General features: G+C 69.4%; 98 protein-coding genes and 3 tRNA genes (2 of these 101 cut by a window edge). 31 read left to right on the forward strand and 70 right to left on the reverse strand.

The window, feature by feature from the left end:
• Together ASD56_RS00520 and gabT are read right to left on the reverse strand one after the other, a co-directional pair.
• On the reverse strand, positions 1-148 hold the beginning of the coding sequence (locus tag ASD56_RS00520; protein WP_055959982.1) for a flavin monoamine oxidase family protein. It extends 1,214 nt beyond the left edge of the window; the window shows 148 of its 1,362 coding nt (coding positions 1-148); it begins with the start codon at positions 146-148; its stop codon lies beyond the left edge, outside the window.
• Between the two features lie 71 nt (positions 149-219).
• Positions 220-1,584 (reverse strand): 4-aminobutyrate--2-oxoglutarate transaminase, encoded by a 1,365-nt coding sequence (gene gabT / locus ASD56_RS00525; RefSeq protein WP_055959985.1) that lies wholly within the window; start codon positions 1,582-1,584, stop codon positions 220-222.
• Positions 1,585-1,678: 94 nt separating this feature from the next.
• Here gabT and ASD56_RS00530 point away from each other — a divergent pair, with 94 nt between their 5' ends.
• From ASD56_RS00530 to ASD56_RS00555, 6 genes are all read left to right on the forward strand, one after another.
• Positions 1,679-3,226: a PucR family transcriptional regulator gene (locus ASD56_RS00530; RefSeq protein ID WP_055959988.1), complete on the forward strand. Its 1,548-nt coding sequence runs from the start codon at positions 1,679-1,681 to the stop codon at positions 3,224-3,226.
• Between the two features lie 195 nt (positions 3,227-3,421).
• Positions 3,422-4,813 carry an NAD(P)/FAD-dependent oxidoreductase gene (locus tag ASD56_RS00535; RefSeq protein ID WP_055959991.1) on the forward strand — a complete coding sequence of 464 codons (1,392 nt, stop codon included), beginning with the start codon at positions 3,422-3,424 and terminating at the stop codon, positions 4,811-4,813.
• A gap of 215 nt (positions 4,814-5,028) precedes the next feature.
• Positions 5,029-6,327, forward strand: coding sequence for a sugar ABC transporter substrate-binding protein (locus tag ASD56_RS00540; RefSeq protein ID WP_235565452.1), 1,299 nt, complete (start codon positions 5,029-5,031; stop codon positions 6,325-6,327).
• 8 nt (positions 6,328-6,335) lie between these two features.
• Complete coding sequence (locus ASD56_RS00545) at positions 6,336-7,271, forward strand: carbohydrate ABC transporter permease (RefSeq protein ID WP_055959998.1); 936 nt, start codon at positions 6,336-6,338, stop codon at positions 7,269-7,271.
• Position 7,272: 1 nt separating this feature from the next.
• Positions 7,273-8,217 carry a carbohydrate ABC transporter permease gene (locus ASD56_RS00550; protein ID WP_082541151.1) on the forward strand — a complete coding sequence of 315 codons (945 nt, stop codon included), beginning with the start codon at positions 7,273-7,275 and terminating at the stop codon, positions 8,215-8,217.
• Positions 8,218-8,269: 52 nt separating this feature from the next.
• The gene (locus ASD56_RS00555) at positions 8,270-9,430 is read left to right on the forward strand and encodes a glycoside hydrolase family 1 protein (RefSeq protein ID WP_055960001.1); all 1,161 of its coding nucleotides are present in this window, start codon (positions 8,270-8,272) and stop codon (positions 9,428-9,430) included.
• 19 nt (positions 9,431-9,449) lie between these two features.
• Here ASD56_RS00555 and ASD56_RS00560 read toward each other — a convergent pair whose 3' ends face one another.
• The 3 genes from ASD56_RS00560 to ASD56_RS00570 form a co-directional block, all read right to left on the reverse strand.
• Entirely contained in the window at positions 9,450-10,103 is a 654-nt protein-coding gene (locus ASD56_RS00560) for a TetR/AcrR family transcriptional regulator (protein ID WP_235565454.1), read from the reverse strand.
• A complete protein-coding gene (locus tag ASD56_RS00565) occupies positions 10,100-11,653 on the reverse strand; it encodes a glucoamylase family protein (protein WP_055960004.1) in 1,554 nt (517 codons plus the stop codon). Before ASD56_RS00565 ends, ASD56_RS00560 begins: the two co-directional genes overlap by 4 nt.
• 236 nt (positions 11,654-11,889) lie before the next feature.
• Positions 11,890-13,368, reverse strand: coding sequence for a helix-turn-helix transcriptional regulator (locus ASD56_RS00570; RefSeq protein ID WP_055960007.1), 1,479 nt, complete (start codon positions 13,366-13,368; stop codon positions 11,890-11,892).
• Between the two features lie 231 nt (positions 13,369-13,599).
• Here ASD56_RS00570 and aceB point away from each other — a divergent pair, with 231 nt between their 5' ends.
• Together aceB and ASD56_RS00580 are read left to right on the forward strand one after the other, a co-directional pair.
• On the forward strand, positions 13,600-15,240 hold the full coding sequence (gene aceB, locus ASD56_RS00575; RefSeq protein WP_055960010.1) for a malate synthase A: 1,641 nt from the start codon (positions 13,600-13,602) through the stop codon (positions 15,238-15,240).
• 29 nt (positions 15,241-15,269) lie between these two features.
• On the forward strand, positions 15,270-16,865 hold the full coding sequence (locus tag ASD56_RS00580; RefSeq protein WP_055960012.1) for an isocitrate lyase: 1,596 nt from the start codon (positions 15,270-15,272) through the stop codon (positions 16,863-16,865).
• A gap of 46 nt (positions 16,866-16,911) precedes the next feature.
• Here the strand turns inward: ASD56_RS00580 and ASD56_RS00585 are convergent, their stop codons facing one another.
• The 4 genes from ASD56_RS00585 to ASD56_RS00600 are packed head-to-tail and all read right to left on the reverse strand — an operon-like array spanning position 16,912 to position 20,557.
• Entirely contained in the window at positions 16,912-17,544 is a 633-nt protein-coding gene (locus ASD56_RS00585) for a response regulator (protein ID WP_055960015.1), read from the reverse strand.
• Positions 17,541-18,743: a sensor histidine kinase gene (locus ASD56_RS00590; protein ID WP_055960019.1), complete on the reverse strand. Its 1,203-nt coding sequence runs from the start codon at positions 18,741-18,743 to the stop codon at positions 17,541-17,543. Before ASD56_RS00590 ends, ASD56_RS00585 begins: the two co-directional genes overlap by 4 nt.
• Before the next feature lie 51 nt (positions 18,744-18,794).
• Positions 18,795-19,658 (reverse strand): ABC transporter permease, encoded by an 864-nt coding sequence (locus tag ASD56_RS00595; RefSeq protein WP_055960022.1) that lies wholly within the window; start codon positions 19,656-19,658, stop codon positions 18,795-18,797.
• Positions 19,655-20,557, reverse strand: coding sequence for an ABC transporter ATP-binding protein (locus ASD56_RS00600; RefSeq protein ID WP_055960025.1), 903 nt, complete (start codon positions 20,555-20,557; stop codon positions 19,655-19,657). The genes ASD56_RS00595 and ASD56_RS00600 overlap by 4 nt, the downstream gene beginning before the upstream one ends.
• A gap of 150 nt (positions 20,558-20,707) precedes the next feature.
• On the opposite strand from ASD56_RS00600, the gene ASD56_RS00605 reads away from it, so the two are divergent.
• Positions 20,708-21,910 carry a pyridoxal phosphate-dependent aminotransferase gene (locus ASD56_RS00605; RefSeq protein WP_055960028.1) on the forward strand — a complete coding sequence of 401 codons (1,203 nt, stop codon included), beginning with the start codon at positions 20,708-20,710 and terminating at the stop codon, positions 21,908-21,910.
• 7 nt (positions 21,911-21,917) lie between these two features.
• On the opposite strand, the gene ASD56_RS00610 is transcribed toward ASD56_RS00605, so the two are convergent.
• Positions 21,918-22,601 carry a response regulator gene (locus ASD56_RS00610; protein WP_055960031.1) on the reverse strand — a complete coding sequence of 228 codons (684 nt, stop codon included), beginning with the start codon at positions 22,599-22,601 and terminating at the stop codon, positions 21,918-21,920.
• Entirely contained in the window at positions 22,598-24,178 is a 1,581-nt protein-coding gene (locus ASD56_RS00615; RefSeq protein ID WP_055960034.1) for an ATP-binding protein, read from the reverse strand. Before ASD56_RS00615 ends, ASD56_RS00610 begins: the two co-directional genes overlap by 4 nt.
• 160 nt (positions 24,179-24,338) lie before the next feature.
• Between ASD56_RS00615 and ASD56_RS00620 the strand changes: the two genes are divergently transcribed.
• From ASD56_RS00620 to ASD56_RS00630, 3 genes are read left to right on the forward strand one after another with little or no spacing between them, the layout of a single operon-like run.
• Complete coding sequence (locus ASD56_RS00620; RefSeq protein ID WP_055960037.1) at positions 24,339-25,355, forward strand: Bug family tripartite tricarboxylate transporter substrate binding protein; 1,017 nt, start codon at positions 24,339-24,341, stop codon at positions 25,353-25,355.
• Positions 25,352-25,912, forward strand: a complete 561-nt coding sequence (locus ASD56_RS00625) for a tripartite tricarboxylate transporter TctB family protein (RefSeq protein WP_082541152.1) — start codon at positions 25,352-25,354, stop codon at positions 25,910-25,912. Before ASD56_RS00620 ends, ASD56_RS00625 begins: the two co-directional genes overlap by 4 nt.
• 9 nt (positions 25,913-25,921) lie before the next feature.
• Positions 25,922-27,577, forward strand: a complete 1,656-nt coding sequence (locus ASD56_RS00630) for a tripartite tricarboxylate transporter permease (protein ID WP_082541153.1) — start codon at positions 25,922-25,924, stop codon at positions 27,575-27,577.
• Between the two features lie 72 nt (positions 27,578-27,649).
• Here ASD56_RS00630 and ASD56_RS00635 read toward each other — a convergent pair whose 3' ends face one another.
• From ASD56_RS00635 to ASD56_RS00680, 10 genes are all read right to left on the reverse strand, one after another.
• Complete coding sequence (locus ASD56_RS00635; protein ID WP_157535701.1) at positions 27,650-28,828, reverse strand: DUF2510 domain-containing protein; 1,179 nt, start codon at positions 28,826-28,828, stop codon at positions 27,650-27,652.
• Between the two features lie 89 nt (positions 28,829-28,917).
• Complete coding sequence (locus ASD56_RS00640) at positions 28,918-30,054, reverse strand: UDP-N-acetylmuramate dehydrogenase (protein WP_055960043.1); 1,137 nt, start codon at positions 30,052-30,054, stop codon at positions 28,918-28,920.
• Positions 30,051-30,464, reverse strand: coding sequence for a MaoC/PaaZ C-terminal domain-containing protein (locus ASD56_RS00645; protein ID WP_055960047.1), 414 nt, complete (start codon positions 30,462-30,464; stop codon positions 30,051-30,053). Before ASD56_RS00645 ends, ASD56_RS00640 begins: the two co-directional genes overlap by 4 nt.
• On the reverse strand, positions 30,461-30,907 hold the full coding sequence (locus ASD56_RS00650) for an FAS1-like dehydratase domain-containing protein (protein ID WP_055960049.1): 447 nt from the start codon (positions 30,905-30,907) through the stop codon (positions 30,461-30,463). The genes ASD56_RS00645 and ASD56_RS00650 overlap by 4 nt, the downstream gene beginning before the upstream one ends.
• 37 nt (positions 30,908-30,944) lie before the next feature.
• Positions 30,945-31,739 (reverse strand): sulfite exporter TauE/SafE family protein, encoded by a 795-nt coding sequence (locus ASD56_RS00655; RefSeq protein WP_055960052.1) that lies wholly within the window; start codon positions 31,737-31,739, stop codon positions 30,945-30,947.
• Positions 31,740-31,742: 3 nt separating this feature from the next.
• Positions 31,743-32,606 carry a DUF2510 domain-containing protein gene (locus ASD56_RS16300; RefSeq protein ID WP_055960054.1) on the reverse strand — a complete coding sequence of 288 codons (864 nt, stop codon included), beginning with the start codon at positions 32,604-32,606 and terminating at the stop codon, positions 31,743-31,745.
• A gap of 32 nt (positions 32,607-32,638) precedes the next feature.
• A complete protein-coding gene (locus ASD56_RS16305; protein WP_055960057.1) occupies positions 32,639-33,460 on the reverse strand; it encodes a DUF2510 domain-containing protein in 822 nt (273 codons plus the stop codon).
• A gap of 116 nt (positions 33,461-33,576) precedes the next feature.
• Positions 33,577-34,578 carry a sugar phosphate isomerase/epimerase family protein gene (locus ASD56_RS00670; RefSeq protein WP_055960060.1) on the reverse strand — a complete coding sequence of 334 codons (1,002 nt, stop codon included), beginning with the start codon at positions 34,576-34,578 and terminating at the stop codon, positions 33,577-33,579.
• Between the two features lie 41 nt (positions 34,579-34,619).
• The gene (locus ASD56_RS00675) at positions 34,620-35,765 is read right to left on the reverse strand and encodes a Gfo/Idh/MocA family protein (RefSeq protein ID WP_055963372.1); all 1,146 of its coding nucleotides are present in this window, start codon (positions 35,763-35,765) and stop codon (positions 34,620-34,622) included.
• A gap of 97 nt (positions 35,766-35,862) precedes the next feature.
• Entirely contained in the window at positions 35,863-36,909 is a 1,047-nt protein-coding gene (locus tag ASD56_RS00680) for a substrate-binding domain-containing protein (protein WP_055960063.1), read from the reverse strand.
• Between the two features lie 317 nt (positions 36,910-37,226).
• On the opposite strand from ASD56_RS00680, the gene ASD56_RS00685 reads away from it, so the two are divergent.
• From ASD56_RS00685 to ASD56_RS00695, 3 genes are all read left to right on the forward strand, one after another.
• On the forward strand, positions 37,227-38,702 hold the full coding sequence (locus ASD56_RS00685) for a sugar ABC transporter ATP-binding protein (RefSeq protein ID WP_055960066.1): 1,476 nt from the start codon (positions 37,227-37,229) through the stop codon (positions 38,700-38,702).
• Positions 38,699-39,766 carry an ABC transporter permease gene (locus ASD56_RS00690; RefSeq protein WP_055960069.1) on the forward strand — a complete coding sequence of 356 codons (1,068 nt, stop codon included), beginning with the start codon at positions 38,699-38,701 and terminating at the stop codon, positions 39,764-39,766. Before ASD56_RS00685 ends, ASD56_RS00690 begins: the two co-directional genes overlap by 4 nt.
• Before the next feature lie 123 nt (positions 39,767-39,889).
• Positions 39,890-41,068: an ROK family transcriptional regulator gene (locus ASD56_RS00695; RefSeq protein WP_055960072.1), complete on the forward strand. Its 1,179-nt coding sequence runs from the start codon at positions 39,890-39,892 to the stop codon at positions 41,066-41,068.
• A gap of 8 nt (positions 41,069-41,076) precedes the next feature.
• On the opposite strand, the gene ASD56_RS00700 is transcribed toward ASD56_RS00695, so the two are convergent.
• The 3 genes from ASD56_RS00700 to ASD56_RS00710 form a co-directional block, all read right to left on the reverse strand.
• Positions 41,077-41,961, reverse strand: a complete 885-nt coding sequence (locus tag ASD56_RS00700; protein WP_055960075.1) for an SDR family oxidoreductase — start codon at positions 41,959-41,961, stop codon at positions 41,077-41,079.
• Between the two features lie 86 nt (positions 41,962-42,047).
• Complete coding sequence (locus ASD56_RS00705) at positions 42,048-42,719, reverse strand: GAP family protein (protein ID WP_055960078.1); 672 nt, start codon at positions 42,717-42,719, stop codon at positions 42,048-42,050.
• Complete coding sequence (locus ASD56_RS00710) at positions 42,716-44,404, reverse strand: SulP family inorganic anion transporter (RefSeq protein ID WP_055960081.1); 1,689 nt, start codon at positions 44,402-44,404, stop codon at positions 42,716-42,718. Before ASD56_RS00710 ends, ASD56_RS00705 begins: the two co-directional genes overlap by 4 nt.
• 183 nt (positions 44,405-44,587) lie before the next feature.
• Here ASD56_RS00710 and ASD56_RS16535 point away from each other — a divergent pair, with 183 nt between their 5' ends.
• Together ASD56_RS16535 and ASD56_RS00720 are read left to right on the forward strand one after the other, a co-directional pair.
• On the forward strand, positions 44,588-44,710 hold the full coding sequence (locus ASD56_RS16535) for a hypothetical protein (protein ID WP_268777881.1): 123 nt from the start codon (positions 44,588-44,590) through the stop codon (positions 44,708-44,710).
• Positions 44,711-44,715: 5 nt separating this feature from the next.
• Positions 44,716-45,390 (forward strand): DUF6766 family protein, encoded by a 675-nt coding sequence (locus tag ASD56_RS00720; RefSeq protein ID WP_082541320.1) that lies wholly within the window; start codon positions 44,716-44,718, stop codon positions 45,388-45,390.
• A gap of 112 nt (positions 45,391-45,502) precedes the next feature.
• On the opposite strand, the gene ASD56_RS00725 is transcribed toward ASD56_RS00720, so the two are convergent.
• From ASD56_RS00725 to ASD56_RS00745, 5 genes are read right to left on the reverse strand one after another with little or no spacing between them, the layout of a single operon-like run.
• Entirely contained in the window at positions 45,503-45,715 is a 213-nt protein-coding gene (locus ASD56_RS00725) for a CDGSH iron-sulfur domain-containing protein (protein ID WP_055960090.1), read from the reverse strand.
• Entirely contained in the window at positions 45,712-46,692 is a 981-nt protein-coding gene (locus tag ASD56_RS00730) for a glycosyltransferase (RefSeq protein ID WP_055963375.1), read from the reverse strand. Before ASD56_RS00730 ends, ASD56_RS00725 begins: the two co-directional genes overlap by 4 nt.
• A complete protein-coding gene (locus ASD56_RS00735; RefSeq protein WP_055960093.1) occupies positions 46,685-47,734 on the reverse strand; it encodes an iron-containing redox enzyme family protein in 1,050 nt (349 codons plus the stop codon). Before ASD56_RS00735 ends, ASD56_RS00730 begins: the two co-directional genes overlap by 8 nt.
• 49 nt (positions 47,735-47,783) lie before the next feature.
• Complete coding sequence (locus ASD56_RS00740) at positions 47,784-48,593, reverse strand: glycosyltransferase family 2 protein (protein WP_055960096.1); 810 nt, start codon at positions 48,591-48,593, stop codon at positions 47,784-47,786.
• A 17-nt stretch (positions 48,594-48,610) separates the two neighbouring features.
• On the reverse strand, positions 48,611-49,579 hold the full coding sequence (locus ASD56_RS00745) for an LLM class F420-dependent oxidoreductase (RefSeq protein ID WP_055960099.1): 969 nt from the start codon (positions 49,577-49,579) through the stop codon (positions 48,611-48,613).
• Between the two features lie 273 nt (positions 49,580-49,852).
• On the opposite strand from ASD56_RS00745, the gene ASD56_RS00750 reads away from it, so the two are divergent.
• Positions 49,853-50,896: an agmatine deiminase family protein gene (locus ASD56_RS00750; protein ID WP_055960102.1), complete on the forward strand. Its 1,044-nt coding sequence runs from the start codon at positions 49,853-49,855 to the stop codon at positions 50,894-50,896.
• Complete coding sequence (locus ASD56_RS00755; protein WP_055960105.1) at positions 50,893-52,614, forward strand: amidase; 1,722 nt, start codon at positions 50,893-50,895, stop codon at positions 52,612-52,614. Before ASD56_RS00750 ends, ASD56_RS00755 begins: the two co-directional genes overlap by 4 nt.
• Positions 52,615-52,617: 3 nt before the next feature.
• Here the strand turns inward: ASD56_RS00755 and ASD56_RS00760 are convergent, their stop codons facing one another.
• Both ASD56_RS00760 and ASD56_RS00765 read right to left on the reverse strand, forming a co-directional pair.
• The gene (locus ASD56_RS00760; RefSeq protein ID WP_055960108.1) at positions 52,618-52,941 is read right to left on the reverse strand and encodes an L-rhamnose mutarotase; all 324 of its coding nucleotides are present in this window, start codon (positions 52,939-52,941) and stop codon (positions 52,618-52,620) included.
• Positions 52,938-53,801, reverse strand: coding sequence for an amidohydrolase family protein (locus ASD56_RS00765; protein ID WP_055960111.1), 864 nt, complete (start codon positions 53,799-53,801; stop codon positions 52,938-52,940). The genes ASD56_RS00760 and ASD56_RS00765 overlap by 4 nt, the downstream gene beginning before the upstream one ends.
• 139 nt (positions 53,802-53,940) lie before the next feature.
• Between ASD56_RS00765 and ASD56_RS00770 the strand changes: the two genes are divergently transcribed.
• Positions 53,941-54,585, forward strand: coding sequence for a TetR/AcrR family transcriptional regulator (locus ASD56_RS00770; protein ID WP_055963378.1), 645 nt, complete (start codon positions 53,941-53,943; stop codon positions 54,583-54,585).
• Positions 54,582-56,261 (forward strand): DHA2 family efflux MFS transporter permease subunit, encoded by a 1,680-nt coding sequence (locus ASD56_RS00775; protein ID WP_055960113.1) that lies wholly within the window; start codon positions 54,582-54,584, stop codon positions 56,259-56,261. Before ASD56_RS00770 ends, ASD56_RS00775 begins: the two co-directional genes overlap by 4 nt.
• A gap of 70 nt (positions 56,262-56,331) precedes the next feature.
• Here ASD56_RS00775 and mmsB read toward each other — a convergent pair whose 3' ends face one another.
• The 5 genes from mmsB to ASD56_RS00800 form a co-directional block, all read right to left on the reverse strand.
• Positions 56,332-57,561, reverse strand: a complete 1,230-nt coding sequence (mmsB, locus tag ASD56_RS00780) for a multiple monosaccharide ABC transporter permease (RefSeq protein ID WP_055960116.1) — start codon at positions 57,559-57,561, stop codon at positions 56,332-56,334.
• 20 nt (positions 57,562-57,581) lie between these two features.
• A complete protein-coding gene (mmsA, locus tag ASD56_RS00785; protein WP_055960118.1) occupies positions 57,582-59,108 on the reverse strand; it encodes a multiple monosaccharide ABC transporter ATP-binding protein in 1,527 nt (508 codons plus the stop codon).
• Between the two features lie 96 nt (positions 59,109-59,204).
• Complete coding sequence (gene chvE / locus ASD56_RS00790) at positions 59,205-60,281, reverse strand: multiple monosaccharide ABC transporter substrate-binding protein (protein WP_200947468.1); 1,077 nt, start codon at positions 60,279-60,281, stop codon at positions 59,205-59,207.
• 90 nt (positions 60,282-60,371) lie between these two features.
• A complete protein-coding gene (locus ASD56_RS00795) occupies positions 60,372-61,067 on the reverse strand; it encodes an L-ribulose-5-phosphate 4-epimerase (protein ID WP_055963380.1) in 696 nt (231 codons plus the stop codon).
• Between the two features lie 161 nt (positions 61,068-61,228).
• Entirely contained in the window at positions 61,229-62,248 is a 1,020-nt protein-coding gene (locus tag ASD56_RS00800) for a LacI family DNA-binding transcriptional regulator (RefSeq protein ID WP_055960124.1), read from the reverse strand.
• 168 nt (positions 62,249-62,416) lie between these two features.
• On the opposite strand from ASD56_RS00800, the gene ASD56_RS00805 reads away from it, so the two are divergent.
• Entirely contained in the window at positions 62,417-62,983 is a 567-nt protein-coding gene (locus tag ASD56_RS00805) for a hypothetical protein (protein WP_055960127.1), read from the forward strand.
• Positions 62,984-63,182: 199 nt separating this feature from the next.
• On the opposite strand, the gene ASD56_RS00810 is transcribed toward ASD56_RS00805, so the two are convergent.
• From ASD56_RS00810 to kduI, 7 genes are read right to left on the reverse strand one after another with little or no spacing between them, the layout of a single operon-like run.
• Positions 63,183-64,667 carry an aldehyde dehydrogenase family protein gene (locus ASD56_RS00810; protein WP_055960130.1) on the reverse strand — a complete coding sequence of 495 codons (1,485 nt, stop codon included), beginning with the start codon at positions 64,665-64,667 and terminating at the stop codon, positions 63,183-63,185.
• A gap of 10 nt (positions 64,668-64,677) precedes the next feature.
• The gene (locus ASD56_RS00815) at positions 64,678-65,679 is read right to left on the reverse strand and encodes an ABC transporter permease (protein WP_055960135.1); all 1,002 of its coding nucleotides are present in this window, start codon (positions 65,677-65,679) and stop codon (positions 64,678-64,680) included.
• A complete protein-coding gene (locus ASD56_RS00820) occupies positions 65,679-67,202 on the reverse strand; it encodes a sugar ABC transporter ATP-binding protein (protein WP_055960137.1) in 1,524 nt (507 codons plus the stop codon). Before ASD56_RS00820 ends, ASD56_RS00815 begins: the two co-directional genes overlap by 1 nt.
• Entirely contained in the window at positions 67,199-68,218 is a 1,020-nt protein-coding gene (locus ASD56_RS00825) for an ABC transporter permease (protein ID WP_082541154.1), read from the reverse strand. The genes ASD56_RS00820 and ASD56_RS00825 overlap by 4 nt, the downstream gene beginning before the upstream one ends.
• On the reverse strand, positions 68,218-69,375 hold the full coding sequence (locus tag ASD56_RS00830) for a sugar ABC transporter substrate-binding protein (protein WP_235565455.1): 1,158 nt from the start codon (positions 69,373-69,375) through the stop codon (positions 68,218-68,220). The genes ASD56_RS00825 and ASD56_RS00830 overlap by 1 nt, the downstream gene beginning before the upstream one ends.
• Positions 69,372-70,133 carry an SDR family oxidoreductase gene (locus ASD56_RS00835; protein ID WP_235565456.1) on the reverse strand — a complete coding sequence of 254 codons (762 nt, stop codon included), beginning with the start codon at positions 70,131-70,133 and terminating at the stop codon, positions 69,372-69,374. The genes ASD56_RS00830 and ASD56_RS00835 overlap by 4 nt, the downstream gene beginning before the upstream one ends.
• Positions 70,130-70,918, reverse strand: coding sequence for a 5-dehydro-4-deoxy-D-glucuronate isomerase (gene kduI / locus ASD56_RS00840; protein ID WP_235565457.1), 789 nt, complete (start codon positions 70,916-70,918; stop codon positions 70,130-70,132). Before kduI ends, ASD56_RS00835 begins: the two co-directional genes overlap by 4 nt.
• 168 nt (positions 70,919-71,086) lie before the next feature.
• Between kduI and ASD56_RS00845 the strand changes: the two genes are divergently transcribed.
• A complete protein-coding gene (locus ASD56_RS00845) occupies positions 71,087-71,878 on the forward strand; it encodes an IclR family transcriptional regulator (protein ID WP_157535703.1) in 792 nt (263 codons plus the stop codon).
• A gap of 9 nt (positions 71,879-71,887) precedes the next feature.
• Positions 71,888-72,118, forward strand: a complete 231-nt coding sequence (locus ASD56_RS00850) for a tautomerase family protein (RefSeq protein WP_055960143.1) — start codon at positions 71,888-71,890, stop codon at positions 72,116-72,118.
• 91 nt (positions 72,119-72,209) lie between these two features.
• Here the strand turns inward: ASD56_RS00850 and ASD56_RS00855 are convergent, their stop codons facing one another.
• The gene (locus ASD56_RS00855) at positions 72,210-74,288 is read right to left on the reverse strand and encodes an ABC transporter ATP-binding protein (RefSeq protein ID WP_055960146.1); all 2,079 of its coding nucleotides are present in this window, start codon (positions 74,286-74,288) and stop codon (positions 72,210-72,212) included.
• Complete coding sequence (locus ASD56_RS00860) at positions 74,285-76,012, reverse strand: ABC transporter ATP-binding protein (RefSeq protein WP_055960149.1); 1,728 nt, start codon at positions 76,010-76,012, stop codon at positions 74,285-74,287. Before ASD56_RS00860 ends, ASD56_RS00855 begins: the two co-directional genes overlap by 4 nt.
• A 204-nt stretch (positions 76,013-76,216) precedes the next feature.
• On the opposite strand from ASD56_RS00860, the gene ASD56_RS00865 reads away from it, so the two are divergent.
• Positions 76,217-77,446: a glycosyltransferase gene (locus tag ASD56_RS00865; protein ID WP_055960153.1), complete on the forward strand. Its 1,230-nt coding sequence runs from the start codon at positions 76,217-76,219 to the stop codon at positions 77,444-77,446.
• Between the two features lie 50 nt (positions 77,447-77,496).
• Here the strand turns inward: ASD56_RS00865 and ASD56_RS00870 are convergent, their stop codons facing one another.
• On the reverse strand, positions 77,497-81,846 hold the full coding sequence (locus ASD56_RS00870; RefSeq protein ID WP_055960156.1) for a family 43 glycosylhydrolase: 4,350 nt from the start codon (positions 81,844-81,846) through the stop codon (positions 77,497-77,499).
• Positions 81,847-82,009: 163 nt separating this feature from the next.
• Here ASD56_RS00870 and ASD56_RS00875 point away from each other — a divergent pair, with 163 nt between their 5' ends.
• Positions 82,010-82,675 carry a hypothetical protein gene (locus ASD56_RS00875; RefSeq protein WP_055960159.1) on the forward strand — a complete coding sequence of 222 codons (666 nt, stop codon included), beginning with the start codon at positions 82,010-82,012 and terminating at the stop codon, positions 82,673-82,675.
• Positions 82,676-82,804: 129 nt separating this feature from the next.
• Here the strand turns inward: ASD56_RS00875 and uriH are convergent, their stop codons facing one another.
• The 4 genes from uriH to ASD56_RS00895 all read right to left on the reverse strand — a co-directional run bounded on the left by uriH (position 82,805) and on the right by ASD56_RS00895 (position 89,964).
• Positions 82,805-83,767: a uridine-preferring nucleoside hydrolase UriH gene (gene uriH, locus ASD56_RS00880; protein WP_055960162.1), complete on the reverse strand. Its 963-nt coding sequence runs from the start codon at positions 83,765-83,767 to the stop codon at positions 82,805-82,807.
• An 85-nt stretch (positions 83,768-83,852) separates the two neighbouring features.
• A complete protein-coding gene (locus ASD56_RS00885; protein WP_055960166.1) occupies positions 83,853-86,108 on the reverse strand; it encodes a glycoside hydrolase family 3 C-terminal domain-containing protein in 2,256 nt (751 codons plus the stop codon).
• Positions 86,105-88,600: an alpha-L-rhamnosidase gene (locus tag ASD56_RS00890; protein ID WP_055960169.1), complete on the reverse strand. Its 2,496-nt coding sequence runs from the start codon at positions 88,598-88,600 to the stop codon at positions 86,105-86,107. The genes ASD56_RS00885 and ASD56_RS00890 overlap by 4 nt, the downstream gene beginning before the upstream one ends.
• A 23-nt stretch (positions 88,601-88,623) precedes the next feature.
• Positions 88,624-89,964, reverse strand: a complete 1,341-nt coding sequence (locus ASD56_RS00895; protein WP_235565458.1) for an MFS transporter — start codon at positions 89,962-89,964, stop codon at positions 88,624-88,626.
• Between the two features lie 95 nt (positions 89,965-90,059).
• Here ASD56_RS00895 and ASD56_RS00900 point away from each other — a divergent pair, with 95 nt between their 5' ends.
• A complete protein-coding gene (locus ASD56_RS00900) occupies positions 90,060-91,058 on the forward strand; it encodes a LacI family DNA-binding transcriptional regulator (protein WP_235565459.1) in 999 nt (332 codons plus the stop codon).
• A 111-nt stretch (positions 91,059-91,169) separates the two neighbouring features.
• Here ASD56_RS00900 and ASD56_RS00905 read toward each other — a convergent pair whose 3' ends face one another.
• From ASD56_RS00905 to ASD56_RS00920, 4 genes are all read right to left on the reverse strand, one after another.
• Complete coding sequence (locus ASD56_RS00905; RefSeq protein ID WP_055960175.1) at positions 91,170-91,904, reverse strand: cupin domain-containing protein; 735 nt, start codon at positions 91,902-91,904, stop codon at positions 91,170-91,172.
• Positions 91,905-91,928: 24 nt separating this feature from the next.
• The gene (locus ASD56_RS00910) at positions 91,929-92,846 is read right to left on the reverse strand and encodes a PmoA family protein (protein ID WP_055960178.1); all 918 of its coding nucleotides are present in this window, start codon (positions 92,844-92,846) and stop codon (positions 91,929-91,931) included.
• The gene (locus tag ASD56_RS00915) at positions 92,843-93,958 is read right to left on the reverse strand and encodes a Gfo/Idh/MocA family protein (protein ID WP_055960182.1); all 1,116 of its coding nucleotides are present in this window, start codon (positions 93,956-93,958) and stop codon (positions 92,843-92,845) included. Before ASD56_RS00915 ends, ASD56_RS00910 begins: the two co-directional genes overlap by 4 nt.
• Positions 93,959-94,047: 89 nt before the next feature.
• Complete coding sequence (locus ASD56_RS00920) at positions 94,048-95,358, reverse strand: ABC transporter substrate-binding protein (protein WP_055963397.1); 1,311 nt, start codon at positions 95,356-95,358, stop codon at positions 94,048-94,050.
• A 185-nt stretch (positions 95,359-95,543) separates the two neighbouring features.
• Between ASD56_RS00920 and ASD56_RS00925 the strand changes: the two genes are divergently transcribed.
• Positions 95,544-96,554, forward strand: coding sequence for a LacI family DNA-binding transcriptional regulator (locus ASD56_RS00925; protein WP_055960184.1), 1,011 nt, complete (start codon positions 95,544-95,546; stop codon positions 96,552-96,554).
• A 51-nt stretch (positions 96,555-96,605) separates the two neighbouring features.
• Here ASD56_RS00925 and ASD56_RS00930 read toward each other — a convergent pair whose 3' ends face one another.
• From ASD56_RS00930 to ASD56_RS00950, 5 genes are all read right to left on the reverse strand, one after another.
• Positions 96,606-97,592 (reverse strand): aldo/keto reductase, encoded by a 987-nt coding sequence (locus ASD56_RS00930; RefSeq protein WP_055960186.1) that lies wholly within the window; start codon positions 97,590-97,592, stop codon positions 96,606-96,608.
• Positions 97,593-97,747: 155 nt separating this feature from the next.
• A tRNA-Met gene (locus ASD56_RS00935) sits at positions 97,748-97,821 on the reverse strand.
• A gap of 23 nt (positions 97,822-97,844) precedes the next feature.
• Positions 97,845-97,916: transfer RNA gene (locus ASD56_RS00940), tRNA-Thr, on the reverse strand.
• Positions 97,917-97,981: 65 nt separating this feature from the next.
• Entirely contained in the window at positions 97,982-99,319 is a 1,338-nt protein-coding gene (locus ASD56_RS00945; protein WP_055960188.1) for a M23 family metallopeptidase, read from the reverse strand.
• A gap of 294 nt (positions 99,320-99,613) precedes the next feature.
• Positions 99,614-100,414 (reverse strand): inositol monophosphatase family protein, encoded by an 801-nt coding sequence (locus ASD56_RS00950; RefSeq protein WP_055960191.1) that lies wholly within the window; start codon positions 100,412-100,414, stop codon positions 99,614-99,616.
• Positions 100,415-100,583: 169 nt separating this feature from the next.
• Between ASD56_RS00950 and ASD56_RS00955 the strand changes: the two genes are divergently transcribed.
• On the forward strand, positions 100,584-102,173 hold the full coding sequence (locus ASD56_RS00955) for a phytoene desaturase family protein (RefSeq protein WP_055960194.1): 1,590 nt from the start codon (positions 100,584-100,586) through the stop codon (positions 102,171-102,173).
• 16 nt (positions 102,174-102,189) lie between these two features.
• On the opposite strand, the gene ASD56_RS00960 is transcribed toward ASD56_RS00955, so the two are convergent.
• Complete coding sequence (locus ASD56_RS00960) at positions 102,190-103,152, reverse strand: hypothetical protein (RefSeq protein ID WP_055960198.1); 963 nt, start codon at positions 103,150-103,152, stop codon at positions 102,190-102,192.
• 120 nt (positions 103,153-103,272) lie between these two features.
• Between ASD56_RS00960 and ASD56_RS00965 the strand changes: the two genes are divergently transcribed.
• Positions 103,273-103,473, forward strand: coding sequence for a hypothetical protein (locus ASD56_RS00965; protein ID WP_157535705.1), 201 nt, complete (start codon positions 103,273-103,275; stop codon positions 103,471-103,473).
• Between the two features lie 252 nt (positions 103,474-103,725).
• Here the strand turns inward: ASD56_RS00965 and ASD56_RS00970 are convergent.
• From ASD56_RS00970 to ASD56_RS01010, 9 genes are all read right to left on the reverse strand, one after another.
• Positions 103,726-103,810, reverse strand: a tRNA-Tyr gene (locus ASD56_RS00970).
• Between the two features lie 98 nt (positions 103,811-103,908).
• Complete coding sequence (locus tag ASD56_RS00975) at positions 103,909-104,811, reverse strand: PfkB family carbohydrate kinase (RefSeq protein WP_082541156.1); 903 nt, start codon at positions 104,809-104,811, stop codon at positions 103,909-103,911.
• A gap of 5 nt (positions 104,812-104,816) precedes the next feature.
• Positions 104,817-105,317 carry an FBP domain-containing protein gene (locus ASD56_RS00980; protein ID WP_055960207.1) on the reverse strand — a complete coding sequence of 167 codons (501 nt, stop codon included), beginning with the start codon at positions 105,315-105,317 and terminating at the stop codon, positions 104,817-104,819.
• Positions 105,318-105,395: 78 nt separating this feature from the next.
• Positions 105,396-106,304, reverse strand: coding sequence for a bile acid:sodium symporter family protein (locus ASD56_RS00985; RefSeq protein WP_055960211.1), 909 nt, complete (start codon positions 106,302-106,304; stop codon positions 105,396-105,398).
• 86 nt (positions 106,305-106,390) lie between these two features.
• Positions 106,391-107,176: a hypothetical protein gene (locus ASD56_RS00990; protein WP_055960214.1), complete on the reverse strand. Its 786-nt coding sequence runs from the start codon at positions 107,174-107,176 to the stop codon at positions 106,391-106,393.
• Positions 107,173-109,146: a glycoside hydrolase family 13 protein gene (locus ASD56_RS00995; RefSeq protein WP_055960217.1), complete on the reverse strand. Its 1,974-nt coding sequence runs from the start codon at positions 109,144-109,146 to the stop codon at positions 107,173-107,175. Before ASD56_RS00995 ends, ASD56_RS00990 begins: the two co-directional genes overlap by 4 nt.
• A gap of 66 nt (positions 109,147-109,212) precedes the next feature.
• The gene (locus ASD56_RS01000) at positions 109,213-110,181 is read right to left on the reverse strand and encodes a sugar ABC transporter permease (RefSeq protein ID WP_442922390.1); all 969 of its coding nucleotides are present in this window, start codon (positions 110,179-110,181) and stop codon (positions 109,213-109,215) included.
• Positions 110,178-111,794: a maltose ABC transporter permease MalF gene (malF, locus tag ASD56_RS01005; protein ID WP_055960219.1), complete on the reverse strand. Its 1,617-nt coding sequence runs from the start codon at positions 111,792-111,794 to the stop codon at positions 110,178-110,180. Before malF ends, ASD56_RS01000 begins: the two co-directional genes overlap by 4 nt.
• 79 nt (positions 111,795-111,873) lie before the next feature.
• Complete coding sequence (locus ASD56_RS01010; protein ID WP_055960222.1) at positions 111,874-113,097, reverse strand: sugar ABC transporter substrate-binding protein; 1,224 nt, start codon at positions 113,095-113,097, stop codon at positions 111,874-111,876.
• A gap of 264 nt (positions 113,098-113,361) precedes the next feature.
• Between ASD56_RS01010 and ASD56_RS01015 the strand changes: the two genes are divergently transcribed.
• Positions 113,362-113,850, forward strand: a complete 489-nt coding sequence (locus ASD56_RS01015; RefSeq protein WP_055960225.1) for a YajQ family cyclic di-GMP-binding protein — start codon at positions 113,362-113,364, stop codon at positions 113,848-113,850.
• A gap of 43 nt (positions 113,851-113,893) precedes the next feature.
• Here the strand turns inward: ASD56_RS01015 and ASD56_RS01020 are convergent, their stop codons facing one another.
• On the reverse strand, positions 113,894-115,094 hold the 3' portion of the coding sequence (locus ASD56_RS01020) for a serine/threonine-protein kinase (RefSeq protein ID WP_157535810.1). Its footprint extends 122 nt past the window's final position; the window shows 1,201 of its 1,323 coding nt (coding positions 123-1,323); its start codon lies off the right edge, out of view; its stop codon occupies positions 113,894-113,896.

The following is a 115,094-nucleotide window of genomic DNA, read 5'->3' on the forward strand; positions in this document are numbered from 1 at the left end:
CGACGACGTCGGTCCACAGGCGCCCCCCGACGCGATCCCGAGCCTCGAGGACGACGACCGACAGCCCCGCCTTCTTGAGCTCGTTCGCGGCGGTGAGGCCGGCGGCTCCTGCTCCGACGATGACGACGTCTCGGGTCAGCTCTCTCACTGTGCACTCCTTCGTGGCGGCGTGGCCGCTGGGGACCCCGTTCGAACGGGGCGATTCGGCGGGCGGGCCGGTCAGGCGGGTACCGCGGCCAGCGCGGCGGCGACGACGTCGATGCCCTCGTGGAGCAGATCGTCGCCGATCGACAGCGGCGGCAGGAAACGGATCACGTTCCCGTACGTGCCGCACGTGAGGACGATCACGCCCTCGGCGATGCAGGCCTTCGCGACCGCGGCGGTGAGCGCGGCATCCGGTTCCCCCGTCGCCGGGTCGACGAACTCGGCCGCGATCATCGCACCGTGACCGCGGACGTCGCCGATGCGCGGGTCGGCGGCCTGCAGCTCCTGCAGGCGATCGGCGAGGATGCGGCCGATGTCGCGGGCGCGCTCGATCATGCCGTCGTTCTCGAAGACGTCGATCGCGGCGAGCGCCGCGGCGCAGGCGATCGGGTTGCCGCCGTAGGTGCCGCCGAGGCCGCCGGCGTGCGAGGCGTCCATGATCTCGGCTCGTCCGGTCACGGCCGCCAAGGGCAGGCCCCCCGCGATGCCCTTGGCGGTCGTGATCAGGTCCGGCACGATGCCGAACACATCGCTCGCGAACATCTCCCCGGTGCGAGCGAAGCCGGTCTGGATCTCGTCGGCGATGAAGACGACGCCGTTGGCACGGCACCAGTCCACGATCGCCGGGAGGAAGCCGTCCGCGGGGACGATGAAGCCGCCTTCGCCCTGGATCGGCTCGATGATGACGGCGGCGAGGTTGTCGGCGCCGACCTGCTTCTCCATGATCGAGATCGCGCGCTTGGCCGCCTCTGCGCCGGTGAGCCCGTCGCGGTACGGGTACGACAGCGGCGCGCGGTAGATCTCGGAGGCGAACGGGCCGAAGCCGCTCTTGTACGGCATCGACTTCGCCGTCAGCGCCATCGTGAGGTTGGTGCGCCCGTGGTAGCCGTGGTCGAACGCGACGACGGCCTGCCGGCCGGTGAACTTGCGGGCGATCTTGACGGCGTTCTCGACCGCTTCGGCGCCGGAGTTGAACAGCGCGCTCTTCTTGGCGTGGTCACCGGGGGTGATGCGGTTGAGCGCCTCGGCGACGGCGACGTACGACTCGTACGGCGCGATCATGAAGCACGTGTGGGTGAACTGGGCCACCTGGGACTGCACGGCCGCGACGACCTTGGGGTGTGCGTTCCCGATCGTCGTCACGGCGATTCCGGAGCCGAGGTCGATGAGCGAGTTGCCGTCGGCGTCCACGATGACCCCGCCGCCGGCGGCGACGGCGTGGACCGGCGCGGTGTGACCCACGCCTGCCGCCACCGCGTCCGCCTTGCGGGCGATGAGCTCCTGCGAGCGCGGTCCCGGAATGCTCGTGACCAGACGCCGTTCCTGAACGAGGGACGGACCGCCCAGCGGCGTTTCGGTGACGGTGTCGAGAGCAGTCATGTTCGGGAGCGTAAACGCGGCGAGAGACGCCCGCACCGTCCTCGATGTACATTCTGGTGGGACCGATGTACAGGTGGTACACGGTCGGAGGACCATGCACACACGTGACGACGCGCCGACCCTGCGCGCACTGCTCAGCCGCGGCGACCTGCATCTCGCCCTTTCCGAGGATGCCGACGCCGACCCCTCGGCGCTCGACCGGCCGGTCCGGTGGGTCCACAGCTCCGACCTCGCCGACCCGACGCCCTTCCTCTCGGAAGGCCTCGTGCTGCTGACGACCGGAACGCAGTTCCAGGGCGCTCCCGACGACGCCGAGCTGTACCGCGCCTACGTGGCCCGGCTGGCCGCCCGCGGCGTGGTGGGCCTCGGGTTCGGCACCGAGGTCGTGCGCGCCGGCATCCCGCCTGCGCTGGTGGACGCATGCCGCCGCTCCGGCATGCCGCTGTTCGAGGTGCCCTACCGCACGCCGTTCATCGCCGTGGCCCGCGCGAACGCCGAGGCCATCGCCGCGCAGACGTATGCCCGGCGCAGCTGGGCACTCGCCGCGCAGCGCGCGATCGCACTGGCGGCGCTGCGGCCCGACGGGCTCGGCGCCACGGTCGCCGAACTCGCCCGCCAGCTCGGCAGTTGGGTGGGCATGTACGACGCGGCCGGCGAACTCTCGCGCCAGCATCCGGCGGGGGGCCTCGATGGCGAGACAGCCGAGGCGCTGCGACGCGAGGTGGCAGGCGTGCTGGGGCGCGGGGCTCGCGCCGGCTCGTCGCTGCGGATCGGCCAGACCCCCTTCAGCCTCCAGACCCTCGGCCGAGGCGGACACCTCCGCGGAGTGATCGCCATCGCCGCGGGCGACCTCGACCAGGAGGGCCGCGGTGTCGTCACGGCCGTGATCGCCATGGCCGGACTGGCGCTCGAGCAGCAGCAGGGCCTCAGCCGTGCGCGCGGCGCGCTGCGCGCCGGGCTCATGCAGACGCTGCTCACCGGCGACCCGGCCCTCGCCCGGCGCATCGCGCGCGAGCTGTGGGGGCCGCTGCCGTCCGCGCCGGTGAACGTGGCGGTGACGGATGCCGCGGCCGCCGGCGACGCCCTGACCGAGCTCCTCGAACTGCGGGTCGAGGAACGCCGCGGCACGCTCTTCTTCGGGCGCGCCGACGATGACCTCGTCCTGGTCGTGCCGTCCGGCGACCGGACCGCGCTCGACGAGATCGCCGAGCGCTTCGGCTCGCGCGTGGGCGTCTCCGAAGCGATCGGCTACGACGGGTTCGCCGACGCGGTGGCCCAGGCCCGGACGGCCCGCGACCGCGGTGCGGGCGGGGCCGGCACCGCGGGCGGGAGCATCACGGCGTTCGCCGAGGTAGCGAGGTCGGGGGTCCTCTCGGCGCTGTCGGGCGAGGCCAGGGCACTCGCGCGTGCCGAGCTCGCTCCGCTGCGCGACCACGACGAGGCCGAGGGCACCCGGCTGATCGAGACGCTGCAGGCCTGGCTGTCCAGCGACTGCTCGCACGAGGCATCCGCTCGCGTTCTCGGTGTGCACCGGCACACGGTCCGCACGCGGCTCGCGCTGGCGGAGCGCGTGCTGGGCCGGGACCTGACGTCTTTCGCGACCCGCGCCGAGCTCTGGGCGGCGCTGCGCGCCCTGGACTGACCGGACCCAGTCCGAACAGACGACCGTCCTTTCATCGCACTTGTGCGCGAGTGCCGCAGAAGGACCTGCGGCTGTTGCGACCAGATGCGCTCGCACCGTCGCGGAAGCCGGGGACGAGACGGAACGCCCCGCGCGGCGGCGCACTCGCGACACACTGCCCGCCCGGCGGCGTGGGTCGCGCGAGAGGATGGCGTCATGAGCGACGCGCCCGTGCCCAACGGCGACGTCTCGTGGTGGTGGCGGGACCTCGGCGGCACGCCGGCGCCGCGACCGGCCCTGAACGGCGACCTCGATGCCGACGTCGCGATCGTCGGCGCCGGCTACACCGGGCTGTGGGCGGCGTACTACCTCAAACGAGAGCAGCCCGACCTCCGGGTCGTCGTGCTCGAGCAACGGTTCGCGGGCTTCGGCGCGTCCGGACGCAACGGCGGCTGGCTCACGAACACCGTCACCGGCGGGCGCGAGCGGTACGCGGCATCCCACGGTCGTGACGCGGCCATCGCGCAGCAGCGATCGCTCAACGAGACCGTGGACGAGGTCATCGCCGTCGCCCGGCGCGAGGACATCGACGCAGACGTCGTCAAGGGCGGCGAGCTCGATGTCGCCCGCTCCCCCGCGCAGCTGGCGCGACTTCGGGCAGCGGTCCTCGCCGAGCAGGCGTGGCCGCACACGGACGTCGAGGAGTGGGATGCCGCGGCCACGGCGGCCCGCGTCGGCGTCGAGGGCGTGCTCGGCGGGATGTGGCACCCGCACTGCGCACGCGTGCACCCCGCGAAGCTGGTGTCCGGGCTCGCCGCGGCCGTCGAGCGGCTGGGCGTGCGCATCTGCGAGCAGACCCGGGTGACCGAGATCACTCCGGGCCGCGCCGTCACCGAGCGTGGGGTGGTGCGCGCGGCGCACGTGCTGCGCGCGACCGAGGGCTTCACGCCGGACCTCCGTGGACAGCACCGGACCTGGCTCCCGATGAACTCGTCGATGATCGTGACCGAGCCGATCCCGGCGGCGGCGTGGGACCGCATCGGCTGGAGCGGTCGCGAGACGCTCGGCGACTTCGCTCACGTGTACATGTACGCCCAGCGCACGGCGGATGACCGTATCGCGTTCGGCGGACGCGGCGTGCCCTATCGCTTCGGCTCGCGGGTCGACACCGACGGCTCGACGCAGCAGCGCACGATCGCCTCCCTCACGGCGCTGCTGCGGCAGTTCTTCCCGGATGCCGCGGACGCGCCGATCGCGCATGCCTGGGCGGGCGTGCTCGGCGTCGCCCGCGACTGGGCGGCGACCGTCGGGCACGACCGCGCCACCGGTCTCGGCTGGGCGGGCGGCTACGTCGGGACCGGAGTGACCGCGACCAACCTCGCCGGCCGCACGCTGGCCGACCTCGTGCTCGAGCGCGACACCGAGCTCACCCGCCTGCCGTGGACCGGCCATCACGCGAAGCGATGGGAGCCCGAGCCGTTGCGGTGGGTCGCGGTGAACGCGATCTACACCGCCTACCGGCTCGCCGACCGGGTCGAGGCCTCCCGTTCTTCCTCCCGCACCGCGTGGCCGGCCCGTGTCGCCGACGTCATCGCCGGGCGCCACTGACCACTCCCCGCTAGCACGATCCCCGACTCCGGTCGAGGTCATTCCGCACGCCTGCGCGAGCGACCACGGTGGTCGATGAGGTCATTCTCATGTGCCAATACCTTTCATGTGTCAGGTTTTAGGAGTACCGTCATCATCGGGCGCTCCCCCGGCGCCCCCACAGCCGAGGCAAGGCCGCCGCGGAGGCGGCGACGACCAATGGAGGCGTCAGACCCATGAACAGATCACTCACCCCGAGAAGCGCTCGATGGGCCGCGGCCGGCGCCGTGGTCCTCGTCGGCACGCTGACCCTTGCGGGCTGCGGCCGCACCGACGGCGGCGATTCCGCCGGTCCGGAAGCCGGCGAGGCGATCGACGACTCGCCCGCCTCGGGCACCGTCGACATCTGGGCGATGGGCAACGAGGGCGAGGTCCTCGGAGAGCTCGCCGCGCAGTTCGAGGAGGAGAACCCCGACGTCACGATCAACGTGACCGCCGTGCCGTGGGAGAGTGCGCACGACCGCATCGCCACGGCGATCGCCGGCGGCGAGACTCCGGACATCTCGATGCTCGGCACGACCTGGGTCGGCGAGTTCGCCGCCACCGGGGCCTTCGAGCCGACCCCCGAGGGCCTGGTGGACGAGTCCTCGTTCTTCGAGGGATCGTGGGAGACCGCCGTGGTGGACGACGTGGCCTACGGCGTCCCCTGGTACGTCGACACCCGTGTCCTCTACTACCGCACCGACCTCGCCGAGGCGGCCGGCGTCGAGCCTCCCGAGACCTGGGAGGAGTACACCGAGTTCACCAAGGCGCTCCAGGGCGCCGGCGCGGAGTGGGGCGTCTCACTTCCGCCGGGGGGCTTCGACTCCTGGCAGTACGTCACCCCACTCGCCTGGCAGCAGGGCGGCGAGATCCTGAACGAGGACGGAACCGAGTTCACCTTCGACACACCGGAGTGGGAGGAGGCGTTCTCCTTCTACACGAGCTTCTTCGAGCAGGGCATCGCCGAGCCGCGCCGCCTGGAGGGCGGCGAGATCGAGGCCGCCTTCATCAACGGCGAGGTCGGCGCGTTCTACAGCGGCCCGTTCCACGTCAGTCTGCTGCTCGAGCAGGGCGGCGAGGAGTTCGCCGACAAGTTCGGCGTGGCGATGGTACCCGGCGCCGACAGCCGCACGAGCTTCACCGGCGGTGGAAATCTCGCGGTGTTCGAAGACACCGAGAACCGGGATGCCTCGTGGAAGTTCGTCCGGTGGCTGAGCCAGCCCGAGACGCAGATCGAGTGGTACGACATCTCGACCGACCTGCCCAGCGTGCAGGCGGCCTGGGACGACGCGACGTTCGCCGACGACCCGTACCTGAGCGTGTTCGGCGAGCAGCTGCAGGATTCGAAGGCTCCGCCGGCGATCGCGACCTGGGCCCAGGTCTCCGCTGTGATCGACCAGGAGCTCGAGAAGGCCACCCGCGGCGATACGACTGCCGCCGAGGCGATCGCGACCATCCAGGAGCAGGCATCGTCCATCGGGACCGGCCAGTAGGTCTACCCATGACCACTCTCGCTTCTGCGGCACCGCCGCGGCGCCCCGCACCTCGTGCGCGGGCGTCGCGGCGGGAACGCCGGATGACGCTGACGGCGTGGCTGTTCGCGGCGCCGTTCATGATCCTGTTCGTGGTGTTCATGGCAGGCCCCATCATCGGGTCCTTCGCGATGAGCTTCACCGACATGACCACACGCGACCTCGAGACTCCGTTCCAGGTGAACGTCGTCGGCCTCGAGAACTACATCCGCCTGTTCCAGGATCCGCGGTTCCTGCACTCGCTGGGCAACACGTTCACGTTCGTCGTGGTCGCCGTCCCCCTGACCATCGCCCTGGCACTCGCCGTCGCGCTCGCGCTCGACAAGGGCATCCACCGCTTCCGCACCGTGTACCGCGTCGGCTACTACGCCCCCGTCGTCACGAGCATCGTCGCCATCGCGATCGTCTGGCGGTTCATCCTGCAGCCGGACGGCCTGCTCAACGGCTTCCTGGCCGTGTTCGGCATCCAAGGTCCGGACTGGCTGCAGTCGACGACGTGGGCGCTCCCCTCGCTCATCATGATGGCGGTCTGGCGCAACATCGGCACGATCATGGTCATCTTCCTCGCCGCACTCCAGGGCGTCCCGCGCGAGCATCACGAGGCCGCGATGGTCGACGGCGCGAATGCGTGGCAGCGCTTCCGGCACATCACGATCCCCGCCATGCGGCCCGCGATCCTGTTCGCGACCGTCATCACCGGCATCGGGTTCCTGCAGTTCTTCGAGGAGCCGTACGTGATGACGCAGGGTGGCCCTCTCGACGCGACACTCTCGACCGCGATGTACACGTACGACCAGTTCGGCTTCGGAAACTACGCCTACGCCTCGGCGGCCAGCTACGTGCTGTTCCTGGCGATCGTGGTGCTGTCGCTCATTCAATTCCGCCTGCTCGGGAAGAAGGACTGACATGTCCGCGACACCTCCTTCCGCCGCCGCCGAGGCGTCCCGCCCCCTCGGCCCGGTCCTGGCCTCGTCGGCGGTGACCGACACGGACGTCGACCGCCCCGAGCCGCACCCGGCCGGACGACGCCGCCGGGGCGATCGCCCGCGGTGGTGGCTGTACATCGTGCTCACACTGGGCCTCATCGCGATGGTGATGCCGTTCGTGTGGATGATCCTCGGGTCGTTCAAGACGGATGCCGAGATCCGCCAGAACCCGACCGGCTTCCTGCCGCAGAACCCGACCGTCGAGAACTTCGAGACGCTCTTCGGGCGCCTCGACTTCACCACGTTCTTCATCAACAGCATCGTGGTCGCGGTGTTCGTGACACTCGGCAACATCGTGTTCTGCTCGATGATCGGCTACGCGCTGGCGAAGCTTCAGTTCCGCGGCAAGAAGCTGCTGTTCGCCCTGGTGCTCGGCACGCTGATGGTGCCGGGCGTGGTCACGTTCGTCCCGCTGTTCGTGCTCACTGCGAATCTCGGGCTCGTCAACTCGTATCCCGGCCTGATCCTGCCGTTCCTCATCTCGCCGCTGGGCGTGTTCCTCATGCGGCAGTTCATGCTGAGCCTGCCCGACGAGCTGATCGAGGCGGCCCGCATCGACGGCGCGAGCGAGTGGCGGATCTTCCTGCGCGTGATCATGCCGATGTGCGGCCCGGCCGTGGCGACGCTCACGATCCTCACCTTCCTGGCCAGCTGGAACAACTTCCTGTGGCCGCTCGTGGTGGCCACCACCGAGGACATGTACACGCTGCCGGTGGCGCTCGCGCTGTATTCGGTCAGCCAGAACGCGGCGCGCTACGGGCTCATGATGGCCGGCGCCGTGGTGGTCGTGCTGCCGATGCTGCTCCTGTTCGTCTTCCTGCAGCGCTACTTCGTGCAGGGCATCGCGCTCACGGGCATCAAGTGACCAGAGCGGATGCCGCGGCATCCGCTCTCCCGAAAGAAAGGACCATCGCACGATGGACTTCCCCGAAGGCTTCCTGTGGGGCGCGTCGACGGCGGCGCACCAGATCGAGGGCGGCAACGTCAACTCCGACTGGTGGCAGCGCGAGTGGGGGCGCCTCCCCGGCGCCCCCGTCGAGACGCCGTCCGGCGACGCCGCGGACAGCTACCACCGCTATCCGGAGGACATGGCGCTGCTCGCCGGCGCCGGGCTGGACACGTACCGGTTCAGCATCGAGTGGGCCCGCATCGAACCCGAGGATGGCTGGATCTCGCGCGCGGCCATCGACCACTACCGCCGGATGGTGGCCACGGCGCAGGACGTGGGCCTGCAGCCGATGATCACGCTCCACCATTTCACCAATCCCGTCTGGTTCGCCCGCGAAGGCGGGTGGCACTCGGATGCCGCGGCCGACCGGTTCGCGCGCTACGTCGAGGCCGCGCTGCCGGTGCTGGAGGGCGTCGACCTCGTCTGCACGATCAACGAGCCGAACATGGTCTCGGTGCTCGCCGATCCCGAGGTGGGATTCCCGTCGATCGGGCTGCCCCCGGGCGTGCCGGCGGTGACCGACCGGCTCGTCGACGCGCACAAGCGGGCGGTGGGGATCGTCCGCGGCGCGGGCGCGCGGGCAGGGTGGTCGGTGGCGACGCAGGCGTATCAGCCGGTCGAGGGCGCCGAGGCCGTCGCCGCCGACTACGGCCGCTCGCGGGAGGACGTCTTCCTCGACGCGGCGAAGGGCGACGACTGGATCGGCGTGCAGGCGTACACGCGCACCCGTATCGGCACCGACGGGCCGCTTCCGATCCCCGATGACGCCGAGCGAACGCTCACCGGCTGGGAGTACTACCCTCCCGCGGTGGGCGAGGGGATCCGCAACGCGTGGGCGCGGGCCGGCGTCCCCGTCTACGTGACCGAGAACGGCATGGCCACCGCGGACGACGCCCGCCGCATCGACTACACGCGCGGCGCCCTCCAGGCGGTCCGAGCGTGCATCGAGGACGGGGTCGACGTGCGCGGCTACCTTCACTGGAGCGCATTGGACAACTACGAGTGGGGCAGCTTCGCGCCGACCTTCGGTCTCATCGCCTGGGATCGCGAGACCTTCGAGCGGCACCCCAAGCCGAGCCTGGCCTGGCTCGGCGACGTCGCACGCGCGAACGCGATCCCGGCAGCCTGAACCGCGGAGGCGAACCGCCTCAGCCGTCCCGCGGCAGGAGGTACCCTCGCGCGAACTCTGCGAACAGCGCGTTCATGTCCACGCTCTCGTCCAGCAGCCACTGCTGCTGGATGCCGTCCATGACCGCGCTGATGAGCCGCGCGGCGAGCTCGGGGTCGACATCCGACCTGACCTCGCCGTCTTCCTGCGCCGCGATGAGGATCGGCATCGCACTCGCGGCACTCTCCCGGTAGCGCCGCGCGAACTCCTCGTGCGCCGGATGCTCCGTGTCGGTCGCCTCGGCAGAGACCGTGGCGTACAGCGACGTCAGACCGCGCGACTCCTGGTTGTAGGCCACGACCTTCGTCGCCTGCTGGATCAGGGTGTGCTCGGCGGGATCGCCGGCTGCTTCGCGGATCTTCTCGTCGCGCTGGCGGAGCACCTCGGTGAAGAGCTCCTCCTTGTTGGCGAAGTGGTGCATCAGGCCTGTGGGCGTCAGGCCGACCCGCTTGGCGATCTCCCTGAGGGACCCGCTGTGGAAGCCGCTGCGTCCGAAGACCACGAGGGCCTCGTCGACGATCTGCTGCCGGCGGGCCAGCCCCTTGGCATAGCTGCCTCGCGGTGCACGCGCGGCGCGGGCCGGGGCATCCGATTCGGGTGTCCCGGCCACGTCCTCAGCGGCTCCGCTGCTCACTCGCGCGCTTTCCAATCGGAGCTGAAGACCTGCGCTGCCATCGCCGGGCGCAGGCGCTGCTCCATCTCCTTGTCGACGAAATACCGCTTCAGCGTATCGCCGGTCAGCTCGTTGCCGATCGCCGCCAGGATCATCGACTGATCGAGCGACAGGTAGCGCTCGGCGACGGTCCCGCTGCCGACGGCGACGGAGTCGAAGAAGCCGCCGGGCCCGTAGGCGCCGAGATCGGACTCGAGGTGGGCGAGGTTCTCGAGCACCCCGGACCGGTCGTACGGCAGCGCGAGGAATGCCGCGTGAGGGGTCACGACGCCGTCGCCGAATTCGGGATCGGGGTTCGTGCCGACCGTGCAGCCCGGACGGTCGATGTCGACATCGGTCTTCTCGCGATCGGATGCGTAGCCGTCGGAGCGCATGCCGGCGAGGTCGACACCGTACTCGGCATAGCCGCCGAACGGGTCACTGGCCGGCGAGAATCCCCACGCTCCGTACTCGGCGTCGACGAGCCCATGGTGCTTCTGCACCGCGACGGTGATCGGGTGGTTCAGCCGCCAGGACTTCGCGCCCCATTTCGTCTCGGGCACGAGCAGGTCGGGCATGAGCGCCTCGAACATGCTGCCTCCCCAGCTGGGCACGAAGTCCATTCCGGCGTAGGTGTAGACACCCTCCCAGACGTCGAACCCCTGGTAGGTGAGCGTGGTGCCGGTGGGCAGCTGCTCCTGCCAGGCCCAGTCGCAGCCGGGCGGCATCGTCCGATGGGTGCCGTACAGGGCCGTCGCCGGAATCTGACCGTTCGCGATCCCGAGATAGGTGGCGATGCGGCTCTCGCTCACAGTGGTGTCGTAGTGGTGGCACGTGTAGAACGCCTGTTCGCCTGACCCGTTGTACATCGGCGCAGCGACGCTGCAGCCCGGAGGAGCGACCTCCCAGAAGCCACCCCGGTTGGTGCCGGCGGGCAGCCCCGGCGCGCCCTCGGGGTTGAAGAACGCCCCGAAGTCCATCGAGTCGTACAGCGCGTCCGCCTGCCCGGCGAGGCTCGGCTCCGCCTCGCGGACGATGCGGAGTGATGCCGCGAGCCATCCGTTGTCGACGGTGCTCAGGAACGGGTGCACGACGTCGCCGGAGTCGGGCCACGTCGTGAGCTTCGCCCCGGTGGCGGGGTCGTACCAGTTGTAGTACATGCCGCTGGCGTCGTTGCGTTCGAGCGTCTCGAGCGTTCCGAGCGTCGCCGCCATACGGGCTCGGGCCTCGTCCGGGGAGATGATGCCGAGGTCGCGCGCGGTCACCGTCGACCACAGGTACCCGCCGATGTTCGTCGGCGAGGTGTACGCGCCCGCCGTGGACAGGTCGCCCGTGATGTTGTCGGACGGCAGGCCGGTGGCCTCGTCGGTCATCGCGTCCAGAGATGCCCAGGTGTCCTCGGCATATCGCTGGAGGGTCTCGTTCCCCGGTCTGCCGGAAGCGGGATCGCCGCTCGCCGTCGCCGGTCCGGCGATCGCCAGTCCGGTCACGACCAGTCCCGCTGCAGCCGCCGTGCTCACCCATCGCTTCATTGCGCTCTCCTTATCGAAAGCGGCTCCGCCCGGCGGAACCGTCGGTCGGGAAAACCTAACAGGTGAAAGGTATTGAGCGGAACCCCGTGGTCCGCACTCTCACTGGCCTCTCACGGAGCCGCGCGCCCGGGATCTCGCGCCACTCGCCAAGACACGCCGCTGCTTGCCCGCGCGACCGGCGTGTCGTGGCGACTCGCGGGTCAGGCTGCCGCGCGGTGTACGGACGAGCGGCGAGGTCAGCGCGGGGCGTGGGCCTCGAGGAACTCGTAGACGTCCGTCGTGTCGACCCCGGGGAACGCGCCCGTCGGCAGCGTGGCCAGCAGCGTGCGCGGGGTGCGGACGTTCGGCCAGGAGTTCTCGCGCCAGGATGCCTCGAGCTCGGCGGGAGCCCGTCGGCAGCATGCCTCGACCGAGTGCTTCGACACACCGCGGTTCGGGGTGTCGCGCCCCAGGAACCACTTGGTGTCGTCGAACCGCACCCCCACCGAGACCGAGTGCGCCCCCTCGCTGGACTGCTCGACGCGGGCCGTGCACCAGTACGTCCCGTTGCCGGTGTCGGTGTACTGGTAGTACGGGTTGAAGTGGTCGTCGACGTCGAACACGACCCGTGACGTCCACTTGCGGCAGCACATCTGCCCCTCGATCGAGCCGAGGCGATCGGTCGGGAAGTTGACGTCGTCGTTCTCGTACGCCTTCGTGATGGTGCCCGATTCGTGGACCTTGAGGAAGTGCACCGGGATGCCGAGATGCACGCTCGCGAGATTCGTGAAACGGTGCGCGGCCGTCTCGTACGACACCGAGTACGCGTCGCGGACGTCCTCGATCGAGATCGCGCGGTCCTTCTTGGCCTCCTGCAGGAACGGCACGGCGTGCTGCTCGGGGATGAGCAGCGCGCCGGTGAGGTAGTTCGTCTCGACGCGCTGGCGCAGGAACTCCGCGTACGACGTCGGCTCGCGGTGACCGAGTATCCGGCTCGACAGCGCCTGCAGCACCGCCGTGCGCGGGTCGCCCTTCGCCGTCAGGCGGCTGGACAGGTACAGGCGGCCGTTCTTGATGTCGGCGACGCTGCGGGTGGTCTGCGGCAGGTCCGGCACGTAGTGCAGCGTGAACCCCAGGTGCGCGGCGATGTCGGATGCCGTGCGCTGCGTCAGCGGACCGCCCGGGTGGTCGACGGCCTGCAGCAGCGCTCGCGCCTGGTCCTCGAGTTCGGCGAAGTAGTTGTTCTGCGTGCGCATCAGCCGGCGAAGGGCGACGTTGGCCCGCCGGGCCTCCTCCGGAGTCGCGGCCCGCTCGTCGCGCAGGCGCTCGATCTCGGACTGCAGGGCGAGCATCGCCTTGAGTGCTTCGCTGGGCACCGTCTTGCCGACGCGGAAGGGCGGGATCCCGAGGGCCTGGAAGGTCTGCCCGCGCATCGCCCGCTCGAGCGAGATCTCGAGCGTCGCGCGCTCATCGAGCGGCTCCGACTCGAGGATCGCGTCCAGGGTCGAGCCGAGCGCACGGGCGATCGCCTGCAGCAGCGTGAGCTTGGGCTCGCGCCGGCCGTTCTCGATCATGGACAGCTGGCTGGGCGCGCGATCGACGGCGGCGGCGAGCTCTTCGAGCGTCATGCCGCGCTCGGTGCGCAGCTGGCGGATGCGGCGGCCGATGGTGAGGGAATCCACACCCTCATCGTCGGGGAGTTCTGCGACCGGGTCACGGGTGAACGACGTCGTCATGGCGTCACTCTGTCACAGAAACAGAAATATCTCGAAACTTCTCCCTCGGTTTGGTCGGTCAGGCCCATGATCTTCACCGCAGAGTGGACTCACACCCCGCAGACCCCGATCGAAGCAGAAACGCGGATCACGGATGCCGAGGGCCCAGCGCACACGCCGGGCCGCGGCATCCGCCCACCACACCTTTCGTCACAGGAAGACAGGAACATGACACCTGCAACCGCCACCCCGATGCGCATGCGCACGGGCCCCATCCCGACGCACACCCAGGACCCCTCGATCGAGGTCGCCGCGCCTCTCGCCGCGCGTTACGACGAGATCCTCACCTTCGAGGCACTCGAGTTCCTCACGGAGCTGCACCACCGCTTCGGCGCCCGCCGCCACAGCAGGCTGGCCGACCGCCTGCGTCGCCGATTCGAGATCGGCAACGGGCACGACCCGCAGTTCCGCGACGACACCCGTCACATCCGCGAGGACGCTCAGTGGCGCGTAGCGGGCGCCGGTCCCGGGCTCGAGGATCGCCGCGTCGAGATCACGGGCCCGACCGACCCGAAGATGACCATCAACGCGCTCAACTCGGGTGCGAAGGTGTGGCTCGCCGACCAGGAGGACGCCACGAGCCCGACATGGAAGAACGTCATCGAAGGCCAGCTGAGCCTGCGCGACGCCATCCGGGGCGAGTTGTCGTTCACCAGCCCGGAAGGCAAGCGCTACGAGGTCACAGCCGACGAGACGCCGACGATCGTGATGCGCCCGCGCGGGTGGCACCTGCCCGAGCAGCACATCCGCTTCACCGACCCCACCGGGCGCACGATGGCGGCGTCGGGCTCGCTCGTGGACTTCGGCCTGTATTTCTTCCACAACGCGAAGCAGCTCATCGCGAACGGTCGCGGGCCCTACTTCTACATCGCCAAGCTCGAGTCGAGCGAAGAGGCGAAGCTGTGGGACGACGTGTTCACGTTCAGCGAGGAGCGCCTGGGCCTCGAGCACGGGACGATCCGCGCGACCGTGCTGATCGAGACGCTGCCGGCCGCGTTCGAGATGGACGAGATCCTCTTCGAGCTGCGCGACCACTGCGCCGGCTTGAACGCCGGCCGCTGGGACTACATCTTCTCGATCATCAAGAACTACCGCGGGCGCGGCGCACGGTTCGTGCTGCCCGACCGCAGCGAGGTCACGATGACGGTGCCGTTCATGCGCTCGTACACCGAGCTGCTCGTGCAGACGTGTCACAAGCGCGGCGCCTTCGCGATCGGCGGGATGAGCGCCTTCATCCCGAACCGCCGTGACCCCGAGGTGACCGAGCGCGCGTTCGAGAAGGTCGCCGCCGACAAGAAGCGCGAGGCCGGCGACGGCTTCGACGGAACGTGGGTGGCCCACCCCGACCTCATCCCCGTCGCTCGCGCCGAGTTCGACGCGGTGCTCGGTGACCGCCCGAACCAGCTGGACCGTCAGCGCCCGGACGTGTCGGTCGCGGCATCCGATCTGCTCGACGTCCACATCGGCCGCCCGATCACGGCAGCCGGCGTGCACGCGAACGTGTCGGTGGCCATCCGCTACCTCGAGGCGTGGCTGCGGGGCCTGGGCGCCGTCGCCATCGACAACCTGATGGAGGATGCCGCGACCGCGGAGATCTCGCGCTCGCAGGTGTGGCAGTGGATCCACCAGGACCAGACGACCGAAGACGGGACTCCCATCACCCGGGACTACATCGAGGGGCTCATCCGGCAGGTGCTCGGCGAAGTCGACCGGCGCGACGGCGACCGCTTCGACGATGCGGCCGAGATCTTCCGCGACGTCGCCCTCGGCCAGGAGTTCCCGGCGTTCCTGACCCTTCCGGCCTACTCGCGCTTCCTGGCCGAGACGGCCTGACCCACGTCCCTTTCGAAGGAGAAGAAGACATGACCGCCTATCAAGACGACATCGACGCCGTCCGCGCGCTGAAGGATCAGCAGGGCTCCCCGTGGGACGCCATCGACCCCGAGTCGGTCGCCCGCATGCGGGCGCAGAACCGATTCCGGACGGGTCTCGAGATCGCGCAGTACACGGCCGACATCATGCGGCGCGACATGGCCGAATATGATTCGGACTCGTCCGTCTACACCCAGTCGCTCGGCGTCTGGCACGGCTTCATCGGGCAGCAGAAGCTGATCTCGATCAAGAAGCACCTCAAGAGCACCGACAAGCGCTACCTGTACCTGTCGGGCTGGATGGTCGCCGCCCTCCGATCGGAGTTCGGTCCGCTGCCCGACCAGTCGATGCACGAGAAGACGTCGGTGCCCGCGCTGATCGAGGAGCTCTACACCTTCCTCCGTCAGGCCGACGCGCGCGAGCTCGACCTCCTCTTCAGTCAGCTCGACACCGCGCGCGCCGCGGGCGACGAGACCGCCGTGGAGTTCGTCCAGTCGCAGATCGACAACCACGAGACCCACGTCGTGCCGATCATCGCCGACATCGACGCCGGGTTCGGCAACCCCGAGGCGACCTACCTCCTCGCGAAGAAGATGATCGAGGCCGGCGCCTGCGCGATCCAGATCGAGAACCAGGTCTCGGACGAGAAGCAGTGCGGACACCAGGACGGCAAGGTCACCGTGCCGCACGAGGACTTCCTCGCGAAGATCAACGCGGTCCGCTACGCGTTCCTCGAGCTCGGCATCGACAACGGCGTCATCGTCGCCCGCACCGATTCGCTCGGGGCAGGCCTCACGCAGAAGCTCGCCGTGTCGAACGAGCCCGGCGACCTGGGAGACCTCTACAACTCCTATCTCGACGTCGAAGAGGTCTCCGAGTCCGAGCTGGGCGACGGCGACGTCGTCATCCGCCGGGAGGGCAGGCTGCTGCGCCCGAAGCGACTGGCCAGCAACCTGTACCAGTTCCGGCCCGGCACGGGCGAGGACCGCGTGGTCCTCGACTGCATCACGTCGCTCCGAGCCGGCGCCGACCTGCTGTGGATCGAGACCGAGAAGCCGCACATCGAGCAGATCGCCGGCATGGTGGACCGCATCCGCGAGGTCATCCCCGACGCGAAGCTGGTCTACAACAACAGCCCGTCGTTCAACTGGACGCTGAACTTCCGCCAGCAGGCCTACGACCTGCTCGCGGAGAGCGGCCAGGACGTCTCGGCGTACGACCGCGGCAGCCTCATGAGCGTCGAGTACGACGACACCGAACTGGCCCGACTGGCCGACGACAAGATCCGCTCGTTCCAGCGTGACGGCTCGGCGCGCGCGGGCATCTTCCACCACCTCATCACGCTGCCGACCTACCACACGGCCGCACTGTCGACCGACGACCTGGCGAAGGGCTACTTCGGCGACGAGGGCATGCTCGCCTACGTCAAGGGCGTCCAGCGTCGCGAGATCCGCGGCGGGATCGCCACGGTCAAGCACCAGAACATGGCCGGCAGCGACCTCGGCGACACCCACAAGGAGTACTTCGCCGGCGAGGCCGCCCTCAAGGCAGGCGGCGCGCACAACACGATGAACCAGTTCGGCTGAAGCGACGACGGATGCCGCGGACCGGCCGGTCCGCGGCATCCGTCGTTCAGTTCAGAAGTCCACGCTCCATCGCGAGCGTCACCGCCCGCGTGCGGTCCGTCACGCCCAGCTTCTCGAAGACCTTCAGCAGATGCGTCTTGACGGTGGACTCGCCGATTCCGAGCAGAGCGGCGACCTGCTTGTTGCTGTTGCCTATCGCGACGAGCCTCAGCACATCGGTCTCACGGGCGGTGAGCACTGCGGTCGGCTCGGGCTGCCGCATCCGCTCGACCAGTCGCACGGCCACCGCCGGAGACAGCGCGGACTGCCCGGCGGCCACCGACCGGATGCCCGCGACGATCTCGGCCTGCGGAGCCGCTTTGAGGAGGTAGCCCGAGGCGCCGGCCTCGATCGCGGCGAGGATCTGATCATCCGACTCGTATGTCGTCAGGATCAGCACGCGCGGTGGCGGGTCTCCGGCCTCTCCCCCGACGATGCGGCTGGTCGCGACGACCCCGTCCACGCGCGGCATCCGGAGGTCCATCAGGACCACGTCGGGGCGGGTGACCGACGCGAGCTGCACGGCCTCTTCCCCGTCGGACGCCTCCCCCACGACCTCGAACCCCGGCTCGTCGGAGAGCAGTCCGGCCAGTCCCGCGCGGACGACCGGGTGATCGTCGGCGATCAGCAGACGGATCACAGCGCCCGCTCCGCCACGGCTCGCTCCGCCATGACACCCGCCCCCGGGAGGACCACCACCAGCGCCGTCCCGCCGCCCGGCTGCGACCGCACCTCCAGGCGACCGCCCGCGAGGGCGACCCGCTCCCGCATGCCGTCGATGCCGAACCCGGAGTGGGGAGCGTCCGGATCGAATCCGTCGCCGTCGTCGACGACCTCCAGGCGCGCCGCCCCGTCCTGCGCCACGGCGACGCGCACCACCGCGCGGACGGCACCGGCGTGCTTGGCCACATTGGAGAGCGCCTCCTGCAGGCAGCGCAGCAGCACGACCTGGGCGTCCCGCTCCAGGGTTCCCGCCACTTCGCCGCGCTCCAGGGCGATCGCGGCGCCGCCCTGCGCGCGGAAGCGCTCGATCAGGCGCTCGACGGCCGCCTCGAACGCGGGCTCGGAGGGGACGGCCGCGGTGCGGGCGACGATGGCGCGGGCCTCGTTCAGGGCATCGCGCGCGACCTGCTCGACGGTCGCGATCGTGGTGGCCGCGGCATCCGTCTCACCGTTCCGCGATTGCCGCCCGCCCCGCTCGGCGAGGATCACGAGCCCCGCGAGGGTCTGCGCGAGAGTGTCGTGGATGTCGCGGGCCATCCGCTCCCGCTCCTCGGCGGCGCCGCGCCCACGGCTGAGCGCCTCGACCTGCGCCTGTGCCGCCGTCAGGTCGGCGAGGAGTCGTGCGCGCTCCTCGCCGTACTCGGCGATGCTGGCGATCCACAGGCCCAGCGCCGTGGCGAAGACCACCGAGAAGGTGGCGGTGGTCGCACCCGAGACCGCGGCCCCGGCGGTGAACCCGCCGCCGATGAACACTCCCGTGAAGACGCTCGCGGCGATCACCAGCGAGGCCAGGATGCCGCGGCGGCGCGTATCGCCGATGACCCAGGCCAGCGGGTAGGCCAGCGTCTGCAGCATCGCGAGGAACGGGGCGGCGGCAGTGCCGATGCCCACGGCGAGCGCGGCGACCGCGAGGAAGACCGGGAACCGCCAGCCGGCGGGCGGGTTGCCGATCGCCGCGCGGCCCACCAGGACGTAGCCCAGCACGAAGAGCACGATGCTCGCGAGCGCGATCATCAGGCGCTGCTGCCCCACCGGACCGAATCCGAACAGCAGGCCCACCGCCATCGCCAGCGACCCCGCGCCGACCGTCACGTCCCACCAGCGTGGCTTCAGCATCTCGTCGTCCTTCCGGCCCGGCTCGCGGTCGAGACGTGTCGCAGCGCCAGGCTACGCGTCCCGCCGGATCCACCGGAAGGTCAGGCGCGAGAGCACGAGACCGACAACGAGCCACACCACGAGCGCGATCGCGACGCCTCCGAGATCCCACTCCCCGTGCTGCTCGAGGCTCGCGTACTCGTCGGGCAGGAACACCGCGCGCATCCCCTGCGCCATCCACTTGAGCGGGAAGATCCCCGCGACCGTCTGGAGCCAGTCCGGCAGCTGCGAGAAGGTGAGGTACACGCCGGAGACGAACTGCAGTGCGAGCGCGATCGGCACGACGACGGCGGTGGCGCTCTTGCCCGTGCGCGGCACGGAGGACAGAGCCACGCCGAGCAGCGCGGAGGTCGTGATGCCGAGCACGAACACCCACGCGAACGTCGCCCAGCGTGCGGGCTCCGTGGGGAGCTCCACACCGAGAACGAGGGAGGCGAAGGCGAGCAGCAGCGCCGCCTGCAGCACGCCGGTGACGCCGACCTGGCCGATCTTGCCCAGGAAGTAGCTGACCGGAGAGAGCGGGGTGCCGCCGAGGCGCTTGAGCATGCCCTCCGAGCGCTCGATGGCGATGTCCATGGCGAGGTTCTGGAAGCCCGACAGCAGCAGTCCCGCCGCGATCATCCCGGGCAGGTAGAGCTCGGCCATCGATATCGGCGGCACATCGGGCGAGAGCTGCACATCGCCGTCCGACCCGAACGCGACGCTGAACAGTCCCAGCATGAACACCGGGAACAGGAAGGTGAAGAACAGCGTGTCACCGGAGCGGAAGTACTGCACGATCTCGAATCGTGCGCGCCAGGCGCCCATGGCGAGCATGCCCTTGCGGGGGCGGCGGACGCGCGGCGCGGCGGCAGTGGTCTCGACCTCGACGCTCATCGTCCCGTTCCCGTCGAGTCGGCGGTCTCGTCCGCAAGGTCGGCGTGGGTGAGGGCTTCGGCCTCGGCGACCAGGCGGAGGTAGATGTCCTCCAGGCTGGGCCGCATGATCTCGAGGTCTGCGGGGGCTCCACCCAGGCGCGCCCCCAGGGCCGTGACGAAGCTGAACGGATCGTCGGTGCGCTGCTCCCGCGGCATCCCGTCCTCCGTCCAGCGGACCCGCGGCACGCGCGCGTCGGCACCGCCGAACCCGGCGACCGGGCCGATGGCCTGCATGCGACCGGCGGCGATCACCGCGACCCGGTCGGCGAGCTGGGCCGCCTCGTCGAGGTAGTGGGTGGTGAGCAGGATCGTCGTGCCCTCCGTCTGGAGGACGCGGATCAGATCCCAGAACTCTCGGCGCGCATGGGGATCGAAGCCCGTGGTGGGCTCGTCGAGGAAGAGCAGCTCGGGACGCCCGATGATCCCGAGAGCGACGTCCACCCGGCGCTGCTGTCCGCCCGACAGCCGCGAGATGCGGGTCTTCGCCTGCTGTTCGAGCCCGACGGCGGCGATCACCTCGTCGACATCACGGGGATCGGGGTAGAAGCCTGCGAACTGCCGCAGCTGCTCGCGCACCGTGACGAGTCCCGCCTGGCCGGTCGACTGCAGCACGATCCCCAGGCGCGCCTTCCAGTCGAGGCCCGCGGCGCCGGGGTCCACGCCGAGCACCTCGACCTCGCCGCCGGTCCGGCGACGGTATCCCTCGAGGATCTCGACCGTCGTGGACTTGCCCGCTCCATTCGGGCCGAGGAGCGCGAACGTCTCGCCGTGCTCGATGTCGAACGAGACGCCGTCGACGACCGTGCGGCCGCCATAGGTCTTGCTCAGGTCCCTCACGCGCACCGCATGTGTCTGCATGACCTCAGCCTGGCCGATCGCGGGCGGCCCGGACAGCGGTCGTCCGTCGGAGGAGGCATCCCCCATTCGGTGGAGGCCTGCCGCCCGGGCTCACGTCCGGCCGCGCAATCCGCACGACGACGCCCGCGCTCGCCGACTACGCTCGAAGGCGTGACAGAACGCGCCCCGCTCTCCCGCAAGCTCTCCGCCATCGCCGAGTCGGCGACCCTCAAGGTCGATGCCAAGGCGAAGTCCCTGCAGGCCGCCGGTCGACCGGTGATCTCGTACGCGGCCGGCGAGCCCGACTTCGCGACGCCGCAGTCGATCGTGGATGCCGCGGCCGAGGCGCTGCGCGACCCCTCGAACTTCCGCTACACCCCCGCCGCCGGGCTGCCCGTGCTGCGTGAGGCGATCGCCGCCAAGACGCTCCGCGACTCCGGCCTCGAGGTCGACCCGTCGCAGATCATCGTGACCAACGGCGGCAAGCAGGCCGTGTACCAGGCGTTCCAGGCCGTGGTGAACCCCGGCGACGAGGTGCTGCTGCCCGCGCCGTACTGGACGACGTACCCCGAGGCGATCGCGCTGGCCGACGGTGTGCCCGTCGAGGTGTTCGCCGGTGCCGACCAGGACTACAAGGTCACGGTCGGGCAGCTCGAAGCGGCGCGGACCGACAAGACGACCGCTCTCGTGTTCGTCTCGCCCTCGAACCCCACCGGCGCGGTGTACACGCCCGAAGAGACCAGGGCCATCGGCGAGTGGGCGGTCGAGCACGGCATCTGGATCATCTCGGACGAGATCTACCAGAACCTCGTCTACGAGGGCGTACGCGCCGTCTCGATCGTCGAGGCGGTTCCGGATGCCGCAGCCCAGACGATCCTCGTCAACGGCGTCGCCAAGACCTACGCGATGACGGGCTGGCGCCTGGGCTGGATGGTCGGCCCGAAGGACGCCATCAAGGTCGCCGCGAACCTGCAGTCGCACCTGTGCAGCAACGTGAACAACATCGCTCAGCGTGCCGCCCTCGCGGCGCTGTCGGGTCCGCAGGCCGAGGTGGAGCAGATGCGCCTGGCATTCGACCGGCGCCGCCGGCTGGTCGTGTCGGAGCTGTCGAAGATCGAGGGCGTGACGGTCCCGAACCCGCTGGGCGCGTTCTACGCCTACCCGGACGTCCGTGGGCTGCTGGGCCGCGAGTGGCGCGGCAAGACGCCGACCACCTCGCTCGAGCTCGCGGACCTCATCCTCGACGAGGCCGACGTCGCGGTCGTCCCGGGTGAGGCGTTCGGCCCGAGCGGCTACCTGCGGCTGTCGTACGCGCTCGGCGACGACGCCCTGCTCGAGGGCGTGCAGCGCCTGCAGCGACTCTTCGCGTCCTAGCGGACCGTCACCGGGCGGGCACTGCGGTGTAGCGCGTGCTCGGCCGTCCCGCGGTGGCGTAGTCGAGCGAGCGCGCCGCGAGGCCCGTGTCGGCGAGATGCTCGAGGTATCGGCGGCAGCTGACGCGCGAGAGCCCCACGATCTCGGCGATCTCACCGGCCGACGAGCCGGAGTGGGCGCGGAGAGCGGCTGACACGACCTGCAGGGTCTCCCGCGTCAGCCCCTTCGGCAGCGGATGCCGATCCACCGGGCTCATGACGGCGTCGATGTCGCGCTGATCCAGCGCCGCCGACGGATCGGGGTGACTGGCACGCTCGCGCAGCACATCATCGATCCGCTGGTGCAGCTCACTCGCGGTGAACGGCTTCACGAGGTAGTGCCGCGCCCCCATCAGGCGCGCATCGCGCACGGTCTCGACGTCGCGCGCCGCCGTGACCGCGATGACGTCCGGCTGCGCCAGGGACGCGTCGGCCCGGATCTCGCGCATCGCGTCGATACCGGAGAAGCCCGGCAGGTGGACGTCCAGCAGCACGAGGTCCGGCTCGAGCTCGCGCATGGCGACGACAGCCTGCGGACCCGTCGCCGCCGTGCCGACCAGCTCGCAGCGCGGGTGGGCGACCACGAAGGCGCCGTGGAGCGCGGCGACGGCCGGCACGTCGTCGACGACGAGCACGCGCAAGAGCCCGGTCATGAGACCACCCTCGCGTCGACCGGGAGCGTCAGGGTGAACCTCGCCCCGCCCCCGGCCGGGCGGTCCAGCACGACGTCGCCGCCCCGGCGACGTGCGATCCGGCGCACGAGCGCGAGCCCGATCCCGCGCCGGCGCGCGCTGCCGTCCTTCGTGCTGACCCCCTCGTCGAACACCGTGTCCGCGATGTCGGCGGGAACGCCGGGGCCGGTGTCCTCGACGACCGCGCTGACCACGCCGTCTCCCGCCGTCACGGAGATGTGGATGCGGTCCGCCACGTCGCACGCGTCGAGCGCGTTGTCGATGAGGTTCCCGAGCACGGTGATGAGATCGTCCGAGACCTCGGGCGGCACCGGACCTGCTGCCTCGACGGTGAGCCCGATGCCCCGCTCGCGCGCCTGCACGGTCTTGACCGACAGGAGCGCCGCCAGTTCGCCGCCGAGCTCCGTCGCATCACCCTCGACGCGCAGCGTTCCGCCGGGACGGGTGCGCGCGATGAACTCGCGCGCCTCGTCGACCATCCCGAGTTCCAGGAGGCCGGCGACGACATGCATGGAGTTGGCGAACTCGTGCGCCTGAGCGCGCAGTCCGTCGGTCAGCGACTGGGCGCCGTCCATGTCGCGCAGCGCGGCATGCAGCTCGGTGTGGTCGCGCAGCAGGAGGGAGCCGCCGACGGGCGACCCGTCGTCGCCGCGGATTCCGGTGCCGCGGGCGATGAGCGCGCGCTCGCCGGAGAGCACCACGCGGCCGTCCGGCTCGCCATCCTCCAGGACTTCCAGGATCGGGCCCTCGAGCACCTCGCGGGCCGGGCGGCCGACGAGGTCGTCTCTGCCGAGCAGCCGTGCAGATGCGTCGTTCGCGAGAGTGATCGTGCCCTCGGCGTCGACCGTGATGACGCCTTCGCTGAGCCGGTGCAGCATGGTCTCCCGCTCGAGGACGAGCTCGGCGATCTGATCGGGCTCCAACTGGAAGATCCGGCGCCGCACGATCGCGGTGACCCAGGCCGCACCGAAGACACCCGCGATCGCGGAACCCGCCACCGCGAGCAGCACCCACGGGAGCCACGTCTGCAGGTCCGCGGCCAGCTCCGACTCGAGCATCCCGACCGAGACCGAGCCGATCACGTCGGCGGGCTCGTCGCCGGCTTCCGCTTCGTAGATGGGCACCTTCACCCGCCAGGACTCGCCGAGCGTCCCGGTCTGCGTCCCGACGAAGATCTCTCCCGACAGCGGGATGGAGGGGTCCGTCGAGACCGGCTCCCCGATGCGGTCAGGATTCGGATGCGACAGCCGGATCCCCTCGGCATCGGTGACGACCACATAGGCGAGGTCGGACGACTCACGGATCAGCTCCGCGATGGGCTGGATCTCGACGGTCGGGTCGGCGGTGTCGAGGGCGTCGAGGATCGCAGGCAGGCTCGCGATCGAAAGGGCCACGCCCACCATGCGCTCGCGTGCCTGATCACGGATGATCCGCTCCTGGATGCCGATGGCGACGGCGCCGGTGGCCACCGTCGCGACGCAGACGATGAACGCCTGCAGGAGGAGGAGCTGCAGCCTCAGCGACATCGCTCGGGCCATCCGTCCATTCTGCCCGCGCAGGCCTGGCGCCGCCGCGACCAATAGTTGCGGAAGCCTCACTTAGTTCCACAACCGCGACACCGCCGGTTGCGATGCCTAGCGTCTGACAGCACAGCCGGGGCGTCGATGCCCCGCACAGCTCGAAGGAGAGCCGAAGCTCATGCGTACCAGGATCATCGTCGCCGGCATGGCCGGAATCGTCGTTCTCGCACTCGCCGGATGCAACCCGCAGGGCGGGGCGACAGACGGCGCCCAGACCGACGGCGCAGCCGTCGAAGCGCCCGAAGCCGTGCAGATCATCGTGCCCGCCGACCCCGGCGGAGGATGGGATCAGACCGGGCGGGCCATCTCCGATGTGCTCACCGCGGAGGATCTCGTCGGAACCGCGTCGGTGTCGAATGTCGGCGGCGCCGGTGGCACCGTCGGACTCGCCGCGCTCGCCAACGAACGAGACCCGAACACCCTCATGGTCACCGGTCTCGTCATGGTCGGCGCGGTGGAGACGAACTCCGCCGAGGTGAGGATGGAGGACACGACGCCGATCGCGCGGCTGACCGAGGAGCCCCTGGTCGTCGTCGTCCCCGCGTCGTCCGAGTACGAGACCCTCGAGGACCTCATCGACGACGTGGTGGAGAACGGCCAGGACGTCACGATCACCGGAGGTTCCGCGGGAGGCGCCGATCACATCCTCGCGGGCCTCCTGCTCGAAGCCGCAGGCCTCGACGGCGGGGACATCGCCGAGAAGCTCAACTACATCCCGAACGCCGGCGGCGGCGAGGCGGTCTCCCTCCTGCTCGGCAACAACGCGGCGGCCGGAATCTCCGGTGTCGGCGAGTTCTCCCAGTACGTCGACTCCGGCGACCTGCGTGCGCTCGCGGTCTCGAGCGAGGAGCCCGCCGCACTGCTGCCCGAGGCGCCCACGATGGTGGACGAAGGCTTCGACGTCGTGTACACCAACTGGCGCGGACTGCTCGCTCCGGGCGACATCTCCGACGAGGAGGCCCAGGCGCTGGTCGATCTGGTGACCGAGCTGCACACCAGTGCGGGATGGCAGAGCACCCTCGAAGAGCGGGGCTGGGCGGACGCGTTCCTCGTCGGCGAGGAGTTCTCGAGCTTCCTCGAGGAGAACATCGGCGAGGTGCAGACGACGCTGAAGAACATCGGGCTCGTGCAATGACCACACCGGCCACTGCCGACCGGGGCGCGGCGGACACGCCGCGCCCCGGCTGGACGCCCGATCGCGTCGGCGAACTGATCTTCGCCGCTCTCATCCTGGTGCTGGGCATCGCCACTTTCGTCGGCGCCTTCGCGATCCGCACGCCGGCCGGCGTCGCCGTCGGGCCGCGGGTCTTCCCGTTCCTCGTCTCGGCGATCCTCGTCGGCGCCGGCATCGCCCTCGTCATCGGGGTGCTGCGCGGCAAGCTCGGCGCGCGCGAGGAGGGCGAGGACATCGATCCCAACGCCAAGACCGACTGGTGGACCATCGGCAAGCTCGTGGCCCTCATCGTCAGCGTGATCTTCCTCCTGGAGATCCTCGGCTGGTGGCTCGTCGCCGCGATCCTCTTCGGCGGCTCGGCGTGGGCGCTCGGCGCGAAGCGGTGGTGGCTCGCGTTCCTCATCGGGCTCTGCCTCGGCATCGGGACTCAGCTGCTGTTCGGCGAGGTGCTCGGGCTCTTCCTCCCCCGCGGCATGCTGTTCGACGCGTGGTACGGGCCCGGCCCGCTGTTCGGCTAGGAGATCGCCATGGACAACATCAACCTGCTGCTCGAGGGCTTCGCCACGGCACTGCAGCCCGAGAACCTGCTGTTCGCGTTCCTGGGCGTCGTGATCGGCACCGCGGTCGGCGTGCTCCCGGGCATCGGTCCCGCCATGACCGTCGCGCTGCTGCTTCCGCTGACCTACACCCTTCCGCCCACGTCCGCGATCGTGATGTTCGCGGGCATCTACTACGGCGGGATGTACGGCGGTTCGACGACGAGCATCCTGCTGAACACGCCCGGGGAATCGGCATCCGTCATCACGGCCATCGAGGGCAACCGGATGGCCAAGCTCGGCCATGGAGCAGCGGCGCTGGCCACCGCCGCCGTCGGCTCGTTCGTCGCCGGAACCATCGCGACGGTGCTGCTCACGCTCTTCGCCCCGATCATCGCCGAGTTCGCGGTCAATCTCTCGCCGGCGGACTTCGTCGCGCTCATCGTGGTCGCCTTCATCACCGTCGGAGCGCTGCTGGGCTCATCGGTGTCGCGCGGACTCGCGTCCCTCGGGATCGGCCTCTTCATCGGGCTCATGGGCACCGAAGCGACGACGGGTCAGGCCCGCTACACCATGGGCATCCTGGCCCTGTCCGACGGCGTGAGCGTCGTGCTCGTCGCGGTCGGGCTCTTCGCGATCGGCGAGACGCTCTACGTCGCCGCGAGGCTCCGGCACGGTCCCATCCCGGTGATCCCCGTGACACGAGGCTGGCGCAGCTGGATGACCCGTGAGGACTGGAGGCGATCGTGGAAGCCGTGGCTGCGCGGCACCGCCATCGGCTTCCCGATCGGCACGATCCCCGCCGGCGGCGCGGACGTCGCGACGTTCCTGTCGTACGCGGCCGAGAAGAAGGTGTCGCGCGACAAGTCGCAGTTCGGTCGTGGAGCGATCGAGGGCGTCGCGGGACCCGAGGCTGCCAACAACGCAGCGGCCGCCGGAGTCCTCGTCCCCCTGCTGACACTGGGACTTCCGACCACGGCGACAGCGGCGATCATCATCACCGCGTTCCAGTCGTACGGCATCCAGCCCGGTCCGCAGCTCTTCCAGAATCAGGGCGACCTGGTGTGGGCGCTCATCGCGAGCCTGTACATCGGCAACCTGCTCCTGATCGTGCTGAACCTGCCGCTCGCGGGCATCTGGGTGAAGCTTCTGCAGATCCCCCGGCCGTACCTGTACGCGGGCATCGTGATGTTCGCGGTGCTCGGGGCATACGCGGTGAACTTCTCGACGCTCGACATCCTGATCCTGCTGATCGTCGGTGCGCTCGGATACGTCATGCGTCGCTTCGGGTACCCCATCGCTCCGCTCATCGTGGGGCTGATCCTCGGTCCCATGGCCGAGCAGCAGCTCCGCAAGGCGCTGCAGCTGAGTCAGGGCAGCGTCGTGGAGCTCGTCCTCTCGCCCTTCGCCGCCATCTGCTACGGCGTGCTGGCGCTGCTCATCGTGGGCGGCCTGTGGCTGAAGCGACGTCAGAACAAGTACGAGCACGCCCTCGAGGCATCCCTCGCCGCGACCTCGTCACCGGCGGCGGCCATCGATCGGATGTGGGAGCCCGGCGAGCGCCCGACCGACATCACGACGGCGACGATCCGCACCGAAGAAGCGGCGAAGCGGGCCGAGCGCGAGAGGCGCGACGTAGAGGAGTGATCGGCCGCGCGGTTGAGGGCGGAACGCGGATGCCTCGAGTCGAGGCATCCGCGTTGCTTGTCTCCGGCTCGGTCAGCCGACGTTGTTCAACAGCCAGCGCCCGGTATCCCAATCGAAGACGAGATGGAACTCCACCTCTTCCGGTTCGCCCTCCTCGGGAGGATCGAGTGTGTTGCCGTCCTCATCCTGGAGGTACAGGCACGTCTGCTCGACCGTCGCGATGATCTCGTCGTGGTGCATGTCCCACAGCGTCCGGTAATAGGTGTCGACCGGCTCCATGGTCATGTCGCACCACTCCGCGCGCTCCTGGATCCAGCTCTGCAGCGCGGCGCAATCGGTCAACCCGCTGCCGTCACGGAAGCCTTCGGTGGTCGATGCCATGAGCGCTTCGCAGTTCCCTCCGACGATCGCCTCCTCCCACTGGGCGAGCGTGCGGTCGGACTCGGCCCTCTCCCCCGGGGCCATCTCGTTCTCCTCGCGCCCGTCGTCGAGATCATGGACCGCTTCGACTAGCCACTCGCCACCGCTCTGCCGGACGTGGTAGCTGGCAAGGCTGCGCCACTCTGAGATGCCCGGGTCATCGCCCGGCAGGGAATCCGGGTCGACCGGCATGGTCATCACGACCCCGATGGTGTAGTTCCGCGAGCCGGTCGAGGTGATGAGGGCGGGTTTCAACTCATCGTCCGCACCCTCCAGCGAGGCGCTCACCCGCCAGAAGGTGTCGCAGTCCACGATGTTGAGCGCTTCGCGCCACGCCGCGGACGTGGACGTCAGGTAGTCCTCGCAGTCCTCCGATTCCCACGCCTTCTCGTACATCTCCACTGCCGCGAGCGCCGCCTGCTCTTCGTCGTTCGCCGGCTCGACAGCCGGCCCCGCGATGTCCCAGTCCTCGGGGTACAGCAGGCCGTCCTCGGACTCTGCGCTCTCCGTGTCGTCGGCTGTCGCGGGTGCCGCCTCGGTCGGCGCCGGCGTCGCCATGGCGCCGGGCGTCGAGAGCACCCCCGACACCAGGACCGCCGCCCCCAGGCCCAGAGCCACTGCCACGACCGCGGTCGCTGCCGCTCCCGCCGCGATCCACGGCCACGTTCGCCGGCGCGGAGAGGCTGGGGTGACGGGAGCCCCCAACACCGTGCTGGGGGACTCCCGGTCGGGTGCCGGGGGCGGCGGCGCGGCGTCCACCCAACGGGTGCCGTCCCACCAGCGCATCCTGCCGCTGCCGTCGTCGTACCAGCCAGCCCCCGGTGCGCTCATGGCGCGTCCCCTTCCAGCCCGGTGGACGCCCCCAACGCGTATGCGCAAAGAGTAGGGCAATCGGCGCGGCGGGGATAGGCCGGTCGCGGCTAGAGGTCGACTCCGACGAGCACCGGCTCGGGCTGGAGGATGAGGCCGAACTCGGACTGCACGCGACCCTGGATATAGCGCGCCAGCTCGGCCAGCTCGGCCGCCGTGGCCGTGCCGCGATTCGTGAGGGCGAGGGCGTGCTTCGACGACAGCGCCGCTCGCGACCGCGGCAGCTTGAAGCCCTTGCGCAAGCCGGACTGCTCGATCAGCCACGCGGCGCTCACCTTGACGTCCGGCGCGACCGCCGCCGGCGGCGGGACGTAGCCGTCGAAGTCCGAGAGCGGGATTACGAGCACGGGGTCGAGGTCGGGCGCGACCGGCCAGCGCGGGCACGCGTCGGGCAGCGTTCGGGCGAAGGATGCCGAGACGATGGCGTTCTGGAAGAACGAGCCGGCGCTGTAGGTGTCGGGGTCGTCCGGATCGAGCACCATGCCCTTACGGGCGCGTGTGGCCAGGACGTGGTCGCGCACCCAGGCCACGCTGGCGCCCTGGCCGGCGGCGAGCCCGAGCGCGGTGCGCAGTTGCTCGCCGGCGATCGGCCGCTCGCCCTGGCCGACCTCGGCCAGCTCGAGCGTGACGGAGAGGATCACTGCGCGCCGCTCGGGCACCGAGCCGTAGTGGTGCTTGAGCACCGAGGTGCGGAAGCCCAGTCCGAGGTCTGCCGCGGGGACGGTCGAAACCTCGCCGGTGGATTCGTCGATCAGCTCCACCTCGACGAGCGTCTGGACGATCTCCTGCCCGTAGGCCCCGATGTTCTGCACCGGCGCGGCTCCCACGGTGCCGGGGATCCCCGACATGGCCTCGATGCCGGCGAGGCCCTCCGCCACGGCGTACGCGACGAGCGCATCCCAGTCGTGGCCGGCCTGCACGCGCAGCCGGGCGAGCCCCGGTCGCGCACCCGGCATCCGCTCGATGCCCTGGGTGCGGATGCGCACCACGGTTCCGTCGAACGGCTCATCGCCGACGAACATGTTGGAGCCGCCGCCCAGGACGAACCATTCGTCGCGCTCCGCCCACACCTCGCGCAGCGCGTCGACGAGCTCCTCCGACGTGGACGCCTCGAGCATGCGGACGGGCGCGCCGCCGGTGCGCAGCGTCGTCAGCCGGGACAGCGGGATCGGGGTGACTTCGGTCATGCGGTGCGGACGCGAACCTGCGCCTTGCCGAGAACGGTGGAGTCGCCGTGCGAGACGGTGAGGTCGATGCGCGCCGCACCCTCGTCGACAGCGCCGACCTTGGCGACGACGGTGACCTGCGCGCCGGTCTCGGGGTCGACGACGACGGGGCGCGTGAAGCGGACGCCGTACTCGAGCACGCGGCCGGAGTCTCCGAGCCACGACACGATGGTCTGCACCGCGAGCCCCATCGTGAGCATGCCGTGGGCGAGCACGCCGGGCAGGCCCACGGCCGCGGCGATGTCGTCACGGTAGTGGATGGGGTTGAAATCCCCGGATGCCCCGGCATACCGCACCAGGGCCTCACGGGTCACGTGCACCGTGCGCTCTGCGACGATGTCGCCGACGGTCAGCGATTCGAGCGCGCTCACTGGTCTCCTCCCACGAGGAGGACCGACGTGGCGGTCACGACGTGGCCGCCCTCGGCATCCCGGATGTCGGCGTCGCTCGTCACCATGGCATTGCCTCCCAGCGTGCGGATGCCGGTCACCGACAGCGTCGCGGTGAGCTCGTCGCCGGCCACGATCGGCCGCGTGTAACGGAAGCGCTGCTCGGCGTGGAGCACGCGCGAGAGCTCGATCCCCGAGTCCGGCTCGGCGAGGAGCTGCTGCAGCGTGAGGTCCTGCACGACCATCGCGAAGGTCGGCGGGGCGACGACGTCGGCGTAGCCGAGCGCCTGCGCCGCGACCGGGTCCGAATGCTGCGGGTCGTCGGCGAAGACGGCGCGAGCGAACTCGCGCACCTTCTCACGGCCGACGAGGTAAGGGGACGTCGGGGGGAATTCCCGGCCGACGATCTCGGGGTTCACTGGCACCGTGCCATCCTACCGAGCGGCTTTCGCGGCCCGTCCGTCAGCGACGCCGCCCGCGGACGGCCCGCACCGCCATCTGCACCGCGATGACGGCGAGGAAGGCGGCGAAGAGGACGTTGCCCACGAGCGGGTCGACCGACACGGCGAGCCAGGCGCCGAGCGCCGTGGTCGTGCAGGCCGCCGCACCGATGATCGCGGCAGCCACGAGGTCGACGTTCGAGCGGCGCACGTTGCCGATGGTGCCCGACACGGCGGTCGGGATCATCATGAGGAGCGAGGTGCCCTTGGCCACCAGGTCGCTCGTGCCGAACAGCACCATGAGCGCCGGCACGACGATGATCCCGCCGCCCACTCCGATGAGTCCTGCGACGATGCCGGTGACCACGCCGAGCACCACGAGGCCCAGACCGCTCAGCACCGTCAGTTCGAGAACGGCGTCTCGGGACGGGATCACGATGAAGAGACTCACGATCACCAGGACCAGGAACCCCACGAAGCCCCAGCGCAGGAGCGTCAGCGGCAGTCGGGGCAGGAGCCACGTGCCGATCTGCGCACCGACGACGGCGCCGGCCGCGAGGAGCAGCGCCGGAATCCACGCGACGGAGTCGTGGATCGCGTAGGAGATGACCCCGACGGTGGCCGTGGGCACGATCGCGGCGAGCGAGGTCCCCGCGGCGAGGCGCTGGTCGAATCCCAGCACCAGCACGAGCAGCGGAACGATGACCGTGCCTCCGCCGACGCCGAAGAGGCCCGACAGAAGCCCTGCGACGAGTCCGATGCCGACGCACGTCAGGATGAAGCGAGCGCCTCGCGGCCTCGGCGTGGTGCCGGGCACCGGTCAGTTCTCGATGTCGTCGATGACCCACTCGCCGTCGATGGACACCAGCGTGTACTCGTAGGCGATCTCGGTGCGCTCGGGCTCGTCGAGCGGCTCGCCGTCCTCATCGGTGAGCGCATCGTAGGTCTCGTTCGTCGAGACGACGATCTCGCCGCCGTCGGCCTCGATGTCGAGGACCTCCACGGCGTAGTTCTCGCCCTCCGCGGCGAATCCCTCGGCGTCAGCGGTGAAGGACTCGCAGTCCGGCCAGGACGCCTCGCGGAACGACTCGCTCGTCGAGGCGACGTACGCGTCGCAGTCCACGTTCTGCCATGCGTCGTCGTACAGTTCGACGGCGGCGACCGCTGCTTGATCGTCGGCGCTGGACGGGGCGACGCCCGATGCGCCTCCGCCGGCGTTCATGCCGAGGATCACGGGGATCAGGACGGCTGCGCCGATCACGAGGCCGAGCATCACGACGCCGAGAACGACCCAGACGATCCAGAGCTTCGACTTCCGCGGCGCCGTGGCCGCGGTGAAGATGCCTGTGGCGCCGGCTTCTCCCGGGTAGCCGCCCGGATACGCGCCCTGCGGATGATCGGGGTGGCCGGCGGCCGGGTATTCGCCGGGGCCCGGCTGGACCGGCTCCGTGGGAAGGGCAGGTGCGCCGGCCGCCGGCGGGACTCCCACGCCGAGCGCAGCCGCGGCCGCGGTCTCCGCGGGAAGCGGAGCAGCCTCCGCGGAGGCGACGATCTCGGCCTCCGTCGGGGCATCGGCGTCGGTCTCGGGGTCGGGCGCGACGACGTGCTCCGTCCACTGTGCGCCGTCCCACCAGCGCAGGGCGCCGTGTCCGTCGTCGTACCAGCCGGGAGGTGTCGTCGCCATGGTCAAACCCTACGCCTCATCGGCGTGCGCGCTCAGTCGACGAAAGCCTCGTCGATCACCCATTCCCCGTCGGTCTCGACGAGAAGGTACTCCCAGCGGTCGTCATAAGGCTCGGGCTCCTCGAGGGGCGCCCCGTCCTCGTCGTACAGCCAGGAGTACGACTCGGTGACCGACACCGCGATCGCGCCGCCGACCGTCTCGACCTCACGGATCTCCATCTCGAAGTCCTCGACACCGCCGTAGAAGTTGCGGGCGGCGCTGTAGAACGACTCGCAGTCCGCCCACTCGTTGTACTCGCGGTACGCCTCGGTCGTCGTCGCGAAGAAGTCCTCGCAGTCCGCGAGCCGCCAGGCGTCGTCGTAGAGCTCGACGGCGGCGATCGCGGCATCCTCGTCAGCGGAGCTCGGTGTGCCGTCGTCCTCCTCGGCGGACGAGTCGTCGTCCTCGACCGAGGAGACGGCCGGCGACGGCTCGCTCGCGCCTCCGCCGGAGCTGACCAGGAGCAGCGGAATCATCACGATGGCGGTGATCACGATGCCCAGGGCCACCACTCCGCCGACCGTCCACCAGATCCATGCCTTGGAGGTGCGCGGCGGCGGAGCCACCGCGTACACGCCGGCCGCGGCATCCGGTCCGTACGGGGTGTAGGCACCCGGGTACTCGGCCGTCGACGCGGGCATGACGTACGGCGGCGTCGGCGCGATCGGAGCGGTCTCAGCGTGCGAGTCCGTCGCGGCCGCGGCCGGCACGGGTGCGGCCGCGTCGGCAGGCGCCACGTGGTCGGTCCACTGCGTGCCGTCCCACCAGCGCATGGCGCCGCGTCCGTCGTCGTACCAGCCCGCGGGTGTCGTCATGGATCACACGATAGGCCCCGGGTGCGCCGCGGCGACTCACCCGGATCGTATGAGTTGGCGCGGCGTCAGCGGCTGCTGAACGCCGCGTCGAACGCGGCTGTCGCGTTGGCGCGGCGTCAGCGGCTGCTGAACGCCGCGTCGAACGCGGCTGTCGGCGCGGCGAAGGCGTTGCGCTTGACGAACTCCAGCGCCTCCGGGGCACCGAGCAGTCGGTCCATTCCGGCGTCCTCCCACTCCACCGAGATCGGGCCGTCGTAGCCGATGCTGTTCAGCGCCCGGAACGAGGCCTCCCACGGCACGTCGCCACGCCCGGTCGAGACGAAGTCCCAGCCCCGGCGCAGGTCGGCCCACGCCAGGTGCGACCCGAGCCGGCCGTTGCGGCCGTTGCCGACGTTCAGCTTCACGTCCTTGCAGTCGACGTGGTAGATGAGGTCCTTGAACTCGAGGATGAAGTCCACCGGGTCCAGCTGCTGCCACATGAAGTGGGACGGATCCCAGTTGAGGCCGAACGCGGGGCGGTGCCCGATGGCCTCGAGGGTGCGCACGGTGGTCCAGTAGTCGTAGGCGATCTCGCTCGGGTGCACCTCGTGGGCGAAGCGCACGCCGACCTCGTCGAAGACGTCGAGGATGGGGTTCCAGCGGTCGGCGAAGTCCTGGTAGCCGGCGTCGACGGCCTCCTGCGAGACCGGCGGGAACATCGCGACGTACTTCCAGATGCTCGAGCCGGTGAAGCCCACGACGGTCTTCACGCCGAGCTTCGCGGCGAGGCGAGCCGTGTTCTTCATCTCTTCGGCCGCGCGCTGACGCACGCCCTCGGGATCACCGTCGCCCCACACCCGGTCGGAGAGGATGTCGCGGTGGCGCTGGTCGATGGGGTCGTCGCACACCGCCTGTCCCTTGAGGTGGTTGGAGATGGCCCAGACCTTGAGTCCGTGCCGTTCGAGCAGGTCGAGCCTGCCCTGCACGTACTCTTCGTCGTCCCAGCGCCACGGGTCGAGGTGGTCGCCCCAGCAGGCGAGCTCGAGCCCGTCGTAGCCCCACTCGGCGGCGAGGCGCGCGACCTCTTCGAGCGGCAGATCGGCCCATTGGCCGGTGAACAGGGTGATGGGTCGCGACATTGCGGTTCCTTACGGTCTGTCTCTGGAGATGGGATGCCGGATCAGGCGTCGGTGCGCGTCCAGGCGCTGTCGGCGGCCGAGCTGCGCTCCACCGCGTCGAGCACCCGCTGGACGTGCAGCCCGTCGTCGAACGACGGCAGCGGCTGCGTGCCTTCGCCGATCGCGGTGACGAAGTCGAACACCTGGTGGGAGAAGCCGTGCTCGTAGCCGAGCATATGACCGGTGGGCCACCACGGCGCAAGGTAGGGATGGTCGTGCTCGGTGACGAGGATCCGCTGGAAGCCGAGTCCGGTCTCGGGGAGCGTCGCGTCGTAGAACTCGAGCTCGTTGAGGCGCTCCAGGTCGAAGGCGATCGCACCCTTGGAGCCGGAGATCTCGATGCGCAGGGCGTTCTTGCGGCCGGTGCGGAAGCGCGTCGCCTCGAACGAGGCGAGCGCGCCGGACTCCAAGCGGCCGGTGAACAGGGCGATGTCGTCCACCGTCACGGCGCCGCGCTCGGTCGAGGCGGTGCCGGAGAGTCCGACGCCCTCGCCCAGCAGCGGGCGCTCGGTGACGAGCGTCTCGATGATGCCCGAGACGGTGGTGACCTTCTGACCGGTGATGTACTCGGTGAGGTCGATCGCGTGGGCGCCGATGTCGCCGAGCGCGCCCGAGCCCGCGAGCTCCTTCTTCATGCGCCACGTGAGGGGCGCCTCGGCATCCATGAGCCAGTCCTGCAGGTACTCGGCGCGCACCTGGCGGATCTCGCCGATCCGCCCCGAGGCGACGAGGTCGCGGGCGAACGTCGTGGCGGGCACGCGACGGTAGGTGAACCCCACCATCGAGCGGATGCCGCGCCCGGCCGCCGCGGTCGCTGCGGCCGCCATGCGCTCCGCCTCTTCGACGGTGTTCGCGAGCGGCTTCTCGCAGAGCACGTGCTTGCCGGCTTCCAGCGCGGCGATGGCGATCTCGGCGTGGGTGTCGCCGGGAGTGACGATGTCGACCACGTCGATGTCGTCGCGGGCGATGACCTCGCGCCAGTCGGTGGCCGTCTCGTTCCAGCCCCACTTTCGAGCGGATGCCTCGACCGTGGCCTGATTGCGGCCGACGACGACGGTCATCTCGGGCTCGAGCGGGAGATCGAAGAAGCGGGGTGCGACCCGCCAGCCCTGGGAGTGTGCGGCGCCCATGAAGCCGTGGCCGATCATGGCGATGCGAAGCGTCTCGGTCAACGCGGTGTCCTGTCTCGGGAGGTATGGCGCGGGGCGCCCGTCGATTGCGACGGGCGCCCCGCGTCGTCGTAATTTACTCGAAGGAGAGGTCGATGAACTGGTCGACGTTGTCCTTCGTCACGACGGGCGCGTCGAGCACGATGCGGTTCGGGATGCTCGGCGTGATGAGGTCTCCCATCGTCTTGGCCTGGGCGATGAGGCGCGCGAGCGCGACACCGTCGGCGGCCTGGGTTGACGGGTAGATGACCGTCGCCTTGAGCACCGAGTCGTCTGCCTGGATGGCCTCCATGGCGCTGCGGCTTCCCGCGCCGCCCATCATGAAGAACTCGTCGCGGCCGGCCGCGTCGATGGCCGCGAGGACGCCGATGCCCTGGTCGTCGTCGTGGTTCCACAGCGCGTCGATCTGCGGGTTGGCCGACAGCAGCTGCGAAGCCGCCGCCTCGCCACCGGCGACAGTGAAGTCGGCGGCCACTCGGGCCGAGACCTCGAGACCGCAGTCCTCGAGCGCGTCCGCGAAGCCGTCCGAGCGGTCCTGCGTCAGCGGCAGCGAGTCGATGCCAGCGATCTCCGCGACGATCGCGTCGGGGTTGTCGCCGAGCTGCTCGCAGACGTACGTACCGGCGCTGACGCCCATGCCGTAGTTGTCGCCGAGGATCGTCGCACGAGCCGCGAACGGGCTCGAGAATTCGCGGTCCACGTTGATGACCGGGATGCCGGCCTCCATCGCGGCGATGGCGGCCTCGGTGAGCGCGGCGCCGTCGGTCGGCAGCAGCACGATGGCGTCCACGCCCTCATTGACGAAGGTCTCGACCGCGGCGATCTGGGCGATCGGGTCGTTGGTGCCCTCTGCGACGCGCAGTTCGACGTCGTCGAAGCTGTCTGCGGCCGCCTGGGCGCCGGAGTTGATCGCGCCGAGCCAGCCGTGGTCGGCCGCGGGGCCCGAGAAGCCGATGACGACCGTGTCGCCCGACTCCGCGTTCTCCTCGGACGACGTGCCCTGGTCGACGACGCTGTCCTCTTCGGCTCCCCCGCCCGTGCAGCCGGCGAGAAGTCCGATCGCGGCGATGACCGCGGTGCCGGTGAGCACGAGTCGCGTGCGCGCCTTCAGGTGTGAGCGCATTGTGTTCCTCCTTGAATGTGATGCAGCTAGGACGCGGGGACTCGCGAGAGGGACGCTGACCGTACTCGAGGAAGTCCACGCTGACGAAGATCACCGTAGCAGAAGTCTGCAGAACATTGTCACCTTTTGTTTTCTGTCCGTCAGAAGTGGGTGACTTTGCCTGAACGGGCGGAAGTCCGCGGCTGCAGGGGGTTGGCGTCGGATACCGACCTCAACCGGCGTCGGCGAATTGGGGCTCGGCAAGCGGCCGTCCGTCGTGTTATGTTCAACCCGTGATCAAAGTTGACCATCAATCGGCATTACTCGACGTCAGAGGCGTGACGAAGTCCTTCGCCGGCGTTCGCGCCCTCCGCGGGGTCGACCTGCAGGTCGTTCCCGGCGAGGTGCACTGCGTCCTCGGCCAGAACGGCGCGGGCAAGTCGACGCTCATCAAGACGCTCGCGGGCGTGCACCGCCCGGACGAGGGTGAGATCTCCTGGCTCGGAGAGCCCGTCGTGATCCCGAACCCGGAGTCCGCGATCGAGCTCGGCATCGCCACGATGTACCAGGAGCTCGACGTCGTCGACGGCCTGACGATCGCCGAGAACATCTTCCTCGGGCATGAGCTGGCGCGCGGCGGCTTCACCAAGCGCTCCGAGGCCGCCAAGCAGACCCGCGAGCTGCTGCGCCGGCTGGGCCACGCGAACCTCTCCCCGCACACCGAAGTGGGCACGCTGTCCGCCGCGAACAAGCAGATCGTCTCCATGGCGCGCGCACTGTCGCACGACATCAAGCTGATGATCATGGACGAGCCGTCCGCCGTCCTCGACTCCGAAGAGGTGAAGAACCTCTTCCACGTCGTGAAGGAGCTCACCTCCGCGGGCATCGCGGTGGTCTACATCACCCACCGCCTGGAGGAGATCCGGCAGATCGGCGACCGCATCACCGTGCTGAAGGACGGTCGCACCACGGCGGTCGGGCTTCCTGTCGCCGACACCCCCACGTCCGAGCTCATCCGGCTCATGACCGGGCGCGATGTCGAGAACGTCTTCCCGCCTGCGGTGCCCGTGCCGGCCGACGCGCCGACCGTGCTCGAGGTCGAGGGCCTCGCTCTCGGCGGCGTCTTCGAGGACGTGTCGTTCTCGGTGCGCGCCGGCGAGATCGTCGGGCTGGCGGGACTGGTGGGCTCCGGCCGCTCGGAGATCCTCGAGACCGTCTACGGCGCCCGTCGCTCGTCCGCCGGCACCGTCAAAATCGGCGGCAAGGGGCTGCGTCGCGGCTCCGTCGTCCACGCGGTCCGGGCCGGCATCGGGCTCTCGCCCGAGGAGCGCAAGAGCCAGGGCCTCGTGCTCGACGAACCCATCTACGTCAACGTCACGCTCTCGTCGATGTCGCGGTTCGCCAAGGGCGGCTTCCTCGACGAGCGCGCCGAGCGCAAGGTCGCGCGCGAGCAGATCGAGGCGCTCGAGCTGCGGCCCGCCGATCCCGACCGGCCGGCGATGACGCTCTCGGGCGGCAACCAGCAGAAGATCCTGCTGGCCCGCTGGCTCGTGCACGGCACACGTGTCCTGCTCCTGGACGAGCCCACCCGTGGCGTGGATGTCGGCGCACGCGCCGAGATCTACGCCCTCATCCGTCGCCTCGCCGCCGCCGGCAACGCCGTCGTGATCGTCTCGAGCGAGATCGAGGAGGTGCTCGGCCTCGCCGACACCGTCCTCGTCGTGGCCGACGGCCGCGTGCTCAAGACCCTCCCCGCCTCACAGATCGACGAGCACGGTGTGCTCGATCTCGTCATGAAAGGAACCGCCGCGTGAGCGAGCAGACCACCGGGACAGCAGGAGTCCCCACCTCCAGTGTGGCGCCGTCGCCCACTGGCCCCGCGCCCACCGATCGCTCGTCGAAGACCGGTTTCCAGCGCTTCATGTCGGGCTCGGTCGGCCGCAACCTCGGCCTCGTCGCGGCGCTGCTGGTGCTCATCATCGTCGGTGCCGTCACCGCGCCGGACACCTTCACGACCGTCAGCAACATCCTCACGATCCTGCGCCAGGCGTCGATCATCGGCGTCGTCAGCATCGGCATGACGCTGGTGATCATCGCAGGCGGCATCGACCTGTCGGTCGGCTCGGTGATCGGCCTCGCCTCCGTCGTGGCGACCATCGCCGCCGTGCAGGACCTCGCCGATCAGATGCACTGGTCCGTCATGGTGCTGTTCGCCCTGCTCGTCGGACTCGCCGCAGGCCTGATCAACGGCGTCGTGATCGCCTACGGCAAGGTCGTCGCGTTCATGGCGACCCTCGCGATGCTGGTCGCGGCCCGCGGCCTCGCCGAGATCCTCGCCGAACGCCGCACTCTCCAGGTGGGCAACCGCGACTTCATCGAGTTCATGAACCTCGACGTCATCGGGGTCGACGTCCTCATCTGGATCTTCGCGATCGTCGCCGCGCTGGGCTGGGTCGTGCTGAACCGCACCACCTTCGGCCGCCGGACGGTCGCCATCGGCGGCAACCGCGAGGCCGCGCGCCTCGCGGGCATCAACGTGAAGCGCCACACCATGTGGCTCTACGCGATCTCGGGCCTGTGCGCCGGCATCGCGGCGGTCATGTATCTCGGGCGCACGACGGCCGGCACCTCCACGCACGGCCAGCTCCTCGAGCTCGATGCCATCGCCGCGGTGGTCGTCGGCGGAACGCTCCTCGTCGGCGGCCGAGGCACCATCACCGGCACCGTCTTCGGCGTCCTGATCTTCGCCACCCTCACGAACGTCTTCGTGCAGAACAACCTCAACTCCTCCGTGCAGGCCGTCGCGAAGGGCGTCATCATCGTCGTCGCCGTGCTGCTCCAGCAGCGGTTCGCCAAGCCGACCGGCCGAGCGACCTGACCGATGTCGCAGCCCGGCGCACATGGACTTCTGTACGGTCCTGCGCGCCGGGCCGCGGCATCCGTCGGAAGTCCTGCGGACTTCGGCACCCGATCGGCGCCGATAAACTGAAATGTGGCGAATATGAGCACCGAGTCCCCGACGACCGTGTCAGGAGTGAGCCAGCTCTTCCAGCTTCTGCGCGACGGCGTCCCCCGCACGCGGGCCGAGCTGGCGAAATCGACCGGCCTCGCCCGATCGACCATTGCGGCGCGCGTCGATGAGCTGATGCGCATGGGGCTGATCACCCCGATCGCCGAGACCGTGTCGACCGGCGGCCGCCCGCCGTCGCAGTTCGCCCTCAACCCGAGCGCCCGTCTCGTGCTCGCCGCCGACATCGGCGCTTCGCACGCCACGCTGGCCGTGACCGACCTCACGGGCAGCATCATCGCCCAGCACAGCGAGCCGCTGGACGTCACCCTCGGGCCCGTGCCCGTGCTCACATGGGTCGTCGACCACGCCCTCGCGCTTCTCGAGCAGATCGGCCGCTCGACCAGTGACCTCGCGGCGATCGGCATGGGGATCCCGGGGCCGGTCGAGCACTCCACGGGTCAGCCCGTGAACCCGCCCATCATGCCCGGCTGGGACCGCTTCGACGTGCCGGGCTGGGTGCAGCAGCACCTCGACGTGCCGGTGCTCGTCGACAACGACGTGAACATCATGGCGCTGGGCGAGCGCGCGACCGCGTTCCCGGGCGTCGAGCACCTCATGTTCGTCAAGGTGGCCACCGGCATCGGCTCCGGCGTGATCTCGAGCGGCACCCTGCAGCGCGGCGCGCAGGGCATCGCGGGCGACATCGGCCATGTCCGCGTCGCCCGCGGCGCCGGCGTCCCCTGCCACTGCGGGAATCAGGGATGCCTCGAGGCGCTCGCCTCAGGACCCGCGATCGCCCGGGCCCTGCGCGCCCAGGGCGTGCCCGCAGAGAACGGCAACGACGTCGTCGATCTCGTCAAGCGCGGCAACATCGACGCCATCCAGGCGGTGCGTCAGGCCGGGCGCGACATCGGCGAGGTGCTCACGACCTGCGTGAGCCTCGTCAATCCCTCGGTCATCGCGATCGGCGGATCGATGGCCCGCGTCGGCGAGCACCTGATCGCCGGCGTGCGCGAGGTCGTCTACACGCGCTCCATCCCGCTGGCGACGGAGCATCTGTCGATCGTGCAGTCCGCCGCCGCGCACAACGCCGCGGTGCTCGGGGCGAGCATGCTCGCGATCGAGCACGCCCTCTCGCCCGAGACCCTGTCCGCCCTCGTCTCGACCTGATCCCGAGATCAGAGCGGCTTGCCGCCCGTCACCGGGAGCACCGCCCCTGACACGTACGAGGCCGCCTCCGATGCCAGGTACACGTAGGCGCCCGCGAGCTCGGCCGGCTGTCCCGGCCGGCCGAGGGGCGTGTCGGTGCCGAACGAGGCGAGGCGCTCCGCATCCCATCCCGTCGCCGGGATGAGGGGGGTCCAGATCGGCCCAGGGGCGACCGCGTTCACGCGGATGCCCTTCGGCCCGAGCTCCTCGGCCAGCGCCTTCACGAACGCGACCTGTGCCGCTTTCGTCATGGCGTAATCGAGCAGGCCGGGCGACGGGTTGAACGCCTGGACGGACGACGTCACGATGATCGAGCTGCCGGGCTTCAGGTGCGGCACCGCCTGTCGAGCGGAGTAGATGAGGCCGTAGAGGTTGGTCTGGAAGACCCGGTCCATCTCGTCGGTCTCCAGCGACGCCAGGCTCTCGCGATCCTTCTGGTATGCCGCGTTGAGCACCACGATGTCGAGGCCTCCGAGCGCCTCGCGGGCGTCGTCGACGATCGACATGGCGAAGGCCTCGTCGCGGACGTCGCCGGCGTACGAGGCGGCCGTGCGTCCGGCATCCCGGACGAGCGCCACGGTGTCGTCGGCGTCCTCCTGCTCCTCGGGCATGTGCGCGATCGCCACGTCGGCGCCCTCGCGGGCGAAGGCGATGGCCACGGCCCGGCCGATGCCCGAGTCGCCGCCGGTGATGAGCGCTTTGCGCCCCGTCAGGCGCTCGGCGCCGACGTACGAGTCCTCGCCGTGATCCGGCTCGGGAGTCGTCTCGTCGGTCAGCCCGGGCTGCTCCTGCTGCTGATCGGGGAACCCGCCTTCGGCGTGCTTGTCACGGGGGTCGGTCTTCGTCTCGGACATCCGCGCATCTCCTTCGCTGGTCGTCCATCGACGCTACGAAGACCTGCGTGCGACCGGGTAGGGGCTTGACGCGTGCGGCGTGCCCGCTAGAAGGAGCCGATCCCCTTGCCGATCAGGACGACGCCGATCACCAGCAGCAGGACGGCCATGATGACGGCGTTCTCGTGCGCCAGCCAGCCGCGCAGGGCGTCGAGGGGCTCCCGCAGGCTCTTCGCCGCGATCAGGTAGCCGATGACCGGGATGGCGACGGTGGATGCCGCGATCAGGGTGAACACGGCGATGACGAGCACCGTGTCGCTCGCGGAGAGGTCCACCGAGCCGATGTCGGTACCGGCTGCGGCGCCCATCATCAGGTTCTTCGGGTTGACCGCCGAGAGCAGCAGGCCCAGGCCCAGCGCCCCGAAGAACGAGATCGTGTCGATGGCGTGCATCCACTTCGGCATCGCCGGTTCCTGCCCGGGGCGCGGCCGCGCACGCCAGTTGCGGGCGGCGAGCACGAGGAGCAGGGCACCCAGCAGAAGCTGGATCGTGCCGCGGACGGGCGCCGCCTCGTCGGGGTCGGACGGCGGGATCACCGAGGCGAGCAGGGTGAAGACCGTGACCGCCAGCACGATGCCGGCGATCCACCCGAGGAGGAATCCGACGCTGGTGACCCGCGCCTTCGGCGAGAGCAGCATGAGGATCGCCGCGATGATCGGGATGGGACTGATCGCGACCCCCAACGCCAGGGGGAGGATCTCGCCGATGGTCTCGGTCATGACGGTGCACCGCTTTCACTGCTGGATTCAGGGTCGCTCAGCGCCGCGAGCGCGGCGCGATTGGTGTCGAACACGTGCTGATCCCGCAGGAGGTCCAGTGTGCGCATGCGCTCGGCGATCGGGGGTCTCATGCGGCTGAACGCCAGCGCGATGGAGTGGTCGTCGAGCCACCGGACGAGCGTCTCGAAGGCCTCCGCTCCGGTCACGTCGACGTCGGTGACCGCCTCCATGTCGAGGACGACGTGCCGGATGCCGTCGGCACCCGCGGCCTTCACGGCGTCCGTGACCGCCTGCGTGAACGACGCGGCGTTGGCGAAGAAGAGAGGAGCGGCGAGCCGGATGACCAGGACTCCGGGTACGGTCACGCTGCCCTTCGGCGCCCCGGTGAGCAGGGACTCCGCCGGGTCGCCGGTCGAGGCGAGGACGTCGATGGGCGGGTGCGACGCGCGCTGCACGAGGTTGATCAGGGCCAGCACGAACGACACGACGATTCCCGGGATCGCGCCGACGAAGAGGGTCGTGAGGAAGCAGACGGCGGCGATCGCGAACTCGAAGCGGTCCATGCGCCACAGCGCGCGGAACTCCTTGATGCCGAGGAGGGGCAGGATCGCGACCGCCACGATCGCGCCGATCGCAGGCGACGGGATGTCGGCGAGCAGCGCTGTTCCGAACAGGAGCAGCAGGAGGGTGCCACCGGCCAGCACGAGCGAAGGCAGCTGCGTGCGCGAGCCCGCCTGGTCCATCGCCGCGGTGCGCGACGTCGAGGCGCCCATCGTGAAGCTGCCGGACGCGCCGGCGGCGATGTTCCCGAGCCCCAGCGCGAACAGGTCGCGGTTCGGCTCGATCGGATACCCGCGCTTCTCGGCGTACGAGCGCGACACGAGCAGCCCCTCGGCGGTGGTCACCATCGTGAGCGCGATGGCGGACGGAACGACCGCCAGCCACATCGACCACTCCATCACCGGCCAGGTCAGCACGGGCGGTCCGGCGGGCACCGCGCCCAGCACGTCCACGCCCGCCTCCTCCGCGGGGGTCAGCATCACCAGCGCGGTCGAGACGACCAGCACGACGAGTGCCCAGGGGACGGCGGGAAGCAGCCTGCGGCCGCCGAGAAGCACGAGAACGGATGCCGCGGCGATGAGGATCGACCAGACGTTGGCCGTCGGCAACCCCGCGAACAGCTGCGTGACCTTGTCGAGGACCTCGGCGCCCGAGTCGATCTTCACGCCGAGCATCTTGGCGATCTGACTGATCAGGATGTCGAACGCGAGGCCGCCGACGAAGCCGACGAGGATCGGCTTCGAGAGGAAGTTGGCCACGAACCCGAGCTTGAACAGCGCCAGCAGCAGGAACATCAGCCCGCCGATGATCGCCTGCGCCATGGCGAGCGTCGCATAGTCCGCGGTGCCGGCCACCGCCAGGCCGCCGATGGACGAGGCGACCAGCGCGGCGGCCGCGGCATCCGGAGAAGCCACCAGCTGGCGCGACGACACGGTGAGCGCGTAGATCACCGTCGGCACGATGAGGGCGTACAGCCCGGCGGTGGCCGGCAGCCCCGCGATCTGGGCGTACCCGATGTTGAGCGGCACCGCGATGGCGACGAGAGTGACCCCGGCCAGGAGCTCCTGACCGATGTTGCGGCGCGTGAGGCCGGGAAGTACACGTCGGGGCGGGGCGGCAGCCATCGGCATCCTCTTCAGATCGGTCGTCCCATCGTGTCGTGGATCGCGCCGGCGCGCCAACGACGCGCCCTCGCGCCGTGCCCCCGGAAGGGCGATGTGTCAACCCTGTTCCCCCCGCGGCATATACGCGGCAACCTCTCCGCATCGGAGGCCGCCACGGCGGTCACAGACGGGAAGGAGCAGACCGTGGACTTCACACCGGAAGAAGAGGGTCCCCGCCCGGGCGAGGCAGTGGTGTTCTGGTCATGGATCGCGGTGCTGGCGGTCGGACTGGCGTACATGATCCTGGTTCCGTTGAGCGGGAGGTGAGCGCGATGCGACCGATTCGCGACAACGCGCTGAGTCTGCTGTTCGGCGCGCTCTTCGTCATCGCCCTCGCCGGTCAGGCGATCGCAGGGTGGCTCGAGAACAACGAGCTGCTCGCGCAGCACGGCCAGCCGGCCGAACCGCTGTCGCAGTTCGTCACCTCCTCCGAGTTCATCGTCGACGTGGCGGAGAACTGGCAATCCGAGTTCCTGCAGTTCTTCCTCTTCATCGCCGCGACGATCTGGCTCGTCCAGCGAGGTTCGCCCGAGTCGAAGAAGCCCGGCGACGAAGGACCCGGCTCCGATGAAGAGCAGATGGTCGGCGATCACGCCCAGCCCGACTCCCCCGAGTGGGCCCGGTCGCGCGGCATCCGTCAGGTCATCTTCTCGAACTCGCTGCTCATCGTGATGGGCGTCGTGTTCGTGCTGTCGTGGCTGGCGCAGTCCCTGGCCGGTACCGTCGTCATGAACTCCGAGAACGCCCAGCACGGAGAGCCGCCGATGACGTGGGCGGAGTACATCGGCACGCCGGACTTCTGGGATCGCACGCTGCAGAACTGGCAGTCCGAGTTCCTCGCCGTGGGCGCCATGATCGCGCTGTCGATCTTCCTGCGCCAGCGCGGCTCCAGTGAGTCCAAGCCCGTGGGCGCTCCGCATCCCACGACCTCGGTCTCCGGAGAGTGAGGCGGGGCCGGGGCCAGCGCCCCACAGGAGTTGTGATCTTCCACAGGAGATTTCTGGCGGATGCGTCCTGCGGAAGACCGGGACTCCTGTCGAGCGGATGCCGCGCGGGTGGTCACTCGGACGGCGGGGGCGCCGTGGAGAACCGCGTCAGCTTGTGCGTCCCGTCGCACCACGGCTTGATCGCCGACGCCCCGCAGCGGCAGAGTGCCACGGTGTGACGCGGATTGCGCAGCGGCTGCCCGTCCTCGCCGAGGATCTCGACGTCGCCGCGCACGATGAGCGGCCCGTCCGGGCAGGCGGTCACACGTGCGAACCTCTCGCTCATGACACGAGTCCTTCCGTCGTGGTGAGCCGGCGACGCAGCAGCGAGACCGGCGTCGCTGCCGAGAAGATGCGGCTGCCGGCGTAGGGAATCCCGCCGCGCAGCCGCCAGCCCAGTGCGATCCAGACGGCGACCGCCCGCTCGAGCAGCCATACCGGCGCCCATAGTGCGCTGGTGGCCGGGAACGCCCGGCGCCCGCCCGCCACGCGGCGGCCGTATTCGGCGACCCCCACAGCGGTCGCGGCGAAGACCGCGAGCAGGCGCCACCGGCGGAGAAGAGTCGCTGCCGCGAGCCCCGGCAGGAGCGCGGCCTCGACGGCGAGCCGAGCCGGCTGGGCGAGGTCGTCATAGGCCTGCCGCACGCGCTGCCCGGCGAAGTGCGCTGCCGTGGGAGGGAGCCGAGGAACCAGGATCCGGCGGGCGACGTCCACCCGCCCGCCGGAGAGCGCGACCGTGCGCTCGAGCTCGAGGTTCTCGAACAGCACATCGGCGCTGTAGCCGCCGGCCTCGACGACCGTCCTGCGACGGACACCCACCGTGCCGCCGTAGTCGCCGCCGAAGGCGCGGCCGATCAGGCTCCGCGCGGTGTCCCAGCGTGCGTGCCAGGGAAACGAGGCGAAGACGTTCTGCGGACGGACGAAGTCCGCTTCGGCCAGCCGATCGACGACGGCGCGGAGTGTGACGTCGTCATAGCGGATGTCGTCGTCGGCGATGATCACGCGGTCGTGCCGTGAGACCTCGAGCCCCGTCAGCACTCCCCGCGCTTTGCCGTTCAGCCCGGAGGCCGCCGGCGGCACGTGGACGACGCCCTCGCTCAGCCGCTCGTCGAGCGCCGCGAACAGGTCGGCCGGCGAGGCGTCGACGACCGTCACATCGAGGCGGTCGCCGAGCCACGACAGGTAGCGCACCAACTCGTCCTCGCCGCGACGGTCGCGGCGCAGCAGAGGCAGCACGTACTCGGCATCGAGGTCTTCAGGCAACGGCGCCTCCCCGCAGCGCACTGCGGCCCGCTTCGAACGCCTCGCGCATCACGTCGGCGGCGCGGTCGTCGAGGTAGAGGCAGGCGGCAGCTCCGAACATGATGTCGGGGAGCAGATCGGGTCGATCCTCGCCGAGAGCACCGGCGAGGTCCCGCCCCGCGATCTGCTCGTGCACGGCATCCGCCTCGACGTGCTCGTCGAAGTAGTCGGTGACGTCTTCGCCGAACCCGAGGCGCCGGAAGCCGTCGCCGTACGAGCGGTTGGGGAGGGACGAGGTCATCTCGAACGCCGCGAGATGGCCGACGATGGCGCCGACGAGGCGACGGTTGAGACCGAACATCGACATCGCGTTCATCGGAGCCAGCGTCGCCGCCGGCACCAGGTCGGCGTACGCGCCGTAGGTCGAGTCCAGGCCCGCGCCCGTCATCGTGCGCGCGAAGATCTCGGCGTGCACGCGCTCGGGCCGGCCGCCGCCGTACTCGTCGGCCTGGATCTCGACGAGCGCCGCCTTGGCCCGGCCGGTCAGCCGCGGGATGGCCCACGAGTGCGGGTCCGCCTCGCGCAGCGTATAGATGCTGCGGTGGATGAGGAACTCGCGCGCCTGCTCGAGGGTCGCGTGCTTGGCGATGTGCCGCGACAGCGAGGGCCCCGGCGTCGGTGCGGTGAGCTCGAACAGCGCGGCGGCGATGGCCCGCGCGTCAGGGTCCGGCGTCTCGGGGTTGGTCACGAGAGTGCGCAGCGATGCTTCGAACGCCGCCTCGAGGATGCCGCGCGCCTCGATGAGCACCGGATGCCACTCCCAGCCCGGGTCGATCCAGTCGAGCGATCCGTAGGCGCAGGCGTAGAGCAGGAACAGCGTCAGCTGGATGTCCTCGTCGTCGGAGACATCGGTGCTCCCGAGGACGGCGTCGCGGCTGGCCGCGACGAGAGCCGTGCGCCGGTGCCCGAAGTCGGCGTGCATCAGCGTGGCCAGCGTCGTGGCGCTGAGCGGACCCCGCGGGGTCAGGGCATGGGCCGGTGCTTCGGCGTCGGCGATCGTCATGGGTCTCCTCGTCGCAGCGGTCCGCGAGGTCCGCGGCGACACGACGATCTCAAGCGGCGCGCGGGGTTGTCGCGGGGGTTGACGAGTTCGGCGGCGGGGCGATACGCGCCGCGCGCCGTCGCAGGACACGACGGACCCATCGCCACGGGGGGAAGTCGTGCGGCCAGTGCACCGTGACGGTGCGGATGCCACGGTACAGCCGGAGCCGCAACGACGCGGCGCTGCGGAACGGGCGCATCGACATCCCCATCGTGAGGCCGGGGCGGTACACGATCACGTGGTCTTCCCCCAGATGGAAGGCGAGATCGAGGTCGTCGTGGACGTCCGGATCATGGCGATGCACTTCCGCCCGGACGCGGCGCCACGCCTCGGCGCGTACGGCGAAGTTGGAGCCGAAGAGCGGCATGTGGCCGAGCGGGGGGATGGTGGCCGTCGCATAGGCCAGGAGATACGCGGCGGCGAGCGGGCCGCGCAGGATCCTCGGACCGTCGATGAAGCGCGCGCCTCCGGTCACGGCCGCCGCGTGGGGTGCGTCATCGAGGGCGGCGACGGCACGCTCGATCCACCACGGGGCCGGGACGCAGTCGGCGTCGAGGCGTAGGAGCACGTCGCCGACGGCGGCGTCGAACCCCGCCGCGGTCGCCGCCGGGATGCCGGATTCACTGCAGCGGACCACGCGGGCGCCCGACTCGGCGGCGACGCGCGCGGTGGCGTCGGACGAGCCGTTGTCGACTACGACGATCTCGTCCGCGGGCCGTGTCTGCGCGCCCAGTGCCGCAAGGCACGCGGCGAGCGGACCGCCGTCGTCCTTGGCCGGGATGACGACCGACACCGTCGAGAGAGCGGCGTTGCGCGGCATCGGAGCCTCCGATCCGGTCAGCCGAGGGCCCGGACGCGCTCGAGGAGCGGCTCGGCGACCTCGGCCAGGAAGCGCTCCTGCTGCTCGTCGCCGATCTGGACGAGCGCGATGTCGGTGAAGCCGGCGTCGAGGAAAGGCCGCACGCTCTCGGCGAGCGCGTCGAGATCGGGACCGCACGCGATGGACTCCGCGACGTCCTCCGGCCGCACGAATCGGCTCGCGGCCTCGAAGCCCGCCGGCGTCGGCAGATCCGCGTTGACGGCCCATCCACCGCCGAACCAGCGGAACTGGTCGTGCGCGCGTTCGATCGCGGCATCCATATCGGGATCCCAGGAGATCGGCACCTGGCCGATCTTGCGCGAATCCCCCGGGTGGGCGACGTCCCATCCGGTGACGATGTCCTTCTCGGGGGTCACCGCGATCATGTGGTCGCCGATCGGGGCGAACCGCTCGATGCTGTCACCGCCCGACACCGCGATGCCGATCGGCACACCGCCGTCGGGAACGTCCCAGATGCGGGCGGAGTCCACCCGGAAGTACTCGCCGTCGAAGGTCACCAGCTCTCCGGTGTGCAGCTCGCGGATGATGTCGACGGCCTCTTCGAGCATCGCCTGGCGGGTGCCGACACCGGGCCACCCCTCGCCGACGACGTGCTCGTTGAGGCTCTCGCCCGACCCGAGTCCCAGCAGGAACCTGCCGTCCGAGAGCAGCTGCATCGTGGCCGCCTTCTGCGCGACGACGGCGGGGTGATACCGCATCGTCGGACACGTGACGTAGGTCATCAGCTCGACGGATTCGGTGACCTGCGCCACCGCCCCGAGCACCGACCACGCGTACGCGGAATGGCCCTGGCTCGTCAGCCATGGGGAGTAGTGATCGCTCGACACCTCGAAGTCGAAGCCCGCCTCCTCGGCCGCCCGCGCGTAGCGGACCAGCTCCCTGGGTCCGCTCTGCTCGGCCATCAGGGTGTATCCGAATCGCGCCATGCTCGTCCTCGCTCTCGTCCGCTGTACCCAAGGGCGACGCCGGTCGCCCGCGGTATCGAGCATGCGCGGTCGCGCCCCGACCGGCGACGGGCTTGACACGCCCGAGGCCCGGCGGATATCCGGGAGCGGCTGCGCCTCACCCGCCGCACCCGATCACCGGGTCAGCGGCATCTCCGCGTCGAGCCGGGCGAGCTTGTCGGCCGGGCGCGAAGTGTGACAACCGGGTACCGTGATCCCGGATCGATGACGTCGTCGAACCCGAAAGGACGCCCGATGAGCTGGCGCATGCCCTCCGAGACCGCGCCGCACGAACGCACGTGGATGGCGTTCCCGCGCGCCGGGCAGACCCTGGGCGACACCGCCGCCGAGCAGGAGGAGTGCTACGCCGCATGGACGGCGACCGCCCACGCGGTGGCGCAGTTCGAGCCGGTCACGATGGTCGTCGACCCGACCGAGATGGAGCGAGCCCGGCGGATGCTCTCGAGCGACGTCGAGATCGTCGAGGCGCCGCTCGACGAGTTCTGGATGCGCGACTTCGGTCCGACCTTCGTGCTGGACGACGAGCGACCCGGAGTGCTCGGCGCCGTCGACTGGATCTTCAACGGCTGGGGCGCCCCGGAGTGGGCGGAGTGGGCTCTGTCGGCGGAGATCGGCCGCTTCGTCGCCGCCCACGTCGGCGCTGAACTCGTCAGCTCGGTGCTCGTCAACGAGGGCGGCGGCATCCACGTCGACGGCGAGGGCACCGTGCTGCTGACCGAGACCGTGCAGCTCGACCCGCGCCGCAACCCCTACGCCGACCGCGCCCGTGTCGAGGCCGAGCTCGCCCGCACGATCGGGACGACGAAGGCGATCTGGCTGCCGCGCGGACTCACGCGCGACTACGACGACTTCGGCACCAACGGCCACGTCGACATCGTCGCCACCATCCCCTCGCCGGGCCGTGTCCTGCTGCATCACCAGGCCGACCCCGCCCACCCCGACCACGAGGTCACGCGCGAGCTGCGCGAGCTGTTCGAAGGCGAGACGGATGCCGCCGGCCGGGCGTGGGAGGTCATCGATGTGCCCGCTCCGGCGACGCTGCGCGATCACGAGGGCTTCGTCGACTGGAGCTACATCAACCACCTCGTCGTCAACGGCGGGGTCATCGCCTGCGGGTTCGGTGAGGACCAGGCGGATGCCGCGGCCCGCGGCATCCTGTCGGACGCGTACCCGGGGCGCGAGGTCGTGAGCGTCGATGCCCGGCCGATCTTCGCGCGCGGCGGCGGCATCCACTGCATCACGCAGCAGCAGCCGGTGGTGGGGTCGGCGACGCGATGATCGATGTGGTGGAGGCCGGCATCGCCGACCTGCGCGCGGCCCTCGACAGCGGCGAGACGACCAGCGGCGAGCTGGTGCGGGCGTATCTCGCTCGCATCGATGCGTACGACGGCCCCGGCACCGAGACCGCGCTCAACGCCGTGGTCGTGCGCAATCCGGGAGCTGTCGCCGAGGCGGCCGCGTCCGATGCGCGGCGGAAGGAAGGACGCACGCTCGGCCCGCTCGACGGTATCCCGTACACCGCCAAGGACAGCTACCTCGTGAGGGGACTCACGGCTGCCGCCGGCAGCCCGGCGTTCGCCGACCTCGTGGCTCAGCGCGACGCGTTCACGATCGAGCGGCTCCGCGCCGCCGGCGCCGTGTGCCTCGGGCTCACGAACATGCCTCCGATGGCCAACGGCGGCATGCAGCGGGGCCTGTACGGACGAGCGGAGAGTCCCTACAACGCCGAGTTTCTGACGGCGCCGTTCGCCTCGGGCTCGTCCAACGGCTCGGGCACCGCGACGGCGGCGAGCTTCGCCGCCTTCGGCCTGGGCGAGGAGACCTGGTCGAGCGGACGCGGTCCGGCATCGAACAACGCGCTGTGTGCGTACACGCCGTCGCGCGGCGTGATCTCGGTGCGCGGCAACTGGCCGCTCGTGCCGACCATGGACGTCGTGGTCCCGCACACCCGGACGATGGCGGACCTGCTGGAGGTGCTCGACGTGGTGGTGGCCGACGACACGGAGGTGCGCGGGGACTTCTGGCGGGCGCAGCCCTGGGTCGAGCTGCCGGCCGCCTCGGCCATCAGGCCCGGGTCCTATCCGGCGCTCGGCCGCGAAGCCCTCGCCGATCCCGGTCGCCTGCTGTTGGGGCGCCGCATCGGCGTGCCGCGCATGTACGTCAACGCCGATGAAGAGGCCGGCACCGCGGCCGCGCCGGGCATCGGCGGCCCCACCGGGACGCGCATCCAGACCCGCGACTCGGTGATCGCGCTCTGGGATGCCGCGCGCCGAGCCCTCGAAGCCCACGGTGCCGAGGTGCGCGAAGTCGACTTCCCCGTGGTCTCGAACTACGAGGGCGACCGGCCGGGCGCGCCGACCCTGCGCACGCGCGGGCTGGTCTCGCCCGAGTTCCTCGCGCGGGAGATCCTCGACCTGTCGGCCTGGGCGTGGGACGACTTCCTGCGGGCGAACGGGGATCCGGCGCTGCCGAGCCTCGACCAGGTCGACGGCGCCCGGATCTTCCCGCATCCCGAAGGTGCACTGCCCGACCGGTACACCGGCTTCGACGACGACATCGCCGACTACCCGGCGCACGTGCGCGAGCACCCGGTGACCTCGCTGGACGACATCCCCGAACTCGAGGCAGGTCTTCGCGGTCTCGAAGAGACGCGGCGCATCGACCTCGAGGAGTGGATGGACCGGCTCGGGCTCGACGCGGTGGTCTTCCCCGCCGTCGCCGACGTGGGGTCGGCCGACATGGACGTGAACCCCGCGTCGGCCGACCTCGGCTGGCGCAACGGCGTCTGGATCGCCAACGGCAACCTCGCGATCCGGCACCTCGGCATCCCGACCGTGACCGTGCCGATGGGTCTGATGGACGACACGCGGATGCCGGTCGGCCTGACGTTCGCCGGCCGGGCGTACGACGACACCGCGCTGCTCCGGCTCGCGGCCGCGTTCGAGGCGATCACTCCCGGTCGGGTCCCACCGCCGCGGACACCACCGCTGGGCTGATCATCAGTCGAGGTGGAAGACCTCGGGAATCTCCTTCCACCACTCCCCCTCAGCGCGATCCGCGACGGGTCGCTGCAGGGGGTTGCACACGGCCCACCACTCCTGCGTCGCCGGGTCGGCGGCCATGGCCGCCATGTCGGCCTCGAAGTCGGTCCCGACATACTCCAGGTAGGAGAAGAGAAGGTCGCCGTGGCGGAAGATCGAGTAGTTCATGACTCCGCTCGCCGAGAGTCGCTTCAGCACGGCAGGCCACACGTCGGCGTGCAGCCTCTCGTACTCGACGTGATTCTCAGCAGGCAGGCCGATGACCGAGGCGATGCGTCTCATGAGTGCTCCAGACCGAGTCCGTAGACTCTGGACGCTGTACGCCACGTCACTGCGTCGCGCTCCTCTGCGGATCGACCTGCGATGGTCTCCAGCTGGGCTGCCCAGACGTCTGCGAAATCTCCGCCGAGGATGCTCACCGGCCAGTCACTGCCCAGCATCACTCGATCAGCGGTGAACGCGCCCAGCACATGATCCACACAGGGCTGCCAGTCGGCCGCCGTCCAGCCGGCCTCGGACGATGTGCTCAACCCGGAGAGCTTCATGTGCACGTTCGGGTTCGCGCTCAAGGCGAGGATCTGATCGCCCCACTTCCCGAGATCTCGCGACTTGATGTCGGGTGCCGCCAGGTGGTCGACGATGAGCGTGAGATCGGGGTGACGCTGCGCGAGCTCAGTGACCGCAGCGACGTGCTCGCGGGTCGTACACACGTAGTCGAGTGTCAGACCGCATGCTGTGAGGAGTCCGAGGACGCCGCCGACGTCTTCGCGGAGGATCCAGCGGGGGTCGTCGTAGGTGTGGGTCAGCGCTCGGAGGCCCTTGACGAAGGGACTGCGAGCGTAAAGATCGATTGCGGCCTCCGCCTCGGCGGCCCGAGCCAGCGGTGCCCACGCCACCACACCCTTCACGCGGTCTTCCCGAGCGGCGACGCTGAGCATGTAGAACGTGTCCTCGTAGGTGTCGGCGGCCTGAACGAGGACTGTCGCGGTGATTCCCGCGGCTTCTGCATCGCGCGCGATGTCCTGCGGCCCGAAGTCGGCGTTCAGCGGGCCGTGCTCCGGCACGATCCAGTCGTACGCGCGCTCGGAAATCATCCAGAGGTGCTGGTGAGAGTCAACGACGCGCGCAGCATGGAAGGTCATGTGGTTCTCTCCTTCGAGAGCCGTCAGGGATCTGATGAACCGATGCTGAACAGACTGCCATAGGCCAGGCGCTGCCGGAATTACCGGAAGAGATCATATGAATTTGCACTAGAGGTCCGAGAGTGCAACAATGCACTCCGTGCAAGATAGTGCAAATCCGATTCGGGATCAGCGCCGGTCGGAGACGACCAGGACGCTGATCCGCGTCAGCCGCACCTTCACGGCCGAGCGAGGTCTCGCCGGCTTCACTATCGAGGAGCTCTGCGCCGAAGCCGCCGTCTCCCGGCGCACGTTCTTCAACTACTTCGCCTCCAAAGAGGACGCCGTGCTCGGCATCCCGATCGGTCATTCCGACGCCGAGGCAGTCGCGGCCTTCATGGCCAAGCCGTCCCCCGCCGCCGGCGAGATCTCCCCCGCCCTACTGGCCGACCTCGCCGAGCTCACCGAGACGCGCTGGCGGGGCTTCGAGGTGGCGCCCGAAACCGTCGCCCTGCTCATCGCCGCCGTCGACAAGGAGCCGCGCCTGCTCGCGCGGATGATCCAGCTCGGGATCGAGGCCGAGCAGGCGGATGCGCGCCTCATCGAGCAGCGCGAAGGCCTCAGCGAAGGCGACCCGCGCGCCGAACTGGCCGCCCAGATCGTCGGGGCCGTCTCCCGCAGCGCGCTCGGCGCCTTCCTCGAGCCCGGCAACGCCGACCCGCTCGCCGTCGTCTTCCATCGCCGCATCGAGGCGACCCAAGCACTCTTCGCCAGCCAGACCATCCCGATCGGAAAGCCCGAATGACCGCCACCGCCTCCGTCCCGACCGCACCCGGCGGTCCCGCACCGATGCTGCTGACCAAGCGGCGCATCTGGATCATCTTCTCCGCGCTGATCGCCGGAATGCTCCTGGCCAGCCTCGACCAGACGATCGTGTCGACCGCCATGCCGACGATCGTCGGCGAGCTGGGAGGCGTCTCGCACCAGGTCTGGATCACCACCGCGTACATCCTGGCCACGACGATCGTCATGCCGATCTACGGCAAGTTCGGCGACGTCCTCGGCCGGCGCCGGTTGTTCCTCGTTGCGATCGCGATCTTCACCCTGGCCTCGGTGGGCTGCGCCTTCGCCACCGACTTCTGGATGTTCGTCGTCTTCCGTGCCGTGCAGGGCCTCGGCGGCGGCGGCCTGATGATCTTGTCGCAGGCGATCATCGCCGACATCGTTCCGGCTTCCGAACGCGGCAAGTACCTCGGCCCCCTCGGCGCCATCTTCGGCCTCGCGGCCGTCGGCGGCCCGCTTCTGGGTGGCTTCTTCGTCGATCACATGACGTGGCAGTGGGCCTTCTACATCAACATCCCCGTCGGCATCGCCGCGTTCTTCATCGCGGTCTTCGCCCTCAAGCTCCCCGACAAGAACGCCGAGAAGCCGATCGACTGGCTCGGCGTGCTGTTCCTGTCCATCGCCACGACGTGCCTCATCTTCTTCACCGACTTCGGCGGGTCGAAGGACTTCGGCTGGGACCACACCGCCACGTGGGGCTGGGGCCTCGGCCTGCTGCTCGCCGCCGCGCTGTTCGTGTTCACCGAGTCGCGGGCGGCCGATCCGATCATGCCGCTGGCGATGTTCCGCAACCCGGTGTTCGTCAACGCCACGGCGATCGGGCTGATGCTCGGCATCGGGATGTTCGCGGCGATCGGCTTCATCCCGACCTTCCTCCAGATGTCGTCCGGCACGTCGGCGGCGGCATCCGGTCTTCTGATGCTTCCGATGATGGTGGGCCTCATGGGCACCTCGATCGCGTCGGGGCTCCTCATCACGAAGACGGGCAAGTACCGGATCTTCCCGATCCTCGGCACGATCATCACCGGCCTCGCCATGCTCGCGATGACGACGCTTGCGGCGACGACGCCGATCTGGCTGATCTGCGTCTACCTGTTCGTCTTCGGAGCCGGACTCGGCCTCATCATGCAGGTCGTCGTGCTGGTGGTGCAGAACGCCGTCCCGGCGTCCGACCTCGGTACCGCGACGAGCACGAACAACTACTTCCGCGAGATGGGCGCCGCCCTTGGCATCGCCGTCTTCGGGACGCTGTTCACCTCTCGGCTCACCGAGAACCTGACGAAGGTCTTCACGGATGCCGGAGCCACCGCCGCGCAGGCGGGAGAGGCCACCTCGACCATCGACCCGTCGGTACTCGCCGAGCTGCCGGACGAGCTGCGCGACGGCGTGGTCACCGCCTACGCCGACGCGCTGGCGCCGGTCTTCTGGTACCTGATCCCCTTCATCGCGATCGCGTTCGTGCTGGCCCTGTTCCTGAAGCAGATCCCGCTGTCGGACGTCGCGGGTCTCGTCGCCCGCGGTGAGGCGATCGGCGGAGAGGAAGCCGAGCTGCTCGAGGCCGCCGAGCGGGAGGCGCATCGTCGCCACGACGGCGAGTCCCAGCTCGCCGTCGAGGACGGCACTCGCGACCGGCGCTGAGCGCAGGGGACCACGACAATGGGCCGCACCTTTGCAGGTGCGGCCCATTGCGCGTTCGTTCTCCCAACGGCTAGACGCCCGAGCGCCGCTTGTTGTAGACGTCGAAGGCGACGGCGAACAGCAGCACGAGGCCCTTGACGGCCTGCTGCCACTCGATGCCGATGCCCATGATCGACATGCCGTTGTTCAGCACGCCGATGATGAGGCCACCGATGATGGCCCCGCCGATCGTGCCGACGCCGCCCTGGACCGCGGCGCCGCCGATGAAGGCGGCCGAGATCGCCTCGAGTTCGAAGCCGTCACCGGCCTTCGGCCCGGCGAGGTTGAGGCGCGCGGTGAAGATCAGGCCTGCGAGGCCGGCGAGGAAGCCCATGTTGACGAACAGCCAGAAGTCGACGCGGCGGGTCTTGATGCCCGACAGGTCGGCGGCGTGACGGTTGCCGCCGATGGCGTAGATGTGCCGGCCGAACACTGTCCGGTTCATCACGACGCCGTACACGAGGATGAGCACGGCGAGGATGATCAGCGTGACCGGGATGCCCTTGTACGACGCGAGTGCCCAGGCGAACCAGCCGATGACGCCGGCGACCAGCACGAGCTTGATGACGAACCACGTCAGGGGCTCGACCTCCTGGCCGTACTTCTGACGACCCATGCGCGTGCGCACCTGCTGGACCACGAGCGCGACGACCGCCACTGCCCCGACCGCGAGCGTGAAGACGTCCGGCTCCGACTCGCCGAACAGCCCCGAGAGGAACCCGTTCCCGAGCGCTCGATACTCCGTCGGGAAGGAGCCGATGTTCGCGTTGCCCAGTACGACGAGCGCGAGACCTCGGAAGATGAGCATGCCGGCCAGCGTCACGATGAATGCGGGTATGCCGACGAAGGCGACCCAGAATCCCTGCCAGGCCCCGACAAGGGCGGCGATGGCGAGCGAGATGACGACGGCGAGCCACCAAGGGTATTCCATCTTCACGGCGAGCACGCCCGAGATGGCGCCGATGAATGCCGCGACCGAGCCCACCGACAGGTCGATGTGGCCGGCGATGATGACCATCACCATGCCGATCGCGAGAACGAGGATGTACCCGTTCTGCACGACGAGGTTCGAGATGTTCTGCGGGCGGAGCAGGATGCCGTCGGTGAGGATGGCGAACAGCGCGATCACGGCGATCAGCGCGATGAAGATGCCGTTCTTGCCGAGATCGGCCAGCACATGGCTGAGCCAGTCGGTGAACTTGTTCTCGGACGGGTTGATGCCGGCGCCGACGGCCGTGCTGGTATTGGGGTTGTCTGACATGTCGTTCTCTCCTGGCGCCGTCAGCGCGGCTTTTCCATGGTCATCAGCTTGAGGACGGATTCGGGTGTTGCCTCTTCGATCGGCAGCTCGCCGGTCAGGCGGCCTTCCGACAGCGCGTAGACGCGATCGGAGATGCCGAGAAGCTCAGGCAGTTCGGATGAGATCACGATGATCCCCTTTCCGGATGCCGCGAGCTTGTTGATGATCGTGTAGATCTCGTACTTCGCGCCGACGTCGATTCCTCGGGTCGGCTCATCGAGGATCAGCACGTCCGGGTCCGAGTAGATCCACTTCGACAGGACGACCTTCTGCTGGTTGCCGCCGGATAGCTTGCCGGTCTTGACCAGGACGTTCGGGGCCTTGATGTTCAGGTCGCGGCGGTACTCGTTCGCGACCTTGTACTCCTCGTTGTCGTCGACGAGTCCACCGCGGGTGAGCTTGCCGAGCGAGGCCATCGAGATGTTGCGCTTGATGTCCTCGATGAGGTTCAGGCCGAAGGTCTTGCGATCCTCGGTGGCATAGGCGATGCCGTTCTCGATCGCCTCGGCGACCGTCCGGGTCTTGATCTCCTTGCCGCGCATGAAGACCTTGCCGGAGATGCGGGAGCCGTAGCTGTGGCCGAAGAGGCTCATGGCGAACTCGGTGCGGCCGGCTCCCATCAGGCCCGCGAGACCGACGATCTCGCCGGCGCGGACGTTGAGCGACACGCTGTCGACCATCACGCGCGAGGGGTCCTGCGGGTGGTGGGCGGTCCAGTCCTCGACGCGGAGCAGCTCTTCGCCGATGTGCGGCTCGTGGTCGGGGTAGCGGTGCTCGAGATCCCGGCCGACCATGTCCTTGATGATGCGGTCCTCGGTGACGTCGGACTTGGCGATGGTCTCGATCGTCTTGCCGTCGCGGATGATCGTGACGGTGTCGGCGACCTTCTTGATCTCGTTGAGCTTGTGGCTGATGATGATCGACGTGATCCCCTCGGCCTTGAGGCTGAGGATGAGGTCGAGCAGGTGATCGGAGTCCTCGTCGTTGAGAGCCGCGGTCGGCTCGTCGAGGATGAGGAGCTTCACCTCCTTCGACAATGCCTTGGCGATCTCGACGAGCTGCTGCTTGCCGACGCCTATCTGATTGATGTTCGTGGTCGGGTTCTCACGGAGGCCCACCCGCTTGAGCAGGGCGGCGGCTTCGTAGTTGGTCTTGTTCCAGTCGATCAGGCCGCGGCTCTTGCGCTCGTTGTTGAGGAAGATGTTCTCGGCGATCGAGAGGTAAGGGCTGAGGGCGAGCTCCTGATGGATGATGACGATGCCCTTGGCCTCGCTGTCGTTGAGGTTTTTGAACTCGACCTCCTCGCCTGCGTAGACGATCTGCCCGTCGTAGGTCCCGTGCGGGTAGACCCCCGACAGGACCTTCATCAGCGTCGACTTCCCGGCGCCGTTCTCGCCGCAGATCGCGTGGATCTCGCCGCTCTCGACTTCGAAGTTGACGTTCGCGAGTGCCTTGACACCGGGGAACGTCTTGGTGATGCCGCGCATCTCCAGAATGTTGTTCGTCACGTTCCGACTTCCTCGTGGGTTGACAGTGGGAGCGTACCGGCGACGGCGGCGGGGGTGTAGTGCCCCCGCCGCCGTCGTCGGCAGGCGTCGCCGGGCTTAGAGGCCCAGGTCTTCCTTCGTCCAGTAGCCGGTGTCGACCAGAGCCGACTCGACGTTGTCCTTCACGACCGGGATGGGCGCGAGCAGGTACGAGGGCACGACCTTCACGTCGTTGTCGTACGTCTCCTCGTCGTTCACCTCGACCTCGTCGCCGGCGAGGATGTCGATCGCCATGGCGGCGGCGACCTTCGCGAGCTCGCGGGTGTCCTTGAAGATCGTGGCGTACTGCTCGCCCGAGAGGATGGCCTTGACCGAGTCGACCTCGGCGTCCTGACCCGAGATGATCGGCCACTCTTCACCGGTCGCATAGCCCGCGTCGGTCAGGGCGGAGATGATGCCGCGCGAGATGCCGTCGTAGGGGCTGAGCACGGCGTCGACCTGGTCGCCGTCGGAGTAGTTCGCCGTGAGGAGGTCCTCCATGCGGCTCTGCGCGGTCTCGCCGTCCCAGCGCAGCGTGGCGGCCTGCTCGATGTCGGTCTGACCCGACTTCACGACGAGCGTGCCGTCCTCGATCAGCGGCTCGAGCACGTCCATCGCGCCATTGAAGAAGAAGAACGCGTTGTTGTCGTCCAGCGATCCCGCGAACAGCTCGATGTTGAACGGGCCCTCGGGCGCGCCGTCGACCGGGTTGCCCTCGAGGTCGGTAAGACCCAGGCCGTTGAGCAGGGTCCAGGCCTGCTGCTGGCCGACGAGGAAGTTGTCGAACGTCGCGTAGTAGTCGACGTTCTCCGTGCCCTTGATCAGGCGGTCGTACGCGATGACCGGGATGTCGGCATCCGCGGCCGTCTGCAGGACCTCCGACAGCGTGGTGCCGTCGATCGACGCCACGATCAGCGCCTCGGCGCCCTTGGTGATCATGTTCTCGATCTGCGACACCTGCGTGGGGATGTCGTCCTCGGCGTACTGCAGGTCGACCTTGTAGCCGGCTGCCTCGAGCTCGGCCTTGACGGCGTCGCCGTCCTGGATCCAGCGCTCCGAGCTCTTGGTCGGCATCGCGACGCCGATGAGGCCGCCGTCTCCGCCACCGTCGCCGGAACCGCTGTCGCCCGATCCGCCAGCGCATGCCGAGAGCATCAGCGCGCTCGCCGCGATCGCGGCCAGAAGAATCTTCTTGCCCTTCACTGTGTGTCCTTTCGTTGGACGTCTTCGTCTTGGTTTGGGTATTCAGTTGTAAGTCGGTGCCGGCGGTCGGGTCTGACCGCTCGTGTACAGGTGGTCGATCGCCTCCTGCGGAAGCGCCACCAGGGGGCCGAGCTGCGCGGCGAAGTGAGCCGCCCGGGCGGCGGCCTCGGTGGCGATCGCCACGCGCAGTGCGTCTGCGCTGGTCGCCCCCACGGCGTATGGTCCGTGGCTGCGCAGCAGCACCGCACGAGAGCGGTGTCCGGCGAGAGTCTCGGCCACGGCCCGGCCGACATCATCCGCGTTCTCGACGACGAGCGGCGCCAGCGGGATCGGTCCGCCGAACTCGTCGGCCATCGCCGTCGTCACGCAGGGGATCTCCTCGCCGCGAGCCGCCCAGGCCACCGCGTAGGGCGAGTGGGTGTGCACCACGGCGCCCACCTCGGGCATGCTCCGGTAGACGTAGGCGTGCGTGGCGGTATCGGCGGACGGTGCGCGCTCGGAGCCGGGCGTGCCGTCGAGCACCGCGCCGTCGAGGTCGCAGACGATCATGTTCTCGGGCGCGAGGCCGTCGTACGGAACGCCCGTCGGCTTGATGACGAAGAGGTCCGCCCCGGGCACTCGGCACGAGGCGCTGCCGTCGGACCACACCGCCAGGCCGGACCGGAAGAGCTGCTCGTGGACATCGGCGACCTCGGTGCGCACGCGGGCGATGAGGACCTCCGTCTTGACGCCGCTCACGTACCTCTCGCGGACCTCGGCGTCTTTGCCCTTCACCACGGCGTGGCTCCTTCATCGGGTTGGTGCTCATGTGATCGGCGTGTGACCGTTCACATCGGAACACTAAACCAGCAGGCGGCGAGACTGTCAATCGAGACCGGTCTCGTCTTGGTAACGGGACCTCAGCGCGGCCGCACCGGACCGGTCGATCGACGAACGATGAGCTCGGGCGAGATCGTGGCCACCGCGGGAGCGGCCCCCTCGCCCGCCGGGCCGAGCAGGAGCTCGACGCAGCGACGACCGAGCTCGGCGAAATCCTGGCGCACGGTCGTGAGCGGCGGCCAGAAATGACCCGCTTCGGGTACGTCGTCGAAACCGACGATGCTGATGTCGCCGGGGACGTCGAGTCCCGCGTCGTGGATGGCATGGATGAGCCCGAGGGCCATCTGATCGTTGGACGAGAAGATGGCGGTGAAGTCCCGCACCTGCAGCAGCTCGCGACCGGCGTAATAGCCGAACTCCGCGGTCCAGTCACCCAGGATCGGCGCCGTGGTGGGGATGTCGCTCGCGCTCATCTCGGCGAGGAAGCCTCGCATGCGCGCTTCCGCCTCGATCCAGTCCTGCGGTCCTGCGAGGTGGTAGATCTCGCGGTGTCCCTCGCCGATCAGGTGCCTCGTCGCCATGCGCGCGCCGGCGAACTGGTCGACGGACAGGGTGTGCTGGGGATCCAGGTCGGTGGACTGCAGGGTGACGTACGGGATGTCGAGCGACAGCGCGGCGAGCACCCGGAAGACCCGCACCTGCGGCGCGATCACCACCAGACCCTCGATCGACTGCGCGTTCAGGTGGGCCAGCCCCGCCGGTATCGAGTCCGGATCGGCAGGGTCGATGTTCGCCGTGCTCACCCAGTAGCCGCGGGCGCGTGCGGCTTCCTCGATCGCCGCGATGCTCGACGCCGGCCCGTACATCGAGCTCGCTGCGGCGAGGACTCCGATGGTCTGCGAGCGGTTGGTGACCAGCGATCTGGCGGCGAGGTTCGGCCGGTAGTTGAGCTGCGCCATCGCATCGAGCACGCTCTGCCGCGTCTCGGGCCGGACGCTCGGGTGGTCGTTGAGCACACGGGAGACGGTCTGATACGAGACGTCGGCTATGCGAGCGACATCTCGGATGCTCGGTCTCCGGCTCGGCAGATCGTCGCTCATGCACGCGGTTTCGGGCTCGGGGGTGTGTACGGTCACATCCGTTACCGCCCCATTATGCACGGGAACCGGCAGTGCGCATGTGACTTGTCACACGGCATCCGCCGACGAGCGCGCGATCCGGGCTCGTTGTCACACCGTGTCACATGCCGTTCGCATGCCTACACTCGCATGGTGGACTTCAGCCGCTTCCTGCCCTTGAGCAATCGCCCCTCCGGCGATGAGTCGGGCGTGACGAGCGACCGTTCCGAGGCCATCGCCGCCGTGATCGAAGAGGCGGCCCGGCTGGTGGCGGCTGCTCCCGCCGATGCGGATGACGCGCTGGCCACCCGATTCGCTCGGAGTGCCCGCGTGAGCGCCACGCCTGAGGACGACGTCGATGCGAGAGGGCTGGCGGAGCTCGCGCACGAGGTCAGGCGCGGCCGTCGCCAGCGGACGGCTGCGCTCGCGCGGGCGGTGCGAGCCCTGCTGGTCCTGGCCGACGAGACCGGCGGCACGCCTCGGATCGCCGACCTCACCCTGGGCACCGTCGCGCTGTACGCGGCGACCACCGCTTCGTTCGACCGCCGGGCCGTCGTCGCCGGTCATGCACTGCGCGCGACCGACATGGACTGGCAGTTCGGCAGAGGGCCCGTGCTCGAGGCACCGGGACTGGAGATCGTGCGGTTCCTGCTGGGGCTTTCCGACGTCGCCCCGAAGCCGGCCGCCGGCGACGATCGCCCGGGCCAAGGGGCCTGAGCCCAGCAGCCCTACGTCAGTGCGCCGATGAGGCCCGACACGATCATGTAGAGCGCGACGGCCGAGACGACGACCCAGATCGCCACGCGGGTCGGGGACACCCCGCCCTTGCCGCCCTGAGGATTCGTCATCCCGCCAGCCTAACCCGCCGTCTCACGACAGAAGGCCCCGCCTCAGCGGGGCCTTCCGTCACGCCGACTCAGAGCTCGGCGATGACCGTCTTTAGCTCGGTGTAGTCGTCGAGGCCGAACGCTCCCAGCTCGCGTCCCCAGCCCGATTCCTTGTACCCGCCGCGCGGAAGCGTGACGTCGTCGGCGTGCCACGTGTTCAGCCACACGGTGCCGGCGCGCAGGCGTCCGCCGACCCGGTGCGCGGTGCCGATGTCGCGCGACCACACCCCCGCCGCCAGCCCGTACCGCGTGTTGTTCGCCAGCGCCACGGCCTCTTCCTCGGTGTCGAACGGCACGGCCGTCACGACGGGCCCGAAGATCTCATCCTGCTGGATCGACATCCGCTCGCTGACGTCGGTGAACACGGTCGGACGCACGAAGTAGCCGCGATCGCCGACGCGGACGCCACCCTCGGCGACCGTCGCTCCCTCGGCGACGCCGGCCTCGAGATATCCGGTCACCTTCGCGAACTGCTCGTCCGAGATGAGCGGGCCCATGTCGGTCGCGTCGTCGAAGGCGCTTCCCACGCGGATGCCGCGGGCGATCTCCGAGATCCCTGCGACGACCTCGTCGAACACGCCGCGCTGCACGTACAGACGCGAGCCGTTCACGCAGCACTGACCCTGGTTGAAGAAGGCGGCGTGCGCCGATCCCGGGATCGCCTTGGCCAGCTCTGCGTCATCGAACACGATGTTCGGCGCCTTGCCGCCGAGCTCGAGCGACACCTTCTTGAGGTTGCGGCTGGCCGCGGCGGCGATCTTCTTGCCGACCGCAGTCGACCCGGTGAAGGCCACCTTGTCGACGTCGATGTGATCGACGAGGGCCGCGCCGGTGTCGCCGAAGCCGGGAAGCACGTTCACCACGCCCGCCGGAAGACCGGCCTCGAGCATCAGCTCGCCCAGGCGCAGCGCGGTCAACGGGGTCTGCTCGGCGGGCTTGAGGATGACGGTGTTGCCGACGGTGATCGCCGGGACGATCTTGAACGCCGCCATCGTCAGCGGGAAGTTCCACGGCACGATCCCCGCGACCACCCCGAGCGGCTCGCGCACCGTGTACGCGTGGAACTGGGCCGTCTCGCTGGACATCGGGATGGTCGTGCCCTCGAACTTGTTCGACCAGCCGGCGAAGTAGCGGAACAGCTCCGCAGCCGTCGCCACGTCGCCGTCGCGCGCACCGACGAACGGCTTGCCGCCGTCGAGCGCCTCCAGCTGGGCGAGCTCGTCGGCGTTCTCCTCGAGCAGGTCCGCGATCCGCCACAGCAGGCGCCCGCGCTGACGCGGGGTGAACCGGTTCCACGCCGAGCCGTGCTCGAACGCGCGCCGGGCGGCCCGGACCGCCCGGTTCACGTCTTCCGCACCGGCCTGTGCGACCTGGGTGATCTCGTCCTCGGTGGCGGGATCGATGGTGGCGAAGGTCCGGCCGTCCGCGGCATCCGTCCACTCGCCGTCGATGAGGAGTTTCCTGGGGGTGCCGACGAAATCGGCGACCCGGGGCAGCAGCGCTGTGCTGGTCATGCTGGTCCTTTCACTTGACGAACGGGAGCTTGGAGCGGTCGATGGTCAGGGCGACGGCGGCGATCACGAGCACCCCGTAGAAGATCTGCTCATACGAGGAGGGGACCCCAGCGACCGTAAGGCCTACGCGGAGCACTGTGATGATCAGCACGCCGATGACGGTCCTGCCGATGCCGCCGAATCCGCCGGTGATCGCCGTTCCACCCACCACGATGGCGGCGACCACCGGCAGAAGCAGGGAGTCAGCGAGGGTCGGAGCCCCGCTGAAGGTGCGGCCCACCAGCATGACGCCGGCGAATCCGGCGCACGCTCCCGAGATCGTGAAGGCCGCGAGCTTGGTCTGCGCCACGGGGAGCCCGGCCAGCAGCGCGGCGGGCTCCGAGCTGCCGATCGCGATGAGCCAGCGGCGCGCAGGGGTGAACTGCAGCACGGCGCCGAACGCGAGCACCAGGACAGCGGTGACGAGAACGGCGCTCGGGATGCGGGCGTCGCCGATGCGCGTGAACGTCCAGTCCAGCGCCGTGCCCGAGACGCCGATGGTGGCCGCCCCCGAGGCGACGAGCGCGATGCCCGACCACACGGCCAGTCCGCCGAGCGTCACCAGGAACGACGGCACCTGCGCGATGACGTGGATCGCGCCCTGCAGCAGGCCGGCCAGCGCGCACACCGCCACGACGGCGATGACGACCCAGCCGTCGAGCACGGGGATCCACAGCGCGACCAGGACCGACGCCATCGACGCCATCGCGGCGATCGACAGGTCGATCCCGCCGCACAGGATCACCAGCATCGCGCCGGCGGCGAGGATCATGATCGGCACCGCCGAGTCCAGCGCCGTCCAGATGCTGTTCGGGCGCAGGAAGTTGGGGTTGGCGAACGCGATCGCCGCGACGAGCACGACCAGCACGATCACCGGCATGAACTTCAACAGCAGCCCGCGCGTGCGCGCCGCCGACCTCGTGGGCGACTCGGCGACGACGGCCCACGAACCGGTCTTCTCTGAGATGCGCATCAGACCATCCGCTCCAGGATCTCGAGGGGTGCGGGTTTGGCGTCGGTGGGCGCGTCGACCATTCCGCTGACCTTGCCGTCCTTCATGACGAGCACGCGGTGGCTCATCGCGATGAGCTCTTCCAGGCTGTCCGCCATCAGCAGGACGGAGACCCCGGATGCCGCGAGCTCGCGGATCAGGCGATACACCTCGCCCTTCGCGCCGACGTCCAGCCCGCGCGTCGGGTGGTCGAGGATCAGCAGGCGCAGCGAGTCCGAGACCATCCACCGCGCCAGCACGGCCTTCTGCTGGTTGCCGCCGGACAGCGACCCCAGCGCGGCGTTCGGGCCGGGTGTCCTGATGCGCAGGCGCTCGATCCATTCCTCGGCCAGTGTGCGCTCGCGACCGCGCATGAGCACGGGGCCGGCGCACACCGCGTCGATGTGGGGCAGGGTGATGTTCTCGGCGACCGACATCGACGCCACCATCCCCTCCTTGCGGCGCTCGGCCGGGACGAACCCGAAGCCCGACGCGATCACGGCCCGCGGCGAGCGCGGTCGAAGCCGGCGACCCTCGAGGGTGATGCGGCCGTCGCGGATGCCGAGAGCGCCGAAGATGCTGCGGCACAGCTCCTCGCGGCCCGAGCCCTGCACGCCCGCGATGCCGAGCACCTCGCCCTCGTGCAGGTCGAAGTCGACCTTGTCGCACACCCCGCGAACGGTGAGCCCGCTGACCGAGAGGAGCACCTCCTCGCGCGCCGGAACCTGTTCTTCTTCGGCGTAGTGGCTGCCTTCGAGGTCGCGGCCGATCATGAGGCGCCGCAGCGTGGCCTCGTCGACCTCGCCGGGCGTGCATTCGGCGACGGTCTCGCCGTTGCGCAGCACGTAGACGCGGTCGCAGACGCGCAGCACCTCGTCGAGGCGGTGCGAGACGAAGACGACGGATGCCTGCGACCGCAGCCGCTCGATCTGCGCGAACAGCACCTCGGTCTCGTCGCGGTCGAGCACCGAGGTGGGCTCGTCGAGCAGCACCACCGGCTCGGCGTTGGTGCGCTCCTCGGTGGCGAGCACCTTGGCGACCTCGACCATCTGGCGGTCGGCGAAGCTGAGGTCCTCGGTGAGCGCCGTCGGCGAGATCCGGGAACCGATCTTGTCGAGCTGCGCCTGCGCCCGGCGGTTGAGCTCGCGCCAGCGGTAGACGCCGCCGACGACTGCGCCGCCCTCGGCGCCGAGGAAGATGTTCTCGGCCACAGTGAGGTTGGGGATGAGCGACTGCTCCTGGAAGACCATGCCGATGCCGGCCGCGCCGGCCTGCGCGATGCCGCGCATCTTCACCGGCACTCCGCGCATCTCGATGGATCCCGAGTCCGGCTGGATCAGGCCGACGAGGGCCTTGAGCAGAGTCGACTTGCCGGCGCCGTTCTCGCCGATGAGGCCGACGACCTCGTGCGGGCGCACTTCGAAGCTGACGCCGTCGAGGGCTCGCGTCTCGGCGAACCTCTTGCGGAGGTCGCGCACGGCGAGGACGGGTGCGGTGACGTTCATTTGACGACTCTCATCCGGGCGCGGAGGGGCCAGGCCGTGATGACCACGGCGACGACGACGATGACGCCCTGGACCGCGCGCTGGACGTAGGGGCTGACGCCGATCAGCACGAGGCCGTTCACCAGGACGGTGACGATCAGCACGCCGACGATGGAGTGCAGGACTCCCCCGCGACCGCCGGAGAGCAGCGTGCCGCCCACGACCGCGGCGGTGATGGCGGCGAAGTTCAGGCCACCGCCCGCTTGCACGATGCCCGAGCCGAGCTGGATCGTGACCATCACGCCGGCGAGGCCGTAGGTCGCTCCCGCGAACGCGAAGGCCAGGGTCTTGTAGCGCCGGACGGGTACGCCCGACAGCAGCGCGAGCTCTTCGGCGCCGCCGATGGCGCGGGCGTACCGGCCGAGACGGGTGTACCGCTGGATCAGCACGCCGATGACCACGACGGCCAGCGCGACGAAGGTGAGGCGGGTGAGGCCGAACCACTGACCCGAGGCCCACTCGGCGATCTCGGGCGACAGGATCGTGGGCTGCACGCCGTCGAACAGGACGGTCGCGATGCCGATGCCGATCGCCGAGATCCCGAGCGTCGTCATGAACGACGGGATCTTCAGCCCCGTCGACAGCAGTCCGCTCGCGAGGCCGAAGCACGCGCCGAGTGCGACCGCGGCCACGATCCCGAGCAGTCCCAGGTCGATGTCGTTGCGGTTGTTCGCCACGAGCAGCGCGACGCTGATGGCCGCGGTGGCCATGACGCCTTCGATGGACAGGTCGATCGCGCCGAGCAGCAGGACGAAAGTGAGCCCCACGGCGATGACGGCGAGAACGGATGCCGAGTCCATCACGTTGCGGAAGTTGTCCCAGGTGCGGAACTGCGGGCTCAGCGCCGAGAACACCACGCACAGCAGCACGAGCGCCGCGAGAGGTCCGACGTCGGCGAGCAGGCCGTGGCGGGGACGGCGGGGCGCGGCCCGCCCGACTGCGGGCGGCGCTTGCCCGAGCCGGGCGGGCGTCACCATCAGCCGACCGGCCCGTCGACGCGGTCGAAGAGGTTGTCGCACTCGAAGTCGGCGAGGTTCGCCGCCGGTGCCAGGTTCTCTTCGGCGTTGCCGGCCGTGATCAGCGTCTGCTTCGCGTAGAAGGCGCGCTGCTCCTCGCTGAGCGAGGACACATCGAGCTCACCGGTCAGGGCGCAGTAGCCCATCGCGAGGCCGATGCCGCCCTGCCAGGGACCGTCGCTCGAGACCGTCGCCGTCATGGTGCCGTCGGCGATCGCCTGGACGGCCTCGGGCACCGCGTCGATGCCGACGACCTTGACGTCGGTGCGACCCGCCGCCTCGAGCGCCTGCAGCGCGCCCAGCGCCATGTCGTCGTTCGCGGCCCACACGCCCTTGATCGCGTCACCGTGCTTGGTGAGCAGCGTCTTGGTGACATTGAAGGCGGTCGTGCGGTCGAAGTCGGCCGCCTGCTCGTCGAGCAGCGTGACGCCGGGAGCCGCGTCGAGCGCCTCCTGGAGTCCGATGAAGCGGTCCTTCGCCGCGCTGGTGTCGAGGATGCCCTGCAGCGCGATGATGCCGCCTTCGCCGCCCATCTCCTCGAACATCGCCTCGGCGATCTGCCGGCCGGAGTCGACGCCGTTGAAGGTGATGTGCGAGATCCAGGTGTCGTAGCCGTCCCAGGGGTTGAGGTCGGCGGGCTTGTTCCAGTGCGTGACGAGGTACGCACCGGCGGCGTCGGCCTCCTTGACGATCGGCGTGGTGTCGGAGTCGCCGTTGGGCAGCACGTTGAGCACCATGCACTCGGCGTTGCCGGTGCTCAGCGCCTGGCGCAGCTGATCCTGCTGCTTGGGCGACTCGCCGTCGTAGGTGAGGCGGGTCTGGGTCAGGCCGACCGATTCGGCGAAGGCGTCGCCGCCGTCGAGCCAGGCCTTCTCGTAGGGGTTGGTCTCGTTGCGGACCTGGCCGATGAGGGTGATGTCCTCGGGTGCGCAGGCGCCGGCGGCCGCGGCGTCGTCGCCGGAGCCCGAGCCGGAGCCCTGCCCGGCACAGCCGGCGAGGGCGAGCGCGACGAGACCTGCGGCCGACAGGGCGGCGATGCCCCGTCGGCGGACAGCTGTGTGCGTCATGATGCTGTACTCCTTGTTGGATTTCGGGATGTGGTGGGTGGTCTGGATCACCGCGACATCCACCCGCCGTCGACGACGAGGGTGTGTCCGGTGACGTAGTCGGAGGCGGGCGACGCGAGGAAGACGGCTGCGCCGACGAGGTCCTCGGGTCGGCCCCAGCGACCGGCGGGGATCCTCGAGAGGATCTCCGCGTCGCGGTCGGCGTCGCGGCGGAGGGCCGCGGTGTTGTCGGTGGCGATGTAACCGGGAGCGATCGCATTGACGTGGATGCCGCGGCCTGCCCACTCGTTGGCCAGAGCGTGGGTGAGCCCGAGCAGCGCGTGCTTGCTCACGGTGTAGCTCGAGACCTCCTTGCCGCCCTGGAACGACAGCAGGCTCGCGATGTTGATGATCTTGCCGCGCCCGCGTTCGACCATGCCCCTGGCGAAGACCCGGCTGAGCAGTCGCGGCGCATCGAGGTTGACGCCCATCACTTCGTCCCACGCGGCGTCGTCGACGTCGAGGAAGGGGCCGCGGTGGATGACGCCGGCGCAGTTCACCAGGATCTCGACGTCGTACCGCTCGGCGACTGAGGCCATGAGACCCGGAAGCGCGCTCAGGTCGCTGAGGTCCGCGTCGACCACGTGCACGCGATGGGACGCCGCGATGAGCTCCTCTGCGGTGGGAGTGATGGATTTCGCCCGTCCGACGAGCACGAGGTCGGCGCCGGCGGCGGCGAGCCCGCGGGCGATCTCGCGGCCGATCCCCCGCCCCGCGCCGGTGACCAGTGCGGTCCGGCCGGAGAGCGAGAACAGCGCGGCATCGGTCACCGCAGGTCCTCGGGACTCACGCCGGTCAGGTCGCCGTAGTCGCGGTTGTCGCCGGCCATGGCCCAGACGAACGAGTAGCGCCCGGTCCCCGCGCCGGAGTGGATGGACCAGCGCGGCGCGATGACGCCCTCTTCGTTGCCCACGATGAGGTGCCGGGTGTGCGCGGGCTCGCCCATGAGGTGCACGACACGCGCTGCCGGCTCGAGTTCGAAGTACAGGTAGATCTCGGTGCGACGGGAGTGCAGGTGAGGCGGGAAGGTGTTCCACACCGCGCCCGGGTGCAGGACGGTGACGCCGAACTGCAGCTGGCTGGAGGCGACGGGGCCGTCTCCCCACACGTAGCGGTGAAGCGCACGCCGGCCGGCACCGTCCTCGCTGCCGAGCTCGACCGGGACCGTGTCGGCGAACGGGATCAGCACGACCGGGTGAGTGGCGTGGGCGGGAGCGGACACCACGTAGAAGCGCGCGCCGCGCCCGCGGAACACGAGGCTGCTTCCCCGTCCGGCATAGAGCCCGTCGCGGTGGCCGAGCGCGTGCACCTCGCCGTCGACGACGACTTCGCCGTCGCCGCCGAGGTTGATGACGCCGAATTCGCGGCGTTCGAGCCCGCCGTCCCCGACGGCCTCGATCTCGGGCAGCACCAGGTCGCCGTCCAGCGGGACGACGCCCGCGACCAGCATCCGGTCCTCCGCGGTGTGCAGCGTGCGCGCCTCGCCCTCGACGAAAAGGCCGTCGATCAGGTACTGGTCGCGCAGCTCCTGCGTCGAGGCGGTACGGGCGGACACGGGGTCCGAAGCGTGACGATCACGGTTCACGAGGGGTTCCTGTCTGGAGTGCGAGCGTTCATATATCTGAACGGCGTTCCGTAGCTTGTTCGATGACGATAGGCTACGGTCGTCAAGCAGTCAAGCATGCGAATGCTGTTCCATATACTGAACGTCGAGAGGAGCGCCATGACCGACCCGATCGCCACCGAAGAGGCCGATTTCATCCCCGTGAAATCCGCCGACCGCACCCTCGAGATCCTCGAGAGCCTCGCGTCAGGCGGGTCCACGCTGGCCGAGCTCTCGACGCGCCTGCGCATCCCGAAGAGCAGCCTGCACAGCATCCTGCGCACTCTCGAACATCGCGGCTGGGTCGAGACGGACGCGAGTCGCTCCGCGTACCGGCTCGGTATGAGCGCGCTGCTCATCGGCTCGTCGTACGTCGATCAGGACCCGACGGTGCTGCGCACGTCCGACATCATGGACTCGCTCGCCGCCGACACGGGCGAAACCGTGCACCTCGCGCGGCTCGAGGCTCCCGACGTCGTCTACATGGCCAAGCGCGAATCGCTTCACCCGCTGCGGATGTTCTCGGCCATCGGCCGCCGCCTGCCCGCTCACGCCACCGCCCTCGGAAAGGCGATGCTGGCAGAGTTGCCGGACGACACGGTGCGCCGGCTGCTTCCCGCCGACCTTCCCCGCTCGACGCCGTTCACGATCACCTCGCGCGACCAGCTCATCGACGAGCTCGCGCAGGTGCGCGAACTCGGCTACGCGGTCGACGCACAGGAGGCCGGGATCGGGCTGCGCTGCTTCGCCGTCACGCTGCCGTTCGCCTCGCCGTCGAAGGATGCCGTCAGCTGCTCCGCGCCGATCGCGCGGCTGGACGACGAGAAGGAGCAGGAGATCATCGGCCTGCTCCTCGCCGCCCGCGAGACCCTGGGTCGCCAGTTCGGCGCCCGACGATCCATCGCCATCTGAGGAGGACCCATGCCCAACATCCGAGTAGAGCTTCTCGCCGGCCGCACGATCGAACAGCGTCGCCAGTTCGCCGAATCGGTGACCGACGCCGCCGTCGGCGCGCTCGGCGCGCGGCGTGAGGACGTACGGATCCTGTTCGAGGAGATCTCGGCCGATCGCGTGGCCAACGGCGGGACGCTCGCCAGCGAGGACGAGTCCCGCGCCGGCGTCGTCTCACGTTTCGGCGCCGACGGGAGCTGACCCGCCGGGGATCCGTGCTCCCGGCCTCGACCAAGCGGAAGGCCGGGCCGCCCACAGGGAGCGCCCGGCCTTCGCATGCGCGGTCGCGCGACTACGACTGCTGGGGCACCTCGGCCTCGTCGGTGCCCGCACCCGCATCACCAGGCTCGGTGGCCGACTCGAGCAGCGCCGCTTCGGCATCGAGGTCGGTGGCGGCCTGCTCGAACTGGGACTGGTACAGCCGCCAGTACGCCCCGTGCGCGGCGATGAGCTCGTCGTGCGAGCCCTTCTCCACGATGTCGCCGTGCTCCATCACCAGGATGAGGTCGGCGTCGCGGATCGTCGACAGACGGTGGGCGATCACGAACGAGGTGCGGCCCTCGCGCAGCGCCGCCATCGCGTGCTGCAGCAGCAGCTCGGTGCGCGTGTCGACCGATGACGTCGCCTCGTCGAGGATCAGCACCGAGGGCTGCGCCACGAAGGCACGTGCGATCGTGATGAGCTGCTTCTCTCCGGCCGAGACGTTGGAGGCGTCCTCGTCGAGCACGGTGTCGTAGCCGTCCGGCAGCGAGTGCACGAACCGGTCGACGCGCGTCGCCTTGGCCGCTTCGACGATCTCCTCGTCGGTCGCCGATTCGCGGCCGTAGCGGATGTTGTCGCGGATCGTCCCGGCGAACAGCCAGGGATCCTGCAACACCATGCCCGTGCGCGAGCGGACGTCGTCGCGGGTGAGCTCGGCGATGTCCTGCCCGTCGAGCAGGATCTGGCCCCCGTTCAGCTCGTAGAACCGCATGATGAGGTTCACCAGCGTCGTCTTGCCGGCGCCGGTCGGGCCCACGATCGCGACCGTCTGCCCGGGCTCCACCCGGAACGACAGATCGGTGATGAGCGGGCGATCCTCGGTGTACGCGAACTTCACGCCCTTGAACTCGATCACGCCATGACCCTCGGTGAGCTCGGGAGCGTCCTCGTCGTCGGGCTCCTGCTCATCGGCATCGAGCAGTTCGAACACCCGCTCCGCCGAAGCCGTGCCCGACTGGATCACCGCGGCCATGCCGCCGAGCTCCGACAGCGGCTGCGTGAACTGCTGCGAGTACTGGATGAACGCCTGCACGTCGCCCAGGCGCAGCTGGCCGTTCGCGACCATGATGCCGCCGAGGACGGCGATGCCGACGTACGTCAGGTTTCCGACGAACATCATGCCCGGCATGATGATGCCCGACAGGAACTGCGCCTTGAACGCCGCTTCGTACAGCTCCTCATTCTCGGCCGCGAACTTCTCGGCCGAATCGGCTTCGCGACCGAACACCTTCACCAGGGCGTGCCCCGAGAAGGACTCCTCGACGCGGGCGTTCAGACGGCCGACCTTGCGCCACTGGATGCCGAACGCCTTCTGCGAGCGCGGGCCGATGACGCCGAAGATGACCGCCATGAGCGGCAGCGACACCAGTGCCACGAGTGCGAGCTGCCACGAGATCGAGAACATCATGAAGAGCACGCCGATGACGGTGAGCACCGAGGTCACCACCGTCGAGAGCGACTGCTGCATCGTCTGGGTGATGTTGTCGATGTCGTTTGTCACCCGCGAGATCAGCTCGCCGCGCTGCACCTTGTCGAAGTACGACAGGGGCAGGCGGTTGATCTTCGCCTCGACCGACTCGCGCAGGCGCCACATGGTGCGGACCATGATCACGTTGATCACGTAGCCCTGCGCCCAGGTCAGCAGCGCCGACACGACGTAGATCGCGAGGACGGCGACGATCACCATGCGGAGCGCGTCGAAGTCGACGCCCGCGCCGACGGTGAAGTCGCGCATGGCCGAGACCATGTTCGCCATGTCGGTCTGGCCCGCGGCGCGAAGCGTCTCGACGACGACCTCCTGCGACGTGCCCGCGGGGAACTGATCCGCGAGGCCGGCCGAGACGACGCCCTCGAAGATGATGTTGGTCGCCTCGCCCAGCACCTTGGGCGCGATGACGGCGAGCACGACGCCGATCGCACCGAGGATCGAGACGAGGATGAAGGCCACGGCGTGGGGCTTCAGCAGCCCGATGAGGCGGCCGAAGCTCTGGCCGAAGTTCGCGGCCTTGCCGGGTGCGACACTGCTCCAGTCGTCGGCGCCCAGACGGGCCTGCTCGGCCATCTCGAGCTCGAGGCGCTCTTCCTCGGTCAGCATGTCGGGGGCGCTCATGCCTCCACCCCCAGCTGCGAGTCGACGATCTCTCTATAGGTCGGACTGGTGCTCAAGAGTTCCTCATGGGTTCCGATGCCCACCATCTGACCGTCCTCGAGCACAACGATGCGGTCGGCCTCGGTGATGGTCGAGACGCGCTGGGCGACGACGATCTTGGTGACGTTCGGCAGCTCGCGCCACAGCGCCTGCCGCAGCCGGGCGTCAGTGGTGAGATCCAGCGCCGAGAACGAGTCGTCGAAGACGAGCACGTCGGGCTGGTGCACGATCGCACGGGCGATCGCGAGCCGCTGGCGCTGACCGCCCGAGACGTTGGTGCCGCCCTGTGCGATGCGGGCGTTCAGCTGTCCGTCCATCTCTTCGACGAAGTCGCGTCCCTGCGCGATCTCGAGGGCGTGCCACAGCTCTTCGTCGGTGGCCTCTTCGCGCCCGAATCGCAGGTTCGAGGCGACGGTGCCGGTGAAGAGGAACGGGCGCTGCGGGACCAGGCCGATGCCCTTCCACAGCCGGTCGAGATCCGCTTGGCGCACGTCCACCCCGCCCACCCGCACCGAGCCGCCGGTCACGTCGAACAGGCGGGGGATGAGCGAGACGAGCGTCGTCTTGCCGGCGCCGGTCGAGCCGACGATCGCGACGGTCTCGCCGCGAGCGGCCTCGAAGCTGATGCCCTGCAGTACGGGCGACTCGGCGCCCGGGTAGGTGAACTCGACATCGGAGAAGCGCACCGAGCCGGGTGCCTCGAAGGTGCTCACAGCGTTCGCGGCACGGGTCAGGGTCGACTCGCTCGCGAGCACCTCGCTGATGCGCTCGGCCGAGACCGCGGCGCGCGGGATCATGATCGTCATGAACGTGGCCATCAGCACGCCCATCAGGATCTGGCCGATGTACTGCATGAAGGCGAAGAGCGTGCCGATCTCTACGGTTCCGGCATCCACCTGAATGCCGCCGAACCAGATCACGCCGACCACGGTGACGTTCAGGATGAGCATGGCCAGCGGAAACATCAGCACGAAGAGCGAGCCGACCTTGCGGCCGACGACCATGATGTCGGTGTTCGCGCCGCGGAAGCGCTCCTCTTCGATGTCTTCGCGGACGAAGGCGCGGACGACCCTGACGCCGGTGAGCTGCTCGCGCATGATGCGGTTCACGGCGTCGAGCTTGGTCTGGAACGAGCGGAACAGCGGCACCATGCGGCTGATGATGATCGCGACGATGACGAGCAGCAGGGGCACCGAGACGGCGATGAGCCAGCTGAGCCCGACGTCCTGCTGCAGCGCCTTGATGATGCCGCCGATGGCGAGCAGCGGTGCGGTGACGAGCATCGTCGCGCCCATCATCGCGAGCATCTGCACCTGCTGCACATCGTTCGTGTTGCGGGTGATGAGCGAGCCCGGCCCGAACTTCGAGACCTCGCGCTCGGAGAAGCCGCTCACCTTGCCATACACGTCACGTCGGATGTCGCGACCTGCTCCCATCGCGGCGCGCGCCGCGAAGTAGGTGGCGATGATCGATGCCGTGATCTGGCCGAGCGAGATCGCGAGCATCGTCGCGCCGGTCGACCAGATGTAGGCGGTGTCGCCGGTTGCGACGCCGTTGTCGATGATGTCGGCGTTCAGCTGAGGCAGGGTCAGCGAGGCCATCACCGAGGCGAATTGGAAGACGAGCACGCCGAGCAGCAGCCAGCGGTACTCCTTCAGATAGCGGACGAGGAGTTTTCCGAGCACAGGACTCTCCGATGACGAGGGTGTGTGAGTCGCTCAACGAAAGCGGAGCCGGGCAGCGGCATCCGAGATAAGAGCAGTTCTCAGGCTACGACGAGGCTCCGACACAGCGGGAGCCCGTTTGTACGCCATGAGCGGAAGCGGCAAGGGCCCGGCTACAAAGGGCGCTGTACCGGCGCAGGGCGAGAGCGATACGCTCCGGACACCATGGCGAACGTCCTCTTCTGCCCCGTGACCTTCAATCTCGCCGAGACCACGCGCATGATCCAGGTCGCGCGCGCCCTCGATCCGCGACACCATCCCGTGTTCATGGGCTACGAGGACGACTTCGTCTCGCTCATCACGGACGCCGGCTTCGAGTACCGGGCGTGCACGCCCTCGTGGTCGAAGGCCGAGCGGGCGCAGGCCATCGCGTTCGACCAGGGGCGTGCCATCCGCACGCCGTTCACCACCGAGCTGGTCAGTGCCCGCGTCGAGGTGGAGCGCGGGCTCATCCGCGAGCTCGACGCCCCCGTCGTGGTGACCGGATCGAACCTCACCTCCTACATCTCGGCCCGCGCCGAGGGTGTTCCGCTGTTCTACCCGGTGCCGTTCGCGCTGACCCTCGCCCAGGTCGAGCAGACCCGGCACATGGAGTTCGTGCGCGGCAGCGGCCGCCTCGCCCGAGCCGCCGACCGCGTCGCGACGTCGGTCTTCCGTTGGGTCTACACGCGCGCGCCGCTGGCTCCTCGCGCGTTCTCGAAGGTCGCGAAGGCCAACGGCGTGCCGCCGCTGAAGACCGTCGCCTCGCTCCTCACCGCCGACCGCAACCTGCTGACCGAGATGGCGTGGGAGCTCGACGGCTTCCGGATCCCGGACGGGTTCGAGCGTGTCGGCCCGATCTTCGCCCATGTCGACGCGCCGCTCCCGCCGATCGTCGAGGAGCTGGCTGCGGCATCCGCTCCCCTGGTCTATCTCGCGCTCGGCTCGTCGGCGACCCGCGCGCTCGCGCTGGAGGCGGCACGCGCGCTCGGCACGCTGCCCGTCACCGTGGTCGCGCCGATCCGCCACTACCTCGAGCCGGGCGATGTCGTGCCCCCGAACGTCCACGTCACCGACCTGCTGCCCGCGCACAGGCTCGGAGGACTGGTGGATGCCGCGGTCCTCCACGGCGGGCAGGGCACCGTGCAGACCGCCTGCGCGACGGGCGTGCCGTTCGTCGGCATGGGCCTGCAGCCCGAGCAGACCTGGCACGTTCGCGCATGCGAGCGCCGGGGCAACGCGATCGCGGTCTCACCCAAGCACGTGTCGAAGCCGGAGTTCATCGACGCCGTGCAGCGGGTGCTGACCGAGCCCGCGTTCCGCATCGCGGCGGCGGAGGTGCGTGAGGCCTATGCGCTGGAGGACGGTGCGGCGGTGACCGCTCGGCTCATCGAAGCCGAGATCGGGCGCAGATAGCGAGGGCGGGGAGGCGATGATCTCGTCCCCCGCCCTCGCGTGTCAGCGGTTCAGCCGCAGGGCTGCAGCGAGTACGGCGCGTCGATCACGGCTGTCACCGGATCTCCGTCCCGCACCGCGCTCGCGGTGACCGAGACCGTGCCGGGTTCGATCTGCGCAAGGCGCGTGCTGAACGCCTGCGCGGAGGTCTTGCCCGGCTGGAGAGCGGCGACGTTCTTGCTGCCGTAGGGCGTCTGCACCGTCACGTTCACCGGCACGTCGTCGACGTTCTTCGCCTGCACGACGAGCGTGACCTTGCCCGCGACGCACCGGCCGGTCACCGTCACGTCGACCTCGGGCGGCGCGGCGGGCAGCTCGATCGTCTGCGGGGCGACGCTCTCGAGCGTGGGCACGACCGCCTTCATGAGGCCGTCGGCGCCGAACTCGAGCTTGTCGATCGTCGTCTCGCGGTGGTTGCCGTCGCCGCCGGGCATCGCGAACCGGTGGTACGCGATGTACCAGTCGTCCGTGCCGGGGACGTTGATGATCGAGCTGTGGCCCGGCCCCTTGATCCCGAGCGCGAGGTCCTTCTGCAGGATCACCCCGCGGTACGTCCACGGCCCGGTCATGCTGGTGGCCGTCGCGTAGCCGACCCGGTAGTTCTCCGAACCCGTGTCGTCGATCGCGTAGGTGAGGTGGTACAGCCCGTTCCGGTAGTTGAAGAAGACGCCCTCGCGGAAGTCCGTCAGCCCGGTGATGCGCTGGTACGTGCCCGCCTTGATCGAGACCATGTCGTCGTTCAGCTCGGCGAGCACCGGCGAGCCGTTGCCCCAGCCCAGATACCAGGTGCCCGACACCGGGTCGTGGAAGGCGGCAGGGTCGATCGCCTGACCCGATGTGACGGCCTCGTTGTTGAGGATCATCGCGTTGGGCTGAGCGAGGAACGGCCCCTCCGGGCTGTCTGCGACCGCGACGCCGATCGTCTTGCGGTTGAGCGCGGCGTTATGGCCGCTGAAGTAGAAGTAGTACTTCCCGTCGCGCTCGATGATCGTCGGCGCCCAGGCGTTGCCGGTCGCCCACGGCACGTCGCCGTTCGCGCCGTCGAGGGTCAGGAACGGCTCGTCCGAGCGCTCCCAGTCCACGAGGTTCTTCGAGCTCCACACGTAGAACTCCTTGCCGCCCCAGCCGGCGTAGCCGTCGGAGGTCGCGTAGATGTAGTACGTGTCGCCGAAGACCGCGATGTTCGGATCGGCGTAGAGACCCGGCAGCACGGGGCTGTTGACCACGGTCGCGGTCATCGTCCACGTGGTGGTCGCGCCACCGGGGGCGGTGAGCGTGTAGGTCACGGGCTGGGTCATGTCGACGACCGTGCCGGATGCCGGTGAGACCGTCACGCCCGGAGCCGTCGTGAACGTCGGTGCCAGCGCCGTGACGTCGGTGCCCTTGTTGACGGGGAAGACGGCCGTGTGCGCAGCACCGCTGACGATGGGCGCGAGCTTGAGGACCGCGGCATCCGCCAGCGACACGTCGAGCAGCTGGTCGGTGACGCCCGCGTTGGCCAGGACCTCCGTGGCCGACAGTGCGCGGTTGTAGACGCGCACGTTGTCGTACCAGCCCTGGAAGTAGCCGTCACCCGCATACAGCGACTTGCCGAGGTAGCCCACGAGGTCGTTTCCGAGCTGCTCGATCGTGGCGCCGAGAGCCGCGTTCTCGCCGAGCTTCACGCCGTCCGCGTAGACGGTCATGGTGGTCCCGGCGAAGACGACGTCGACGCGATGCCACTCGCCGCTCGCCACGGACCCGGTGACCGCCGACTCGTTCTGCCACGAGGTCTGGGTGATCGCGCTGCGCACGTCACCGCCTCGCAGGCGCAGGAAGTAGTACTTGTTCGTGTCGGCGCCCAGCGCGAAGGTGAAGAAGTTGCCGCTGGTCTTCTCCGACTTCACGTCCATCGACACCGTCATGGTGCTGCGGTCGTCGAAGAAGCCCGTCGGGAACGACGCGAAGCCGTTGGTGCTGCCGTCGAGCTTGAGCGCCTTGCCCTTCGCGGCATCCGTCGCCACGGCGGCAGTGCCGCTGGCAGTGAGGTCGGCACTGCCGGCCGAGTCGGTGAGCGTGCCGTCGTCGAAGGTGTACTCGGCGATGGGCTCCTGCTGCGGCTCCTCCGGCTCTTCCGGGTCCACCGGGGTGTTGCCGTACGCCTCGAGCAGGGTCGATTCCTCGGCAGCCGAGAGACGCAGGACCGACCCGTGGCGGAACGGCTGCGCGAACGAGTACTGGTTCGCGCCCGTGCCGGCGCTGAGCTGCTGGAACTGCAGGCTCGCAAGCGTCTCGGCGGTGTGGCCGTAATAGCCGCTCTGGTCGCCCATCACGGCCCAGCGCTCATCGGGCAGCTGGTAGACGGTGAGACCTTCCATCGACGAACGGAGGCCGTGAGCGGATGCCTCGCCCCGGTCGATCTCGCGCGTCCACGGTCCGTCGAGGCTCGGGGCGGTGTCCACGACCGTCATCCAGTCGGACGTCGAGAACCGGTAGTAGGTGTCGCCCTCCTTGGCGATGGTGGAGTCGATGATGTTCGGGCCGTTCAGACCATCGCCCTTCTCGTTGAGCGAGGTCCAGATCTCGGGCTCGGTGAACGTGACGAAGTCGCGGGTCTTGGTGAGGTACATCCGCAGCGCCCAGTCGTTCGTGCCGTTGTCGGTGCGGTCCCGCGCGGCCCAGTACACGTAGTACTCGCCGGTCGCCTCGTTGTAGGTCGCCTCGGGGGCCCAGACGCAGCCGGCCTGGTCGAATCCGGCGAATGCGATGCGCTGATCGCTCCAGTTCACGAGGTCGGTGGACTCCCACACCACGAGGTTCTGGCTGGCGTTGAGCTGGTCCCAGCCCGAGCCGCCGGCCCCGCCGCCCTCGGCGTGCAGGTCGGTGCCGATGATCCAGTACTTGTCGCCCTCCGGCGCGCGCACGAGGTGCGGGTCGCGGACGCCGAGGTCGCCGCCGAGGTTGGCGAGGATCGGCTGGTTGTCGTTGAGCTTGGACCAGTGCAGGCCGTCGTCGCTGTAGCCGTAGAAGATCTTCTCGTAGCCGCCCGCGGTCGCGAAGTGGGTCCAGAGGTAGCCGGCCGTGTAGTCGGTGTCGAGCCCGGCGGGCGCCGCGGTCACGGTGACCTGGATGGCGCGGGTCGCGGTCGATCCCGGCACCGTCGCGGTGAGGGTGACCGCGGTGTCGGTCGCACCACGGGTCACGACGCCGGCGGCTTTGCCGCCCGCCGGCGCGGTGGTGATCACTCCGGCGGGCGAGGCGGTCCATTCGATCGCCGTGCCGTTGACCGCGCCCTGCGAGGGCAGCGTGATGTTGCCGCGGATGTCGCCGGCGTTGACGATCTCGACCGCGTCGAGGTCCTGCTGCGCGAGGACGTCCGTGCCCGGCAGTGCGAGCACCGTGGCCGGGAAAGAGCGGGTTTCGGATGCCGCGCCCCGCGTGAGCGTGGCCGTCAGAGTGGCGGTGGCCGGCGTGTGGCCGGCGGCGGGACGGGTCACGACGCCGGTCGCGGAGATCACGGCCGGGTTGCTCGACGACCATGTGATCGTCGCGCCGTTCGCACCCTTCGCGGGAAGGGTGATGTTCGCGGTCAGACCGGAGAGATCGCCGAGCGACAGGGTCGCGGCATCCCGCTGCAGTCGTGTGGTGTCGCTCGGGACCAGGGCGGTCACCTCCGAGGCGGAGAGGGCGGCATCGTAGATGCGCACGTCGCGGAGGCTGCCGGCGAGCCGCTTGTCGGCGTTGTAGACCGAGCGGCCGAGGTAGTTCGCCGTCGTGACGCCGCCGCCGATCGAGCCGGGCGTGATCGTGACGTTGGTGTTCTGCGCGACCTGCACACCGTCGAGGTAGACGCGCGCGGTGTTGGTGGCGTCATCGAGCGTGTACGTGATCGTCTTCCAGACGTCGCGCTCGAGGTTGGCACTGCTGTTCGCGGTCTGCTCGGTCGACCAGTTTCCCGACGCGATCGACGTCTTGTAGCTGTTGCCGGTCGAGTACAGGTAACCGTTGCCGACGCCGGCGGCGTCGGTGTTGCCGAAGCCGTAGATGAAGTACGGCGTGCCCTGCGCCGCGCGCACCAGCACCTCGGCGCTCACCGTGATCGAGGTGAGTCCGGCGAGAAGGTTGTCGGGCAGCTTGACGTGGTCATCGACGCCGTCGAGCCGAACGCCTTCGCCGCCCGTCAGCGCCGGGGCGCCGACGTAGGCGCCGTTGCGCGCCGACCCCGAGGCGTCGATCGCTACCGTGCCGGTTGTCTCGTTCAGCGGATAGTGGGCGACCAGCTGCGTGGCCGCCACCGCGGGCTGGGTGGCCGTGACGGCACCGGTGAGGCCGATCGCGATGGCCGTGAGGGCTGCGAGAGAACGTCGGGCAAGAGGCTGCATCGTTGCGCTTCCGTCGAGTTGGCCGCGGCGTCGCGGCAGTGCTGGGGTCGGGAGCGATGTTAGCGCTCACCATGATGGACCGCAAGCGATTGATACCGCTCACACTTGCGTGCGCTCAGGTCGGCGCCGGTGGCTGACGGTGCACGTGGGAGAGGATGCTCTCATGCCTCGCTCACGTCTCCTCCGCGCCGGCGCTTCGGTCGCCACGGGTGTCAGCATCGCTCTGTGCGCCGTGCTGCTCGCGGGTTGCGCGTCGGGCAGATTCGATGTGCCCGGCTCGCCGGGCGCGTCGGACATCGACGCGGCCGAGCCGGGCACGATCGCCGAGCGCGCCGAGACAACCGGCATCTCGCTGGACCTCGTCTATACGACCGAAGTGGACGGCTACGATCTGGCGCCGCAGTCTGTGGGGCGTGTGTCTGCCGACGGAATGTCGGCCACCTGGGTCAACACGACCACCGGGGCGACGGTGACCATCCGCACCGACCGCGGCGAGCTGACCGAAGCGTCCTGCGTAGACATGCCGCTGTGGGATGCGCCGGACCAACCGGTGACCTGCACCGATGAGGACGGCCTGTGGCACCGATCGGGGGCCGGCTTCCACGAGTACATCGCGGTCCGCGACGAAGCGCTGATCTGGCTGATCGGGAACAGCGCCTCGCCCTCGGATCTGCTGGCAGCCGCGGAGGCTGTGCGCGCGCCGTCGGATGCTGAACTCGGGGTTCTCTTCTCGGACCTTCCGGAGGTTGCTCCGACTCCGGTCGAGCGTGGGGACTTGCCCGCCGACGGCGACGGAGCGCCGATCGACCCGGTCGGTCCCGGTGGCTGATTCGAACGCGCGTGCGATCCCTAGAGCCGACGCGCGATCTCGCGCGCGCCGCGCACGGCGATCGTCGGGTCCGACGCCGGGCGCACCTTCCTCGCCGAGGCGTACACGGGGTGGCCGCTCCCGGACTGATCAGACCGCCGCACCGCCCGTGGCCGGGTCGCCGATGCGCTCGAGCGCGGCGACGATGAGGTCCCAGAAGCGTGCGTGGTCGAGTTCGACCGCGGCATGGGTGTGACTGTCCGAGGGCCGCGGGAATCGGAAATCGGTCACCGTCATCCCGAGCGTCAGGCTTCCCCCGAGTTCGACGTCGATCGGTACCGGCACGGTGCGCACGATCGTCGGGTCTATGACTCGGGCGACGGCGACCGGATCATGCACCGGGGGCGCGGTGAATCCTTGTACGTCCAGGTAGGACTGCTTGAAGAACTGCAGCAGTTCCGTGACGAACGCCGCCGGCGCGGTGCCGAGGTCGCTGACTCGCTGGATGACGGCATCCGTCGCCACCGCCTGATGCGTCACATCGAGCCCGCACATCGTGACCTGCCAGGGTTCGTTGAAGACGATGTGCGCGGCTTCCGGGTCGATCGCGATGTTGAACTCGCTCGTGGCGGACCAGTTGCCGGCGTGGTATCCCCCGCCCATCAGGACGACCTCGCGGACCCGCTCGACGATGCGCGGTTCCTTACGGGCCGCGAGGGCGATGTTGGTCAATGGGCCGGTCGGAACGAGGGTGATCGTGCCTTCCGGATACGCCATCACGGTGTCGACGATCAGATCGACGGCATGGCGCGGATCCACGGTGATCGTGGAGTCGGGAAGCTGCGGTCCATCCATGCCGGACTCGCCGTGGATGTCGTCGGCAACGCTGAGCCGGCGCACGAGCGGGCGAGCGCATCCGGCAGCGAACGGCACGTCGACGATCCCGGCGATCTGGGCGACGGCGAGAGCATTGCGGGTGACCTTCTCGAGGGTCTGGTTGCCCGCCACCGTTGTCACGGCCACCAGCTCGACGTCAGGGCTGCCGTGCGCGAGCAGCAGCGCGATCGCATCGTCGTGGCCGGGGTCGCAGTCGAGGATGATCTTCGTCGGCATGGTGGAAGCGTATCCAGGCGGGCGTCCGCGTCGCGATGCGGTCAGCCGTGACTGCGCTGGCCGCGCGAACGATCCAGAACGTCGATCACACTGCCGGGGCAGAGACCTTGCTGAGTTCGATGAGCTGCTCCAGGGAGTCGACAGGGAGTGCTCCGTTTGTGAAGACGAGGAACTGCTGCATCGGCATCGACTCGACCATCTTGAGGGCGTCCGGGTTCTGCGCTGCCTGCTCCGCCTGCTCCGGCGTCATCGACGACTGCAGACCCGCCATGAGTGCTGGGCCGACGACCGGGTGGCTGAACCAGTCGCCCACGGTGGAGTCCATGGTCAGTTCCCGGATGACCGCGTCACCGGCAAGCGTGACGATCTGCTCATGCAGCACCGTGGAGGCGTCCGCGCATACCTGCACCGTGTACTCGCCGGCAGGGACCACGAACCGACCCAACTCGATATCCCAGTAGGCGAACGCGCGGCGGCCCAGGTCGAGTTCGACCTGCCGACTCTCGCCTGGTTGCAGAGCGAGTTTCACGAAGGCGCGAAGTTCCCGCCGCGGACGGCGGACCGGACCAGTCGTCGTGGCCACGTAGATCTGCACGACGTGCTTTCCCGCACGGTCGCCGGTGTTGGCCACCGTGACTTGGGCGCGCACACTGTCGGAACCGGTGACCGTGGACAGGAGCTCCGTGGTCTCGAAGGTCGTATAGGACAGGCCGTGCCCGAACGGGTATCGGACCGGGACCCCGGCGGTGGTGTAGTACCGGTAGCCGACGAAGACGCCTTCGCTGTAGCGGACATGACCCTGCTCGCCAGGGAAGTTCAGCCAGCTGGGGTTGTCTTCCAGACGCAGCGGAATGGTCTCGGCGAGATGGCCGGACGGATTGACGACGCCGAAGAGAACGTCCGCGATCGCCCCGCCACAGGCCTGGCCGAGAAGCCAGCCCTCCACGATGGCGTCGACGTCGTCGTGCCATCCCTCGAGCGTGACGACCCCGCCATTGGAGAGCACTACGACCGTGGGGGTGCCGCTGGCTGCGACGGCAATGATGAGCTCGACCTGCTCGTCGGGGAGCTGCAGGTTTGTACGGTCGAAACCCTCGGACTCCTCGCGATCGCTGAGCCCCGCGAAGACGATGGCGACATCGGCGGTCAGCGCGGCTTCCACGGCCGTTGCACGAAGGGACTCACTCTGACCGCTGGAAGCGTCGGCGTCGAGGGAATATCCCTGCGCGGACACCACGGTAGAGCCCTGCCCAGCAGCCAGGCTGCGGATCTCGTCAAGCGCCACGTCCGTGCGTGCGGCGTTGATGTGCGAGCTGCCGCCACCTTGGAATCGGGGCTCGGTGGCAAATGCGCCGATCACCGCGATCGTCGACCCGCCGACAAGGGGAAGAACCTCGTCGTTCTTCAGCAGCACGATGGAGTCCGCAGCGACCTCCCGCGCCAGCCGGTGATGCGCATCGATGTCTAGCTCGTTGGTGGCGGTGTGAGGCAGTTCCGTGAGGGCGACGACGCGCCGGACGGAATCGTCGACGATCGACTCATCCAACCGACCGTTGTTCACCGCGTCGACGATTTCTGCGTCGGTGGTGCCGTTGCTGCCGGGCATCTCCAAGTCCATGCCGGCCCGTACGCTGTCCACTCGGTTGCTGACGGCACCCCAGTCGGAGACGACGGCGCCGGTGAATCCCCAGTCGCCACGCAAGACGTCGGCGAGGAGCCAGCGGTTCCGGGACGCGTAGACCCCGTTGACCTTGTTGTACGAGCACATCACCGTGGCGGGACTCGCCTCGGTGACGACGCGTTCGAAGGCGGGCAGGTAAATCTCACGCAGCGTGCGCTCGTCCACGTCTGCGCTGACGCGCATCCGCTCGGTCTCCTGGTTGTTGGCCGCGAAGTGCTTCACCGAGGCACCCGGCCCGGCCGCCTGCAGCGCGTTGACGTGGGCTGCACCCAGGACACCGGAGAGGTGAGGATCTTCGGAGTAGTACTCGAAGTTCCGGCCGCACAGCGGGGACCGCTTGATGTTCACGCCGGGTCCGAGGACGACGGCAACGCCGAAGGCGAGACCTTCCTCACCGACGGCGGCGCCGACCCGTGCGGCCATGTCGGGATCCCAGCTGGAGCCGACCGCGACGGCCGGGGGAAAGCAGGTCGAGGGAAGGCTGTCGTTGATCCCGAGGTGATCGGCGCCGCCTGCCTGCCGGCGGATACCGTGGGGGCCGTCGGTCAGGACGATCGACGGAATGCCGGCCTCGTCGACGGGCTTGGTGGACCAGAAGTCTCGTCCAGACAGCAGCGACGCCTTCTGCTCGAGGGTCAGTCGAGTGATGTCAGTGGTCATGCGGTGACTCCTTGAGAGACGCTGGCGAGGGCGGAGGCAAGATCATCGCGAAGTTCCTCGGACGCGCCGGGGACGTACTCGAGCATGGTGCTCACCGACATGAACGCAGCCTCCGGGGCCGAACCGTCCAGCGGAACCCCCGGGAAGTGCCGTGCGAACGCGTCGGTGAACGCCCTCCAGGCGGCTGCGTCATCGGACAGCTCCTTGAGGGTGGAGTCGAGTGTGAAGCTCCGCGCAGTACCCGCATCGGGGACCTGATACGTCCATTCGTGCGTGCCGGCGGCGATCTCCCTCATCTCACCGTCGGGGTGCAGCGGCAGAGCAACTTCCGCGGTGGTGCCCTCGGGGATGGTCACTCCCACCGTCATGGTCTGCTCGGTCAATGACCAAGAGATCGCCACGTCACCCTGCGTGGTGGTGTGACGCAGCTCCGAGGACGTCAGGTTCCCGCCGGGAGCGGGCGCGATCCGCATCCGCTTGTACCCCGGTTCGAGAGCGATGAGCCCGCCGATGGTGCGGTGCATCCAGTCCACGACGGCGCCGAGGGCGTAGTGATTCAGCGAGGTCATCCCGGACGGGTTGATGGTCCCGTCTGGGCGGATCGAGTCCCACCGCTCCCAGATGGTGGTGGCGCCCATCGTGACCGGGTAGAGGAATGACGGACACCCGGTTTCCATGAGGAGCAGGTACGCCTCGTCGAGGTGTCCGGTGCGTGACAGCGCGTCCGTAACCAGCGGCGTTCCGGCGAACCCGGTGGAGATCCGGTATCCGGCCTTCGCGACGAGCCGAGCCAGCAGGTCGCCGGCGTGCCGGCGCTGCCGTTCGTCGAGGATGTCGAACGCGATCGCCAGGGCGTAGCCGGTGACGGTTTCTCCCGCGACACGACCCTTCTCGGTCACGTACTCCGCACGGAACGCCGCCCGAACTCGCTGGGTGAGGGCAGCGAACTCGGCCGCGTCGTCCTCGCGCCCGAGGATGTGCGCCGTCGCTGCCATCTCCTGCGTGGTCTTGCAGAGGTAGGCCGAGGCGACCAGATGGCGGTCCGTCTTGCCGCCGGCGGGGTTGTCCATCGGCGCGTCCGGGTCGAGCCAGTCACCGTATTGGAAGCCCGTGCTCCACAGGCCCTCGTTGTCCAGAAGAGCGGCGACCTGCCGGATGAACATCGTCATCGACTCGTACGCGTCGGCGAGGATCTTCGGATCCCCGTATTCGCGGTACAGCGCCCAAGGGAGACTGACCGCGACATCGCTCCACAGCGCGGTCGGCGACGAAGGATTGGACAGCACGTCGGGGACGACCCAGGGCACGAACCCGGTTGCCTTCTGCTCGACCGCCAGGTCTTGCAGCCAGGAACCGAGGACGCCCCGGACGTCGTAGAGGAACGCGGCCGTGGGCGCGAATGCGTTGATGTCGCCGGTCCAACCCAGGCGCTCATCGCGTTGTGGGCAGTCGGTGGGAACGCCGACGAAGTTGTCGCGCATCGACCAGACGGCGTTGGAGTGCAGCTGGTTCAGCAGCGGGTCGGACGTTTCCAGCCACCCGGTACGGCGCATATCGGAATGGATGACGACAGCGCAGATGTCCGTGAGACCGAGTTCGCCCGGCCACCCGTCGACTTCCACGTAGCGGAAGCCGTGGAACGTGAACCGCGGCTCCCACGTCTCCGCGCCCTCACCCCGCGCGATGTACTGGTCGGTGGCCTTCGCGGTGCGGATCGTCTCCACGTCGACCTCACCGCCGGTCATCACTTCCGCGTGCCGAAGGGCGATGACCGTCCCCGCGTCGGCGGTCACGGTGAAACGCACCCGGCCAGAGAGGTTCTGTCCGAAGTCCACCACCGTCTTGCCGGACGGTGACGTGATGATCGCCACGGGAGCAAGCTCCTGCACCCTCCGGATCGGCTCCGCCGCAGTCTCGGTGAGTGCATCGAGCGGCCAGTCGACGATCTCGACGGCCCCCCATCCGGAGTCATCGAAACCGGCAGCATCCCAGCCATCCGGCTCCAGGCGGGCGTCGTACGTCTCGCCGTCGTAGATGCTGTTGCTTCGGACGCCGCCGGTTGCGGCGCGGAAGTCGGTGTCGGTGGCGATGATCTGCGTACGGTCCGGATATTCGAGGACCAGCTCGGCGAACAGCGCAGGACGGTCCGCGTAGTGGTTGCGCTTGTTCTCCCACCCCAAGCGGCCCAGCGCCCACCCTTCGCCCACGATGGCGCCGAGCACGTTCTCTCCGACCACGATGTCGTCGGTCACGTCGTGTTCGGGGACCACCAGGCGATGCCGGTATGACGTCCACCCCGGGCTGAGTACCTCGTCGCCGATCACAGCGCCGTTCATGTGGGCTTCGACAACACCCAGCGCCGTCACGCGGAGGATTGCTCGCGTCGGCAGGTCATCCAGCCGGAACTCCCGCCGCAGGTACGCGGCCGGCTCGTTCTCGGCGCCGGTGGCCGTGGTCGGTGTGATGAATCGGCCGGTGGGACGTTGTGACATGAGGCTTCTCCTGGCGAGCTGGGTCAGCGGACAGAGCGGATGCGGAGGATAACGAGTCCGCCGAGCAGCACGAAGGCGGCGGCGATGATGAACAGCAGCGAGTAGTTCTTGTCTGCGCCGGTGACCCCGATGAGGAGGATGCCGGAGGCGATGAACGGGGCGGCTGCCTGCGGGATGGATGTCGCGAAGCCCGTGATGCCCATGAAGCGGCCGGCATCCGTCTGCTTCTCCGGCAGCACGTCGAGCAGCAGGGCCATGTCCACGGCGGCGAACAGGCCGATGCCGAGGGAGACGATAAGTGAGCCTGCGAAGAGGAAGGGAAGGTCGGACGACAAAGCCATCGTCACCATCCCGGCCGCCATGATGGCGCCGCCGATGACGAGGAAGACCTTGCGTCGACGGAAGCGGTCGGACATGAACCCGCCGCCGAGCGCGCCCGCCGTGGTGGCGAGCACGCCGATGCCGCCGAGCGTGCCGATCACGGCGGAGACCTCGGTGATGGAGACGCCGAGACGGTCGGCGAAGAAGAAGGCGGTGAAGGTCGTGTTCAGCGTCAGACCGAAGTAGAAGAAGAAACGTCCGAGCCAGTTCCACGAGAAGTCGGGGTACTTGCGAGGGTTGTACACGTACTTGCGAATGACCCCGGCGGCGCCGATCCGCTCGAGCGGCAGTCCGCGACTGTCGTCCTCGTGCACCAGGGTCACGAACAGCGTGACGAGCACGACACCGACCACACCCGGGACGAGGAAGAGCAGCAGGGCGTTGCCGGTCAGGCCCATCGTCGCGATGACCCCGATCACGGGGGCGACCTGCGTGGCGAACCCGGTGAGCCCTGCGACCTTTCCACGCTGGGCCTCAGGCAGACGGTCGGCGGTGGAATTCTGCAGGTTGCCGAGGACGGTCCCCCAGCCCCACTGCGCGAGAATCCATCCCACACCGAGCAGCAGCACCGACGGCGCCAGTGCCATGACGATCAGCGACAGGACTCCGACGATCATGCCGCCGATCATGAACGGGCGCCTGCGCCCCAATCGCGTGCGGGTGCGGTCGCTCCAGATGCCCATGAAGGGGGCGGTCAGCATGACCCACAGGGCACCGGCGCCGGTGATGTAGCCGAGATACTCCTGGTTCGCCGGCGCCAGCTCTCCGAGCCGCACCGCTAGGGAGATGGCGATCGGCGTGATGAACGCCATGAAGACCCCGAACTGGGCCAGCACCATGAACCAGATGTAGCGGGCGTTGACCGGCGGCAGGTCTTCGTTCGACGTGACCTCGGCGACGAGGACGCCGGAGTCAACCGGGGGCGTCGGGATCGGCGCGGGCATGGGAACGACGATGGGCTCGTCGTGGCTCGGGGTGGTCACAGCAGGACTCCATCGTCATGGGTGGCGGCACTAGCACGCGCTAGCTAGAGCGATAGTACATACTGGAACTAGCGCGCGCAAGCGAAAGGACCCTCGTGACTTTGCAGGACACGTCAGCAAGACGCGTGACGGCGGCCGACGTCGCCCGCTCACTCGGCATATCGCGGGCGACGGTCGGCTTCGTGTTGAACGAGACGCCGGGTCAGACCATCTCCGCAGCGACCCGAGACCGCGTCCTTGCGGAGGCGAAGCGCCTGGGCTATCGACCGAACAACGCGGCGCGCGCGCTGGCGAGCGGCCATAGCCGGATCATCCTTCTGGTGCTGCCGGATTGGCCCCTCGACTTCAGCATGCGCGCACACCTCGACGAAGCGTCGCTCGCTCTCGACGAGGCTGGCTACTCACTCGTCACCATGACACCCCACCCCGGCGGGCACGCGCTCCCCCTCTGGGAGACCCTTAGACCGGACGTCGTGATGGGCATGATGCCGTTCTCGACCGACCAGCTCGACCGCATTCGGGCGAGCGGCGTTGCGCACATCATCCCCGACGCGAGCGCAGAGGAGGTCTCCCACGAGGAGCAGCTCGGGTTTGCTGGGGGGCCACGACTGCAGGTCGCGCACCTCGTCGACCGAGGTCGCCGTCGCCTCGCCTTCGCTGGATCACCTGATCATCGCATCTCGGATCTTGTGCAGCAGCGACGCGCGCTCGCACGGGCGAGTGCAATGGACCTCGCCGGCGCCCCCCTACGGGCTGACGAGGACGTGACCGAAACGTCTGTCGCCCGAACGGTCTCCGATTGGGTCGGCGCAGGGATCGATGGAGTGGTGGCGTACAACGACGACATCGCGGCGCTGGTCACGGGTGCGGCTCTTCGCGCCGGCGTCCGCGTTCCCGACACCCTGGCGATCGTGGGGCACGATGACACCCCGATAGCGAAGCTCTTCGTGCCGTCCCTCTCGAGCGTGCGCGTCGACAGCGCCGGTCTCGGCCGGTACATGGCCCAGCTCGCGCTCAGCGCCGCCACTGGCTCGGCAGCACCGGCGGCCGGCCCGGAGTCCGAGGCGGTGCTCGTGATTCGAGAGACAAGCTGATCTCCGAACTCCAGCCGAAGCACGATGGGCAGCAGCTCCGCCTCGCGACCTGGGCGCTCCTGGAGTGAGCCGAGATCGCCGGCGTCACGCTGCGCGAGCGTCGCGTCCGCCTCAGCGCCCGCCGGAACCGCCGCTCACGTCGAAGGTGCGCAGCCGGCCGCACATGCCGAACCGGGGCTCGCCGCCAAGCGGCATCCCCTCGCTCACTGCCGACTGGGCGAGATGTCCCGCGTCGCCCGCGACCAGGGCACGGACGGTGTTGAGGGTCTGAGCGGCCTGCGCCGCCGGACCGCGCTCGACGACGTCGATCCAGGCTCCGGCGCGCCCCTGGACGAGGCGGGATGCCGCCCGATAGAAGTCGTGGAGCGGCTGCACGTCACCCGCGCGAACGCTGTCGCGGATCTGCAGGAACCCCTCGACGGCGAGATCCCGGCGGCGGGCGGCCGCGCCGGCCACGGTCTCAGGGGACCCTGCCGGCAGCAGGGCTGCCGCCGCGTAGCGCTCGGGATCGGCGAGGACCTCGGGCGGGAAGGTCAGCACGGCGTCCCCGGCCTCGGGAAGGCCGGCGTTGCTCATGAGCACGACAACCCTGAGGTCCCCGTGGTTCACAGCGCGGTGGATCGTTCCCGGCGTGAACCACACCACCGAGCCCTCGCGCAGGTCGGTCTCACGGACGCCACCCGCATCGACGGTATGCAGCGCCCCCTCCCCCGCGATGACCACGTACGACTCGGTAGACGCGAGGTGCATGTGCGGGCTGCCACCGCACACGCCGTCGGGCGCCAGGTCGTCGTAGACGTCCAGAAGGCTGACGGATGTCCCGCCGGGGAACGTCGCTGCGCTCACGATCTCTTCTCTCTCTCTGGCGACTCAGACGGCGACCGGCTGGAGCACGTTCCGCAGCACGCCTGCGAGGGATGCGGCATCCGATTCATCGCCGTCGGCGATGCCGATCGCGTACCGGAAGCGAGCGGTCTCGCCTACCGGGATGACCAGCTCCTCGCTGAAGAACGGTGCCGGGTTCAGCGCGGCGAATTCCTCAGAACGGGCGAACCACTGCGGAGGATGGTGAGGATTCGCGGCGTCGTCGACCATCAGGACCAGCGACGACGCGTCGACGTCGTCGTGCCGGCCGACGAAGCCCATCCACTCGTGGCGCTGGCCGCGTACGTCGTCGCCCGCTCCGGAGGCGCCCGGGGTGACGAGGGTGCCGCCCGTGAAGGAACGAGGGCCGCGCCAGAACAGGCCGCCGTAGCCGGCGTTCTCACGGCCCCTCGTGGTCGGCGACCCGATCGAGATCGGCTGCGAACACACGTTCGTCAGCTGCGTGTCGAAGATCAGCGCCCACGCGCTGTCGGACACGAGGTGCGCGGTGAGCGAGCGCCGCTCGGTCATGATGACGTCACCGGCCTCGGTGATCCACCGCAGATCGTGCGCGAGCGACACCGACCCGTCTTGGCGGCCGAGTTCCAGCGAACCTTCGTGCTGCTGGACTCCGTTGTTCGGGAGCTGCACGTAGAACTGGCCGTGCACGTAGGTCGGCCCGCCCCAGAAGTTCTCGTTGTCCACCACGGGAAGTGCCCATGCGATGCCCTTGTGCCAGACGTGGTCGTGAGGGCGGAACAGGCTGACCACATCACCCCGACGCGTGCGGACGGGGTGGAGGTAGGGCTTCGGCGACTCGAGCGCCGCAGTGTCCGGTTGGTACACGTAGGTGAAGAGGTCGATCCCGCCGTCTCGCACGGTGACGGACGAGTCCAGGTGGTGGATGACGTGAAGCTCACTCATACGAGAACCTCCTTCAGCGGCGCCCAGGGAACCATTCCGCCGCTCATGGACCGGACGAACGGATCGTCGCCGGAAAGCTCGCCCGCGACGACGATCGCCTGCCGAAAAGCGGACGCGTAGGTCGCCGCGGCGAACTCCAGGGTGTGTCGAGCGTCATCGAGGTCCACGGCGGGCCGGCGGCCGGCTTCGAGGTCGTCGAGGATCGACGCGATCTGGTCGCGGTGCCCGCTCACGGATCCGGAGTCGAGACCGGCAGCCCATCGAGCCGCCAGGTGCTCATGCCCAGGCGCGGGGGTGAACGACCAGTCCTCGCTGGCGTAGCCGTAGAGGTGCTCGACCTCCACGGAGGCGAACTCGAAGTCGAACCGCAGTCGCGACGTCTCCCGCGCCGAGACCAGCGAGTTCACGACGGTCGCCAGCGCCCCGTTCTCGAACCGGGCGAGTGCGATGGAGACGTCTTCGGTATCCGTCGGCCGCGCCTGACGGGCCGCGAACGCGCTCACGGACGCCCACGGCCCGAGGATCGCGAGCAGAAGATCGAACTGATGGATGCCGTGGCCCATGGTGGGACCGCCACCTTCGACGTCCCAGCGGCCCCGCCATGGCACATCGAAGTACTCGTCGGGCCGGAACCACAAGGTTTCGCACGTGGCGACGAGGGGTCTGCCGAGCTCGCCCGATGCTGCGAGGTCGGCGAGATGCCGGGCGGCCGATCCGAAGCGGTGCTGGAACACCGTGAGGGCGGGCACGCCGGTCTCCTCTTGCACAGCCAGCAGCTCATCGACCTCTGCCAGGCTCAGCGCTGTCGGCTTCTCGACGAGCGACGGTACCCCCGCGCGCATCGCCTCGATCGCGAGCGGCGCGTGCGTCTGCGGGGGCGTGCAGATGTGCACCAGGTCGAGGTGCTCGTTCGCGAACAGCTCCTTCGCGTCGGAGTAGACCGCACGAGCGCCGAATCGCGAGGCGAACTCGGCAGCGCGATCGCGGTCGAGGTCGACGACGCCGACGAGGTCGACTCGGGAGCCGAAGCTGCGAAGAGCATCGGCGTGGGCGTGCGCGATGCCGCCGGTTCCGATGATGCCGACGCGGAGGGGTGGACGTGATGGAGACATCGTTCAGTGCTTTCTCTGGGGAGGAAGGGCCTTGAGCGGCGGCGGGGCCGAGGAGAGGACGCTTCTCGGCCCGCCGCCACGACGGTGGGTTACTGGTTGACGATCACGTCGATCTCTCCGAAGAGCCGGTCGACCGCTTCGTCGACGGTGATCGTGCCGAACCCGAGCTCCTGCCCGAGGGCCTTGAACTCGGCCTCGACGGAGCCGTAGCCCACGATCGGCACCGGAGGTGCGTCTCCGACGCGGTCGGCGATCGACTTCTCGTAGTCGATGATCTGCTGGGCGGTCTCGTCGAGTTCGACGCCGTCGAGCTGAGTCTGCGATGCGGGCATTCCGCGGTTGGTGCCGAAGATCGCCCCGACTTCGGGGCTGTTGACCAGGAAGTCGGTGAATGCGGCCGCTGCCTCGGGATGTTCCGTGTTCTGCGCGACGGAGATCAGCATCCCGGCCTTCTTGTAGAGGTCTTTGGCCCCTTCTTCGGTGACAGGCGGAGCGACGAGATTCAGGTCGGGAAAGGCCTCGCCGAGGTTGGCGAGGTACGGAGCGCCGAAGTTGTCCCACACGATCTCCGTGAGCGCCTGGGCCGAGTCGAACGCACCCATCGGGGCGACCTCCTGGATTCGCTGCTGCGGCGTGACGACGCCGTCCTCACGCAGCTCCGCACCGCGGTTCCAGAAGTCTGCGAGGTCCTCCTTCGTGAACCCGATCTCGCCCTCCTCGGTGAAGACCGACTTCCCTTCGGAGCGGAGGATGAGCTCGAACGGCTGGATGAAGCCGGTCGGGTCGGCGCCGCCCCACACGTCGAGGCCCGCCGCGGCTGCGGCATCCCGAGCCTCATACAGCCACTCGTCGTACTCCTCCCAATCACCGCCGGCGAACGGCTCGACGCCGACCTGATCCGTGAGCACAACGTTCTCGAACATGCCGATGGCGTTCGTCGAGACCGGCATTCCGGCGATGGTGTCGTCGATGGATGCGATCTCGAGAACGCTGTCGTCGAAGCCATCGGTGGCGATGATCTCGCCGAGGTAGGGCGTGAGGTCGAGGACCAGCCCGTTCTCCGAGTACTGGCGGACGTACGTCATGTCCATCTGGAACACATCGGGCAGGTTCTTCCCCGCAGCCTCGGTCTGGCGCTTCTCCCAGTACTCGTCCCACGAGAGGAACGTGGGGTTGACCGTGATGTTCGGGTACTCCTCGTTGAACGCCGCGATCGCCTCGTTGTACATCTCCGCCCGCACGTCATTGCCCCAGAACGCGAAGTTCAGCGTGACCTCGTCGTCGGGGTCGAACGTAGTCGCCGGCTGCGGCGCGTCCGCGCTGGCGCAGCCGGCGAGGATGAGAGCGGCCCCGGCGGCGGCGGCGAGTGCGGCGGATGCCCTTTTCCTGCTGCGGAACATCATTGTCCTTCCCGAAAAGTGAACGTGCACTATTTTGTGCTTCGGCTACCATAGTGAACGATCACCATTTCTGTCAACGAGCATGCGATCAGGTTCGCGGCGCTGCGTGATCGTCCACCGCGGGCAACTCCCGCTACCGTGAACAGGCATGGGCAGCCGGTGCTGCAGCATCGAAGGAGACCATCGTGACGATCCGCGCGGGAGCCGACCGTCGTCCGACGATCATCGAGGTCGCGAAACTCGCCGGCGTCTCGCACCAAACGGTCTCCCGCTACCTGCGGTTCAACGGCGAGGGGCTGAAGCCGAGAACCCGCGACAGCGTGGCCGATGCGATCGCGCAACTGAACTACCGGCCGAATCTGGTGGCTCGCTCCATGCGCACCCGCGTCACCGGGCGGGTAGCTGTCGTCATGCCGGCGCTGGCGTTCAACCCGGCCCGGATGCTCGCGGGCGCTACGAAGACCGCTCACGATGCGGGCTTCCAGGTCGAAGTGATCAGCCCGGAGGGCGGCGCGGCGGCCCGAGCGGAACGAATCCGGGAGCTCGTCGATGCGCGCCAGGTCGACGGGATCCTGTCACTGTCCCCCGTCGAACTCGGCCCACAGGATCTGCCGGCCGACGCGATCCTGGTCGTGTCTGCGGACTTCGATGACGAGATGCGAGGGATCGGCGCGCTGGCCGACGCGACCCCGATCGCGGAGCTCATCGGAGCACTGGCGGAACTCGGGCATCGCCGGTTCTACCACGTCGCCGGCTCGTCGCAGTTCGCGTCCGCGCGTGCACGCGCGGCCGGCTTCGTCGAGACGATCGAACGACTGGGACTCGACTCCGCGGGCGTGTTCGACGGGGACTGGTCGGGCCGATCGGGCATCGATGCGGTGGAGGCGATCCGAAGCGGCGAGGAGCCGACCGCGATCATCGCGGCCAACGACCTGGTCGCGACGGGCGTGCTCCGTGCAGCAGCCAAGCGGGGGTGGGACGTACCGGGCGACGTGAGCGTCACAGGCTGGGACAACACGCCCGGCAGCGAGTTCCTTCTGCCCTCGCTCACCACGATCGACGTCAACCTCGAACGCGTCGGCAGCAACGCGATGGCGCGCTTGATCGCACGGCTCCGGAGTGCTCCGCCTGAGCTCGATGCCGGACCGGTCAACCGCGTCGTCTGGCGAGAGTCGACGGGTCCTGCCCCGGCCTGACGTCGCTGCTCATTCGACGGCAGCCCCGGCCTCATCCTGTGCGGCAGGGTCTCAGCGGTCCAGGTAGCCCATGTGCTGAGCGTTGTAGCGGTCACCTCGCACGCTGATGCGCCGAGCCAGACCGTCCAGGTCGTCCAGCTCGTCCGCCGACAGCGCCACCGAGGTGGCTGCTGCGTTCTCCTGAATGCGCGTGGTGCGGCGGGTACCGGGAATAGGAACGATCCACGGGTGCTGCGCGAGGAGCCATGCGAGGGCGATCTGCCCGAGGGTGACGCTCTTGGCAGACGCGAGCACCTTGACGTGGTCGATCAGCGCCTGATTCGCGGCAAGGTTCTCTTCTTCAAAGCGTGGTACGCGGCGGCGGATATCGCCGTCACTGAACGTGGTGGAGGCGTCGACGGTGCCGGTGAGGAATCCCTTGCCGAGCGGGCTGAACGGCACGAAGCCGATGCCGAGTTCGGCAAGCGTCGGCAGCACTTCGGTCTCGGGATTACGGGTCCACAGGGAGTACTCGCTCTGCAGTGCGGTGACCGGGAAAACCGCGTGAGCGCGGCGGATCGTGGCCGCGGATGCCTCCGACAGCCCGAAGTTTCGCACTTTGCCCTCCGCGGCCAGCTCGCTGACGGTGCCGGCGACGTCTTCGATGGGCACGTCCGGGTCGACCCGGTGCTGGTAGAACAGATCGATCACGTCGGTGCGGAGCCGTGTGAGGGACGCGTCGGCGACGCGGCGGATCTGCTCGGGACGACTGTTCAGGCCGACACTGGCGCCGTCTTGGATGTCCCAGCCGAATTTCGTCGCGATCACGACTTGGTCGCGCACCGGCTCGAGTGCTTCTCCGACGAGCTCCTCGTTGCCGAAGGGTCCGTACACTTCGGCGGTGTCGAAGAAGGTGACGCCGAGGTCGACAGCGGAGCGGAGCACCGCGATCATGTCGTCGCGCGGGCCGGGGTTCGGCCCGTAGCTCTGCGACATTCCCATACAGCCCAGCCCGACGGCGGAAACCCGCAGGCCCTGTCCGAGTGTGCGTGTGTGCATCGTGCTACTCCCTTTGCTCGCTGTGTCGACGCTACGCGTCGGCTCATCGTCGCGGGATGGTCTGCCGGCACATGCGCCCGCCTGCAACGGCGTCAATCGTCTGGAGCCGACGCGGGGGCAACAAAAGCCCCGGCGAACCGGGGCCTTCAGAACTGTAGCGGGAGCGGGGCTTGAACCCGCGACCTCACGATTATGAGTCGTGCGCTCTCACCAACTGAGCTACCCCGCCGCGTGACATCTCGCGATGTTCCGAGCCCCGAGTCAGGATTGAACTGACGACCCCTTCCTTACCATGGAAGTGCTCTACCACTGAGCTATCGGGGCGTGCCACCCGCAAGCGGGCAACTAGAAGAGGATACCAGAGCCTGGGGCTACCCCTTGAATCGAGGTCACCCTCCGGCGTGCTGTCGCAGCCACGGCATCGGGTCGATCGCGGTGGTGCCGTTCATCAGGATCTCGAAGTGCGTGTGGGCGCCGAACGAGCGCCCGGTGTTGCCCGTCTTGCCGAGCACGGTGCCGACCGTCACGGTCTGTCCTGGCACGACCTGCATCGAGCCGTACTGCATGTGCGCGTAGTGGCTCGAGACCAGCTGGCCGTCGATGACGTGGTCGACGATGACGTGGACGCCGTAGGCGCCGCCGGCCTCGGACGCGACGCGCACGGTGCCGTCGGCGATCGCCTGGATGGGGGCGCCGGCGCCGGGGGTGAAGTCGATGCCCTCGTGCATCCGGCCCGAGCGCATGCCGAAGCCGTACGACATCGTCACACCGACCGCGAACGGCCACTGGATGGCGGCGTTCGGGTCGTTGACGAAGAGGTTCGAGAAGTTCTTGATACCCGCCTGCGAAGCCATCTCGGCGAACGTCGTGGTGCCGTAGCTCTCGGTGCGGTGCAGGTCTTCGGGCAGCGCCTCGGCGGGGGCGACGTACGCCTGGATCTCGTCTTCGTCGATCGCGGGCGCAGTGCCCTCGGTCGGGGCGACGATCGACAACGTGGTCTCGGCGCCACCGGCCGCGGCCACAGCCTCGGCGGGGGTGGTCATGCCGACGGTCATGAGGCCGACGATCCCCATGACGCCGACCGAGAACGACGCGGCCGTCATGCGCTTGAACGACGCGACCGGGCGCCGGCGGGGCACGCGGTGCGATGCGGCGACCGGCTCGGCCTGAGGGTCGTCGGCCGGAAGGTCCTCAGCGACGGGCTCGGCAGCAGCGGCCTGGATCGGCGTCTCACCCGTGAAAGAGAAGAGGCGGGCGGCGGCTTCGAATTCGTCGACATCGGATGCCGCGGCCGCGGCGGGCGCGGCATCCATCTGCTCGTCGAGCACGGGCTCGGAAACCGCGACGGCAACCGGCTCGAGCAGCTCGAAAGGCTCAGCCGGGGCGAGCACGGTCTCGAGAAGCGGCGCGGGGGCGGCCGCGGTGGGAAGTTCGGCGCGGAACTCAGGCTCGGGCCGGACCTCGTCCGCCGGAGCGACCGGGTCGATCGCGGGCTCGACGATCGCGGGCTGCTCGCCCGTGACCGGAGCGCGGCGGGCGCGGCGGCTGAGCGGCGCGGGGGGAAGGTCGGTGAGCGGCTGGACCGGAACGGCTGCCTGCGGCTCGACGACGATCACCGGCGAGGCCGGCTCGGTCGCGGCATCCTTCACCTTCGGCTCACCGGCGTGAGCGACCTCGGCGTGAGCGACCTCGACGATCGGGGATGCCGCCGTTGCACGCCGACGCAATTCCGCGCGCGAAGCACCGAGGGTCTCCGAGGACGCCTGGACAGGCGTGGCGGAGGTCCGGCTGGATCGGCGCGTGGGCGCAGGGTCAGCCATCGGGGCGTCAAACAGCAAGCGGGGAAGGCTCTCGGTTCGAGTCGCTCGGGGGGCGCGACGTAACGGGAATCGGGGCGGATGACACCTCCGCCGTTTCGGGCGGCGAAGGTAACGATCGGGTAAACACTACCCCGAGCCGCCTGAGAATCCAATCAACGCGGGGCGGCACGCCGAATGTTTGGTACCGCTCCCGCGGCGGATCTACGCGCCGAGGGCCGCGGCGAGCAGTCGATCGAAGACTTCCGGTGCCGATGCCACGGAGAGCGCGTTCGACACACGGCCGTCCGGCCCGGCACCGCCGACGCGGCCGCCGGCCTCGGTGACCAGCAGCGCTCCCGCGGCGTGGTCCCAGGGCTGCAGGCCGCGCTCGAAGTATCCGTCGAGGCGCCCGGCCGCGACATAGGCGAAGTCGAGCGACGCCGCACCGGCGCGACGCAGATCGCGCGCGAGCGGCATGACCCGCGCCACGCGCTCGAGGTCGCCGGCATGAGTGGCCGGGTCGTAGCCGAAGCCCGTCGCCAGGAGCGCCCCGGCGGTCATCGGATCGGTGTTCACCGCCAGGCGCGCATCGCCCAGCCACGCGCCTTCACCCTCGGCCGCGTGGAACATCTCGCCCAGCGGCGGGTTGTACACGGCCCCGGCGACGGCGTGCCATTCCTCAGGCGTCGGCTCGCCCGTCACCGCGGCGATGCTGACGGCGTAGGCGGGGATGCCGTAGGCGTAGTTCACAGTGCCGTCGATGGGATCGACGACCCACGTGATGTCGCTCGAGCCGCGCTCGGCGCCGGTCTCCTCCCCGAGGAACCCGTCCTCCGGGCGCTCGTTCGAGAGTCGGGCACGGATGAGCGCCTCGACCTCGCGGTCGGCATCCGTGACGATGTCGGCGAGCGCCGACTTGGTCGCGGCGATCGCGACGCCTTCGCCGCGGCGCACGCGCGCGAGATCCCCGGCCTCTCGGGCGATGTCGATCGCGAGGGCGGCAAGGTCGTTCGCAGAGGTCATGCCTCCACGGTATCCGCGGTGCGGGAGGTGGTCGATGCGCGTGACGGCCGACGAGCGGACGCAACACGCCGCCACCCGGGTCGCCGAGACGGCATGTTGCGCCCGTTCACCCGGGCTCGCGGCATCCGCTCGACTGCGCGAGGTGGTCGCCCCCGATTACCGTGGGGGCATGGTCGATGCCGCCCGCACCCCCGTCCGTGACGTCGTGATCGTGGGCGGCGGACACAACGCCCTCGTCGCGGCCGCCTACCTCGCCCGCGCCGGACGCACGGTGACCGTGCTCGAGCGGCAGGACCACGTCGGCGGCGCCGCCGTGTCGGAGCGGCCCTGGGCCGGCATCGACGCGCGCCTCTCGCGCTACTCGTACCTCGTCAGCCTGCTGCCCGCGCGGATCATCGCCGATCTCGGCCTGGACATCGCGCTCACGCGGCGTCGCTACTCGTCGTACACGCCGGATCCGGCCGACCCGTCGCGGGGCGTGCTCGTCGACACCGGGGATGCCGCCGCCACGGCCGCCTCGTTCGGCCGCGTCACTGGATCCACCGGCGAGGCCGAGCGCTTCGCGGCCTTCTACGACCGCATCTCTCCGGTCGCCCGCACCCTCTTCCCCACCGTGACCGATCCGCTGCCGCGGCGGTCCGCGGTGCGGCGACGCCTGGGCGACGACCGGCTCTGGAACGACCTCTTCGAGCAGCCGCTCGGAGCGGTGCTGCGCTCGTCGCTCGACAGCGACATCGCGCGTGGCATCGCGCTCACCGACGCCCTGATCGGCACGTTCGCCTCGTCCGATGACCCGAGACTGAGTCAGAACCGCTGCTTCCTGTACCACGTGATCGGCGGCGGCACCGGTGACTGGGACGTGCCCATCGGCGGCATGGGCAAGGTCAGCGGCGAGCTGGAGCGTGCGGCACGGGATGCCGGCGCCGAACTCCGCACGGACTGCGAGGTCACCGCGGTGAGCCCCGACGGCGAGGTCGAGCTGGCCGGCGGCGAGCGGCTGCACGCGCGGCTCGTGCTCAGCGGCGTCGGTCCCGCCGTGCTCGACCAGCTGCTGCGGGCGGGCGGCGCGGTGTCGACCGCTCCCCCGGCCGCACCCGAAGGCGCCCAGGTGAAGGTGAACATGCTGCTGCGCCGGCTCCCCCGGCTGCGCGACTCGGCGGTGTCGCCCGAGGCCGCGTTCGCGGGCACCTTCCACATCAACGAGACCATGACCCAGCTCGACGATGCCTACCGCGCGGCGGCGGGCGGCGGCATCCCGGATCCGCTGCCGGCCGAGATCTACTGCCATTCGCTCACGGACCCGTCGATCCTCGGCCCCGACCTGCGTGCCTCGGGCGCCCAGACCCTCACGCTGTTCGGCCTGCAGGTGCCGCATCGGCTCATCGCCGGGTCTGATCGGGATGCCGCGCGCTCCGCGCTGCTGGATGCCGCCGAGCGCTCGCTCGACTCGGTGCTGGCCGAGCCCATCCGCGACGTGGTGTTCGAGGCGCCGGACGGCACCCCGTGCATCGAGGCGCGAACGACGGCGGACCTCGAGGAGTCGCTCGGCATGGCCGGCGGCGACATCTTCCACGGACTGCTGTCGTGGCCGTGGGCAGGCGACGACGAGGACTTAGACTCCCCGGCACGGCGGTGGGGCGTGGCGACGGCGCACGAGCGCGTACTGCTGTGCGGCTCCGGCGCGCGCCGCGGCGGGGCCGTGAGCGGCATCGGCGGGCACAACGCCGCGATGGCCGCGCTGGAGTACCTCGCGGACTGAGCGGCGAACGTGGCTGCTACGGCCGGGGCGGCAGCGGGGGTGGCGGCGGGAAGCCCTCGTAGCCCGGGGCGGCCGGTGCAGGCGGCGGGCTGGTCTGGGTCCCGGCGGCCGGCTCGTGTCCTGCCGCCTCATGCTCGGGCGCGGTGAAGACGTGCGCCCCGGGCGAGGGATAGCCCGTGTAGTAGGCGTTCCAATCGGGCGAGCCGTCGGGCAGCATCGGCAGCGGCGTGCGGGCGTCGACGTAGGTCGGCCACGGCAGCAGCTCCTGCGCCGGAGCGGCCGGCTCGGCGGCGAGGTGCTGCGGCGGGATCGGCGCGGTGCCGTACCCGGCGGCGACGCTGCGCGGTCCCCTCGGGGCGAGCAGGGTGTTGATGAGCGGGATGAGGGCGGTGCCGACGGCGGCGAGGATCGCGACGGCCACCACCACGCGCCAGTAGATGTCGGGCAGGTCGAGGTACTCGCCCAGCATCAGCGGGATGACGAGGAGCACCGCGAGACACACGACGAGGATGATCGTGACGATCGCCAGGGCCCGGGTGAACGTGGTGTCGTTCCGCTGGAGCGCCCGCACGTAGAGCCGCAGGTACAGCAGCGTCAGCTGCAGCACCAGGACGATCAGCAGGAACTGGATGAGGCGGCTCGAGCCGCTCCACCACGTGCGGTCCGGCATCCAGATCATCACGGCGCCGATGAGCAGGATGGCGACCCACACACCCATGCTCGCAAGCGCGAACCAGGCCGGCCGCCGCGGCGCGAGGTGCGCATCGAGGATCGCCGCGCCGGCGAAGCCTGCCAGCAGGAGGATGGTGAAGAAGGCCCGGCCGACGATGTCCTGCTGGTCGCCCACGAGCACCCAGACCACGCACACGACGGCCGCGGCGATCAGTGCGCCGATCGCGACCCAGACCGCGACCCGCAGCAGCGACGAGGCGGGGGCGCCCTGCGGCGCCGGCGCGGTGTGAGGGGCAGGCACGGTCATGGTGGTCCTCTCTGTCGCGGGGCGACCCGCGTCCTCATCCTCGCACGCAGCGCGCGCCGTGCGTCAGGGTTGTGGACAGTCGCCGGGTACGCTCGATGTTCCATCGAGGAAGGAATGCCCGTGGCACGACGGCCGGCTCCCGCCCCCATCCGCACGCCCCGGCGCGGACACGCCGTGGTGCGCATCTCCGTCGTCGACGAGAACGGCTTCGTCCACGATTACGCCCCCGTCGAGGCGCCACTCGGCGCCGTGCGCGATGCCGTGACGATCCTCCACCTGCAGCGCCCCGAGACCGCCACCGCCGAGGTCACCGCCGGCTGAGCCGCGGCATCCGCCATTTCGCGAGCTATGGCCACTTCGCAAGACGAATACTCCGGATGCCGCTTGCGAAGTGGCGATCTCGTGCGATGTGGCGCAAGGCAGCGCGGGCCCGGGAAACCAGAAACCCCCGGAGACCGGGGGCTGGTGGTGGCGAGTGAGGGACTCCGGTGCTCGCTCCGCTCGCTCCTCCCCGAATCCCGCTCCTCAGATAGATGCGAAAAGGGCCCCGCTGCGCGGAGCCCTTTTCGCATCTGGTGGCGAGTGAGGGATTCGAACCCCCGAATGCTGAGCAGTCTGATTTACAGTCAGATCCCTTTGGCCGCTTGGGTAACTCGCCAGGGCGTACCCGTCCGACTTGTGCAGACGACCGGAGACGCGATTCATTATCTTACGCTGTCTCGGCCGGTGCTCGAAATCGAAGCCACGACCTGCGGATCAGGTGCCGATCCGGTCCAGATCGCGGCCCTCCAGCGCCGCCGGAGTGCGCAGCAGCGCCCCCTCGAATCGGCAGGTCGCGGCTGCGACATCCATCGCGAATTGCAGAACCTCGCCCCACTCCTCGCCGTCCGGTTCACGATCGATGAGGGCCTCGACGGATGCCGCGAACGCGGCGTCGCCGGCACCCATCGTGTCGACGATGCGCCCCGGCAGGTGCGAGATCGGCCGGGTGACCACGACCCCGTCCGCCTCCAGCGTCGCACCGGTCGCACCCTCGGTCGCCAGCACCGCTCCGACACCCAGGTCGACCAGTCGCGCCCGCAGCGCGTCGACGTGCTCGCGGTAGAGAAGCCTGGCGTCGTCCTCGCCCACCTTTACCAGCGCCGCACCGGCGGCGAGCCGCTCGAACCCGCTCACGAAGCGGTCGCGGTCGTGCAGCATCCCGAGCCGGGGGTTGGGGTCGATGGCCAGCGGCGCGCCGGAAGCCGCAACGGCTTGGGCCAGCTCGGCGGTCTGCTCCTCATCGTCGAACGCGAAGCAGCTCACGGCGACGAGCGCGGCATCCGCCATCGCCGCCCTCTCGGCCTCGCCGAAGCGGATCCGGCGCTGCTGAGAGGCCTCGTTGAAGACGTACTGGGGCTCGCCACCGCCGCTGCGAGTGCTGACCGCGCGTGCGGTGCCGAGCGGCGACGGCGTCGCGAGCAGCGTGACGCCGTAGTCGGCGAGATACGAGCGGATGTGCGCGCCCGGCTCATCGTCGCCGACCATCGCGATCAGGGTCGCGGGAACGCCCAGCCGGGTGAGGCCCACCGCCACGTTGAGCGCCGCACCGCCGACGAACTCGCGCACGCCGTTGTCGTTGCGCAGCTCGTCGATGAGCGCGTCGCCGACAACGACCACGCCGCTCAACGGCGGCTCTCGACCGTCTCGAGCACGCGGCCGACGAAGTCCTCGGCGCGGCGGCGGGTGCCGTCGATGCGCCGGTCGACGCTCGCCCGGATCTCGCTCGGCGCGAGCGGCATGGCGAGGCGGACGTTCTCGTGACACGACAGGTCGGCGCACATGTACGTGCCGACGCTGTCGCCGTGCTCGCCGGCCTGGGCGGCCTTGCGGGCCGTGAAGAGCGAGACCTGGTCGCCGGGCTGCATCGTGTGGCACACGTTGCACATGCCGGACCGCGCACGCGACGTGCCCTCGGCCGCCCGCAGCACGACGCCCCGCGGCATCCCGTCGATCTCGGCGATGAGGTAGCCGCGACCGCGGGTGCGCGGGTCGCGCCAGGCGAAGAAGTCGAGATGGTCCCAGTCGGCCAGCAGGAAGTCGCTCGGCAGGGCGACGATCCGCAGCTCGTCGGGCGACGCGTTCACGAACGACGAACGGACGTCGTCTTCGGTCAGTGGGCGCATGGCACCTCCTCGCGACCCCAGTCTACGAACGACGGATGCCGCCGCCACCCTTGATCGGACGCGCGCCGCCCCGCTGCATCAGCTCGACGCGGCGGGGGCCGAGGTCTCGCCGGCCTCCTCGACCATCTCGTCGACCGTCGTCCTGCGCTCGCGGATGAGGAAGCCGAACCCGAAGGCGATGAAGAACATCAGCACGCCGTACACGGCGGCGGGAAGGCTCAGCTCGACCGAGCCCAGCACGGTCTGCGCGATGACGATGGCGAGGGTGGCGTTGTGGATGCCGATCTCGAACGAGGCCGCGATGGCCTGGCGCTTACCGACCTTGAGCAGGCGCGGCACCAGGTAGCCGACGGTCAGGCTGATGAGGCAGAAGACGATCGTGATGAGCGCGAGGCGCGCGAAGTTCTCGACGAGCAGCTCCCAGTTCGCCGCGACCGCGCCGGCGATCACGACGATCAGGATGATGACCGACGCGATGCGCACCGGCTTGTCCATGGCCTTCGCGAACGTCGGCCAGAGCCGGCGCACGACCATGCCGATAGCGACGGGCACGAGCACGATGGCGAACACCTCCAGCACCTTGGCCCACTGCATGCCGAGCTGGCTGTCGAACGGGTCGAAGTAGATGATCGCGAAGTTCGTGATGAGAGGCAGCGTCACCACCGAGATGACGGAGTTGACCGCCGTCAGCGAGATGTTCAGCGCGACATCGCCGCGGAACAGGTGGCTGTAGAGGTTGGCGGTGGTCCCACCGGGCGAGGCGGCGAGCATCATCATGCCGACGGCGAGCACCGGAGGCAGCTGGAAGGCCAGCACGAGGCCGAAGCAGATCGCGGGCAGCAGGACCAGCTGACACAGAAGTGCGACGACCACCGCCTTGGGCTGCTTCAGGACGCGCGCGAAGTCGCCGACGGTGAGGCTCAGGCCGAGGCCGAACATGATGATGCCGAGGGCCACGGGAAGGCCGATGGTGGTCAACGCTGACATGACACTCAGTGTGCCCGATCCTGCGACCCGGTGCCGCACACCTGTGGACGCGGGTCAGGGCGTGTCGTGGCGGGGAACGGCTGAGCTCACCAGCCCAGACGACGCGCGACGGCGTCGGCTGCCGCCGTCGGGAACTCGTCCCACCCGGGCTCGAGGATCTCGCGCGTCAGATCGAACAGGTCGCGAGCCGCGGCCTCGGCCGGCTGCTCGACCGCCGCAGCGATGCGGGCGGCCCACTCCGGGAAGTCGCGTTCGAAGCGGCGCACCGGATCGATCGTGTCGCGGAGGGTGGTGGATGCCTCGGCGAAGCGTCCGCGGATCGTCCGGACCAGAAGCTGCATCGCCCACTGGCGGATGAAGACGCCGCCGTTGAGCACCTCGCCTCGGCGCACCCGCCCCACGCCGATGAGCAGCTTCACCAGGATGAGCCGGGCGTCGTTGGCCGGGTCGTAGCGGTCACCGGCCTGGGCCCGTGCGCGTGACTCGGCGATCAGCGTGGCCGTGGTGCCCGCCGCATCGTCGACGACGACCGTCGCGTCCTCCGCCAGGGCACCGGCGAGCTCCGCGGCATCCGAGAAGGCGAATTCGAACACGTGCCCGTCGTCGTACACGGCCGCGAAGCCGATGTCCCCCTCGCGCGCCGTGAGCACGAGCCTGTCGTGATCGGGCAGCCACGACAGGTCGGGGCGGATCTCGGCGCCGCGCCCTGCCTCGGTGAGGGCGAAGAAGTCGTGGTCGGACCACTCGTCACGGCGGTGGGATGCCGCATCCGACGCCGATCCGAGCAGCACGAGGCCGATCATCCCGTCACGGTCGCGGACTCCCTCGGCGAGGCCGTCGCTCAGGGCCTGGAAGCGGTCGGGGCTCGTCACTGGGCCTCCACGATGTCGGCGGGGGTGGGCTGGTCGGTATCGGTGACGCCGCGCGACACCTCGTCCTCGGCGGTGTCGGGCGCCGGCGCAGGAACCTCGACGCCCGGCAGCAGCCAGACCGCGAACGCGGGACCGTCGGCGGCGAACACGACGCCCCCGTCGTCGGCGACGGCCAGTGTCGCGTCGCCGAACAGCTGCGTGGCGCGGTCGGCTCCGGAGAGGACGCCCGGCAGAAGCTCGGCGTCGGCGTCGCCGCGCGTGGCCAGCACGAGGACGCTCTCGTCGGCCGACTCCCGCACGAACGCGACCGTCTCGTCGTCGACGTGGACCCAGCGGAAGCCGCCGGTCCGCAGCGCGGGGTGCGCCCGCCGCAGCGCGATGAGCTCGCGGTAGAGCGCAAGGCGCGAGGCGACCTCGGGCTCGGACTCGCTCCCCCACGGAATCGGCGTGCGGCTGGACTCGCCGTCGGCGCCCACGAGACCGAACTCATCGCCCGCGAAGAGCACCGGAACCCCCGGCATGGTCAGCGAGAGACCGACCGCCACAGGGATCGTGCCCGGGGCCGCGTTCGTCGCGAAACGCCCGGTGTCGTGCGTGTCGAGAGGCTGCATGTTGCCCAGGCGCACACGCCACGGGATGCCGGCGGTGAACCGGGTGACCGCCGCCGCGAACTCGCTCGCGCTGTAGCGCGGAATGCCGCCGATGGGCTGCCCGAAGAACCACGGCTCGGTGATCTCGTCGCCGTTCGCGTCGAGGTACGGCTTGCCGGTCGGCTCGCTGAGCCAGCCCCACAGCGGGCGGGTGAACGACGGATACGTCATCGCGCCGTGCCAGCCGTCACCCTGCAGGTCGCTCGCGGCGTCGTTGGTCGACTCCCCCAGCAGGATGGTGTCGGGGTTGATCGCACGCATGGTCTCGGCCAGCAGCGCCCGCACCTCGGCGTTCAGATCGACGTCGCCGAGGCGTCCGGTCATGTTCGCGACGTCGATTCGCCAGCCGTCGGCGTTGTACGGCGGCTTGAGCCAGCGCGCCACGATCGAGTCCTCGCCCGAGACGAACCGGCGGCGCAACTCGTCCGAGAACCAGTCGAACTTCGGCAGGCTCGGGTACCCGAGCCACGAGACGTACTCGGTGTTGGCGTCGTCGGTGAAGTAGTAGAACTCCTCTTCGGGCGCGCCGGGGCGACCGAGCGCCGCCTGGAACCACTCGTGGCTGTCGCCGGAGTGGTTGCTCGTGAGATCGCCGATGACACGGATGCCGCGGGCGTGCGCCGCCTCGACCAGCCGGACGTAGGCCTCATCGCCGCCCAGCAGCGGGTCGACGCGGTCGAAGCTCGAGGCGTCGTAGCGGTGGTTGGACTCGGCCGGGAAGATCGGCGTGAGGTACAGCAGGTCGACGCCGAGCTCTACGAGGTGATCGAGCTTGTCGACGACGCCGTCGAGGTCGCCTCCGTAGAACTGCTGCGAGCGCGCCGGCATCACGGGGTCGACGGGATCGGTCCAAGCGGCCGGGATCGCCCAGGCCGGCGTGGGGCGCTCATCAGCCGTAGCGGAACGAGCGAACCGGTCAGGGAAGACCTGGTACATCACCGACTCGTTCAGCCACGCCGGCGGGGGCGGAGACGTGATGAGGGCGAAGTCCTCGGCGTCGAGCGTCTCGATCGTGTGGAGGCCGGTCTGGTTGACCCACTCGACGCGGCCGTCCTCGTGCTGCAGCATCCATCGATAGCCGTGCCGGGGATTGCGTACCGTCACCCGCGCCTGCCACCAGTCCCAGCCGTCGGCGGTGCCGATGGCCTCGGCGTCGTCCCACTCCGGTTCGTGATCGGGATTCGAGCGCGTGCGCACCGCCGCGAGCGGACCGTAGCCGGCCGGCACCCGCAGGCGCACCGCCACGACGTCGCCGAGCGACGGCGCGGAGTCGGACACGTGCAGCGGAGAGCCGTCGTGGTGGGGCAGGGCGCGGTTCATGGCACGGGCCTTTCGACGAGGCGTCGGAGAGGTCTCGATTGTGGCACGGGGGTGCGACAGGGACGCTCAGCCCTTGGTCGCGCCCGCCGTCAGCCCACCGACGATGTAGCGCTGCAGGAGCAGGAAGAGGATCACGACCGGAAGGGCCGCCATCACGGCGCCTGCGGCGAAACCGGACCAGTCCGCGTAGCGCGGGTTGGAGACGAGTTTCGTGAGGCCCACGACCAGCGTCTGCTTGTCGGAGTCGATCAGCACGACGCTCGCGATCACGAATTCGTTGACGATCCCGATGAAGGAGAGCAGTCCCACCACCGCCAGGATCGGCGCCGCCAGGCGCAGGATGATCGTGAAGAAGATGCGGGCGTGACCGGCCCCGTCGATGCGCGCGGCCTCGTCGATCTCGGTGGGGATCGTGTTGAAGAACCCGTACATGAGGAAGGTGTTCACACCGAGCGCGCCGCCGAGGTAGATGAGGATCACGCCGGAGATCGTGTTCAGGCCGATCGCCGGGAACCACTCGCCGATGCTCGTCATGAGAAGGAAGATCGCGACGACGGCCAGCAGCTGCGGGAACATCTGCACGACGACGATCGTGATCAGGCCGATTCGGCGCCCCTTGAAGCGCATGCGCGAGAACGCGTAGGCCGCGCAGGCTCCGATGAAGACCATGAGCAGGCCGGTGACCACAGCGATGACGAGCGTGTTGATGAACCACTGCACGTACGGGATCTGCGGATCCGTGAGGATGCGGACGTAACTGTCGAAGCCGATGGCCGCGAAGAGCTGATTCGATCCGGTCAGCGTGCCGCGGGGGTTCAGGGAGGCCGACACCACGTAGAGGAGCGGGAAGATCGCGAAGGCACACGCGACGACGGCCACCACATGGCGCCAGCCGGTGTCGCGGAACCAGGCGCCGAAGCCGCGACGGCGGGGCTTGCCGGCGACGTCACCGTCCCAGGATTGCTCGGGGGCGGGGCCGGGCACCGTCACCACGGCTCCCTGCTCGGCGAAGGGCATGCGCTGCTCGGTCATCAGTTCAGCTCCTCAAGGGCCTTGGTCCGTCGGAAGAGGACCACGGCGATGGTCGCGACGACGATGAAGATCAGGATCGTGAAAGCGGACGCGAGACCGTAGTCGCGGTTCTGCCCGGTGAACGCCACCTTGTAGACCATGGAGATCAGGATGTCGGTGTGCCCGACGGGGATCGCGGTGTCGGGGAAGCGCGGACCGCCGTTGGTGAGCATGTAGATCAGGTTGAAGTTGTTGAAGTTGAACGCGAACGAGGCGATCAGCAGCGGCGTCACCGTCACCAGGAGGAGCGGCAGCTTGATCCGGCGGAAGATCTGCCACGCGTTGGCGCCGTCCATGACGGCGGCCTCGTTGACGTCCTCCGGCAGCCCCTGAAGGGCACCCAGGCAGACCAGGAACATGTACGGCGTGCCGAGCCAGAGGTTGACGATGAGGATCGAGACCTTGGCGAGTGCAGGATCCGTCAGCCAGGGCACCTCCGCTCCGCCGAGGAACACCTGGTTGATGAACCCGAAGCTCTCGTTCATCATGCCCGCCCAGACCAGGGCGCCCAGGAACGCGGGGAACGCGTACGGCAGGATCAGCATGATCCGGTAGGGGTAGCGCCCGCGCATCGAGGGCTTGTTCAGCGTGATCGCCACGAGGAGCCCGAGGAAGAAGGTGGACGCCACCGACACGATGGCGAAGACGAACGTCCAGATGATCACCGAGATGAGGGGGCCGCGGATCGTCTCGTCGGTCAGCGCGCGGACGAAGTTGTCGAAGCCGACCCAGACCTGCCAGCCGGGCAGGAGCTCCTCGCCACTCTCCGAGACGAAGGCGCCCTCGCCGTTGTCGGTGTAGACCTCGCCGGTGTTGGTGTCGGTCATCGTGTCGGCCGTCTCGTCGTACTCGAGACTCGAGACGTACTGATAGCCGTTCTGCCCGTCCGGCGTGCGGATGGCGCCGTCGTTCGGGTCGGTGCTGAACGGGACGGCGAGCGACTCGATCTCGGCGCTGCGCGCGACCACGTCGCCGAAGGCGAGCGAGGTCCAGCCGTCGACGGCGACGGCCTTGCCGTTCTCCATCTGAGCGCCTTCGACCGGCTCCAGTGGGATCGTGTTGGTGCCGACGCTCACGTCGTCGTCGGTCGGGTCGGTGACGAGCAGGCCGAGCTCGCCGAAGCGCTCGACGACGGTGACACCGAAGGTCGGCGAGTCCTCGACGCGCTCGAGAGCCGAGCGCATGAGCGAGGCGACCGCCTGCTCCTTGGAGCCGTTGTGGCCCGTGCCGTAGTTCGTGAAGCCGATGTACGCCGTGTACACGAGCGTGAAGATCTGGAAGACGATGAGCAGGATGATGCCCGGCGTCAGGTACTTGGGAGCGATCCGCTTGCGCGAGAAGTAGATCCAGTTGACCAGGATGGTCACGACCACGACGGAGGCGAGCACGAGCCACTCGCGGTTGAGGAACAGGACGAAGACCGCGTAGACCGCGATGGCGTCCACCACCGCCAGCGCGAGGATCTTGAGGATGAGCCAGCGGACGGGGCCGGCCGCGGCATCCGCCATTCGAGTCGCCCGTCGCTGCTTGGCGGTGGGCGGCGCCGGAGTCTCGGTGGTCTGGAGTGTGTCGCTCATTGTCGTCCCTCGTGCCATGATGCGCCCCGGGGATGCCGAGGCATCCCCGGGGCGGATCAGGGTGATCGTTGGATCAGTCTTACTGGATGGCTGCCGTCACGTCATCGACGAGCTTCTGCCACGTCGCTGCCGGGTCTGCGCCGTTGATGATCTCGGCCTCCGAGAGACCCCAGAACTGCCACACGGCGCCCATCGGCGGGATGGCCGGCATCGGGACGGCGTTCTCACCGACGGCCTGGAAGCCGGCGATGATCGGGTCGCTCGCCGCAGCGTCGGCCGCGACGGTCAGCGCCGGGAGGACGTTGCCGGCCTCGAACAGCGAGAGCTGGACGTCTTCGGTGCCGATGTAGTTGACCAGGAAGTCGTTCGCGGCGACCTTGTTCTCGGACTCGGCGCTGACGAAGAAGCCCTTGACGCCGGCGAACGGCGAAGCGACCTCAGCGGTCGGGCTGGGGATCGCGTCGATCTCGACGTTGATGCCGCCGTCGACAGCCGCGCCCACGTTCCAGGGGCCGGTCAGCCAGAAGGCCGCCTCGCCGGCGAGGAACTTGTCCTTGGCGATCTGGCCGTCGACATCGGTGTTCAGCGTGCCCGCGGCACCCTGGGCGCCGAGCCACGTGGCGAACTCGAAGCCGCCCGGGCTGCCCATCTGCAGGTCGGCCGGGTCGTAGTTGCCCTCGGCGTCGGTGCCGAACACGGGAGCGCCGAAGGCGGTCTGGAACGGGTACAGGTGGTACGGGTTGCCCTCGACGCCCTGCTCGACCACGAAGGGCTGCGCGAGGCCGGCGGCCTGGCCCTTGGCGATCATGTCGTCGAAGCTCGTCGCTGCCTCGGGGATGAGGTCGGCGTTGCGCAGCACGGCGATGTTCTCGACGGCGTACGGGAGCATGTAGACGGTGCCCTCGTAGGTCGACGCCTGCAGCGCGACGGGGAGGTAGCCCTCGGCGCTGTCGCCGAGCTCGATCGGGGCGACGACGCCGTTGGTCGACAGCTCGCCGAGCCAGTCGTGGGCGCCCATGGTGATGTCGGGGCCCTCGCCGGTCGGCACCTGCTGGATGAAGTCATCCTTGATGGTGTTGTTGTCCTTGCCGACCAGGTTGACCTTCACGCCGGTCTGCTCGGTGTAGTCGTCCGCCGCGCCCTGAAGCGCATCGACGCGCTCCGAGTCGACCCAGACCGTCAGTTCGCCGGCGGAGCTGGCCTCGGGGGCCTCGCCGCTGCCGCCTGCGCAACCGGCAAGCACCACGGCGCTTCCCGCGATGAGGGCGCTCAGTGCGAGCGCGCCCTTCTTGTTCACCTTCATCGGTGTGCCTCTCTCAAGTGCTGTTGGGATCCGACCGGTCCGGCCGGCGCGAGCACCGAGAAGACCGTTCTTCAGCTCGCGTTTATGCAAGCGCTTACATTGTTACCATGATCGGCCCTGAGCGCAACCTGTGATTGGTTCGATCGATACGAGTTCGTGACGTGCGAATAACGCGGGAAGCCCGCGAAACCCCCGCAAGTGCAAGCGCTTCCAAGGCGGCGATCGGCCCGCGGAGCCCGCTCGACGGAAGCTAGACTCTCGCGCATGGCTGATTCTTCCTTCGACATCGTGAGCAAGGTCGACCACCAGGAGGCCGAGAACGCACTGAACCAGGCGCGCAAGGAGATCGAGCAGCGCTACGACTTCAAGGGCACCGGCGCCTCGGTCGAATGGAGCGGCGAGTCCGTGCTCATCAAGGCGAGCACCGAGGAGCGCGCCAAGGCCGTGCTGGACGTCTTCCAGTCCAAACTGATCAAGCGGGGCATCTCGCTCAAAAGCCTCGAGTCCGGAGAGCCCTTCGCCAGCGGCAAGGAGTACCGGATCGTCTCGACGATCAAGGACGGCATCTCGTCCGAGAACGCCAAGAAGATCAGCAAGCTCATCCGCGACGAGGGCCCCAAGGGCGTCAAGTCGCAGATCCAGGGCGACGAGCTGCGCGTGCAGTCCAAGAGTCGCGACGACCTCCAGGAGGTCCAGCGACTTCTGAAGGGCGCCGACCTCGAGGTCGACCTGCAGTTCATCAACTACCGGTAGCGAGAATTACCGGTAGCGAGCGCTGCGGCCGGATGAGTCGGCGCTAGTCGTCGTCCTCCTGCGACTTGCGTTCCTTCTCTTCCTGCTTCTTCTGCTCCTCTTCGAGCTTCTTGCGCTCCTCCTCGGCTTTCTTGCGAGCCTCCTCGGCGGCCTTGCGCTCCTCTTCGGTCGTGCCCTTCCCGCCGTCGCCCTGCTCACCGGTGTCGTCGTCGGCGGGCGGCGCCTCGGACGGATCCGTGACGACGGGGACCGTCAGCTGCGGCTCCGGTGCGACACCCGGTCCGCCGAGCATCGAGAAGCCGACGACCGCCGCGAGTGCGATGGCGACGACAGCGAGCGCGCCACCGATGAGCGCCAGCATCCGCCGGCGGCGGGGGCGTCGATCGGCCCGTCCTGCGGGAGCCGCGACCACCGGCGGGGGCGATCCGGCGGCAGGCGAAGCGGATGCCGCCGCCAGAGCCCCGGCCGGAGCGATCAGCGTCGGCGCGGTGAACGGGACGGTCACGGCAGTCTGATCCGCGGGCGCGGCCACTACCTGCGCCCCGTCGGCGAGGGCTGCGGCGGCCGACGCCACCTCGGCGGCGGTCGGCCGCCGCGACGGGTCGAGGTCCATCATGCGCGTGAGCAGAGCGCTCCACCGCGGATCCAGCGAGTCGGGGATCGTCGGCGGATTCTCCAGCCGCGCGAGCGCAGCTGCCATGCCCCCGCCGTGCGCGTGGGCGCGCTCCCCGGTGAGGCACTCCAGCAGCACGAGCCCGAGCGAGTAGATGTCGGCTGCGGGCGAGGGCTCGCCGCCGCGAATCTGCTCGGGCGCGAGGTAGGCGACGGTTCCGACGACCATCCCGGGCGAGGTCAGTCGCGACGCGTCGAGCAGGTACGCGATCCCGAAATCAGCCAGCTTGGCGCGCGGGCGGGAACCGGGCAGCTGGGCGGGGCTGAGCAGCACGTTGGAGGGCTTGATGTCGCGGTGCACGATCCCGGCTGCGTGGACGACATGCAGTGCTTCGGCGAGCTCACCGGCCAGGTGCGCCACCATCGCAGGCGCCAGGGCACCCGCGGCAAGGCGCGCACCGAGCGTCGGCCCGTCGACGAACTCCATCACCAGGTACTCGGGCTGACCGGGGACCAGGCGTGCGTCGAACAGCGTGACGAGCGACGGATGGTTGAGCGAGGCCAGGACCGTCATCTCGCTGCGCGCCCGGTCCGACTGCGTCCCGTCGACACCGGGGCGCATGAGCTTGAGG

The organism is Microbacterium sp. Root166, assembly GCF_001427145.1.
Classification (GTDB): Bacteria; Actinomycetota; Actinomycetes; order Actinomycetales; family Microbacteriaceae; genus Microbacterium.

What these genes read in the sequence shown, in the direction of transcription:
- gabT (WP_055959985.1), bottom strand. Translation starts at nt 1,584, where the DNA reads ATGACTGCTCTCGACACCGTCACCGAAACGCCGCTGGGCGGTCCGTCC.
- ASD56_RS00530 (WP_055959988.1), top strand. Translation starts at nt 1,679, where the DNA reads ATGCACACACGTGACGACGCGCCGACCCTGCGCGCACTGCTCAGCCGC.
- ASD56_RS00535 (WP_055959991.1), top strand. Translation starts at nt 3,422, where the DNA reads ATGAGCGACGCGCCCGTGCCCAACGGCGACGTCTCGTGGTGGTGGCGG.
- ASD56_RS00540 (WP_235565452.1), top strand. Translation starts at nt 5,029, where the DNA reads ATGAACAGATCACTCACCCCGAGAAGCGCTCGATGGGCCGCGGCCGGC.
- ASD56_RS00545 (WP_055959998.1), top strand. Translation starts at nt 6,336, where the DNA reads ATGACCACTCTCGCTTCTGCGGCACCGCCGCGGCGCCCCGCACCTCGT.
- ASD56_RS00550 (WP_082541151.1), top strand. Translation starts at nt 7,273, where the DNA reads ATGTCCGCGACACCTCCTTCCGCCGCCGCCGAGGCGTCCCGCCCCCTC.
- ASD56_RS00555 (WP_055960001.1), top strand. Translation starts at nt 8,270, where the DNA reads ATGGACTTCCCCGAAGGCTTCCTGTGGGGCGCGTCGACGGCGGCGCAC.
- ASD56_RS00565 (WP_055960004.1), bottom strand. Translation starts at nt 11,653, where the DNA reads ATGAAGCGATGGGTGAGCACGGCGGCTGCAGCGGGACTGGTCGTGACC.
- ASD56_RS00570 (WP_055960007.1), bottom strand. Translation starts at nt 13,368, where the DNA reads ATGACGACGTCGTTCACCCGTGACCCGGTCGCAGAACTCCCCGACGAT.
- aceB (WP_055960010.1), top strand. Translation starts at nt 13,600, where the DNA reads ATGCGCATGCGCACGGGCCCCATCCCGACGCACACCCAGGACCCCTCG.
- ASD56_RS00580 (WP_055960012.1), top strand. Translation starts at nt 15,270, where the DNA reads ATGACCGCCTATCAAGACGACATCGACGCCGTCCGCGCGCTGAAGGAT.
- ASD56_RS00590 (WP_055960019.1), bottom strand. Translation starts at nt 18,743, where the DNA reads ATGCTGAAGCCACGCTGGTGGGACGTGACGGTCGGCGCGGGGTCGCTG.
- ASD56_RS00595 (WP_055960022.1), bottom strand. Translation starts at nt 19,658, where the DNA reads ATGAGCGTCGAGGTCGAGACCACTGCCGCCGCGCCGCGCGTCCGCCGC.
- ASD56_RS00600 (WP_055960025.1), bottom strand. Translation starts at nt 20,557, where the DNA reads ATGCAGACACATGCGGTGCGCGTGAGGGACCTGAGCAAGACCTATGGC.
- ASD56_RS00610 (WP_055960031.1), bottom strand. Translation starts at nt 22,601, where the DNA reads ATGACCGGGCTCTTGCGCGTGCTCGTCGTCGACGACGTGCCGGCCGTC.
- ASD56_RS00615 (WP_055960034.1), bottom strand. Translation starts at nt 24,178, where the DNA reads ATGGCCCGAGCGATGTCGCTGAGGCTGCAGCTCCTCCTCCTGCAGGCG.
- ASD56_RS00620 (WP_055960037.1), top strand. Translation starts at nt 24,339, where the DNA reads ATGCGTACCAGGATCATCGTCGCCGGCATGGCCGGAATCGTCGTTCTC.
- ASD56_RS00625 (WP_082541152.1), top strand. Translation starts at nt 25,352, where the DNA reads ATGACCACACCGGCCACTGCCGACCGGGGCGCGGCGGACACGCCGCGC.
- ASD56_RS00630 (WP_082541153.1), top strand. Translation starts at nt 25,922, where the DNA reads ATGGACAACATCAACCTGCTGCTCGAGGGCTTCGCCACGGCACTGCAG.
- ASD56_RS00635 (WP_157535701.1), bottom strand. Translation starts at nt 28,828, where the DNA reads ATGAGCGCACCGGGGGCTGGCTGGTACGACGACGGCAGCGGCAGGATG.
- ASD56_RS00640 (WP_055960043.1), bottom strand. Translation starts at nt 30,054, where the DNA reads ATGACCGAAGTCACCCCGATCCCGCTGTCCCGGCTGACGACGCTGCGC.
- ASD56_RS16300 (WP_055960054.1), bottom strand. Translation starts at nt 32,606, where the DNA reads ATGGCGACGACACCTCCCGGCTGGTACGACGACGGACACGGCGCCCTG.
- ASD56_RS16305 (WP_055960057.1), bottom strand. Translation starts at nt 33,460, where the DNA reads ATGACGACACCCGCGGGCTGGTACGACGACGGACGCGGCGCCATGCGC.
- ASD56_RS00670 (WP_055960060.1), bottom strand. Translation starts at nt 34,578, where the DNA reads ATGTCGCGACCCATCACCCTGTTCACCGGCCAATGGGCCGATCTGCCG.
- ASD56_RS00675 (WP_055963372.1), bottom strand. Translation starts at nt 35,765, where the DNA reads ATGATCGGCCACGGCTTCATGGGCGCCGCACACTCCCAGGGCTGGCGG.
- ASD56_RS00680 (WP_055960063.1), bottom strand. Translation starts at nt 36,909, where the DNA reads ATGCGCTCACACCTGAAGGCGCGCACGCGACTCGTGCTCACCGGCACC.
- ASD56_RS00695 (WP_055960072.1), top strand. Translation starts at nt 39,890, where the DNA reads ATGAGCACCGAGTCCCCGACGACCGTGTCAGGAGTGAGCCAGCTCTTC.
- ASD56_RS00700 (WP_055960075.1), bottom strand. Translation starts at nt 41,961, where the DNA reads ATGTCCGAGACGAAGACCGACCCCCGTGACAAGCACGCCGAAGGCGGG.
- ASD56_RS00705 (WP_055960078.1), bottom strand. Translation starts at nt 42,719, where the DNA reads ATGACCGAGACCATCGGCGAGATCCTCCCCCTGGCGTTGGGGGTCGCG.
- ASD56_RS00710 (WP_055960081.1), bottom strand. Translation starts at nt 44,404, where the DNA reads ATGGCTGCCGCCCCGCCCCGACGTGTACTTCCCGGCCTCACGCGCCGC.
- ASD56_RS00720 (WP_082541320.1), top strand. Translation starts at nt 44,716, where the DNA reads ATGCGACCGATTCGCGACAACGCGCTGAGTCTGCTGTTCGGCGCGCTC.
- ASD56_RS00725 (WP_055960090.1), bottom strand. Translation starts at nt 45,715, where the DNA reads ATGAGCGAGAGGTTCGCACGTGTGACCGCCTGCCCGGACGGGCCGCTC.
- ASD56_RS00735 (WP_055960093.1), bottom strand. Translation starts at nt 47,734, where the DNA reads ATGACGATCGCCGACGCCGAAGCACCGGCCCATGCCCTGACCCCGCGG.
- ASD56_RS00740 (WP_055960096.1), bottom strand. Translation starts at nt 48,593, where the DNA reads ATGCCGCGCAACGCCGCTCTCTCGACGGTGTCGGTCGTCATCCCGGCC.
- ASD56_RS00745 (WP_055960099.1), bottom strand. Translation starts at nt 49,579, where the DNA reads ATGGCGCGATTCGGATACACCCTGATGGCCGAGCAGAGCGGACCCAGG.
- ASD56_RS00750 (WP_055960102.1), top strand. Translation starts at nt 49,853, where the DNA reads ATGAGCTGGCGCATGCCCTCCGAGACCGCGCCGCACGAACGCACGTGG.
- ASD56_RS00755 (WP_055960105.1), top strand. Translation starts at nt 50,893, where the DNA reads ATGATCGATGTGGTGGAGGCCGGCATCGCCGACCTGCGCGCGGCCCTC.
- ASD56_RS00760 (WP_055960108.1), bottom strand. Translation starts at nt 52,941, where the DNA reads ATGAGACGCATCGCCTCGGTCATCGGCCTGCCTGCTGAGAATCACGTC.
- ASD56_RS00765 (WP_055960111.1), bottom strand. Translation starts at nt 53,801, where the DNA reads ATGACCTTCCATGCTGCGCGCGTCGTTGACTCTCACCAGCACCTCTGG.
- ASD56_RS00775 (WP_055960113.1), top strand. Translation starts at nt 54,582, where the DNA reads ATGACCGCCACCGCCTCCGTCCCGACCGCACCCGGCGGTCCCGCACCG.
- mmsB (WP_055960116.1), bottom strand. Translation starts at nt 57,561, where the DNA reads ATGTCAGACAACCCCAATACCAGCACGGCCGTCGGCGCCGGCATCAAC.
- chvE (WP_200947468.1), bottom strand. Translation starts at nt 60,281, where the DNA reads ATGCTCTCGGCATGCGCTGGCGGATCGGGCGACAGCGGTTCCGGCGAC.
- ASD56_RS00800 (WP_055960124.1), bottom strand. Translation starts at nt 62,248, where the DNA reads ATGAGCGACGATCTGCCGAGCCGGAGACCGAGCATCCGAGATGTCGCT.
- ASD56_RS00805 (WP_055960127.1), top strand. Translation starts at nt 62,417, where the DNA reads ATGGTGGACTTCAGCCGCTTCCTGCCCTTGAGCAATCGCCCCTCCGGC.
- ASD56_RS00810 (WP_055960130.1), bottom strand. Translation starts at nt 64,667, where the DNA reads ATGACCAGCACAGCGCTGCTGCCCCGGGTCGCCGATTTCGTCGGCACC.
- ASD56_RS00815 (WP_055960135.1), bottom strand. Translation starts at nt 65,679, where the DNA reads ATGCGCATCTCAGAGAAGACCGGTTCGTGGGCCGTCGTCGCCGAGTCG.
- ASD56_RS00820 (WP_055960137.1), bottom strand. Translation starts at nt 67,202, where the DNA reads ATGAACGTCACCGCACCCGTCCTCGCCGTGCGCGACCTCCGCAAGAGG.
- ASD56_RS00825 (WP_082541154.1), bottom strand. Translation starts at nt 68,218, where the DNA reads ATGGTGACGCCCGCCCGGCTCGGGCAAGCGCCGCCCGCAGTCGGGCGG.
- ASD56_RS00845 (WP_157535703.1), top strand. Translation starts at nt 71,087, where the DNA reads ATGACCGACCCGATCGCCACCGAAGAGGCCGATTTCATCCCCGTGAAA.
- ASD56_RS00850 (WP_055960143.1), top strand. Translation starts at nt 71,888, where the DNA reads ATGCCCAACATCCGAGTAGAGCTTCTCGCCGGCCGCACGATCGAACAG.
- ASD56_RS00855 (WP_055960146.1), bottom strand. Translation starts at nt 74,288, where the DNA reads ATGAGCGCCCCCGACATGCTGACCGAGGAAGAGCGCCTCGAGCTCGAG.
- ASD56_RS00865 (WP_055960153.1), top strand. Translation starts at nt 76,217, where the DNA reads ATGGCGAACGTCCTCTTCTGCCCCGTGACCTTCAATCTCGCCGAGACC.
- ASD56_RS00870 (WP_055960156.1), bottom strand. Translation starts at nt 81,846, where the DNA reads ATGCAGCCTCTTGCCCGACGTTCTCTCGCAGCCCTCACGGCCATCGCG.
- ASD56_RS00875 (WP_055960159.1), top strand. Translation starts at nt 82,010, where the DNA reads ATGCCTCGCTCACGTCTCCTCCGCGCCGGCGCTTCGGTCGCCACGGGT.
- uriH (WP_055960162.1), bottom strand. Translation starts at nt 83,767, where the DNA reads ATGCCGACGAAGATCATCCTCGACTGCGACCCCGGCCACGACGATGCG.
- ASD56_RS00885 (WP_055960166.1), bottom strand. Translation starts at nt 86,108, where the DNA reads ATGACCACTGACATCACTCGACTGACCCTCGAGCAGAAGGCGTCGCTG.
- ASD56_RS00890 (WP_055960169.1), bottom strand. Translation starts at nt 88,600, where the DNA reads ATGTCACAACGTCCCACCGGCCGATTCATCACACCGACCACGGCCACC.
- ASD56_RS00910 (WP_055960178.1), bottom strand. Translation starts at nt 92,846, where the DNA reads ATGAGTGAGCTTCACGTCATCCACCACCTGGACTCGTCCGTCACCGTG.
- ASD56_RS00915 (WP_055960182.1), bottom strand. Translation starts at nt 93,958, where the DNA reads ATGTCTCCATCACGTCCACCCCTCCGCGTCGGCATCATCGGAACCGGC.
- ASD56_RS00920 (WP_055963397.1), bottom strand. Translation starts at nt 95,358, where the DNA reads ATGTTCCGCAGCAGGAAAAGGGCATCCGCCGCACTCGCCGCCGCCGCC.
- ASD56_RS00930 (WP_055960186.1), bottom strand. Translation starts at nt 97,592, where the DNA reads ATGCACACACGCACACTCGGACAGGGCCTGCGGGTTTCCGCCGTCGGG.
- ASD56_RS00950 (WP_055960191.1), bottom strand. Translation starts at nt 100,414, where the DNA reads ATGACCTCTGCGAACGACCTTGCCGCCCTCGCGATCGACATCGCCCGA.
- ASD56_RS00955 (WP_055960194.1), top strand. Translation starts at nt 100,584, where the DNA reads ATGGTCGATGCCGCCCGCACCCCCGTCCGTGACGTCGTGATCGTGGGC.
- ASD56_RS00960 (WP_055960198.1), bottom strand. Translation starts at nt 103,152, where the DNA reads ATGACCGTGCCTGCCCCTCACACCGCGCCGGCGCCGCAGGGCGCCCCC.
- ASD56_RS00980 (WP_055960207.1), bottom strand. Translation starts at nt 105,317, where the DNA reads ATGCGCCCACTGACCGAAGACGACGTCCGTTCGTCGTTCGTGAACGCG.
- ASD56_RS00985 (WP_055960211.1), bottom strand. Translation starts at nt 106,304, where the DNA reads ATGTCAGCGTTGACCACCATCGGCCTTCCCGTGGCCCTCGGCATCATC.
- ASD56_RS00995 (WP_055960217.1), bottom strand. Translation starts at nt 109,146, where the DNA reads ATGAACCGCGCCCTGCCCCACCACGACGGCTCTCCGCTGCACGTGTCC.
- malF (WP_055960219.1), bottom strand. Translation starts at nt 111,794, where the DNA reads ATGAGCGACACACTCCAGACCACCGAGACTCCGGCGCCGCCCACCGCC.
- ASD56_RS01010 (WP_055960222.1), bottom strand. Translation starts at nt 113,097, where the DNA reads ATGAAGGTGAACAAGAAGGGCGCGCTCGCACTGAGCGCCCTCATCGCG.
- ASD56_RS01015 (WP_055960225.1), top strand. Translation starts at nt 113,362, where the DNA reads ATGGCTGATTCTTCCTTCGACATCGTGAGCAAGGTCGACCACCAGGAG.